Genomic DNA, 110,500 nt, shown 5'->3' with positions numbered 1-110,500 from the left:
TCCATCACCTCCAGCGACGCGCCGACCAGCGGCGCCAGATCCGTCTTGTTGATGACGAGAAGGTCGGAGCGGGTGATCCCGGGGCCGCCCTTGCGCGGGATCTTGTCTCCGGCGGAAACGTCGATGACGTAGATCGTCAGGTCCGCGAGCTCGGGCGAGAAGGTGGCGGCGAGATTGTCGCCGCCGGATTCGATCAGGATCAGGTCGAGCGCGGGAAAGGCGGCTTCCAGATCGGCGATGGCGGCGAGATTGATCGAGGCATCCTCGCGGATCGCCGTGTGCGGGCAGCCGCCGGTCTCGACGCCGCGGATGCGTTCGGCCTCCAGCGCGCCCGAGCGCGTGAGGAATTCCGCATCCTCCTTGGTGTAGATGTCGTTGGTGATGGCGGCGATCTCGAAATCGTCGCGCAACCGCTTGCACAGCGCATCCATCAGCGCCGTCTTGCCGGAGCCGACGGGGCCGCCGATGCCAACGCGCAAGGGACCGTTCGGTGAGGTCATTGGGGTATCTCCGCTATCCGATCCGTCAGGGTAAGATGTATCCGGTCGGGGGCGAGCATGATCGATCCGAGCTGGAACAGTCCGATCCATGCCCCCACGGACCCGCTCGGCGCGTCCGCTGTCGCGTTTGTGGCCCAGCGCAAGGCGACGGCGGAGCCGGGCTTGAGCAGTGAACGCCACACCTCGTGGCGCGGCAGCATCCACCAGGCGCCAGCGCCCGAGGTCAAGGCTTCGTCGGTGAGCGTCGGCGTCCCTCGCCAGGACCATTTTCCGTCCCGAAAGTCGCGCAGCACCGCGCAGGCCTCGACGCCAAGGATCTGAGCCGAGCGCGCGTCGGCCGGGGTTGCGATCCATTGGCCGCGTGGCTGGCGCAGGCCCAATGCCGGCAAGTGGCTCATGAGCGGAACAGCCGCGTGTACTGGGTTTCATGGCGCATGGAGGCAATGTCGGAGATGAAGGCGCAGCCGCCGATCTCGTCGAGCGGCGCGGCAATCGCCTCCGCGCTCAGTGCCTGCGTGGTCGCACGCAGCCGGTTCATCACCCGCTGCCCGTCGCTCTGGCCGAGCGGGACGGCGCGGATCGCGGCGGAAACGAGGTTCGCCACGAAGGCATGCAGATAGGCGCCGACCGTGGCCGCGACCGGCAGGCGCCAGGCGCTGGCGGCCAGCGCCAGGGCGAGCGGATAGGCCCAGCCGCCGCGCGGGATCGCCGCGCCTCCCGTCGTCAGCCGGTCGAACAGGGCAGCGGCCGAGCCGCACTCCGGCATCCAGGCGGCACGGATCGCGGTGATGAAGGCATCGCCCTGCGCGCCCGTCTCCAGACGGCGCTCCTGCGAGGGCTGAAGCGCCAGCGCCAGGTCGAGAAGGCCGCGAAAGGTCTCCTCGTCGGCAGCGCTGGCCGCCTCCATGCCCCGGGCGAGGAGGATCGCGTCCGAGCGGCCAGCTCCGTGGCACAGCACGTCGTCGAGCCAGGCGTTCAGGCTTGCCGCGTCCGTGACGGCGCCGTCCTCGACCGCCCATTCGAGCCCGTGGCTGTAGGTGTAGGCGCCGACCGGGAACGATGGCGACAGCCATGCGAGCAGCAGGTAGAGCGCTTCCTCGGGCGGGGCGAAACGGACGGTCATCGCGTCAGCTTTCGCCGCCGTCATGGCCTGCGGAACCATGGGTGTGGGCATGGCCATGCCCGTGACCCTTGTGGTCGTGCGTGTGATCGTGACTGTGGTCGTGTCCCCGCACCGTGCCGTGGCCATAGGCGCCGCCTTCGGGGTCGAAGGGGGCGACGAGCGGCGTCATTCCGCCGCCGAGACGTTCGACCATGTCCTCGATGACGTGGTCGCGGCGGATGCGGATGGCGCCGGGGACGAGTTGGGTCGGCAGGTGACGGTTTCCCAGGTGCCAGGCTATGCGCAGCAGCGCGTCGGCACTGGTCGCCTCGATCTCGACGAGGTCCTCGGCGGCCGCCAGAATGGCGACGATGCGCCCGTCCTGGAGGCGCAAGCCATCGCCGTGGCGCAGCTGCACGGCCTTTGGCAGGTCGAGCAGCACCCGCGTTCCTCCGGCACAGTCGAGCACCGCGCGGCGGCGGTGTCGGTCCTCGCGGTCGAGCACGACGCTGTCGTCGGGCGCGCTCTCCCAGCTTCCCGCCGGCAGGATTTCCGCCACCGCGATCATGCCGGGGCCGCTTCCTGCGCCCGCTTCGCCGCTGCTGCGAAGGCCGGACGCGCGCGGGTGCGGGCGATGTAGTCGGCAACCGGGCCGCTGTCGGGCAACGGGAAGCGGGCAGCCTCGGCCCAGCCGGCGCAATGTCCGACAAGCAGGTCGGGCAGGGTGAAGGTGTGGCCCATAAGATAGGGCTGACCGTCGAGCATCTGGGCGAGCCGGTCGAGGGCGATGGCGAACTCCGCCATGCAGACGCGCTTGACCTCGGGCGCGCGACGGTCGGGCGGGTTGGCGAACGTGTTCTTGGCGGCGGTCCACAGCGCGCCGTCGATCTCGTCGATCACGAACTGGGTGAAGCCGTCCTGGCGGGCGCGCTCGAGCGTTCCGGCGGGATGGGTCAGCTTGCCGTGCTTGTCGGCGAGATACTGACAGATGGCGACGGAATCGCGCAGCACGACGGAGCCGTCCTGCAGCAGCGGCACCTTGCCGAGCGGGCTCATCTCGCGGATCTCGGCGCTTTGCGGCATGGAGGGCACCAACTCGTAGGCGGCCCCCAGTTCCTCGAGCATCCAGATCACGCGCATCGTCCGCGTGCGCGGAAATCCGAATACGGTGTACATGTCGTCATCTCCCATCCAGGCGGCGGGACAGCGCCCTCCGCCGGTCTTCGCCGGGGCGGCCAGGCAATCCTAGAACAGGAAATAGCGCTGGGCCATCGGCAGCACTTCGGCCGGCTCGCAGGTGATCAGTTCGCCGTCGGCACGCACTTCGTAGGTCTCCGGATCGACCTCGATCGCGGGGGTGGCGTTGTTGAGCACCATGGAGGCCTTGGAGATGCCGTCGCGGGTGTTCTCGACCGGAAGCACCAGCCGGTCGAGGCCAAGCCGCTGCTTGATGCCGGCGTCATAGGCGGCCTGCGACACGAAGGTGACGCTGGAGGCGGTCATCGACCGGCCGAACGCGCCGAACATCGGCCGGTAGTGCACCGGTTGCGGCGTCGGGATCGAGGCATTGGGGTCGCCCATCGGCGCGGTGGCGATGGTGCCGAGCTTGAGGACGAGATCCGGCTTCACGCCAAAGAAGGCGGGATCCCAGATCACCAGATCGGCGAGCTTGCCGACCTCGACCGAGCCGATGTGGCGTGAAAGCCCGTGGGCGATCGCGGGGTTGATCGTCACCTTGGCGATGTAGCGGCGAACCCGCAGATTGTCGTTCTCGCCGGTCTCCTCCTTCAGGCGGCCGCGCTGCACCTTCATCTTGTGGGCGGTCTGGAAGGTGCGGATGCCGACCTCGCCGACCCGGCCCATGGCCTGGCTGTCGGAGGCGATGATCGAGAACGCGCCAATATCGTGGAGGATGTCCTCGGCGGCGATGGTCTCGCGGCGGATGCGGCTCTCGGCGAAGGCCACGTCCTCGGGGATCGACGGGTCGAGGTGGTGGCAAACCATCAGCATGTCGAGATGCTCGTCGATGGTGTTCACCGTATAGGGCCGCGTCGGATTGGTGGACGACGGGATGACGTTCGCCTCGCCGCACAGCTTGATGATGTCGGGGGCGTGGCCACCGCCGGCGCCCTCGGTGTGGAAGGCGTGGATGGTGCGGCCCTTGAAGGCGGCGGTGGTGTTCTCGACGAAACCGCTTTCGTTGAGCGTGTCGGTGTGGATCATCACCTGCACGTCGTGGGCGTCGGCGACCGCCAGGCAGCAGTCGATGGCCGCCGGCGTGGTGCCCCAGTCCTCATGCAGCTTGAGGCTGCAGGCGCCGGCCAGGATCTGCTCCTCGAGCGCCGCCGGCAGGGCGGCGTTGCCCTTTCCGGCGAAGGCGAGGTTCATCGGAAAGGCTTCCGCCGCCTGCAGCATGCGTTCGATGTGCCAGGGGCCGGGGGTGCAGGTGGTGGCGTTGGTGCCTGTTGCCGGCCCGGTGCCGCCGCCGAGCATGGTGGTCACGCCGGAGGTCAGCGCCTCGTCGATCTGCTGCGGGCAGATGAAGTGGATGTGCACGTCGAGCATGCCGGCGGTGACGATCTTGCCCTCGGCGGCGATTGCTTCCGTGCCCGGTCCGATGATGATGTCGACACCGGGCTGGATGTCCGGATTGCCCGCCTTGCCGATGGCGGCGATGCGTCCGTCCCTGAGCCCGATGTCGGCCTTGTAGATGCCGGTGTGGTCGACGATCAGCGCGTTGGTGATGACCGTGTCGACGGCGCCTTGCGCGCGGGTGCGCTGGGACTGGCCCATGCCGTCGCGGATCACCTTGCCGCCGCCGAATTTCACCTCCTCGCCGTAGAGCGTGAAGTCGCGCTCCACCTCGATGAAGAGCTCGGTGTCGGCAAGGCGTACCCGGTCCCCCGTGGTGGGGCCGAACATATCCGCATAGGCGGCGCGCGACAGTTTGTAAGCCATGTCCCCTCCGGCGAAAGCGAGAGCGGCCGGGCCCGGATCAGTTACCGAGGCCGGCGGCCAGTTGTTCCAGTTCTTCCGTGCGCTGCGTGGTCAGGTCGGCATTGCACTGGTAGATCAGCATGGGCTCCATCGTGCCGCCGTGGGCGAGATAGCCGTAGGCGGCGCAGGCCTTGTCGCGATAGGCGATCCAGGCGTGCTGGGCCTCCTTCAGCGCCTTTTCCGCGCCCTTCATGTCGGCGCTCTGGTTGGCGTCGAGGCCGCGCATGGTCTTCATCGCCTCGCCGTAGGCTGCGTTGAGATCCTTGTCGGCCGCCTGCCATTCCTGCTCGGCGCAATAGGTCATTTCCATCTGCACTTGCGGATCGTTGCAATCCACATCGGGCTGCGCGGCGGAGGCGGGCAGCGAAACGAAGAGGGACAAGCCGGCGAGAGCCAGCGTGGCGAAGGAAATGCGGGTCATTTTCGAACTGCCTTGTGTGGTGGTGTCAGAGAGACCCCATCACCTTGCCATTGAAACCGTAGACCGCGCGATCCCCGACATAGGGGACGAGCGTGATTTTTCGGGTTTGTCCCGGCTCGAAGCGGATTGCCGTTCCTGCGGGAATGTCGAGGCGCATGCCGCGCGCGGCCGTCCGGTCGAAGGCCAGCGCCGGATTGGTCTCGGCGAAGTGATAGTGCGAGCCGACCTGCACCGGGCGGTCACCGGTGTTGGCGACCTCGATCTCCAGCATGCGGCGGCCGGCATTCAGCTCGATATCGCCCTCGGCGGGCAGGATTTCACCCGGGATCATGGTTGCCCTCCGTCTGTCAGCGGATCGGTTCGTGAACGGTGACGAGCTTGGTGCCGTCGGGAAAGGTCGCCTCGACCTGGACGTCGTGGATCATCTCGGCGACGCCCTCCATCACCTGGTCGCGGGAGATCACCGTGGCGCCGGCGGTCATCATCTCGGCGACCGTGCGACCGTCGCGCGCGCCTTCCACGACGAAGTCCGTGATCAGCGCGATGGCCTCCGGGTAGTTGAGCTTGACCCCGCGCGCCAGGCGCTTGCGCGCCACCTCTGCGGCCATGGCGACGATCAGCTTGTCCTTTTCGCGTGGCGTCAGTTTCATGTGGTCCGTCCTGTTTCGGGCATGCGCTCAGCAGTACCAGGTGCGGGGCAGCGCCGTGCCGCGCCATGTCTCGAGAAAGGCGACAAGCCCCTCGCGCATGTCCTGCCCGGTCTCGGCGACGAAGCGCAGGACAAGACAGTCGGTGAGCGCGCTGACGCCGCAGCGAAAGGCCGTGCCCGAGCCGCGCAGGCCGTCGAGCAGTGCGCGCGCCTTGCCAAGGTCGTCCGGCGCTCCCGGCCGGCAGTCGATGACGGTGGCGAATGCGCGCCCGCCTGCGGCCGTTGCCGGGCCGGAAAGAATGTCGGTCGCGTCGCCGGAAATGCGGGCCTCGTCGGCGAACACGAGCCGGCCGTCGCGCCGGATGCGCCAGCGGTCGCGAAAGGACAGCGCATGGACGCTCTCGCCCATTGCCTCGCGTCCGACGACGACGCTTTCCACCGCCAGCAGGGCGGCGTTCGGGGCAAGGTCGGCGGAGAAGGAACGGGTCAGTTCGGCGCGGTCGAAGAGGATTGTTTCCTGCGGCAGCCACTCCAGGCATGCGCCATCCCCGGCGCGCAGGCGGCTGTCCAGGGTCGCGGCGCCATGGGGGCTTTTGTAGACCCGCTCGGCCGCCTGGGTGGTGACGATCGCGCGGGCGCCGTCGCCGACCTCGGCGTCGAAGTCGAGCTGGTCACCGCCGGTGAGGCCGCCTGCGGTGTTGAGAAAGACGGCGACGGGGACGCCGTCATGCGTCTTGGGAAGCCGGATCTTGGCCGAGCCGCTCTGCTCGAGGTCGGCGAGCCGCGTCGCCTCGGCGCGCTGGACGAAGCGGACGCGGGCTGCGCCGCGCACCCGTTGCAGGGCCGGAGGGCTGGTCGAGTGCATCAGGGCGGGGTCGGCGGGCATGGGGCTCGGCTTTCTTGCTTCGTATGGCTCGGTGTTAGCAAGAGCGGGGCCAGTTTGCGGGAAGTCTTGCGGGGCGTGCCGGAGGGAGCAGGGAAAGGGGCGATGCGCCGGGGGAAGGGCTGGCGTCATGCCCAGGAAATGGGCAAATGCACAAGACGAGGGCGAAGAAGACGGGGCACGGCCGTGCGGTCTTCTTTGCAAAGTCGTCGCTCCTGCGTCTAAATGCCGGACGACGCTCGCCTTGTGCATCCGGTCGCGGATGACGACATGGGGCGAGGCCTCTTCCAATGACCCCGTGCCAGCGTTCCAGGAGTTCCCCCGATGATCCGCGACGACATCAAGTCCGCCCTCGTTGCCGCCATGAAGGCGAAGGACGCCAAGACGGTTTCCACGCTGCGTCTCGTCCAGTCGGCGCTCAAGAACCGCGAGATCGAGTTGCGTGGCGGCGAGGCGCGGACCGACGACGACGCGCTCGTCATCGAGGTCCTGAAGAAGATGGTGAAACAGCTTCAGGATTCGATCGTGCTCTACGAACAGAACGGGCGCGCCGATCTTGCCGAGGGCGAGAAGGCCGAGGTCGCGCTCATCGAGGGCTTCCTGCCGGCGCAGATGAGCGAGGCGGAGATCGATGCGACGGTCGGCACCGTCATCGCCGAGCTCGAGGCCGGCAGCATGAAGGACATGGGCAAGGTGATGGCCGCGCTGCAGGCGCGCCACGCCGCCACCATGGACATGAAGATGGCGAGCGCGAAGGTTAAGGCACGGCTTTCCGCCTGAGCGGCAACGATCTTCCGCAACGGAATTTTCTTGCGCGGATTTTGCAATTCGTCCCCGGTTTCGGCTAGATAGGGGCGAGAATTCAAAGGGAGCGTCGTGTCGTGGATCGATCCGTGCGACCGACGTCCCGCATGAGGCGGGGTTGCGCTGCGGCCCGCCTCGACCCGTCGTCCGGAGGATTGGGCGTGCAGATCAACGCTATGGCCCGTTCTATTCTGCCCGGCAGGCATCGCCTGCGTGGGTTTTTCATGCTGCTTGCGCTGGCCGGTTTTGCGGTCGCGGCGCTCCCGGGCCCCGGCGCGCGTGCCGAGGTGGCGTCGTGGATCGTCGTCGACATGGAGTCTGGCGGCGTCATTTCGCAGAAAGCAGCGCGTCGGCAGTGGTATCCGGCCTCGATCACCAAGCTGATGACCGCCTATGTCACCTTCAAGGCGATGCGCGAGGGACGGGCGAGCGCCCGGTCCGTGGTCACCGTCAGCGCCAATGCGCACGCCATGCCGCCGAGCAAGATGGGCTTCAAGCCGGGCACCCGGCTGACGCTCGACAGCGCGCTGAAGATGGTCATCGTCAAGTCGGCCAATGACGTTGCGGTCTCGATCGCCGAATCCGTCGGCGGCAGCGAGCCGGCCTTCATCGAGCTGATGAACGCGGAGGCGCGCCGGCTCGGCATGTCGGCGACCCATTTCGTCAATCCGCACGGGTTGCCCGACCCGGGCCAGATTTCCTCCGCGCGCGATCTGGCGCTTCTGGCGCGCACCCTGTGGCGCGAGTTTCCCGAGCATCGCCATTACTTCCAGGTTGCGGGCATCCGGGTCGGCAACAAGGTGCTGAAGTCGGCGAACCGGGAGTTTCTCGCCCGGGTGCCTGGCGCCAACGGCATGAAGACGGGGTATGTCTGCAACTCCGGGCTCAACGTCGTCGTCTCCGCGACGCGCGGCGGGCGCACGGTGCTTGCGGTCGTGCTCGGCGCCGCCTCGGGCGTGGAGCGGGCGGCGAAGGCGCGCGAGCTCATCGACGACGGGTTCGACAAGCGCGGCGGCCGCTCGGTGGAGCAGCTGACCGGCGTGTCCGGCGGGCCGCCGCCCGACGGCTACTGCAAGCGCAATCCCCGGCCGACGGCCGAGGAACTCCTGGCCGCCTATGGCAATAGGAAATCCGGCGGTTCGGTGCTCGCCTTCGTGGGCGGCGGCATCTCGCGCCCGCCTGCTCTGCAGGGCATTTCGCAGCCTGCCGCCGATGCCGAGGACGACGAGGTTCCCCAGACCGCCGGCGGCAAGACCGACTGGGCCAAGGTAATGGACGAGGTGATCGGCCCGCGCCAGCGCGTCGACGAGCCGCTGCGCGTGTCGCTCGGTGTGCCTGCCGATGCGAATTCGCCAAAGATCGCGGCCGGCGTCGCTGCGGCGGCTGTCGCCGTCGGCGTTCCGATCCCCGGCGCGCCGATGCCCCAGTCAAAGCCGGCGCTGATCGAGGCCTCCGCCGCGGTTTCCGGCGCGGGGGGCATTCGCCGGAGCGTCGAGCATGGCACCGCCGCCGGCCAGGCAGCGCCCGGCGCGATCTTCCGCGGCAAGCCGCTCGTTCTCGTGCCGCGGCCCCTGGCCGCGCCGCGCCCCTGATCCCAGTCCTGCGTCACAGAGATCGCCTTCGGGCGAGAAAGGACCTGTCGTGACCGATATCGCCCCGGCGCCCGCGCCCGCGCCTGCGCGCCAGCCGAAGCCGCCGATCCCGCTGACCGTCATCACCGGCTTCCTGGGAGCCGGCAAGACAACGCTGCTCAACCGGCTGCTGGGAGATCCGGCGCTTGCCGACGCCGCTGTGATCATCAACGAGTTCGGCGAGGTCGGTCTCGACCATCTCTTCGTCGAGGGTGGCGCGGAGGGCATCGTCGAACTGTCCTCCGGGTGCCTGTGCTGCACCATCCGCGGCGATCTGGTGACGACGCTGGAGGACCTGCTGCGGCGGCTCGACAATGGCCGCACCGAACGCCTGTCGCGGGTGGTGATCGAGACCACCGGGCTCGCCGATCCCGCGCCGGTCCTGCACACGGTCATGCAGCACCCCTATCTGGTCATGCGCTACCGGCTCGACGGGGTGGTGACGCTGGTGGATGCGGTCAATGGCGAGGCGACCCTGGACGCGCAGCAAGAGGCGGTGAAGCAGGTGGCGGTGGCCGACCGCATCGTGCTGACCAAGACGGACCTTGCCGAGGGGGCGGCGGCCAACGACCCGTCCTCGCCGCTGCGCCGCCGGATCGCGGCACTCAACCCGGGCGCCCCGATCCTTTTTGCGGCGAAAGGCGAAGCAACGGTGGCGGAGCTGATCGGTACCGGCCTCTACGATCCGGCGACAAAGACGTCCGATGTGGCGCGCTGGCTCAATGCCGAGGCCTATGAGGACAAGCACCGACATCATCATCACGACCACGACCACGACCATGATCATTCCCACGGGGATGGCGGCGGTCATCACCATCACGACGTCAACCGGCACGGCGATGGCATTCGCGCCTTCTCGCTGACCTCCGAGCGGGCGATGCCGGCGGCCGGGCTGGAGATGTTCCTCGACCTGCTGCGTTCGGCGCACGGGCCGAAGCTGTTGCGGATGAAGGGCATCGTGCGGATTGCCGAGGACCCGGAGCGGCCGGTGGTGCTGCACGGGGTGCAGCATGTCTTTCATCCGCCGGTGAGGCTGCCGGCCTGGCCGGACGGTGACCACCGCACCCGGCTCGTGTTCATCACCCGCGACCTGCCGGAGGGCTTCGTGCGCAGGCTTTTCGACGCTTTCGTCGGCAATGTCGCGACGGACACGCCGGACGCGGCGGCGCTGTCCGGCAATCCGCTGGCGATCACGGGCTTCAGCGGTCGCTTCGGCTGAGCATCGCGGCGCGGCGGGTCACTCCGCTTTGCGGTCGCGCACGCGGATGAGCCCCTCCTGGGCAACCGAGGCGACGAGCTGGCCGTCGCGGGAATAGAGGCCGCCACGGGTGAAGCCGCGTCCGCCGGAGCTGGAGGGGCTGTCCTCGGCGTAGAGCAGCCAGTCGTCGGCGCGGAACGGGCGGTGGAACCACATGGCGTGGTCGATGCTCGCCACCTGCAGCTCCGGATCGAACACGCTGGTGCCATGGGCGAACAGCGAGGTGTCGAGCAGGGTCATGTCGGAGGCATAGGCGAGCACGCAGGAATGGATGCGCGGATCGTCGGGCAGGGCGGCGCTGGCGCGGACCCAGACGTTTTGCGCCGGCGTCAGCTTCTTGCGGCTGAAATAGTGGTCGAGGTCGACCGGCCTCAGCTCGATGGGCCGGTCGCGCTGCCAGTAGCGGCGCACCGGCTCGGGGGCGTGCGCCAGGAATTTCTCCTTCAGCTCCGCTTCGCTCGGCAGGTCCTCCGGCATCGGCACGTCCGGCATGGTCGACTGGTGCTCGAGGCCGGCCTCCATCAGCTGGAAGGAGGCGGACATGGAGTAGATCGGCTTGCCATGCTGGATGGCGACGACACGCCGCGTTGTGAAGCTGCCGCCGTCGCGGATACGGTCGACTTCGTAGATGATCGGCACCGCCGGATCGCCGGGGCGCAGGAAATAGGCATGGAGCGAATGCACGAAGCGGTCTTCCGGCACGGTGCGCGAGGCGGCGACCAGCGCCTGGCCGATGACCTGGCCGCCGAACACGCGTTGCCAGCCGACCTGCGGGCTCATGCCGCGGAAGAGATTGTGTTCCAGCGGCTCCAGATCGAGTATCGAGAGCAGGTCATCGACGGCAGAACGCATCCGGAGGGTCCTCTTCGGCGGAAACGGGTTTCCGGAACGTGTGTTTCGCCGGAGCGGAAAGTCAAGGCCGTCCGAACGGACGGTGTGGCGTCGAAAGCCCTTCAGCCGGGCGCAAGGAGGCTCGCATGAGCGCGAAACAGACCCCGAAAGGGGACCGGTCCCTGGACGTCCTCGTCGCCGGTGGCGGCTATGTCGGCCTGTCGCTTGCCCTGGCACTCAAGCAGGCGGATCCGGCGATGTCGGTTGCCGTCGTCGACCTGCGGCCGGTGGAAAGCCTTGAGAAGGACCCGCGCGCCTCGGCGATCGCCGCGGCCGCCTGCCGGATGCTCGACCAGCTCGGCGTCTGGCAGGAGATCCTGCCGCATGCCCAGCCGATGACCGAGATGATCGTCACCGATTCGCGCCTGCGCGACGCCGTGCGCCCGGTGTTTCTCACCTTCGACGGCGCGGTGGAGGCGGGAGAGCCCTTCGCCCACATGGTTCCGAACGGCAAAATGGTCGCGGCGCTGGCGCGGCGCGGCGCGGAGATCGGCGTCGAGCACATCGCGCCCGACAGCGTCGCCGGCTTCTCGGTTGCCGGCGCCGGCGTCGAGATCCGCCTCGGATCGGGCGCGACGCGCCAGGCGCGCCTGCTGGTCGCCGCAGACGGCGTCAAGTCGCGTCTGCGCGACCTTGCCGGCATCGGCACGGTGCGCTGGGAGTACGACCAGTCGGGCATCGTCACCACCGTGCGCCATGAGCGGCCGCACAACGGACGGGCGGAGGAGCACTTCCTCCCCTCCGGTCCCTTCGCGATCCTGCCGCTGGTCGGCAACCGTTCCTCGCTGGTCTGGTCGGAGCGCCGGGTCGAGGCGGACAAGCTGGTCAAGGGTGATGATTTCACCTTCGAGCTCGAGCTTGAACGCCGCTTTGGCCACCATCTCGGCAAGATCGAGCTGGAGGGGCCGCGCCACGCCTTCCCGCTCGGCCTGACGCTTGCCCGCGATTTCGTGCGCCCGCGCTTTGCGCTCGCTGGCGATGCCGCCCACGGCATTCACCCGATTGCCGGGCAGGGGCTCAACATGGGGTTCAAGGATGTCGCGGCGCTTGCCGAGGTGATCGTGGAGGCGCGGCGGCTGGGCGAGGACATCGGCGCGCTCGACGTGCTGGAGCGCTACCAGCGCTGGAGGCGCTTCGACGCCTGGCGCATGGGGGCCGTCACCGATGTGTTGAACCGCCTGTTTTCGAACGATCTGGATGTGGTGCGGGCGGTGCGCGACATCGGCCTCGGCCTGGTCGACCGGATGCCCTCGCTCAAGCGCATGTTCATCCGCCAGGCCGCCGGCCTAGAGGGCCCGGCGCCCCGGTTGCTCGTCGGCGACCCGATCTGAGGGTTCGTGCGAGAAGGTGATTCAACGCGGGCCTGATTTGCTTTAGGAACGAGGGAGTGTCGAACACCGGGGAAGGGAAAGATCGCATCGATGGCCGTTACACAGCCTGACCAGCCGGCAGACGGCGATCGGCGGCAGCGGGTCATCCTGATCACCGGCTGCTCTTCCGGCATCGGGGCGGCGGCGGCCCACACCCTGCGCGGTCGCGACTGGCGTGTCTTCGCCACCGCCCGCAGGCAGGAGGATGTGGAGCGGCTTCTCGACCAGGGCTTCGAAAGTCTGCGTCTCGACTATGCGGACGAGGCCAGCATCGCGGCGGCGGCGGCGGAGGTTCTGTCGCGCACCGGCGGGCGGCTCGACGCGCTCTTCAACAATGGCGCCCATGCCGTGCCGGGGGCGCTCGAGGACATGCCGACGACCGCCCTGCGCGATCTGTTCGAGGCGAATTTCTTCGGCTGGCACACGCTGACGCGCGCCGTCATCCCGGCAATGCGGGCGCAAGGGACGGGGCGGATCGTGCAGTGCTCCTCGATCCTCGGTTTCATCGGCATGCCGTATCGCGGCGCCTACAACGCCTCGAAATTCGCGCTCGAAGGCTATAGCGACACGCTTCGCAACGAGCTCGCGGGCACCGGCATCGCGGTTTCGCTGATCGAGCCCGGCCCGATCGCCACACGTTTCACCGAGAATGCGCTGGCCAATTTCGAACGGGTGATCGGCGACGCGGGAATGGCTGCCTCGCCGTTTCGCGCCAGCTATGAGAAGCGGCTGGAGCGGATGCGCTCCGGCGAGCCCTCGCCCTTCAAACTGCCGGCCGGCGCGGTGGTGCGCCAACTGGTTCACGCGGTGGAGGCATCACGGCCGAAGCTGCGCTACCGGGTGACCGTGCCGACCATCGTGATGGCGGCGGCGAAGCGGGTGCTGAGCGCGCGCATGCTCGACAGGATGCTGCTGCGCGCGGCGCGCGGCGAAGAATGACGACACCCGCGCGCGCCTCCGCCGAAGAGGCCCGGGCGCGGCGGAACGGACAGACGGGAAGGATCGGAAATGGCTGAAATCCTGAGAGGGGCTATCCCCTTCGCGCTCGCGGCGGTGGCGCTCGTGCTCCTGATGGGGCTTTGGAACATGATGCGCGGCGGCCCTTCGTCGCGCTCGCAGAACCTGATGCGCTGGCGCGTCGTTCTGCAGTTCCTGGCCATCGTCATCGTCATGAGCGTGCTCTATCTGTCCGGCTCGAAGCCCTGATCCAGCCGGAGGACGTGATATGGTTGTTCTGAACAAGATCTACACAAAGACCGGAGACGCCGGCACCACGGCGCTCGCCTCGGGCGACCGCAGGCCGAAACACGATCTCAGGATCGAGGCCTACGGTACGGTCGACGAGACCAATTCCGTCGTCGGTCTCGCCAGGCTCGCCACGGCTGAGGCAGCCCCGGATCTCGACATGGCGCTGGCGCGCATCCAGAACGATCTTTTCGATCTCGGCGCCGATCTCGCGACGCCCGAAAGCGAGAACCCTGCCTATCCGCCGCTGCGCGTCACCGAGGCGCAGGTGAGCGCCATCGAGGCGGAGATCGACCGGATGAACGCCGATCTCTCGCCGCTGCGGTCCTTCGTGCTGCCAGGCGGCTCGCCGGCTGCCGCCTATCTTCACCTCGCGCGGACCGTGTCGCGCCGGGCGGAGCGGCTGATGACGGAGCTTGCCGAGCGCGAGCCGGTCAACCGCCAGGCGCTGATCTACATGAACCGGCTGTCGGATTTCTTCTTCGTCGCCGCCCGTCATGCCAACGACAAGGGCGCGGCCGACGTGCTCTGGGTCCCGGGCAAGAACCGCTAGGGGGCTCCCGGCGCGGACGCGGAGCCAAGCGCATGTTCATCCCGCTCTACGATCACAATCCGTTGCGGCACGTGCGGCGACAATTTGTCACATGGGGGCTCATCGCGCTCAATGTGGCGGTCTTCGTGCTGATCCAGGGCGGCGGTCTGTGGCAGCCGGCGATGCAGGCGGCGGCCCTGTCGCTCGGGCTGGTGCCGGCGGTGCTGTTCGAAACGCGCGAGCTGGCGCCGCAGCTCGCGGTGCTTCCCGAGGGCGCTTCGCTGGTCACCTATGCGTTCCTGCACGGCAGCTGGCTTCATCTCGGCGGCAACATGCTGTTCCTGTGGGTGTTCGGCGACAATGTCGAGGACGCGATGGGGCATCTGCGCTTTCTCGTCTTCTACCTTCTGTGCGCGGCGGCGGCCGGCTTCGCCCATGCGGCGCTCGACCCCGCGTCCATCGTGCCGCTGATCGGAGCGTCCGGCGCGGTCGCCGGCGTGATCGGCGCCTATCTGGTGCTGCACCCCAGGGTGCGCGTCTGGGTGCTGGCCTTCGGCCGGTTGCCGCTGCGCCTTCCGGCGGCGCTGGTGCTTGCCGCCTGGATCGTGTTCCAGCTCGTCATGGCTCTGGGCCTCGGCGACCGTCAGGTGGCATGGTGGGCGCATGTTGCGGGCGCGCTCGCCGGCGCGGCTCTGGTCGTGCCGTTCCGCCGCCGTGGCATCGCGCTTTTTGATCGGGGGCTTTGACGCTTTGCCGGCAACGGGCGCGCGAAGCGCGGATTCCGCCGCGTTTCGCGGCAGTTTCAACGCGACATTGACAGGGTTCGGCAGCGCCAGTACGGTCCCGGCGCGCTATACCAGATCGGCGGAATTTCGCCGAATTCGGGTGCCCCAAGGGAACCTCGACACCATGACGAGGACACGATGACGACCGGCGGCCGATATCCCGGCCGCGCCAGCGGGAGGTTGCACAACCGATGAAGATCCTGGTGCCTGTGAAGCGGGTGATCGACTACAACGTCAAGGTTCGGGTCAAGGCCGACGGCTCGGGCGTCGACCTCGCCAATGTGAAGATGTCGATGAACCCGTTCGACGAGATCGCCGTCGAGGAGGCCATCCGGCTGCGCGAGGCCGGAAAGGCCGACGAGATCATCGTCGTCTCCGTCGGTCCGCAGCAGGCGCAGGAGACCCTGCGCACCGGACTGGCGATGGGCGCCGACCGCGGCATTCTGGTCAAGACCGATGCCACGACCGAGCCGCTGGCCGTTGCCAAGATCCTGAAGCAGATCGTCGAGGCGGAAGAGCCCGGCCTCGTCATTCTCGGCAAGCAGGCGATCGACGACGACTGCAATCAGACCGGCCAGATGCTCGCCGCCCTGCTTGGCTGGGCCCAGGGCACCTTCGCCTCGAAGGTCGATCTTGGCGAGGGCACGGTCGACGTGACCCGCGAGGTCGATGGCGGCCTGCAGACGGTGAGCCTGAAGATGCCGGCCGTGGTGACCACGGACCTGCGCCTCAACGAGCCGCGCTATGCTTCGCTTCCCAACATCATGAAGGCGAAGAAGAAGCCGATCGACGAGAAGACGCCCGAGGATTTCGGCGTCGACATCGCGCCGCGTCTCGAGGTGCTCAAGACCGTTGAGCCGCCGGCACGCGCGGCCGGGGTCAAGGTCGCCGACGTCGCCGAGCTTGTCTCCAAGCTCAAGAACGAAGCCGGCGTGCTCTAAAAAACAGGAAGGAGAAACACAAGATGACCATTCTTCTTGTTGCCGAGCATGACAACAAATCGCTCAACGACGCGACCCACAAGGCGATGACAGCGGCCCAGGCCATGGGCGGCGACGTTCATGTGCTCGTTGCTGGCAAGGACTGCCGCGCGGTCGCCGAGCAGGCGGCGAAGCTCGCCGGTGCGACCAAGGTTCTCCTCGCCGATGGCGACGGCCTTGCCGCGCAGCTCGCAGAGCCGCTTGCCGACCTGATCCTGTCGCTCGCCGATGGCTACGACGGCATCGTCGCTCCGGCGACGGCCAGCGGCAAGAACGTGCTGCCCCGGGTTGCCGCGCTGCTCGACGTGATGCAGCTTTCGGACGTGATCGGCGTCGTCGACGCGGACACCTTCGAGCGGCCGATCTATGCCGGCAATGCCATCCAGACCGTGAAGTCGACCGACGCAAAGAAGGTCGTCACGGTTCGGACCGCGAGCTTCGCGGCCGCCGAGGAGACCGGTTCGGCGTCCATCGAGGATGCGACGGCGACGGCTTCGGAGCTCTCGAGCTTCGTCGGCCAGGAGCTTTCCAAGTCCGACCGCCCGGAGCTGAGCTCGGCCAAGGTGATCATCTCCGGCGGCCGCGCGCTCGGCTCCAAGGAGAAGTTCGAGGAAGTGATCCTTCCCGTCGCCGATGCGCTTGGCGCCGCCGTTGGCGCCAGCCGTGCCGCCGTCGACGCGGGCTATGCTCCGAACGACTGGCAGGTTGGCCAGACCGGCAAGGTGGTTGCTCCCGATCTCTACATCGCCTGCGGCATTTCCGGTGCCATCCAGCACCTCGCCGGCATGAAGGACTCCAAGGTGATCGTCGCCATCAACAAGGACGAGGAGGCCCCGATCTTCCAGGTGGCCGACTACGGCCTCGTCGGCGACCTCTTCGACATCCTGCCGGAGTTCAAGGCGGCCGTCGAAGCCGCCAAGGGCTGAGGACGCGGGCGGGCGCGCCGCCTGTGCGGCCGCGCCGTTTGCGCCCGATGAACATTGCCCGGTCCCGCCGTCTGACGCGGGGCCGGGCGTTTCCGGCCCGCCCCTTGTGGCGGGCGCTGCCGTTCCCCCGTCCGCTTTCGCCTCTTCCCGGGCAGACGCGGCAGGGCAGCGGCCAAAGCGACAAGGCCCTTGCCCGCACCCTGGGTTCTTGCGGGCGACATGCTAAGTTGCCATGAATACACCTCCGCGATGCGGGCGCTCCGCCCCCGCGACAAGAAATCGGAACGCATGATGGTGATCGAGATCAAGAAAGTCGGTGTGGTCGGTGCGGGCCAGATGGGCAGCGGCATCGCGCATGTTTGCGCTGTCGCCGGCTTTCAGGTCGCTCTCCATGACATTTCCCGCGATCGCATCCAGTCGGGGCTCGCCTCGATCAACGGCAACCTGGCCCGCCAGGTGTCGAAGGGGCAGATCGCCGAAGAGGTGCGCAGCGCGGCGCTCGACCGCCTTGTCGCCGCCAACACCATGGAAGAGCTGAGCGACGCCGATCTGGTGATCGAGTCCGCCGTCGAGAACGAGCAGGTCAAGCGCAAGATCTTCAGCCAGCTTTGTCCGCTGCTGAAGCCGGAGGCGATCCTCGCCACCAACACCTCGTCGATCTCGATCACGCGGCTCGCCGCCTCCACCGACCGGCCGGAGCGTTTCATCGGCATTCACTTCATGAACCCGGTGCCGATCATGGAGCTCGTCGAGCTGGTGCGCGGCATTGCCACCGAGGACGAGACCTTCGAGCTTGCCAAGGCGTTCACCCGCAAGCTCGGCAAGACGACCGCCGTGGCCGAGGATTTTCCGGCTTTCATGGTCAACCGCATCCTGTTGCCGATGATCAACGAGGCGATCTACACGCTGTATGAAGGCGTCGGCTCGGTGGAAGCCATCGACACGGCCATGCGGCTTGGCGCGAACCATCCGATGGGCCCGCTGCAACTCGCCGATTTCATCGGCCTCGACACCTGCCTGTCGATCATGCAGGTGCTCTACGAGGGGCTGGCCGATTCCAAGTACCGCCCGTGCCCGCTGTTGGTGAAATACGTCGAGGCGGGCTGGCTCGGTCGCAAGACGCAGCGCGGCTTCTACGACTACCGTGGCGAAACGCCGGTTCCGACCCGCTGATGAGGCGGGACCGGGCCGGACAGGGCCTCTGTGGTCGGCATTCTTAACCGCCCGTTAATGCGGGGCGGGCGAGAATGGGCGCAAGATCACACGTTTGTCGGGAGACTGCCTCATGTCCAACGTCGCTGCCGCAATGGTCGGCGCCTCCACGTCCCAGACACAGATGGCCCTGACCACGACCTTCATGAAGCAGAACGCCAATGCCGAGGCGGGAATTGCCGCCATGCTCGAGGCGAATGCGGATGCCGCGGCCGCAACGGCGGCCAAGGCGCCGGCGGGCGCGGGCATCGGCGGCAAGGTCGACGTTTCCGTCTGAGGGTCCAGGCCCGGCTTGGGGCCGCCCCGACATCAGAACATGCGAACGGCGCGAGGAGCCTCCCCGCGCCGCTTTTCATTTCGCCGGCTGTCTGTGCGTCCGCCGGCTCAGCTTCCCCCGGACGCCCCGGTCTTGCGGCCTTCGTCGAGCGCGGCGCGGATCAGCGCCTTGGCGTCACCCGAGGCCCATTCGGCCGGACCCATCACGGCGCCTATCTCGCAGCCCTTGCCGTCGATCAGAAGCGTCGTCGGCAGGCCCGGCGCGCGGCCGCGCGCGCGTACGTCCTGGAAGATCTTCATGGACGGGTCGGCGCGGAAGACGAGGTGCTCGACGCCGATCTCCTTCAGGAAGGCCTTCGGCTTCTCGTTGCCGTTCTGGTCGACGCTGACCGCGACCACTTCGAAATCGTCGCTGCCCATCTCCGCCTCGAGCTGGTCGAGCGCCGGCATTTCCTTGCGGCAGGGGGCGCACCAGGTGGCCCAGAGGTTGAGCAGGACGGTCTTGCCGGAGAAGTCGGCGAGGCTCATCTTTCGGCCGGCGTCGTCGGAGAAGGTCAGGTCGGCGACCGACATCGGCTTTTCGGCGGGCAGGAAAGCGGCAAGCTCGCCCTTCGCCATCGGGGCGACGGCGCGGGCGATGTCGAGCGCGCCCCGACAGCTTGCCGCCTGCTTCGTGTTGCCATCTGCCCCGCCGATCACGTATACCCCGCCCAATCCGGCCGCCAGCGCGGCGGCGGCCAGTGCGGCAAGGGCGAGACGTCTGCGAGGCCGTGGCTGCGTTTCGTTGGTCATCTAGTCACGTATCCGTCCGTTTGAGGCGCCAGAGGGGCACGTTCATGAGCAATCGTATGTGGGGAGGCCGGTTCGCCGAAGGACCCGACGCCATCATGGAGGAGATCAACGCCTCCATCGACTACGACCGCAAGCTCTACAGCCAGGATATAGAGGGTTCGAAGGCCCATGTCCGCATGCTGGCGGCGCGTGAGATTGTCGCTGCCGAAGACGCGGCGAAGATAGCAGAGGGTCTCGACACGATCCGAGGCGAAATCGAGGGGGGCACCTTCACGTTTTCGCGCGCGCTCGAGGACATCCACATGAATGTGGAGTCGCGGCTGGCGGAGCTGATCGGCCCGGCCGCCGGCCGGCTGCACACGGCCCGCTCGCGCAACGACCAGGTGGCGACCGACTTCCGCATGTGGGTGCGCGACACGCTCGACACGCTCGATGCCCAGTTCACCGACCTGATCCGCGCTCTGGCCGAGCGGGCCGAGGAGCACGCCGGCGACGTCATGCCGGGCTTCACCCATCTCCAGTCGGCGCAGCCTGTGACCTTCGGCCATCACCTGATGGCCTATGTGGAAATGTTCGCCCGTGATCGCTCGCGCGTGCGCGATGCCCGGGTGCGCATGAACGAATGCCCGCTCGGCGCCGCCGCGCTGGCGGGAACCTCGTTCCCGATCGACCGGGAGATGACGGCGGCGGCACTCGGTTTCGACCGGCCGACCGCCAACTCGCTCGATGCCGTCTCCGACCGCGACTTTGTCATCGAGGCGCTTTCCGCCGCCTCGATCGCCTCCATGCACCTGTCGCGGTTGGCGGAAGAGATCGTCATCTGGTGCTCGGCGCAGTTCGGCTTCGTCACCCTGTCCGACCGCTTCTCGACCGGCTCCTCGATCATGCCGCAGAAGAAGAACCCGGACGCGGCCGAGCTGGTGCGCGCCAAGACGGGCCGCATCTACGGCTCGCTGACCGCGCTTCTGGTGATGATGAAGGGTCTGCCGCTGGCCTATTCCAAGGACATGCAGGAAGACAAGGAGCAGGCGTTCGACGGCCTGCCGAGCCTGTCGCTGGCGCTTGCCGCCATGACCGGCATGGTTCGCGACCTGACGCCCAACACCAAGGCGATGAAGGCGGCGGCCGGCTCAGGCTATTCGACGGCGACGGATCTGGCCGACTGGCTGGTGCGTGTCGTCGGCATGCCGTTCCGCGAGGCCCATCACGTCACCGGCCGCGCCGTCGCGCTTGCCGTGGAAAAGGGCGTGGCGCTTCACAAGCTGCCGCTCGAGGCGCTGCAGGAGATCGAGCCGCGCATCACGGACGACATCTTCTCGGTGCTGTCGGTCGACAAGTCGGTGCGTTCGCGCACCAGCTACGGCGGCACGTCGCCGGTCAACGTGCGCAAGCAGGCTCGGCGCTGGCTGAAGGCGCTGGAGCGCGACGCCGCGCGCGGCTGAGCCTGGCTTGAAAGGGTTGCGGCCGGCCCCGCCGCATGCGAGGAAACGAGGCCGGCGACCTTCGCTTCGTGCCGACGAAGCGAAGGTCGCCGGCCTTGCTCCCGAGCAGCGGTCGTCCGTGGATGATCGCCCCTGCACGGGGAAGCCCTGAACAACCGCGCCCGTGACGAATGGCGCGTGAAGGAGTTGCGCGGATCATGGCGAAGGGTGGCTATTCCCCTCTGTTGCGAACCGGTGTCCTGGTCGCGGCGCTGCTGGCGATGACAGTTGCCGGGTGCGGGCGTCGCGGCGGTCTCGAGAGGCCGGGAACGGTCGACCCGGCGGTTGCCGGCGACGTCGCGAACCCGGCTCCCGCGGTCGAGCGCCCGGCCAAACCGCAGCGCGATTTCATTCTCGACGCCATTATCTGATCCCGGACGGCCGTCACGGCCGTGACGCGGGGCACGGACAGGACAGGTCCCTTGCATCATTTCGCCTATGTGAACGACCGCCTCCTCGCCGAGGACGTGCCGGTCGAGCGGATCGCCGCGGAAGTCGGCACGCCGTTCTACTGCTATTCGACGGCCACGCTGGAGCGCCATTACCGGGTGTTCAGCGAGGCGTTCGCGGGCATTCCCTCGCTTGTCTGCTACGCCATGAAGGCCAACTCGAACCAGGCCGTGCTGACCACGCTGGCGCGCCTGGGGGCGGGCATGGACGTGGTGTCGGAGGGGGAGCTGCGGCGGGCGCGCGCCGCCGGCGTGCCTGGCAGCCGGATCATGTTCTCCGGTGTCGGCAAGACGGAGGCCGAGCAGGCCTTCGCCCTCGACGAGGACATCCTGTGCTTCAACGTGGAGAGCGAGCCGGAGCTGGTGCAGCTTTCCCGGGTCGCCAGCGAGAAGGGCAAGACGGCACGGGTTTCGGTGCGCATCAACCCGGATGTGGACGCCCGCACCCATGCAAAGATCGCGACCGGCAAGGCGGAGAACAAGTTCGGCATCCCCTGGGGCCGGGCGCGCGAGGTCTATGCCGAGGCGGCACAGCTTCCCGGCATCGAGGTCTCGGGCATCGACATGCACATCGGGTCCCAGATCACCGAGCTCGAGCCCTTCGACGCGGCCTTCTCGCGCCTTGGCACGCTGATTGGCGAGCTGCGCGCCGACGGTCACGCGATCGATCACGTCGACCTTGGCGGCGGTCTCGGCATTCCCTACCGCGACAACAATGAGCCGCCCCCGCATCCGGAGGCTTATGCCGCGGTCGTCCGCCGGCATGTCGCGCATCTCGACTGCAAGGTGATCTTCGAGCCGGGCCGGATGATCGCCGGAAACGCCGGCATCCTGGTCACCCGGGTCGTCTACGTGAAGGACGGGGCGGAGAAGAAGTTCGTCATCGTCGACGGGGCGATGAACGACCTGATCCGCCCGACACTCTACGAGGCCTATCACGAGATCCGCCCGGTGGTTCGCGGCGGTGTCGGCGAAACCCGCATTCGCGCCGACATCGTCGGCCCGGTCTGCGAGACCGGCGACTACCTCGGCCAGGACCGGGAGATGGCGGCGGTCGCGGCCGGCGACCTTCTTGCGGTGTTTTCCGCCGGCGCCTATGGCGCGGTGCAGGCGTCGACCTACAACACCCGCCTGCTGGTGCCGGAAGTGCTTGTCAACGGCGACCGTTTCGCGGTGGTGCGCCCGCGTCCGACCTATGAGGACGTGATCGGTGCCGACCGGCTTCCCGACTGGCTCGACAAGGCCTGAAGCCACGCGGATGTGAGCTCCGGCAGGCGGCCAAGCCTTGCCAAACGTCCGCAAACGGACCACCCTAGTCTGGGGTGAGGCCGGCCGGCCTTTCGCGCGTTTGGCGCGGAAGGGCGCATGCGGGCGGGGGCTGAAGTCTGGTCGAACGGGTTCGGTCGCGGAGGCATGCCAGGTGAACGAGGCGAGAAACGCCCCAGCTGACGACACGACGACGCATCGCATCGCGTGGGCCGTTGCCCGCGCGCGCGCGGCGCTATGGTGGGAGCGGGTCTGGCCGCCGCTGCACAATGTCGCCATCGTCGTGGCGCTCTACGTCGGCCTTGGCTGGGTCGGCCTCTGGTCGTTTCTTCCCGTCTGGCTCTCGCTTCCCGCAACGCTTGCCTTTATCGCGGCCGCCGTCTGGCTGGCCCGTCCGATGGCGCGCGTTCGCTGGCCGGCGCGGGCGGAGGGGCTTTCCCGGGTCGAACGCGCTTCCGGGCTCTCGCATCATCCGCTGACGGCGCTCGACGATCGGCTTTTTTCCACCGAGGCAACGCCGGAAACACAGGCGCTCTGGCAGCTCCATCGGCGCCGGGCGCGCGCGGCGCTTGCCGGGCTGCGCGCCGGACTTCCAGAGCCGCAGGCCTTTCGCGGCGATCCCTGGGGGCTTCGCGCGGTCGCGGCGATGCTGCTGCTTGTCGGCTTCTTCGTCGCCGAGGGCGAGCGCTGGCAGCGGCTGTCACCGCTGGGCATGGCCGGCGCGGCCGTGCCGGCTGCCCCCTTGCGCATCGATGCCTGGATCACGCCGCCAGCCTATACCGGCCGCGCTCCGGTGTTCTTGACCGGCGCGACCGCCTCGCTGCGCGACCGGACCGGGGCGATCAGCGTGCCGGAGGGCAGCGAACTCACCGTGCGTGCGCTTGGCGCACCCGATGTCGAGGTGGCGCTGGTGACGGCGGCGGCGGTCGCTGGCGGCGCGCGCAGCGCGCTTGCCGCGGAACCGGGCGATGCCGTGGGAGCCCTGCGCTTTGCCGAGCGGCTCGAGGCATCGGCGGATCTCGAGATCCGCGATGGCGGCAAGGTCGTGGAGACCTGGCAGATCGCTGTCGAACCGGACGAAGCGCCGACGATCCGTCTTCTCAACGACCCGGAGGAGCAGCTCAGCGGCGCGGTCAAGTTCACCTATCTTGCCGAGGACGACAACGGCATCGTGGCGGCGGATGCGGAGATCAGCCCGGTGCGGCCGCGCGTGCCTGACAGCACGACACGCCCCCGGCCGCTGGTCGAGGCACCGGCCTTTCCCCTGTCTCTGCCGGCCGGCGAGCGGCATTCGGGTACGGGCGAGACCATCCGCGACCTGACGAGCCACCCGTTCGCCGGGTCCGAAGTCGAGATCCTGCTCAATGCGCGCGACCACGCCGGCCAGACCGGCCAGTCGCCTCCACATCGCTTCACCCTGCCGCAGCGCCGCTTCGCCAAGCCGCTGGCGCGGGCGGTCGTCGAACAGCGACGGAATCTCGCCCTCGATGCCAATGCGCAGGTGCGGGTGGTGGACGCCTTCGATGCGCTGATGCTGGCGCCCGAAGTGTTCGACGACGGTGCCAAGACTTATCTCGGCATGAAGTTCGTGCGCGGCCTGCTGGTCAGGGCGCGGACCGACGACTCCCTGCGCGAGCTGGTCGACCTGATGTGGGAGCTTGCGCTGACCATCGAGGACGGCGATCTGTCCGTTGCCGAAAAGGCGCTGCGCGACGCGCAGGAGGCTCTTCGCAAGGCGTTGGAAGAAGGCGCTCCGGAGGAAGAGATCGCCCGCCTGACGCAGGAGCTGCGCGAGGCGCTCAAGGATTATCTCCAGGCGCTCGCCGAGCAGATGCGCCAGCAGTCGCCGCAGGCCATGCAGCCGATGGATCCGAACGCGCGCACTATGCGTCCGCAGGACCTGCAGAACATGCTCGACAAGATCGAGGAGCTGGCGCGCACCGGCTCGCGCGACGCGGCGCGCGAGCTTCTGGCGCAGATGCAGCAGATGCTCGAGAACCTGCAGGCCGGCCGGCCGCAGCGGATGCCGGAAGGCATGAGCCAGGAGATGATGGAGGCGCTCAATCAGCTGGGCGAGATGATCCAGCGCCAGCAGCAGCTCATGGACGAGACCAGCCGCGCCGACCGCCAGAACGGCGAGCGCGAGGGCGAACAGCGGCTGGGGCAGGGGCAGGACGGCGAGGATCAGGCCCAGCAGGGCGGCGACGGGCAGATGTCGCCCGAGGAGCTGGCAGAGGCGCTCAAGCAGCTCCAGCAGGGACAGGGCGAGCTTGGCGAGCAGCTGCAGAAACTGCTCGACCAGATGGCCCAGAACGGCATGACGCAGAATGAGCCGCTCGGCCGGGCGGGCGAGGAAATGGGCAATGCCCGAGACAGTCTCGGCAAGGGGCAGACCGGCGATGCCGTCGGCCAGCAGGGCAATGCCCTCGACGCGCTCCGGCAGGGCGCGCAGGGTCTTGCCGAGCAGATGCTCGGCCAGGGACAGGGCATGGCCGGGCGTCCGGGCGGTCCGAGGGACGAGGATCCGCTCGGCCGGCCGCGTCGCACCGACGGTCCCGACTTCGGCGACCGGGTGAAGGTTCCCGACGAGATCGACGTGCAGCGCGCGCGCCGCATTCTGGAGGAGCTGCGGCGCCGCTTCTCCGATCCCGGGCGGCCGCCGCTGGAGCTCGACTATCTGGAGCGCTTGCTTCGGCGCTACTGATCCGGCACCGGCGGGGAGCGTTCACGCTTGATTTTCGCTGAAGCCCAGGGGGCCTCGCGAAGACAGCGCAAACGACAAGGCCGCCGCAGCTTGTGCTGTGGCGGCCTTGTCGTGTCGGCATGCTGGCAAGACGTGCGAGAGACGGAAAGACAGGGGCCCGGGCGGCGCGGAGAGGGGCGCCTGCCCGCAATTCCTGTCTTGTCCCCCCGGTCCCGGCCCTGGGGCCTTGCGGCCGTCAGGCGTAGCGGCGGATGGCGCCGGTGCTGAGGCTTTCCTCGCGCAGGATGCCCTGCAGTGCATCGGAAACCGCCCGGCGGATCTCGGCGAGCGAGAAGGGCTTGGTCACCACGTCGTGGATGAGCGCATCCAGTCCGTTGGCGCGTTCGCGCTGGTCGGCGAAGCCGGTCATCAGCAGGATCGGGATCTGCGGATAGTCGCGGGCGGCGATCAGCGCGAAGGCAATGCCGTCCATGACCGGCATCTTGATGTCGGAGAGGATCAGGTCGAACCGACCTTTCTCGCGTGTCAGCTCGTCGGCCGCCGCAGCCCCGTCCTCATGGGCGACGACGGAGTGACCGTCCAGCTCCAGCGCGCGCTTCACGAAGCTGCGAACGGCTTCGTCGTCCTCGGCAATCAGAATGTGAGCCATGTCCCTCTCCGGTTCTCAAGCGTCCGCGTCAGGTTCGTCGCCCTGGACGACGTAGCCGATAAAGGGAAGTTGGCGCCACTTGTGGCCCATATCCATCCCGTATCCGACAACGAATCGATCCGGACACTCGAATCCGAGATAATCCGCAGAAATGGCGGATTTGCGGCGCATGGGTTTGTCGAGCAGCGCCGCGACCCGAACGGATCTTGCGCCCCGTTCGGTGAGTCGGTCCCGTGCAAATGCTAACGTTCTTCCACTTTCCAGGATGTCATCCACGAGAATCACATCCCGACCGGCGACATCGCTCTCCACGTCGCGCAGGACGCGAATTTCCCTTGACTCGGTTCCCGCCCCGTAACTCGACAGGTGGATGAACTCCATTTCCGGCTCGAGCCCGACCCGGTGCATGGCCCGCACGAGGTCGGCGGCGAACATGAAGCTGCCCTTCAGCACGGCGACGACGAGAAGCCGGTCCGGCCGGGTGGCGGCGATCTGGTCGGCGATGGCTTCGACGCGGGTGGCGATGGCCTTCTCGTCGAAGAGCGTGCGGATATCCGGTCCTGCGTTCATTGCTACCTGAGTTTTGCGTTCTGGGCTCGCCCGCGGTCCACGAAGCGGACCAGGATGCCGGCCGCGAGGTCCGGCGGGGAGGCGAGGCGGGTTCTGATACGGGTGGTTTCGCCCTTGTCGAGGCGGCGTGCGCGGGGCTCGACCACCCAGGCGTAGATCTCCTGCGCGTCTTCGCTGCGCAGTGCGAAGCGGACGGCGGGAACATAGACGTCCTTGTCCGTGACGTTGGCCACGGTGCCCTCGATGACGAGGACGATCGCGCCATTGTCGAGCTCGCGGAACGTCCTGAGATCGCGGAACTCGAGGCCGCGCAGATTGACCTCGAAGCCGGCGAGCGCGTAGAGGCCGGCGAGGTCGGGGAACCGCGCGACGATCGGCGTGCGCAGCACGACGGCCAGTGCGAACAGCGACAGCGCGGCGATGAGGATGCCGGCGCCAACCACCCGCCGTGGGTGGACGTGGCGGGCGCGGGCAACGGCGCCCTTCGCCAGGCGGCGCAGCGCCGGCTCGTCCTCACGTGGCCTGTGCTGGATCTTGGGGCGGCGGGCAAGGGTCTCGATGTCGACCGGCTTGTTCCCGTCGTCGTCGTCGCCATCGGAGACATTCGCGCCATCACCCGGACCGCCATCCGCATCGAAGTCGACGCTCATGAGGGCGTCGCCGCTGTCGAACGTGGCATCATCGCCGCCAGGCGTGCCGTTTTCCTGCGTGTCGCTGTCGATGTCGAAAGTGTCGGTGTCGGCTGGCGCGGCCTCTGCCATGGCCGCACCCCAGTCGTCGTCCGACACGCCGTCGTCGTCATCGTCGCTTGAGAGTGGATCGTCGGCGGAGGGACCTTTTGCCGCGGCGCTCGCCATCGCCTCGGCCATCTCCGGAACGCGCGCGTCGCTTGCCGTTGCCGGCAGATCCGTCTCGATGGACGCGGTGTCGTCCTCCTCGTGCGCGGTCCAGCGCGCACCGCAGCGCGCGCATTTCACGTTGCGCCCTTCGGGTCCGATGAGCATGTCGCTCACCCTGTAGGAGGTTGCGCAGTCGGGGCAGGTGATCTTCATTGTGGAAACGGCCTCGTATCATCCACAAAGCGGGAGGCCGGGACTTCGCCTTCCAATGCCCCGACGATCCGCTACATTCTGCCTATGGACCGTAAACACACCGCAAACGGCGACAGGCACGCCGCCGCGCGGGCCACGCCACGCGGCGTTCGCCGACATGTCACCATGACGCCCGCATATCGTTAATGAAGCGTTAATCGCGCCGCGATAGCGTCGCCCGATCCGCCATCGAGAGGTTGCCGTGATCCGTTTCGAGAATGTTGGCCTGCGCTACGGCATGGGGCCGGAAGTCCTGCGGGACCTGAGTTTCGACATCACGCCGCAGTCGTTCCAGTTCCTGACCGGTCCTTCCGGCGCCGGCAAGACCAGTCTGATGCGGCTTCTGTTCCTGTCGCTGCGCCCGACGCGCGGTCTCATCACGGCCTTCGACAAGGAGACCTCGGCGCTGCAGAAGAGCCAGCTTCCGGCTCTGCGGCGGCGCATCGGCATCGTCTTCCAGGACTTCCGCCTGCTCGACCATCTCACCACCTACGAGAATGTCGCGCTGCCGCTGCGCGTGCTCGGACAGGAGGAGGGGCAATATCGCGGAGATGTGGTCGAGCTGTTGAAGTGGGTGGGCCTGGGCGAGCGCATGCACGTGCTGCCACCGGTGCTTTCGGGCGGCGAGAAGCAGCGCGCGGCGATCGCCCGCGCGCTCATCACCCGGCCCGAGGTGCTGCTTGCGGACGAGCCGACCGGCAACGTCGATCCGCCGCTGGCCCGCCGCCTGCTCCGGTTGTTCATCGAGCTTAACCGGTTGGGCACCTCCGTTGTCATCGCCACTCACGACCTTGCCTTGATGGAACAGGTGTCGGCCCGCCGGCTGGAACTGCGCGAAGGACGGCTGCAGATCAATGACTGACGAGATCCCCCCGCCGACGCGCAAGGACGAGCACCCGGAGCGGTCCGGCCAGGGCCGCCGCGGCACGCTGCCGCGCGCCGGGGTGCGCCGGCGCAAGCCCCGCGCCAAGTCCGAGGCGCTGCGCGCGCCGGCGCAGATCGTGCCGCCGCAGGCGGTCGCCGGACGGGCGCTGACCCTTGTGGTCGCGATCATGAGTTTCCTCGCCTGCCTGACGATTGGCGCGGTGACCGTCGTCAACGATGCCGCCAACGCCTGGTCGAACGACCTGCTTCGCGAGGTGACGATCCAGATCCGCCCGGCCGAGGGCGTCGACATGCTGCGCGAGATCGAGAAGGCCATCGCCGCGGCCAAGGCGCAGCCGGGCGTCGGCGGCGTTCACGCCCTGTCCGATGGCGAGACGCGCGACCTTCTGCAGCCCTGGCTCGGCTCCGGGCTCGATCTGGAGAGCCTGCCGGTGCCGCGCCTGATCCAGGTGCAGATCGACGATGGACGGGCCTTCGACCTGGCCGCCCTGCGCCAGGCGGTCGCCGCCGACGTGCGCGGCGCCAGCGTCGACGATCACGCCCTGTGGACCGACCGCCTCGCGGCCATGGCGAATGCGGTCGTCGCCGGCGGCGTGGCGATCCTGGTGCTGGTGCTGGCCTCGATGGTTCTTTCCGTCGTCTTCGCGACGCGCGCGGCCATGGCGGGAAACCGCGACGTGGTCGAGGTGCTGCATTTCGTTGGCGCTGAGGACAATTTCATCGCACGCGAGTTCCAGCGGCACTTTCTGCTGCTCGGCCTGCGCGGCGGCGTCGCCGGCGGGTTTGCCGCCTGCCTGGTGTTCCTGGTGCTCGGTCTCGTGTCCGAGGACGGGGCCACCTCGGCCGGCGTCTCCCAGGCCGTGGGCCTGTTCGGCGACCTCTCGGTCGGGGTCGCGGGCTATCTCGGGGTGCTGGCCATCATCTTCCTCGTCACGGTTCTGACGGCGGCAACCTCGCGGATTGCGGTGCGCACCCATCTCGCCCGGCTGGACTGAGCGCGCCCGCCGGTCTTCGTGAAACTTCGAGGGAAACAAAAAAGCCCCCCGCCTCGGCAGAGGCGGGGGGCTTTGCGATTTCTGCTTTCCGGAAGGTTCCGGAGAAGCGCCTTGCGGCTTATTCCGAAGCGGCTTCGGCAGCGGCGGCCTTGGCAGCGGCGGCCTCGGCCTCCTTGGCGGCCTTGGCGGAGGCGAGCTCGGCCTTCATGTCGTCGTTCAGGCGACGGGCGCGCGTGTTGGTGGCCTCGACGATACGGGCCGACTTGCCGCGGCGACCGCGCAGGTAATAGAGCTTGGCGCGACGCACCTTGCCGCGACGCACGACCTCGACGCCCTCGAGCATCGGCGAGAAGATCGGGAACACGCGCTCCACGCCTTCGCCGTAGGAGATCTTGCGGACGGTGAAGCTCTCGTTGATGCCGCCGCCCGAACGCGCGATGCAGACGCCTTCATAGGCCTGCGTACGGGTACGGGTGCCTTCCGTCACGCGCACGTTGACGCGGATCGTGTCGCCCGGGGAAAACGGAGGGAGCTTGCGTGCGCCTTCGATCTTCGCCATTTCCTCGGCGTTGATTTGCTCGATGATGTTCATGGCACTGCCTTCTGCTTTTGAGCGGTCAGAGCGCCCGCCTGCGATCAAGCCGCGGGGGCGAATTCACCGTGTTTTGGCCAATCCGGATCGTGTCCGGGAGCGAAATCAGTTCCGGTCTGTCGCTTGTCGCGCGCGCCGGGCTGCGGGTCGGCCGGGCCATCAGCCTTGCGGCGAGGTCTCGACACTCCCTTCCGGTCCAGGGAGGGGATCTCGACGATCACTCCTTGCACAGGAAAAACGGCACGCGGCACCAAACGGCACCCGAGTGGTGCGCTCTCTATCGCAAACGGGCGCGCTTGTCATGCCCTTTTTGCCGGAAAGGCGCGGATTTCAGCGCTTCGGCGCGTGCGCGCGGGCCTGATGCGCCGCCCACAGGTCGGGCCGGCGCTCGCGGGTGAGCTCCTCGGCCTGCTGGCGGCGCCAGGCGTCGATGCGGGCATGGTCGCCCGAGGTCAGGATCTCGGGAATGCCGCGCCCCTCGAAGTCGCGCGGGCGGGTGTAATGGGGGTGCTCGAGCAGGCCGGTCTCGAAGCTCTCGTGCGTGCCGCTCTCGGCATTGCCCATGACGCCGGGCAGAAGCCGGACGATGGCGTCGAGCAGCACCATGGCGGCGATCTCGCCGCCGGAGAGGATGTAGTCGCCGATGGAGACTTCCTCCAGCCGGCGCGCCTCGATGACGCGCTGGTCGACGCCCTCGAACCGGCCGCAGACGATGACGGCGCCCGGTCCTGACGCGAGCGCGCGCACGCGGGCCTGGTCGAGCGGCTTGCCGCGCGGGCTCATCAGCAGGCGCGGACGGGGATCGTCGGCGGCACTTTCCGCGTCGATGGCGGCGGCGAGGATGTCGGCGCGCAGCACCATGCCGGCACCGCCGCCGGCCGGGGTGTCGTCGACCGAGCGGTGCCGGTCGTGCGCGTGATCGCGGATCTGGCGGGCGGCGAGCGACCAGTCGCCACGCTCCAGCGCGCGGCCGCTGAGCGATGCGCCGAGCGGGCCGGGAAACATCTCCGGATAGAGCGTCAGCACGGTGGCGTCGAAACCCATGGTCACCCTTTCATGGCCTTCCCGATACGCGGGCCGCAGGCCGTCGCGATACCTTTGATTAACGGTACGGCCGGTATTCTCCGGCTCTGCCAAGGGAGCCTTCCATGCCGTCCATTTTCGCGCTCACGCGCTTCGTCCGTCGCGCCGTCGAGCGCCATTACATGGACCTGTCGCTGTCGCGGGTCCTGCCGCTGGCCGTGCTCCTTGGATACGGGCTGCTCGCCGGTCTCGTCTTCAACACCGGCATCACCCATCCCTGGGACAAGGTTCAGCACCTGATCTTCTTCGGCATGCTGACGCTTGCGATCCATGCCTTCTTCTGCTGCCGGCTGCGGATCTCCGCCGGCGCCGCGATGGCGATGGGCATTGTCGGCGAGGGGCTTCAGGGCCTGATGCCGAACCATGAGGCCTCGCTGCTGGATATCGCGGCCAACACGGTCGGCGTGACGATCGTCGTCGTGGCGATCCTGCTGATCCGGTCCGAGACGCGGGCCGCGCTGAGCGACGCCCAGACCGCGGATCCGCATGCCGCCGAGCCCGCTCAGTCGCGCGCCGCCTCGCCGTCTTCCTCGTCGTCAGCGTGATCGTCCGGCGCGACCACGGTCACGCGGCCTGAGGCCAGGTCGATCCGGGGCACCACGGCGCGGGTGAAGGGCACATAATAGGAGACTTCCGCCTCCGGGCGGATTTCCAGCAGGGTTCCCGCGCCGAAGTCGGGCAGGGCGACAATCCGGCCGAGCGTTTCACCCTCCGGCGTCACCGCCGTGAGGCCGAGCAGGTCGGCATGATAGAATTCGTCCTCGTCGTCGAGCTCGGGAAGCGCGGAGCGGGGAACGTAGAGGTCGAGACCGTTGAGAGCCTCGGCGGCGTTGCGGTCGTCGATGCCGGCGAAACGGGTGACGACCACGGTTTTCTGCACGCGGGCGGCGACCACCTCGAGCGTGCGCTTGCGGTCCGCCGTCTCCAGCGGTCCATAGTCGGCGAAGGAGAGCGGGTCGTCGCCGAAGGGCTTGACCCGGACCTCGCCGCGCACGCCATGCGCGGCGCCGATGCGGGCGATCAGGATGCGGTCGGTGGACACCGGCGTCTCACTTCTTCTTCGAGATAGGGAACGGAACGGGCTCGCTGGCCAGGAGGCCGCGCGGGCCGCGTGGCCCTGTGCCCTGAAAACGGCAAACCCGGCCGGTGAGACCGGCCGGGGCTGCGCTTGTGCGGATGCTGTGCGTCCGCCTTATTCGGCGGCGGCTTCCTCAGCGGCCTCGGCCGGTGCTGCGGCGGCCTCGGCGGCGGCCGCTGCGGCCTCTTCCTCGGCCTGGCGGCGCGCCTCGACGCGCTCCTTGGCCTTCTGGCCCGGCTCGGCCTTCTGCGGGTTGTTGCGCGCGTCGCGCTTCAGCAGGCCGGCGGCGTCGAGGAAGCGAAGCACGCGGTCGGTCGGCTTGGCACCGTGGCTCATCCAATGCTGGATGCGCTCGACGTCGAGCTGGACGCGGTTGGCGTCGTCCTTCGGCAGCATCGGGTTGTAGGCGCCGACCTTCTCGATGAAGCGGCCGTCGCGCGGCGAGCGGACGTCGGCGATGACGATGCGGTAGAACGGACGCTTCTTGGCGCCACCGCGGGCGAGACGAATCTTGAGGGCCATCTGGGTTTCTCCTGTTTGATCAAAGACGCCGATCAGCGGCGCATGGCTTCGTGGTGGCGGATCACTTCCTTGACGATGAAGGTCAGGAACTTCTCCGCGAAGTCGGGATCGAGATTGGCGTCCCTTGCCAGGGAGCGCAGACGTTCGATCTGCCTTTCCTCGCGCGCCGGATCGGCGGGCGGAAGCTGGTAATGGGCCTTGAGGACGCCCACCTTCTGGGTGCACTTGAAGCGCTCGGCCAGCATGTGCACGAGGGCCGCATCGATGTTGTCGATGGAGCCGCGCAGGCGCTGGAGCTCTTCAAGCGCATCGGATTTTGTGTCGAGCAGGGTCTCGGCGCTGTCGGTCATTTCTTCTTTCCCCCTCCAAAGCCGGGAAGGCCGCCAAGGCCCGGCATCTTGCCGAGGCCGCCGGGAAGGCCGGGCATGCCGCCGGGAAGCTGGCCGGACTGGGCAAGCTTCTCCAGCTCTTTTGGGTCGATCTGGGGCATGCCGCCGCCGGCACCGCCGCCGGGCATGCCCATGCCGCCCATCATCTTGCCGAGCAGACCCTTGCCCTTGCCCATCTGCTTCATCATGTCGGCCATCTGCCGATGCATCTTGAGCAGCTTGTTGACATCGGCGACGTCGACGCCGGAGCCGGCGGCGATGCGCTTCTTGCGGCTCGCCTTGAGCAGCTCAGGCTTGCTCCGCTCGCGCGGGGTCATCGACTGGATGATCGCGACCTGGCGCTTGATCACCTTGTCGTCGAGATTGGCCGCGCCCATCTGCTTCTTCATCTTGCCGACGCCGGGCATCATGCCCATGATCCCCGACATGCCGCCGAGCTTTTCCATCTGGCGAAGCTGGTCGGCGAGGTCCTGCAGGTCGAAGATGCCCTTTTGCATCTTCGCCGCCATGCGGGCGCTCTCGGCCTGGTCGATCTCGCGGGCGGCCTTCTCGACCAGGGAAACGATGTCGCCCATGCCCAGAATGCGGTCGGCGATGCGAGAGGGATGGAATTCCTCCATCGCGTCCGACTTTTCGCCGGTGCCGACGAGCTTGACCGGCTTGCCGGTGACCGCGCGCATCGACAGGGCCGCGCCGCCGCGGCCGTCGCCGTCCATTCGCGTGAGCACGATGCCGGTGATGCCGACGCGCTCGTCGAAGGAGGTGGCGAGGTTGACCGCGTCCTGACCGGTGAGGCTGTCGGCGACGAGCAGGATCTCGTGCGGCGTCGTCGCCGCCTTGATCTCCGCCATCTCGAGCATCAGCGGCTCATCGATGTGCGTGCGGCCGGCGGTGTCGAGCATGACGATGTCGTAGCCGCCGAGGCGGGCCGCCGTCATCGCGCGGTTGGCGATCTGTACCGGGTTCTGGCCGGCGACGATCGGCAGCGTGTCGATGCCGTTCTGCTCGCCGAGCACCTTGAGCTGCTCCTGCGCCGCCGGACGGCGGGTGTCGAGCGAGGCCATCAGAACCTTGCGCTTGTCGTTCTTCGTCAGGCGCAGGGCGATCTTGGCGGTGGAGGTGGTCTTGCCCGACCCCTGCAGGCCGACCATCATGACGGCGAAGGGAGCGGGCGCGTTGAGGTCGAGCGGCTCGGCCTGCGAGCCCAGCATCTCCACGAGCTGGTCGTGGACGATCTTGACGACCTGCTGGCCGGGGGTGACCGACTTGAGCACTTCCTGGCCGACGGCGCGCGAACGCACCTTGTCGGTGAAGGACTTGACGATCGGCAGCGCGACGTCGGCCTCGATCAGGGCGCGGCGAACCTCGCGCAGCGCCTCGGAGACATCGGCTTCCGACAGCGCGCCGCGCCGGGTCAGCTTGTCGAGAATGCCGCTCAGGCGATCGGACAGACTTTCGAACATGTCGCGGTCCTTGGATCCCGTCGTGTCGGCCCGGCCCCGATGACCTGGCGTCGTTGGTGTCTGACATTGGCCGGACCGGGGCCCGCCGCCGTCGCTCGGAAAAAGACGCCCATTCCGATCGCGCAAAGCGAAGTGACACCCGAGGGCGCATCGCGCTGTCGGGTGTTGACCTCCGGGAACTCTTTAGACCTTCGCGGGTCCCGGTAGGCGGATCGAAATCTGGACAATCTTTCGAAATTTTCGGTGCGAGATAGGCGCATACGCCGCGTGAAGTCAAGAAAAAGCGGCGCCTGATCGCAATCCCGGTTACCCGGCCGCCGCCGCCGTCGCCATCGCGCGGCGATGGTTGCCGTCGGGCACCGCGTGCATTCCGCTTGAATTCGGACGCGAAAAGCGGATGATGCGGCCACCGTGACCGGCACCTGTTGCGCACGGGCATAAAGCGCGCGCCGCGTATCTTGTGCCCGGGGGGAGGTCGGGAAACGTCGTTCGCACACGAGCGCCCGCGCCTTGCACAGATGGTGCGGTTCGCTTCGAGACGCAGGGATCCGGGAACCCCGTTATGGACCTGAGAGCCGTCGCGCTGCCCATCGGGCGCCTGATGATCCTGATTGCCTTCTTCATGCTAATTCCCGCCGGTGCCGATCTCATGTCGGGCAATCCGGACTGGGTCGTGTTCACCGTGTCGGCGCTCGTCGTCGGCTGCACCGGTGGCGTGGCGACGGCCGCGTTCCTGCGCGGCCAGAGCCGGTTCACCGTCCGCGAGACGCTGATTTTCGTCAACGCGGCGTGGATCACCTTCGGCATCGCCGGAGCCTTGCCGCTGTGGCTGAGCGGGCTGCAGATCTCCTTCATCGATGCGCTTTTCGAGGCGACCTCGGGCCTGACGACGACCGGCGCGACGGTACTGAGCGGTCTCGATTCCATGCCGCCCGGCATCCTGCTGTGGCGCTCGCTGCTGCAATGGATCGGCGGCATCGGCATCGTCGTGCTCGGCATCTGGCTGCTGCCGGGGCTTCGGGTCGGCGGGTCGCAGCTCTTTTCCATCGAATCCTCGGAGACGAACTCCAAGCCCTACGGCCGTTTCGAGCCCTTCCTGATCCGCCTGCTGCTGCTCTACGGAACGCTCACCCTGTCGAGCACGCTGCTCTACTACCTCGCCGGAATGACGGCGTTCCAGGCGATCAACCACGCCATGTCGACGGTCTCGACGGGCGGCTTCTCTACGTCGGACAGCTCCATGGGGCAGTTCAACAGCCTGACGATCTACTGGATCTCCAGCGTCTTCATGCTGCTGTCGAGCCTGCCGTTCCTGTTTCTGATCAAGCTCGCGGAGCGGCGGGAGGTGCGCGACTCGCGCCAGGTGATCTTCTTCCTCGGGCTGGTCGCCGCCTTCAGCATCGGCGCCTTCATCGCCCTGCACCTGCACGACAGGGGCGATCCCTTCCACCACCTGACGCTCTCCGTCTTTCATGTGGTGTCGATCATCACGACAACGGGCTACGCCGCCGGCGATTACCTGCAATGGGGCAATCTGGCGATCGCGCTGTTCTTCCTGCTGACGTTCCTCGGCGGATGCAGCGGCTCGACCTCGGGCGGCTTCAAGGCGTTCCGCGTGCTGCTGCTGATCAATTTCATCCGCGCGCTGCTGAAAGGCATGCTGAGCCCGCACCGGGTGGTCGAGGCGCGCTACGACGGCAAGCCCGTCAGCCCGTCGATCATCGAGGGCGTGCTGGTGTTCGGGCTGCTCTACGCGGGAACATTCGCCATTTTCGCGCTGTTCTACGCGGTGGCCGGGCTCGATGTGCAGACGGCCCTCAGCGCCTCGATCACGGCGCTTGCCAATGTCGGCCCGGGCGTCGGCGACATCATCGGGCCGGCCGGCACGTTCCAGTCGCTTCCCGATGTGGTCAAGCTGCTGCTGACCTTCCAGATGATCCTGGGGCGGCTGGAAATCCTCTCCGGCATCATCCTGCTGACGCCGGATTTCTGGTCGGAACGCTAGGACGCCGGCTTACGGCCTCGGACGGGTGCCGAAGATCGCCGAGCCGACGCGCACATGCGTCGCGCCGAACTGCACGGCGCTTTCGAAGTCCGCCGACATGCCCATCGACAGGCCCTGAAGACCGTTGCGCGCGGCGATCTTCGCCAGCAGCGCGAAATGCGGCGCGGCGACCTCATCCGCCGGCGGGATGCACATGAGGCCGGCGATGTCGAGGCCGAGCCCGTCGCGGCACAGGGCGATGAAGGCGTCCGCCTCGCCCGGCGCGACGCCTGCCTTCTGTGGCTCCTCGCCGGTGTTCACCTGGATGAAGAAGCGCGGATTGCGGCCCTGCGCCTCGCATTCGGCCTTCAGCGCGCGGGCGATCTTCTCCCGGTCGATCGTGTGGATCACGTCGAAGAGGGCGACCGCCTCCTTCGCCTTGTTGGATTGGAGCGGGCCGATCAGGTGAAGCTCCACGCCGTCGAACTCCTCGCGCAACTGCGGCCACTTGCGCTGCGCTTCCTGGACGCGGTTCTCGCCGAAGACGCGCTGACCGGCGGCCAGAACCGGGCGAATCGCCTCCGGTTCGAAGGTCTTGGACACGGCGATCAGCGTCGCCGATCCCGCGCTGCGCCCGGCCTCGCGCTCTGCTGTGGCGAGCGCCTCCCGGATCTCCGCCAGATGCGCGACGGCGTCGTCGTCTGCGGCCGGGCGGTTCGGATCGTCAGCGGAATGGATCGCGTTCATTGGAAGACCTCGACAGGGTTCGCGCGGGGGCTAAGGGAACGTGCCGTTCCACCTTCCCCGATACCCCCATCCCGGTCGCAGGGGCAAGGGGGCGGGCGGATCCGGAGGTTGCGGGCGACGCGCGCGGCACGGCCCTTGCAGGCGGCGGGTGCCTTGCAGGTTGACCCGGGGCCGGATTTCTGGTGACAGTCGCGCCACGTCTATCCCGCAATGGTCACGAGAAAAGCAACCACAATCATGGCGACGGAGCGATACAACGCCCGCGAGGCGGAAAGCCGCTGGCAGAAGGTCTGGGACGAAGCCGGGGTGTTCTCCACCTCGAACGACGATCCGCGGCCGAAATACTATGTGCTTGAGATGTTCCCCTATCCGTCGGGGCGCATCCACATGGGGCATGTGCGCAACTACGCCATGGGCGATGTCGTGGCCCGCTACAAGCGGGCCCGCGGCTTCAACGTGCTGCATCCGATGGGCTGGGACGCCTTCGGCATGCCGGCCGAGAATGCCGCCATGCAGAACAAGGTGCACCCGCGCGACTGGACCTACGAGAACATCGCGACCATGCGCGGCCAGCTCAAGATCATGGGCCTGTCGCTTGACTGGAATCGTGAATTCGCGACCTGCGACGTGGAGTATTACACCCAGCAGCAGCACCTGTTCCTCGATCTGCTCGAGGCCGGGCTCGCCTATCGCAAGAATTCCAAGGTCAACTGGGATCCGGTCGACATGACCGTGCTCGCCAACGAGCAGGTGATCGACGGACGCGGCTGGCGCTCCGGCGCGCTCGTCGAGCAGCGCGCGCTGACCCAGTGGTTCTTCAAGATCTCCGAATGGTCGGAAGAGCTGCTGACAGCGCTCGACGACCTCGATCGCTGGCCGGAGAAGGTCCGGTTGATGCAGAAGAACTGGATCGGCCGCTCCGAGGGGCTGCGCGTGCGCTTTGCCTTCACGCAGCCCGCACCGACCGGCGATACGACGCTGGAGATCTTCACCACCCGGCCGGACACGCTGTTCGGCGCGTCCTTCATGGGCCTGTCGCCGGATCACCCGATCTCGGCGAAGCTGGCCGAGGACAATCCGAAGATCGCCACCTTCATCGAGGAGTGCCGGCGCATCGGCACCTCGGCCGAGGCCATCGAGACGGCCGAGAAGGCCGGTGTCGATACCGGGCTGCGTGTGACCCATCCGCTCGATCCCTCCATCGAGCTGCCGGTCTATGTCGCCAACTTCATTCTGATGGATTATGGCACGGGCGCCATCTTCGGCTGCCCGGCGCATGACCAGCGCGATCTCGACTTTGCCCGCAAGTATGGGCTGCCGGTGCGTCCGGTGGTGCTGCCGACGGGGGCGGATCCGGCGACCTTCGAGGTCGGCGAAGAGGCCTTCACCGGAGAGGGCACCATCTACAAGTCGTCCTTCATGGACGGGCTCTCCATCGCCGAGGCGAAGGAGGCCGTCGCCGCGCGCCTCGAGGCGCGGGAGATCGACGGCGCGCCGCAGGCCGCACGCCAGGTGAACTACCGGCTGCGCGACTGGGGCATCTCGCGCCAGCGCTACTGGGGCTGCCCGATCCCGGTCATCCACTGCGACGACTGTGGCGTCGTGCCGGTGCCGGTCGCCGACCTGCCCGTCCGCCTGCCCGACGACATCGACTTCGAGAAGCCGGGCAATCCGCTCGACCGTCATCCGACCTGGCGCAACGTGGCCTGCCCGAACTGCGGCAAGCCGGGGCGGCGCGAGACGGACACGATGGACACCTTCGTGGACTCGTCCTGGTACTTCGTCCGCTTCACCGACCCGAAGGCGGCGACGCCGACCGACAAGGCGGTTGCCGACGCCTGGTTGCCCGTCGACCAGTATATCGGCGGCATCGAACACGCGATCCTGCATCTTCTCTATTCGCGTTTCTTCGCGCGGGCGATGAGCGTGACCGGGCATCTCGGCGTCAAGGAGCCGTTCAAGGGGCTCTTCACGCAGGGCATGGTCACCCACGAGACCTACCGCACGACAGGCGGCGCATGGGCGTCGCCGGCTGAGGTGCGCATCGAGAGCGAAGGCGAGGAGCGGCACGCCGTTCTTGCCGCCGACGGCTCGCCGGTGACCATCGGCTCCATCGAGAAGATGTCGAAGTCCAAGCGCAACACGGTCGATCCGACGGACATCATCGAGACCTATGGCGCCGATACGGCGCGCTGGTTCATGCTCTCCGACAGCCCGCCGGAGCGCGATGTGCAGTGGACCGAGGATGGTGTGCAGGGCGCCTGGCGCTTCATGCAGCGTGTCTGGCGCCTGCTTGCCGAGATCGCCGAGGCGGTGCCGACGGCGGAACGTCCGGCGACCATCGGCGCGGAGGCAAGCGCCTTGCGCCGCGCGACGCACAAGTCCTGTGCGGCGATCTCCTCGGATATCGAGGCGCTTTCCTTCAACCGGGCGGTGGCGCGTCTCTACGAGCTCGTCAACACGCTGTCGAAGGCGTTCCAGGGCGGGGCGCAGGACGATGACATGGCCTTCGCCGTACGCGAATGCGCGCTCTTCCTGGCCAAGATGATGGCGCCGATGACGCCGCATCTGGCGGAGGAATGCTGGGTTGCGCTGGGCGGCGAGGGGCTGCTGGCAACGGCCGGATGGCCGGAGGTCGACGAGACGCTGCTGGTCGAGGCGAGCATCACCTTGCCAGTGCAGATCAACGGCAAGAAGCGCGCCGACATCACCGTCGCACGCGAGGCTTCCAAAGAGGAGGTCGAAGCGGCTACGCTGCAGCTTGAGGCGGTGCAGCGTGCGCTCGAGGGCAAGCCGGTGCGCAAGATCATCGTCGTTCCGCAGAGGATCGTGAATGTCGTCGTCTGATCTCGCTTCCCGTCGCCTGGCGCGACATGTCGCTCTGTCGGCGCTTGTCGTCGCCGCGCTTGCGCTTGGCGGCTGCCAGGTGCGTCCGCTCTACGGCACCTTGTCGATGCCGGCGGGATCGCCGGCGCTGGTGCAAGAGCTCGCCGCCATCGACATCGACCCTGTCGAGACGGCCTCCGACGAGGATCTCGACCGGGTCGGTCAGGTGCTGCGCAACGAGCTGATCTTCGGCTTCACGCGCGGTCGCGAGGCGGCACCGACCCGCTACCGGCTGAAGATCCTGATCGACCGTCCTCTCAACGAGATCGGTGTCGAGCGCCTTGCCGATGTTCCCTCGGCCTATACGGTCACGGTGAACGCGAGCTACGTGCTGAGCGATGCCGCGACGGGCAAGACGCTGAAGACCGGCAAGGCCTTCGGCTCGGCGTCCTTCGACTTCTCCAGCCAGCGTTTCGCCAACCTGCGGGCCCAGCGCGACGCGGAGAACCGGGCGGCCAAGATGGTCGCCGGCGATCTGCAGACACGGCTCGCGGGCTTTTTCGCCACGCGCGGCTGACCGCTCATGGTGGCCCTGAAGGCGGCTGAGGTCGAACGCTTCGTCGCCAGTCCACCGGCGGACGTGCCGCTCGTTCTCGTGTTCGGCCCGGATGTCGGGCTGGTCTCGGAACGTGCCCGCATGCTTGTCGACGCCGCTTCCGGGGGCGTCGACGATCCGTTCTCGCTGGTCAAGCTGGACGGCGGCGACGTTGTCTCCGATCCTGCACGGCTGATCGACGAGGTCATGACGGTGCCGCTGTTCGGCGGCCGCCGTGTCGTGTGGGTGCGCGACGGCGCCGGGCGCAACCTGTCGCCTGCCGTGGACCCTCTGCTTGGCGCCATCGATCCGCAAACCGCCTTTGTCGTCATCGAAGCTGGCGACCTGAAGAAGGGCGTCGGCCTGCGCAAGAAGGTCGAGAGCGACCGCAAGGCGGTGGCCATCGCCTGCTATGCCGATGCCGAGCGCGATCTGGAGCGGGTGATCGACCTGGAGCTGCGCGAGGCCGGACTTTCGATCTCCCGCGAGGCGCGCCAGGCGCTGATGGGGCTTCTGGGCGCCGACCGGCTGGCAAGCCGCGGCGAGGTGCGCAAGCTCTGCCTTTATGCCCACGGACGGGAGCGCATCGAGGCCGCCGACGTCGAGGCGATCATCGGCGACGCCTCCGCCTTCGCGGTCGACGAACTGATCGACGCCGCCGCCCTTGGCGATCTGGTCACGCTCGACCACGGGCTCGAGCGGCTGGAGGCGACCGGGCAGCGCGTCGACGTGATCGCCGGCTCGGCGCTGCGCCATTTCCAGTTTCTGGCCCGCGGGCGGGCCGCGGTCGACCGGGGGCAGTCGCCCTCCCAAGTGGTCGATGGCGCCCGGCCGCCGGTCTTCTACAAGCGCAAGGACATGGTCTCCCGGCAGCTTGGACTGTGGTCGGGAGAGGATCTGGCGCGCGCCGGCGAGCGGCTGGGGCGCGTGGTGGCCGATGCCCGTCAGTCGCCGGCGCTTGCCGCCGCGCTTGTCGGCGACGTGCTGCTCACGCTTGCGCGGGTCGCGCGGTCGCGTGCCCGCGGCGCGCGGCGCTGAAAATCGCCTGCGCGCCTTATTCCGGCGCGTCTTCTCCCTGATAGAGCTTGCGCGTCACGCGCATGATCGGGCCGCCGTGGCGGTGCACCGGCCGTTCCGTTCTGGGATTGACGCTGGAGACGGCACGCTCGGGATACTGGCCATGGACCCGGTGCCGGTCGTAGAGGACGATGGCGCCGGCGACCGCGATGTTCAGGCAGAACTTGGTCGGGATCTTGATGATGTGCGAGCAGGCGGCCTGCATGCGGGGCGACAGCGATCCGCGCTCGGGGCCCAGTACATAGGCGGCCTGGAGCGGGTGCATGAAACTCGGCAGGTCAACCGCGTCCCTGGTCAGCTCGACGCCGACGAGCTGGCAGCCGTGCGGCAGGTCCATGGCGTCGATGCTCGGCCAGTGGAACAGCGGCAGGTGGCCTGAGCTCTTGGAGGTGTCGGAGGGCGGCGCCTTGCGGATGCGGTCATGGGCATCGATGGTGAAGAAGAAATTTGCGCCGAAGGCGTGTGCCGAGCGCATCAGGTTGCCGAGGTTCATCGGCTTGGAGATGCCTTCGGCACCGACGGCGAAGTAACCGCGCATTTCACCTGCCCTGTCTTGAGAATGGATGCTCGGGGCATACCCCCGCAAAGCCGCCAAGGCAAGCGATGGGGCTTTCACGAACTTTTAACCATGATGGCGATGTGCTAGGCACTTTTACGGGGTCTGTTTGCGCCACTCTGGCGTATTGCCCATTGGGGGGATACAGGATTGAAAGCCGTTCTTTGCGAACGTCTGGGACCGCCGGAAGATCTCGTGATTGCCGAGATCGCCCGTCCGGAGCCTGGACCCGGTGAGGTGCTTGTCGCGGTTGGCGCGGCGGCCCTCAACTTCTTCGATACCTTGATATTGCAGGGGAAATACCAGTTTCGGCCGGAGCTGCCATTCTCGCCGGGCGCCGAGTTCGCCGGACGGGTCTTGGCCATCGGCGAGGGGGTGGAGCTCTTCGAGCCGGGCGATCGGGTAATGGGCTACGTCAAGTGGGGCGCGGTGCGCGAGGCGGTGATTGCCTCGGAGGAGGATCTGGTCGCGCTGCCCGAGGGGGTTGCCGATGAGGTCGCGGCCGGATTGACCGTCACCTATGGCACGGCGCTGCATGCCTTTCGCGACCGCGCGCGGCTCGAGCCGGGCGAGACGGTCGCGGTGCTCGGGGCGTCGGGTGGCACCGGCCTTGCCGCCGTGGAGATCGCCAAGGCAATGGGCGCGCGCGTCATCGCCTGCGCCTCCAGCGCGGAAAAGCTGGCGCTGGCGAAGGCGCACGGCGCGGACGAACTGGTCAACTACGAGGAAGAGGACCTGAAGCAGCGGCTGAAGGCGCTCACCCATGGCTGCGGCGTCGATGTGGTCTACGATCCCGTCGGCGGGACCCATGCCGAGGCGGCGCTGCGGGCGACCGGCTGGCGGGGGCGCTATCTCGTGATCGGCTTCGCCGCCGGCGAAATCCCGAAACTGCCGCTCAATCTTTTGCTCCTCAAGGGCTGCGATGTGCTTGGCGTTTTCTGGAGCGAGGCGATTGTGCGTGAGCCCGAGGACCATCGCGACGGCATGGCCCAACTGCTCGAATGGGTGGCGCAGGGCAGCGTCGTTCCGCATGTCGACGGCATCTATCCGCTTGAGGAGACGCCGGCCGCGCTGCGCCGCATTGCCGACAGGCAGGCGAAGGGCAAGGTGATCATCCGCCCCTGAGGGCGAGGCGCGAAGAACGAGGGACGCCGGGCAGCTTCAACCCGGCGTCGGTCTCACGCCTCTAGGCGCACCAGAACGGGGGCGTGGTCGGAGGGCTTCTCCCAGCCGCGTGCGTCGCGCAGAACCTCCATGCGGGTGGCCGCGCCGGCGAGTTCCGGGCTTGCCCAGACGTGATCGAGGCGTCGCCCCTTGTCGGCGGCGGACCAGTCGCGGGCGCGGTAGCTCCACCACGTGTAGAGCTTCTCATCGATCGGGACGAAGCGCCGCATCACGTCGTCAAGCCCTGCCGCGTGGCGCACCGCCTCGAGCTTCTCGCATTCGAGCGGCGTGTGGCTGACCACCTTCAGCAGCTTCTTGTGCGACCACACGTCCTCCTCATAGGGGGCGACGTTCAGGTCGCCGACGACGATGCGCGGGCCGGTTTCGGCGGCGAAACGCTCCGCCATCTCGTCGAGGAAGGCGAGCTTGTGGGTGAATTTGTCGTTGATCGCGGGATCGGGCTCGTCGCCGCCTGCGGGAACATAGAAATTGTGCAGCGCGAAGCGGTTGCCGGCGAACTCGATGCCGGTGACGAGATGCCGGCTGTCGCCCTTGGCGCAATAGTCGACGCGGGCCTCGTCCGTGAACGGACGGCGGGAGAGCGTCGCCACCCCGTGATATCCCTTCTGCCCGTTCAGCGCGATGTGCTCGTAGCCAAGCTTGCGCAGCGGCGAGAGCGGGAAATTCCCGTCAGGGCATTTGGTTTCCTGCAGGCAGATCACGTCCGGAGCATGCTCCAGGATGAGCTTCTCGACGATCGGCAGCCGCAGGCGCACCGAGTTGATGTTCCAGGTGGCGATCGTCAGGCGGTCGGTCATGGCGGGCTCGCGAACTGCACGGGGGAGACGGGTGAACAGGCTGTCAGGCTGGAATGCCAGCAAAGCGGCGGCGGGGCAAGGGCCGAGCGGGTCGGCGACGGCATCACCTTGCAAGGGGCTGTTCGCAGCCCGGCCGCGCGGGACCTCCGCTGCGGGGCGATCACGTTTGCGTGACCGCTTCCGCGGACTTTTCCGTCTCCGCATTTCCGCTGCGGTTCATTGGTAAGCGCTTCCTTAACGGTTTGCCCATACGGTGCGGCGCAGTTGAGGGGGCCGGACCGAAGAGAGAGCGATGTCCACGCGCGTGTTGAGCCTGATTTGCAGTCTGTTCCTAACGGCATGCACGGCATTCGACTTTCCCGATCCAACGCCGGAGGATTTCGCAATCCACGGCATCGATGTATCGCGCTATCAGGGCGACATCGACTGGAACCGGGTAAGGCAGGCCGGCACCGAGTTCGCCTGGATCAAGGCGACCGAGGGCGGCGACTACGTCGATCCGGAGTTCATGACCAACTGGCTGAAGGCGAAGGCCGCCGGCGTTCCGCGCGGTGCCTATCACTTCTATTATTTCTGCCGTCCGGTCGAAGAGCAGATTTCCTGGTTCATCCAGAATGTGCCGGTCGATCCCGACGCCTTGCCGCCGGTGCTCGACATGGAGTGGAACGCGCACTCCAAGACCTGCCGCGAGCGCCCGCCGCGCGAGTCGGTCATTCGCGACATGCGCCATTTCCTGGAGGCGGTCGAGGCGCACTATGGCAAGCGTCCGGTGATCTACTCGTCCGTAGACTTTCACCGCGACCGGCTTGTCGGTGCCAAGCACGGCTATGACTTCTGGCTGCGCTCGGTCGCGAGCCATCCGGACCGGAAATACGAGAAACGCACGAACTGGGTGTTCTGGCAGTATACCGCGACCGGTCGGGTGGACGGCGTTGCCGGCAATGTCGACCGCAATGTCTTCTACGGGTCCCGCTCGCAGTGGCGCGACTGGCTGAAGGGCAAGCGCGAGCGCTGAGCCGCGCCCTGGTTGGGGATCCTTTCCTCAGGCATCCCCAGGCAGGGGCCGTGCGGGCCAGAAGAGCCTTGTGCAGGTCGCCGGCTTCGGCGTACTTCTCAAGGCATGAGTCTAGCCCGGGATATGGATCTCCTGCGTCAGGTACCACTGCTCTCCGAGTTCCCGGACGAGCAGTTGCGGCTGCTCGCCTTCTCGGCCGAGAATGTGTCCTTTCGCGATGGAGAAGTGCTGTTCATCGCCGGCGAGCGCGCCGACGCCGGACTGGTCATTGCCAGCGGCGCGGTGAGGCTGGAGACCGATGAGGAGGGCGTGAAGGCCGCCACCTATGGTCCCGGCAGCCTGATCGGTGAAACGGCTCTGCTCGTCGAAACGCGCCGCCCGGCCCGTGCCGTGGCAAGCGGGGCGACCGAGGTGATCCGCATCCGTCGGGCGCTGTTCAAGCGCATGCTGCAGGAGTTTCCCGACATCGCTCGCCGGCTTTTCGATGCTCGCGCGGCCGAATTCCGCAAGACCGTCGGTGCGTTGGGGCGTGTCGGCACGGTTCTCGAGCAGATCGAGCGCGAAAGCCTGGAGATCCGCGCGGCGCGCGATCTGCGGAACGCTGCGGACACCGACACCGTCGGCTGAGGCCGGTCATTTCCCCCGTCTCTCTTGCCATCCTCGCGGACACCGGGCCGCCAGCCCGCTGAACGCAATCGGGGCGAAAGCCTTGCGGCCTCCGCCCCGACAGGCGTTGCCGACAGGTGCGTCAGACCAGTTTCAGCTCGACCGGAATGTTGCCGCGGGTGGCGTGGGAATACGGGCAGACGACATCGGCCTTGTCGACCAGATCCCTCGCGGCATCTGGCTCCATTCCCGGCAGGGAGATGTTGAGCGTCACGGCGATGCCGAAGCCGGTGCCGTCCTCGCGCGGTCCGATGCCGACGTCTGCAGCAATCGAAAGATCCGCGGGAAGCTTGATCTTCTCCTTGCCGGCGACGGCCTTCATCGCGCCGATGAAGCAGGCGGAATAACCGGCGGCAAAGAGCTGCTCGGGATTGGTGCCCTGTCCGCCGTCGCCGCCCAGTTCCTTCGGCGTCGAGAGCGTCAGGTCGAGCCGACCGTCGTCGGACTTCGCCGTGCCGGTGCGGCCGCCGGTGGCGGAGGCGTGAGCTGTGTAGAGAATGGCCATGTCGGTCTCCTTTTCCGTCCGTTCAGTCAAATTCGCGGGTGCCCCGAAGCCTGATGCAGTCGGCGTAGGATCGCCCGTTTGTCACCAATAGATAGTGCGCAATTGAATTTTGTACAATATAATTATTTGCAAGAAACTTGACACACAGTCCCGCAGTGGGGATGCAGCAGCATGTGAGAGCGGGCGTTCAACGCCCATATGGCGCGGCTGCGCTCGAGGGAAAGACCGGGTCGACGCGCAAGAAAGGTCCGAGATGGAACAGGATCGGGACGAAACACCTGGGTTCGGAGACGCTGACGAGCCGCTTCGGCTTTCGCGACAGCTTTGCTTCGCGCTCAATTCCGCGACACTGGCACTCGGCCGCGTCTACCAGGGAGTGCTGGCTCCGCTGGGGCTCACCTACACCCAGTATCTGGTGATGCTTGTGTTGTGGGAGCGCGGCGAGACATCGGTGAAAGGCCTTGGCGAGGCCCTCTTTCTCGATTCCGGCACGCTGACGCCGCTGCTCAAGCGGCTGGAGGCGGCGGGCCTCGTCCTGCGTCGCCGCGATACGGCGGATGAACGACGGGTTCTGGTGAGCGTGAGCGAGGAGGGGGCCAGGCTGAAGCTCCAGGCGCGCGGCGTGCCGGAGCGCATCGCTTCGGCCTGCATGGCATCGGGTGTCGATCTCGCCCGCTTCAAGGAAGACCTTGAAGCCTTGAGGGCGGCTTTGAACACGACACAGGCAAACGGACCGCGGGCTGTGCCGTGATGTTGCGAAACTGCAACATATTCTCACAAATGCCATTGGGACGGTCCCGGATCCAGAGCCTGCGCGGGCCAGAGGCGCCGGCGCGACAGGCCAAGGGAATCAAGGACTAAACATGAGTATTTTGCACATGTTTATCCCTATAGTTTTGAATGCCTCTAAATCATTGCCATTGCGGCGAATTTTGACATCGTCTAGGGCGCGTATGTGGCGGCGCATGGGGCGTGCCGGAGCCGGCAGTGAATTTTGTGAAACGGTTGCAGCTTGCAAATCTGATCGGCGCCTTCGTGAAGGCGCGTCCGCGCCTTGAGGCCGTCGCCCAGGCGCGCATCGGCAGCCGGGCGATTGCCGAGGACCTGATGCAGGATGTCTGGCTTCGCCTCGAGGCGGCTTCTCTCGATGCCCCGATCGAAAACCCGGTGGGCTTCGTCACGCGGGTTGCGCGCAACACGGTCACGGATCACCTGCGCAAGGAACGCCGCCGGGGGGAGATCGATACGGAGCTTTCCCAGGTGTTGTGGGAAGGGGCGGAAGAGATCTCGCCCGAACGGACGCTGATCGCCCGCCAGCGCCTTCATGCCGTGTGCCTGGCGCTCGACAATCTGCCCGAGAAGACGCGGCGCATCTTTCTGATGAACCGGATCGAGCATATCTCGCACCGCAAGATCGCGGAGAAGCTGGGCATCAGCGACGAGGCGGTCTACTACCACATCCGCCGGGCGCTGGAGCGGCTCGCCAAGGTGCGCGATACGTTCGACGAATAATCCTGGCCGACGTGATTAGGCACCGCGCGCCGTGACCCGTCTATAAGGTAGCAGGGCGCGCGAGCGAGCGCCCACTTGTTTGGGAAGTGGCACCGACGAGATGTTCGAGCCCGTGACACCATCGGACAGCGACCGCCGCACGGCGCTGGAAGCGCGCGACTGGATTGTGCGGCTGACGTCCGGCAAGGTCGACGCACAGGACATGGCCCGCTTCAAGGCGTGGCGCGACGCGGCTCCCGCGCATCGGGTGGCGTTCGAGCGCGAGCGCGATTTCTGGCAGGAACTTCAGGTTCTGGAGAGGCGGGCCGGGGGGCGCCGAGGCGCCATTCCAGCAGCGCCCTTGCGCGACGCGCGGCTTGGCAGGCGGGCATTTCTCGCCGGAAGCGGCGCTCTCGCGGCTGCCACCGTCGGTCTCCTCGCCGCACCGAGGCTCGAGGTGTGGTGGAACGCCGATCTCGCGACCGCCGTCGGCGAGCAGGCGGAGTTTTCCCTGCCCGACGGGTCGACCGTTCTTCTCAACACCGACAGCGCGCTTGCGCTTGATTTCCAGGGGGGGGCGCGCCGCGTCGCGCTGTTGCGCGGAGAAGCGGAGTTTCGGATCGCCGGCGCTTCCGAAGGTCCCTTCCAGGTCGCCTCGCTTGGCGGGGAAAGCGAGACGCTCGCCGCTCTCTTCACGGTGAAGGAACTCGCGGGCGACACGATTGTTTCCGTGAGCGAAGGGTGGGTGCACGTCAGCGGGTCACGCCGTTCCTCCGATCTGGCGGGCGCTGCGTCCGTCGCGGTCGGGGCCGACCAGCAGACGTGCTACGCGCACGGGGAGTGGCCGCGGCCGGCGGTCCCCGTCGACATGGATGCGGTTCTTGCGTGGCGCTCGGGGCGCCTGATCTTCGAGGGACAGTCCTTCGGTACGGCGGTCGCGGAGATCGCGCGCTATCTGCCGGAGCGGGTTGTCGTTGCGCCCACGGTGGCGCAGGACATTCCCGTCAGCGCGGTGGTCTCCACCGGCGAACCGCTCGTCGCCCTGCGTACGCTTGCCGGAACGATGGGCCTGTCGACCAGCCGTGTTCCGGGCGTGCTCATCCTGCTCTCCTGATCGGTTCCGCGAAAAAAGCACCCTTCCTCTTTAGGCAGTCGCGCCTCTTGCGCGTCAATGTGATGAAGGGTCCAGGCGAGCACCACCCAAACCCTTCGCGCGATCGCCCGCACGGGTAATTTCCGAAATCGAGGTTTGGGGTCAGATGCCGACCAACGAAACTGGACGACAGTCCACCCGGCGTGCTTGCCGTCGGGTAGCCATGACATTGTTGATGGGAACCGCTCTCTGGCCGGGAGCGCTTCCCGGGTTTTCCGGAATGCCGGTCGCGCTGGGGCAATCGGCGCGCTCCATCGACTTCGACCAGCCGGGGATGCCGCTTGGCCAGGCGCTGCGCAGGATCGCCGATCGGGCCGGCCTGCAGGTTGCCTATCGCACCGCGGTCGCCTCGGGGGCGAGCGCCCCGGCGCTTCGCGGCACGATGACGGCCGAGGAGGCTCTCGCCACGACGCTTGCCGGTTCGGGCCTGAGCTACGGGTTCACGGGTCCGACGTCGGTGACGATCACCGACATGGGGGCGCTTCCCGCCGTGGCCGGCGGTGGACAGGAGGCCTCGCGCCTCGACCGGATTGTCATCGGCGGCAGTGGCGCGAGCGTCGATGCCCCCTATTTCGACCCGGCGCCCACCGACTATATCTCCGAGGAGCAGATCGAGCGCTTCGGGACGTCGAGCCCGGCCGACATCTTTCGCGGAACGCCGGGCGTTCTGTCGGGCGAGTCCCGCAACAGCGGCAGTTCCGTGGATGTGAACATTCGCGGCATGCAGGGCATGGGGCGTGTCGCGGTGACCGTCGACGGCGCGATGAATTCCGTCAACGTCTACCAGGGCTACCAGGGCGTCTCCAACCGCACCTTCGTCGATCCCGATTTTCTCGGTGGCGTCGATATCACCAAGGGATCGGACGCCGCCTCCAACGGCATCGCCGGTTCGGTCAAGATGACCACGATCGAGGCCTCGGATATCGTCGAGGACGGCAAGACTTTTGGCGTGCGCCTCAAAGGCACGATGGGCACCAACACGAGTACCCCTGTTGCCGGCACGGCCGCAGGCTATTCCATCCTTAACTTATTCGGCAGAAATCCGGTCGTCTCCACATCGACGACCGGCATGGACAGGCCGCCGGCACTGATGCCCACTCAGGGCTCCGGCAGTATCGTCGGCGCGATGCAGACGGAGAATGTCGACCTGCTGCTGGGCTATGCCTATCGCAAGCGCGGCAACTATCATGCCGGCCAGAACGGGGATTCCGCCGAACTCGAACACCTGGGGCGCACGCCCTATTGCCCGAACGGCAACTGCTGGCCCGACTCCTTCGACTACCGCGACTATGTCCAGAACGCCGGGCTTGCCAACTATCGCGCCGGCGAGGAGGTGCTGAACACGCAGCTCGAAACCAAGTCGGTCATCGCCAAGGGCACGTTCCGTTTCGGCGATGAGCACACGGTAAAGCTCGGTTACACCCGCTTCGAAAGCGAGGCCGGCGACACGCTGGCATCGCGTTTTGCCACGGACGCCAGCCAGGCAAAGCAGCAGGCCCAGACGGTCGGCAGTCAGCTCGACACGGTGACGTCGTCCTATCACTATGATCCGCTCGACAACGACTACGTGGATCTGAAAGCCAATTTCTGGGTGACCTGGCTGCAGTTGCGGAACCCCCGCCGGGCAGGGACGCAATGGTCGCCGGTGCAGCCCGAGGACCTCGGCCTGGCGTCCGACTTTCGTGTCGGCACCGACAATCTGATGTGGGGCGCGGATCTCGCCAATACCTCGCGCGTGGATACGGGCCTTGGCGCGCTTTCGTTGACCTATGGTCTTTCCCTCCTGCATGAGGAGACCGAGCCCAGCCCCTATACGATCGTCCTGGAAGACTGGCTCAAGGTCCGAAATGGCACGCGTGAGGAGGCCGCCGCCTTCGTCAAGGCGAAGTGGGACCTGACGGACTGGCTGACGGTCGATGGCAGCCTGCGCTACCAGCATCTGTGGACCAAGGACCGGACCGAGGGGGACCCGACGCTCACCGCCGACGATTTCCACGGTCAGTCCCTGTCGGTCGGCGGCTGGAGCCCGCAGGTGGGGGTTACGGTCAGGCCGCTGGACGGCGTGGAGTTGTATGCGCGCTTTTCCAGCGCGCTGCGGTCGCCGTCGATCATGGAGGCGCTCACCGGATACAGCACACGCTTCAATCCCAACCTCCAGCCGGAGCGCTCCAACAATTGGGAGATCGGCGCCAATGTCGTTCAGGAGGGGCTTTTCGCCGATGACGACCGGGGCATGTTCAAGTTCGGCTATTTCAACTGGAACGTGACCAACTATCTGGCGCGCCAATGGCGCGAGGATCTGGTGGCATCTAGTGGCTTCGTCTACTCCGCCCTGATCGTCTACAATCTGGATCGGGCCAAGTTCGAAGGCCTGGAGTTTTCGGGGCGCTACGAATGGGCCGGCTTCTCGGCCGAGCTTTCGGCGAACTACTACCTCAACGTCGCCTTCTGCCCGACGTCGGGCACCTGCCAGAACAATTCGCTCTACGCGGACTACGCCACCAACCAGGTGCCGCCGGAGTACATGGTCGGTCTGACGTTGTCGCAAAAGCTGCTGGAGGACAAGCTCACGGTCGGCGGACGCGTCACCCATGTCGGGCCGCGGGCGATTTCCCACGGCGAGGAAACGGCGCGCGGTCTCACGTCCTTCATCAGCGCGATCCAGTGGGATCCCTATACGCTGGTCGATGTGTTCGCGGAGTACCAGTTCAGCGACACGCTCACCGGCTCCCTGCGCGTCGACAATCTGACGGACCAGTATTACGTCGATCCGCTGAGCCTGGTGCAGCAGCCTTCGCCGGGGCGGACGGTCTACGCGTCGGTGACGGCGAAGTTCTGAGGGACGTGGGCAAAGCTTCCGGAAAATGCAAAACGCCCGGCCATTGGCCGGGCGTTTTCGATTTGTCGCGAGAGCCGGTCAGGCCCAGGGGCGGGTCTCCGCCATCTGCTTCTCGAAGCCGTCGATCATCGGCGCCTTCTCCATCGTCAGGCCGATGTCGTCGAGGCCGTTCAGCAGGCAGTGCTTGCGGAAGGGATCGATGTCGAAGCTGACGGCGCCGCCATCGGGGCCACGGATTTCCTGGGCCTCGAGATCGACGGTGATGGTCGCGTTGGCGCCGCGGCGCGCATCATCCATCAGCTTCTCGAGGTTCTCCTCGGAGACCACGATCGGCAGGATGCCGTTCTTGAAGCAGTTGTTGTAGAAGATGTCGGCGAAGCTGGTGGAGATCACGCAGCGAATGCCGAAGTCGAGCAGCGCCCATGGTGCATGCTCGCGGCTCGATCCGCAGCCGAAGTTGTCGCCGGCGACAAGGATCCTGGCGTTGCGGTAGGCCGGCTTGTTGAGGATGAAATCCGGGTTCTCGGATCCATCGTCATTGGTGCGCATCTCGTGGAACAGCGCGCTGCCGAGACCGGTCCGCTTGATCGTCTTCAGGAACTGCTTCGGGATGATCATGTCCGTGTCGATGTTGATGATCGGCATCGGAGCGGCCACGCCCTCAAGCTTGTCGAATTTTTCCATCTCTTGTGGTCTCCTGCAAAATAAGGGGCGGTTCAGGCCGCGAGGCTCTCGTCGGCCGCGACGCCGAGCATCAGGTTGAGGTTCTGCACGGCGGCGCCGGACGCGCCCTTGCCGAGGTTGTCGTAGACGGCCATCAGGACGACCTGCGCGCGATCCTCGCTGGCGAAGACATGCAGGCGCATGCGGTTGGTGCCGTTGAAGGTCTCCGGGTCGAGTTCGGCGACGCGGTCTGCCTGGCCGAGCGGGGCGACGTCGACGAAGGAGCCCTCCAGCGCACGGTAATGCGCATCGAGGGCTGCGTGGAGTTCCTGCGCGCTCGGCACCCGGGCAAGGGTCTCGAGGCGCAGCGGAACCGCCGTCACCATGCCCTGCGCGTAGTTTCCGACGCTCGGCACGAAGATCGGCGTCGAGGCCAGGCCGGCATAGCGCGTCATCTCCGGCAGATGCTTGTGCCGGAACGTCAGCGCATAGGGCAGGAAGGCCGGATTGCGCGCGCCATCGGCCTCATAGGCCTCGATCATCTGCCGGCCGCCGCCCGAATAGCCGGAAACGGCGTTCACCGTGACGGGGAAGTCCGCCGGCAGCAGGCCGGCCTCGATCAGCGGACGGATGCAGGCGATCACCCCTTGCGGATAGCAACCTGGATTGGTGACCCGCTTCGAAGCGGCGATGGCGGCGGTCTGGCTTGCGGCCATCTCGGCGAAGCCATAGTCCCATCCCTCGGCGACGCGGTGCGCCGAGGAAGCGTCGATCACCCGGGTGGTGTCATTTTCGATCAGCTTGACGCTTTCGCGCGCCGCATCGTCCGGCAGGCAGAGGATGGCCACATCCGCGGAGTTCAGCAGCTCGGCGCGCGCGCCGATGTCCTTGCGCCGCTCCGGGGCGACGGACAGAAGCTCGATGTCACGACGGCGGCCGAGGCGCTCGCGGATCTGCAGACCCGTCGTGCCGGCTTCGCCGTCGATGAACACTTTCGCGACCATGGCTCCAAACTCCAGTTGAGGGATCGCCGGCGGATTGCCCGCCGGCAAGACCGGCTTTCTACACCAGACCCGTCCCGCTTGTCATGTCCGTCGCACGTCGATCCGTGGAGACGTTGGGCCTTGGAGACGTCGGGCCTTGGATCAGCGCGCCATCGCGTGATAGTCGGCGTTGGGGCGCATGTCGGTTGCCGCGGCGACGCGGTTCGACATGTTGAAGAAGGCGGCGATGCTGGAGATGTCCCAGATGTCGCGGTCGGAGAAGCCGGCGTCGCGCAGGCCCTGCCTGTCCGCCTCGAGGATCTCCTGCGGCTTCTCGGTCAGCTTGACGGAGAAGTCGAGCATGGCGCGATGGCGCGGCGAGAGGTCGGCGACGCGGTAGTTCATGACCATCAGCTCGCCGAGCTCGGGGTCGCCGGACAGGTGACGCACCGCCGCGCCATGGGCGGTCAGGCAGTAGAAGCAGCGGTTCACGGCCGAGACGACGACGGCGATCATCTCGCGCTCCAGCTTGGACAGGCCGCTGTCGCCGAGCATCAGGTCGTTGTACATCGCCGTGAAGGCGGAGAGCTTGTCCTCGTTGAACGCATAGGCCGCGAGCACGTTGGGGACCATGCCGAGCTTCTCGCGGCACTTGGCGAAATAGGCCTCGGTCTGCGGGCTCAGAGGGGTCTCCTGCTCGAGGTCGAGCGCGATCGGCCGGGCGGCGGCGGTGATTGTGTCATTCATGGTGAAACTCCTCCCCTTTTCATGCGACTTCCGTGCCTCGCGCGCGGCTCGGGACGGGTTTCGTGCCGATCGCCACTGGAAGTCATTTCTTCTTCAATAGTATCGTCCTAGCATGGTCGCGCAGCCAGGGGTGTCCCACGACTCGCGCCCGGCTGCGCGGACGGACCAAGGAGAACCTGGCCGGCACCGGCCGGGCTGGATGGTGAGGGAACAATGCCCGACGCACGAGAGCAAGCGAAAATCAGCCTGATCAACGCGGTGGTGGAGGGTATGGAGCCCGAGCCCGGTGCATTCGCGCGCGAGTTGTTCGCGCGCGGCGCGGCCGAGGACGTTGTCAGCTACACGGCCGCCGATCTCGCGGAGATCGCGCGAAAGGCCTGGGCGCAACTGACAAAGCATGCTTCCGACACGCATCGGATCACGGTCTACAATCCCGCCCCAACCGGGGAGGGGAGCCATGCCGGCGACGTGACCGTCGTCGAGATCCTCAACGACAACATGCCGTTTCTGGTGGATTCGGTCATGGACGAGCTGCAGGCCAGCGGGTTCGAGGTTCGTCTCGTGCTTCACCCGATCCTGACAGTGACCCGTGACGGCAACGGCGCCCTCGTTTCGTGCCATGGCGGCGGCAAGTCCAGGATCGAGGGCGGCCGTCGCGAGAGCCTCATTCACATCCATGTTGCGCGCATCGACGCGGACATCGAGCGCAACCAGCTGGCCGAGCGGCTTGAGCTGGTGATGCACGACGTGCGCGCGGCGGTGCGCGACTGGGCGCCGATGCGCGAGCGCCTGCACGCCGCCATCGCGACCTACAAGGACAGCCCGCCGCCGGTTTCCGTCGATGAGCTGGCGGAGGCGATCCAGTTTCTCGAGTGGGTGGAGGGCGACAACTTCATCCTCCTCGGCATGCGGGAATACTATTTCGAGGGCGGTGTCGCCGCCGGCGAGCTGTCGCACAAGAAAGGCTCCGGCCTCGGCCTTCTGGCCGACCCCGAGGTTCGGGTGCTGCGGCGCGGATCGGAATTCGTGGTGATCACCCCCGAGATCCGCGACTTCCTGATGAAGCCCGAGCCGCTCATCGTTTCCAAGGCCAACGTCAAGAGCCGGGTCCATCGTCGCGTCCACATGGATTATATCGGCGTGAAGCTCTTCGACGACGCGGGAGAACTCGTCGGCGAGCTGCGCGTCGTCGGCCTCTTCACCGCGACGGCCTACACGCTGTCGACCAAGAGCATTCCGTTCCTTCGCCGCAAGGTGGATTCCGTGCTCGCACGCGCCGGCTACGACCCTGACAGCCATTCGGGGCGGGCCCTGATGAACGTCATGGAGAGCTATCCGCGCGACGAGCTTTTCCAGATCGAGCCGGATCTTCTCTACGACTTCGCCACGGCCATCCTCCAGCTCGACGAGCGGCCGCGTATCCGGGTGCTTGCACGGCGCGACAAGTTCGACCGTTTCGTGTCGATCCTCTGCTACGTGCCGCGCGACCGCTACACGACCGAGGTGCGCCTGAAGATCGGCGCTTTCCTTGCCGGGGTCTATGACGGCCGGCTCTCGGCCTGGTACGTGTCCTATCCCGAGGGGCCGCTGGCGCGGGTGCATTTCATCATCGGTCGCGACCAGGGCGAGACCCCGGATCCGAGCCAGGAGACACTGGAGCAGGCGGTTGCCGGCATTGTGCGTACCTGGGCCGATGGCTTCCGCGAGGCCCTGCGCGGCGCCTATGGCGGCAACAAGGCGATGGACATCGCCAACCGGTATGCGGATGCCTTCCAGGCGGGCTACCGGGAGGTCTACGACGCGGATGCGGCGCTTGCCGACATTCGCATCGTCGAGACGCTGAGCGAGACGGCCGACACCGCTCTGAGGTTCTCGCGCCGCGAGCAGGATCCGCCAAAGCGCATCTTCCTCAAGGTCTTTCATCATGTCCTGCCGATTCCGCTGTCGGCGCGGGTGCCGATTCTGGAGAACATGGGCTTCAAGGTCATCAACGAGCGGACCTACCGGATCACGCCGGCGGACAGGCCTCTCGCCTATCTGCACGACCTGACGCTGGAGCCGGCCTCGGGCGATCCCATCGACCTGACGCAGGATCTGCGCGAGAGGCTGGAAGCGCTGTCTTTGGCCATCTGGCGGGGCGACACGGAATCGGACGGCTACAACGCTCTTGCCCTCAACGGCGGGCTCGCCTGGCGCGACATCGCCATGCTGCGGGCGCTGTCGCGCTATCTGCGGCAGGCCGGCATCCGCTTTTCCGAGGACTACATGTGGCGCACGCTCAACCGCTACCATGAGGTGGCGACGCGGCTGGTGGAGCTGTTCCACCTGCGCTTCGACCCGGATCTCGACGGCAAGGACCGTTCGCTCGGCGCCGCGCGGGTGGAGAGCGAGCTGACCGCCAGTCTCGACAAGGTCGAGAGCCTCGATGACGACCGCATCCTGCGCAGTTTTGGCGGGATCATCGAAGCGATGCTGCGCACCAACTTCTTCCAGCACGACGCGCATGGAAAGCCGAAGCAGACCTTCGCCTTCAAGCTGGATCCGCAGCGCATCGAGGACCTGCCGCGGCCGCGTCCGTACCGCGAGATCTTCGTCTACAGCCCGAGGGTCGAGGGTGTGCACCTGCGCTTCGGCAAGGTGGCGCGCGGCGGCCTGCGCTGGTCCGACCGGGCGCAGGACTTCCGCACCGAGGTGCTGGGCCTGGTCAAGGCCCAGCAGGTCAAGAACGCGGTGATCGTGCCTGTCGGCGCCAAGGGCGGCTTCGTGCCCAAGCATCTGCCGGCGGGCGGCACCCGCGACGAGATCTTCGCCGAGGGCACCAAGGCCTACAAGATCTTCGTCTCGTCGCTGCTCGACATCACCGACAACCTCAGCGGCGACAAGGTCTGGCCGCCGGAGCGGGTGGTGCGTCACGACGACGACGACCCCTATCTGGTGGTGGCCGCCGACAAGGGAACCGCAACCTTCTCCGATACGGCGAACGCCATCTCCGAAAGCCGCAATTTCTGGCTCGGCGACGCTTTTGCCTCGGGCGGCTCGGCCGGATACGACCACAAGAAGATGGGTATCACCGCGCGGGGCGCCTGGGAGGCGGTCAAGCGCCATTTCCGCGAGATGAACCGCGACATCCAGAGCGAGCCCTTCACGGTCGCCGGCGTCGGCGACATGTCGGGCGACGTCTTCGGCAACGGCATGCTGCTGTCGAAGGAGATCCTGCTGGTCGCCGCCTTCGACCACCGCGATATCTTTCTCGATCCGGATCCGGTCGCGGAGACCGGCTGGGCCGAGCGCAAGAGGGTCTTCGAACTCGGCCGCTCCTCGTGGAAGGATTATGACGCCTCGCTCATCTCCGAGGGCGGCGGTATCTTCTCGCGCCAGGCCAAGTCGATCGACCTGTCGCCGCGGTTGCAGGAGCTGCTCGGCATCGCGAAGGCCAAGGCGACGCCCCAGGAAGTGATGAACGCCATCCTCAAGATGCAGGTGGACCTGCTCTGGTTCGGTGGCATCGGCACCTATGTGCGGGCGGCTTCGGAAAGCGACGCCGACGTCGGTGACCGCGCCAACGAAGCGATCCGCGTCACGGCCGGCGAGGTCGGGGCGAAGGTCATTGGCGAGGGCGCCAACCTCGGCATGACCCAGAAGGCCCGCATTGCCTTCAACCGTCGCGGCGGACGCTGCAACTCCGATGCGATCGACAATTCGGCGGGCGTCAACTCGTCGGATATGGAGGTCAACATCAAGATCGCGCTCGGCGCGGCTGTGCGCGCGAACGCGTTGTCCGTTGCCGATCGCAACACGCTTCTGGCACGGATGACCGACGAGGTCGCGGGCCTGGTCCTGCGCAACAACTACCTGCAGACGCTGGCGATCTCGCTGGCGGAATCGCGCGGGATGGAAGAGTTCGGCTACCAGCGGCGGATGATGCGTCAGCTCGAACAGGCGGGCCTGCTTGATCGCGTGGTCGAGCAGCTTCCCGACGAGGCGGCGCTGGATGAGCTGGCGGCGTCCGATTGCGCGCTGACACGGCCGGAAATCGGCGTGCTGCTCGCCTACGCCAAGATCACGCTGTTCGACCGGCTGCTGGACAGCCCGGTGCCGGATGACGCCTATCTGGCGCGCGAGCTGTTCCGCTACTTCCCGCCGGAGATGCAAGAGGCCTATGCGGACGAGATCCGCGGCCATCGGCTGCGGCGCGAAATCATCGCCACGATGCTTGCCAACTCGATCATCAACCGGGGCGGGCCGACCTTCCCGACCCGGATCGCCGACCAGACCGGCGCCGATCCGGCGCAGGTGGCCCAGGCATTCGCGGCGGTGCGCGATGCCTATCAGCTCACCACCCTCAACGGCGAGATCGATGCCCTCGACGCGCGCATCGACGGGGCGTTGCAGATCGAGCTCTACCGCGCGGTGCAGGATCTGGTCCTGGAGCAGACGGTCTGGTTCCTGCGCAACGTCTCGTTCGAGGCGGGGCTGGAGAGCGTCGTGTCGCGCTTCCGGACCGGCATCGACGCGCTCGCGCCGACGGTCAGTTCTGTCGTCGAGGCTTCGGCGAAGGCTGAGATCGAGGCCGAGACCGTGCGCCTCGCCGAGGCGGGGGTGCCCGGTCCGCTTGCCGCGCGCATCGCGCGGCTGCCGATAGAGACGGAGATCCCGGACATCATCCTGATCGCGGAGCAGAGCGGCCGCGACCTCAGGGAGGTGGCCGAGGTGTTCTTCAAGGTCGCCGGCCACTTCCGCCTTGGCGTGATGGAGGCCAAGGCCCGCGACCTGAGCATCTCCGACTACTATGACGGGCTGGCGCTCGACCGGGCCAAGGCAACGCTTGACCGGGCTCACCGCGAGGTGACGGTCGAGGCGCTGGCTGCCGACGGGTTCGAGAACTGGCTCGGGGCGAATGAGGCGCGGGTCATGCGCACCGCGCGCGCGGCCAACGAGATCATCGAGGGTGAACTGTCGGTGTCCAAGTTCTCCGTCGCGGCGGGCCTTCTCGCCGAACTTGCCCGATGACAGGTACCCGGCCGGGGGAGGGTGAGCTTCCTTCCCCGGCCGGTACGCAGGGGCCGATCGCGGCCGGTGTCGGCGTCGAGCAGCTTGCCGGGGGCGGCGCCGCTCTCGGCCTCGCTCCGGTCGGGCGAAAGGCCATCTGGAGCTGGCTCTTCTTCGACTGGGCGGCGCAGCCCTTCTTCACGCTTGTCACCACCTTCGTCTTCGCGCCTTATTTCGCCTCCGCGGTTGCCGCCACGCCTGCCGAAGGCCAGGCCTTGTGGGGATACGCAACGGCGGCGGCGGGACTTTGCATCGCGGTGCTGGCGCCGGTGCTTGGCGCCATCGCCGACCGCACGGGCGCCCGAAAACCCTGGATCGCCGCCTTTTCCGTTCCGCTCGTTCTCGGATCGCTGGTCCTTGGGCTGGCCTCTCCGGATACGCCTCATGCGGTGGCGTTCGCGCTCGCAGGCTTCGCCGTGGCGACGCTGGGGGCGGAATTCGCGACGGTCTTCACAAATGCGATGATGCCCGACCTCGTGCCGCGCCAGAAGCTGGGGCGGCTTTCGGGCAGCGGCTGGGCGCTGGGCTATGTCGGCGGGCTGATCTCGCTGGTGCTGGTGCTCGGCTTCATGGCCGCCAGTCCGGACACGGGGCGCACACTGCTCGGGTTCGATCCGCTCTTCGGTCTCGACCCGGCGACACGCGCCGGAGACCGGGCTTCGGGTCCGTTCGCGGCGCTGTGGTACGTCGCCTTCGTGCTGCCGCTGTTTCTCTTCGTGCCGGATATGCCGCACCGCCCGGTCCGTCTTCTCGACGCGGCACGGGCAGGGCTCGGAGATCTTGGAGCGACGCTGCGCGAGGTCCGCTCGAACAGGACCGTTGCCGTCTTCCTCGCCGCCAACATGATCTACAAGGACGGCCTCGTGGCGCTCTTTGCCTTCGGCGGGATCTATGCCGCAGGCGTGCTCGGCTGGTCGAGCATCGAGATCGGCACCTTCGGCATTCTGCTGACGGTCACCGGGACGCTCGGCGCTTTCATCGGGGGCCGGCTTGACGACCGGATAGGGCCGCAGCGGGTGATCGCGGGAGCGCTCGTCGTTCTCATCGCCTGCGGGCTGGGGCTCGTGTCGGTGGACGCGGACACGGTGTTCTTCGTGGTCGAGGTCGCCCCGCCTCAGCCAGGAGATGCGCTTTTCGGCAGCGTTTCCGAGCAGGTGTTCCTGGCCTTTGGCGCGATCCTGGGCGCGGCGGCCGGTCCGCTGCAGGCGGCCTCGCGCACGCTTCTGGTCGATGTCGCGCCGCCGGCCTCGCTGACGCGCTATTTCGGCCTCTTCGCGCTTTCCGGCAAGGTGACAAGCTTCATGGCGCCGGCGCTCGTCGGCATCGTCACGGCACTGACCGCCAGCCAGGCGGCGGGCATGACGGTGATCGTCGTCTTTTTCTGCGCCGGGCTGGTTCTCGTCAGCCGCATCGGCGGTTCAGGCGGGGCAAATGAAAACGGGCGGGAACAGTAGCTCCCGCCCGATTGCGTTTCCGTGGCTGTCTGCTTGCGACCGTTGCCGGCCAAATCGCCGTATCAGATCGCCGTGTCAGGCCGTCTTGTTCGCGGCGCGTTCGGCGCGCTTGCGGTCATGCGGGTCGAGCAGGGCCTTGCGCAGACGGATGTTTTGCGGCGTCACCTCGACGAGCTCGTCGTCGTTGATGTAGGAGAGCGCGGCTTCCAGCGACAGGCGGATCGGCGTCGTCAGGCGCACGGTCTCGTCCTTGCCGGAGGCGCGCACGTTGGTGAGCTGCTTGCCCTTCAGCACGTTGACCTCAAGGTCGTTGCCGCGGGTGTGCTCGCCGATGAGCATGCCACGGTAGACCTTGACGCCGGCATCGATGAGCATCGGGCCGCGGTCTTCGAGGTTGAAGAGCGCGTAGGCCACCGCCTCGCCGTCGCCGTTGGAGATCAGAACGCCGGTGTGACGGCCCGGGATATCGCCCTTGTGCGGCGCATAGGCGTGGAACAGGCGGTTGAAGATGGCCGTGCCGCGCGTGTCGGACAGAAGCTCCGACTGGTAGCCGATGAGGCCGCGGGTCGGGGCGTGGAAGACAAGACGCGTGCGTCCGGCGCCGGAGGGACGCATCTCAAGGAGATCGGCCTTCCGCTCGGAGAGCTTCTGCACGACGACGCCGGAATGCTCCTCGTCGACGTCGATGATGACTTCCTCGATGGGCTCGAGACGCTCGCCGTTCTCGCCCGTCTGGAAGACCACACGGGGCCGGCCGACACACAGCTCGAAGCCTTCGCGGCGCATGTTCTCGATCAGGATGGCAAGCTGGAGCTCGCCGCGACCCGCCACGACGAAGGCGTCCGCGTCCGCGGCGTCCTCGATCTTGAGCGCGACGTTGCCTTCCGCCTCGTCCATCAGCCGCTTGCGGATGACGCGCGACTGGACCTTGTCGCCCTCGGTTCCGGCGAGCGGACCGTCGTTGACGCGGAAGGTCATGGACAGCGTCGGCGGATCAATCGGCTGGGCGGGGAGCGGATCGGAAAACTCCGGAGCGCAGATCGTGTCGGAGACGGTTGCCTCGGACAGGCCGGCGATGGAGACGATGTCGCCCGCCTCGCCCTTTTCGATGGCCTGGCGCTCAAGGCCGCGGAAGGCGAGAACCTTGGAGATGCGGCCGGTCTCGACGACCTTGCCATCGCGCGAGATGGCTTTCACTGCCATGTTCGGCACGGCTTCGCCCGAAACCACGCGGCCGGTCAGGATGCGGCCGAGGAAGGGGTTGGACTGCACGGTGGTGGCCAGCAGGCGGAAGGCGCCAGGCTCTGCCGAGGGGGCCTTCACATGGGCGCGCACGAGGTCGAAAAGCGGATCCATGGAATCCTTCGGGCCCGCGGGGTCCGTGGCCATCCAGCCCTGCTTGGCGGAGCCGTAGAGAACCGGGAAGTCGAGCTGCTCTTCGTTGGCGTCGAGTGCGGCGAAGAGGTCGAACACCTCGTCGAGCACTTCTTCCGCGCGCTGATCGGGCTTGTCGATCTTGTTGATGGCGACGATCGGGCGAAGGCCGAGCTTCAGCGCCTTGCCAAGCACGAACTTGGTCTGCGGCATCGGGCCTTCGGCGGCATCGACCAGAAGCACCACGCCGTCGACCATGTGAAGGATACGCTCCACTTCACCGCCGAAATCGGCGTGGCCCGGGGTGTCGACGATGTTGATCCGCGTGTCGCCATGGGTCAGCGAGGTGACCTTGGCGAGAATGGTGATACCGCGCTCGCGCTCCAGGTCGTTGGAGTCCATCATGCGCTCTTCGGTCCGCTGATTGTCGCGGAAGGCGCCGGACTGCTTCAGAAGCACGTCGATAAGGGTTGTCTTGCCATGATCGACGTGCGCGATGATGGCGATGTTGCGCAAATCCATAAGTGAGGTGCTCCGGAAACAGTTTCCGCGGGCGCAAGGCACCCGCGGCTTTTTCGGGCCCCTCTATAAACCTCAGGCCGGTTTCGTGCAACGCAGCATTCCGCAACGGGCGTTGCCGCGCCTCTTGACACGCCAGAGGTTCGGGATAATTGATAAGGATGCCATATAATATGGAGATCTTATGGATCCTGCGCTCTTGTCACGGCCGGTCGGATTTCTCGTTGGCGACATCGCTCGTCTTCTCCGCCGCCGGTTCGAGCGTGCGCTGGCGGAGGCGGACACCGGGTTGACCGCGTCCGAGGCGCGCACACTGGCCTTCATCGAGCACTATCCGGAGTTTAGGCAGGCCGCGCTGGCCGAGCGGCTCGGCGTCGAGCCGATGACGCTGAGCGGTGTTCTCGACCGTCTCGAGGGGGCTGGCCTTGTCGAGCGACGAACCGATCCGGCGGATCGCAGGGCGAAATGCGTCGTCCTGACCTCGGCCGCCGCGCCCGTGCTGGACCATATCCACTCCGTAGCTATCGGCATTCGCGCCGAAACACTTCGCGGCATGAGCGATGCGGAGGCGGCCGCGGCCTATGACCTCCTGACGCGCATGCTCGGCAATCTTTCCCTCTGCAGCGAAAACGACAGACGATGACACCCCCCATACAGTCTTCCGCCGCCCTTGGTGGCATCGCCGCCGCGCCCGCACCGGGAAGCCCGGGCGGAGGGCCGCTCATGGGCGAGCGGCGCACGGCCATTCTCGGCGCCGCACTTGTCGCCATCGGCCCGATCACGATGGCGCTCTATACGCCGGCCATGCCTGTTCTTGCCGAGGCCTTCTCGACCAGCCAGTCCATGGTCAAGCTGACGCTGACAGCCTATTTTACCGGCTTCGCGCTGACGCAGCTCATGTGCGGGCCGCTGACCGACGCCTTCGGGCGCAAGCCGGTGACGCAGGTCTTTCTGGTGCTCTATCTGCTGTCGACGCTGGTCGCGACCTTTGCCCCGACCATCGACTGGATGATCGCTGCGCGCACGCTGCAGGGCATCGGCGCCTCCGTTGGCGTCGCAGCCTCGCGCGCCATTGTGCGCGACCAGTTCACCGGGCAGTCCTCGGCGCGCATCATGAACACCATCGCGATGATGCTGGCGGTCGGCCCGGCGCTCGCCCCGACAATCGGCGGCATCACGCTGGAACTGTTCGGCTGGCACCAGATCTTCTGGGCGATGCTGCTCTACGGCGTGGTTCTGTATGTCGTCGTCACCGCCTATCTGCCGGAGACGAATGCCTACAAGGACCGCAGCCATGCCCATCCCCGGCGTTTCGCCGCGAACTATGCGCTGCTCTTGTCCGACACGCGCTATCTGCAACCGAGCCTGGTGGTCGGCTTCGGCATCGGAACCATCTACACGCTTGCCTCGATCCTGCCTTTTGTCCTCATCGACCGTGTCGGACTGACGCCGATCCAGTTCGGCTTCGGCATGATGCTCCAATCCGGCTCCTTCATCTCCGGCACGGTGCTGACGAGCTACCTGCTCGGCCGGGTGGATGCGTCGCGGCTGCTGCCGTTCTCGCTGCCGGGCATGGTCATTGCCGCGGTGGCGATGGTCTGCGGCGTGGTCCTGTCCGAGCCGAGTTTCCTCAACACGATGTTGCCGGTCGGCCTCTTCGCGTTCTGCCTTGCCGTCTCGCTGCCGGCCCCGACTGCGGCGGCGCTCCAGGGGTTCCCCAGGATCGCCGGCTCGGCTTCGGCGATGATGGGGTTCCTGCAGTTCGGTGCGGGACTTCTGGGCAGTCTGGTCGCCGCGGCGATCGGTGATCCGGTGCTCAGCATGGCGATCATTCCGCCGTCGATGATCGCCATCGCCGTCCTTTCCCACATCGGTCTCGGCATTCACAATGCCCGGCAGGGCGCCTAGCCAAGGCCTGCCCCGGCGCGCCGTGGCGGGGACGCGGGGCGCTCGATGTCCGGCTGCCGGAACTTCGCCGGTTCGTGTCGTGCGTGCCGGCTTGACGATCAAAGGCAAAGCGCGCAAGACGCTGGATGAACGGCGAGGCAAGCAGAGACGTTGGCCCCGCCGATGCACCGGGAGAGGCGTGCACCTGACGCGCTCGCCGGATCACCCAGCGTAAGCGAGCGATGCACTTGCGATGACAGAAACTCCTTTCCCGACCCGGTTTGCTTTTGCGGGCGGCGCATTCGACCTGTCGCGCCCGCATGTCATGGGGATCGTCAACGTGACGCCGGACTCCTTCTCGGACGGCGGCCGCTTTCTCGATCCGGACGATGCGATGGCGAGCGCCCACAAGATGGCGGCCCATCATGCGGATGTGATCGATCTGGGTGGCGAAAGTACGCGGCCGGGCGCCGAACCGGTGCCGGAGGACGAGGAGTGGCGGCGGCTTGCGCCGGTGATTTCCGAGATGTGCCGGTTGTCGCCGCCGGTGTCCATCGACACCTACAAGTCGGGGATCGCACGGCGGGCCTGCGCGGTGGGCGCGGCCATCGTCAATGACGTCTGGGGCCTGCAGAAGGACCCGGCCATGGCCGATGTGGTCGCTGAAGCCGGTGCAGGCGTCATCATGATGCACAACCGGGAGGGCGCGGACGAGACTGTCGACATCTTCGCCGACATCGACCGTTTCTTCGAACGCTCTCTTGAACTGGCCGAGCGTGCCGGCATTCCAGCCGAGCGCCAGATGCTCGATCCGGGCATCGGCTTCGGCAAGACGCTTCGCCAGAACTACGCCATCGTCAACCGGCTGGAGCATTTCGCCCGGCACGGACGGCCGGTGCTGGTCGGTGCCTCGCGCAAGCGCCTGATCGGAGCCGTCCTGGCCGTGGAGGCCGATGACCGGCTCTTCGGCTCACTCGCGCTTCACACGATTGCGATGATGAAGGGAGCGGGCATGGTTCGGGTCCACAATGTCCAGCCCCATGCGGACGCCGCCCGCATCGTTCACGCCACTTTGAGCGAGGGCGCGCTGTGAGCGCGGGGCGGGCGGTGCGCGCCGCACTCGGGCTGGGTTCGAACATGGGCGACAGCCGCGCCAACCTCGACCGTGCCCTGGCGGAACTCTCCGCCACGCCGGGCATCGAGGTTCTGGCGCGTTCGGCCGACTACCGGACGCCGCCCTGGGGGCCGGTGCCGCAGGATGATTTCCGCAACACCTGTGCCGTGATCGAAACGATGCTGTCGCCGCGTGCCCTGCTCGACCGCTGCCTCGAGGTGGAGCAGCAGATCGGGCGCGTCCGCGATGTGCGTTGGGGCCCGCGTCTCATCGACATCGATGTTCTGCTCTACGGAACCGCGCGCGTCGAGGAGGACGGGCTGTCGATCCCGCACCCGCGTATGGGCGAGCGGGCTTTCGTGCTGGTACCGCTGGCCGACATCTGGCCGGACGCGCCGCTCGGGGACGGTCGCACAGTCGCCGAGGCTCTCGCCGAATGCCCGGGGCGCGAGGAAATCGTCAAGTTGCCCTGACAGGGCGAGCTTCCTCGTGCAGCAGAAATTCAAAGGCCCCGGCATCCGTCGGGGCCTTTTTCGTTCGCAGCGGGCGCTATGGGGTCAGCGCCGCTCGCTCTCGTCCGGCTTGTCGCGGCCGAAGTTGGGGGTCGCGGTCTCCTGTCCGGCGGCGATGATCGAGCGCCGGATGCCGCGGGTGCGGGTGAAGAGGTCGAAGAGCGCGTCGCCGTCGCCCCAGCGGATCGAGCGTTGCAGGGCGGCCAGATCCTCCGAGAAGCGCGACAGCATCTCCAGGATCGCATCCTTGTTGTGCAGGCATACGTCGCGCCACATGGTCGGGTCGGATGCGGCGAGGCGCGTGAAGTCGCGGAAGCCGGAGGCCGAATACTTGATGACCTCGGACTTCGTCACGGCTGCCAGATCGTCGGCGGTGCCGACGATGTTGTAGGCGATGATGTGCGGCAGGTGCGAGACGATGGCGAGCACGAGGTCGTGATGCTCGGCATCCATCGTGTCGACCATGGATCCGCAGTCCGTCCAGAACGCGGCAAGGCGCTCCAGCGCGTCGGGGGAGGTGCCCTCGACGGGGGTGAGGATGCACCAGCGGTTGCGGAACAGGTCCGCGAAACCTGCGTCGGGGCCGGATTCCTCCGTGCCCGCGATCGGGTGTCCGGGAATGAAATGCACGTTGTCGGGCAGGTGAGGCGCCATCTGGCGCACGACCGAGGCCTTGGTCGAACCGACATCGGAAACGATGGCGCCTGGGGACAGCGCCGGGGCGATCCACCGGGTCACGGCCTCGCAGGCGCCGACGGGCACGCAGAGGATGACGAGATCGGCGCCCTCGACGGCTTCCGCCGCATCAAGGCAGTAGCGGTCACCGAGGCCAAGCTCCTCGGCACGCCGCAACGTGTGCGCGGAGCGTGTGGAGATGACGATTTCCTCGGCCAGTCCCTCGCGGCGAACCACGTGAGCGATGGAAGAGCCGATCAGACCGATGCCGATCAGGGCAAGGCGGCGAAACTTCGGATTGGACATGAATGCAGGCTTTGACTTGGGACCCGGCCGCAGGCGCGGCACGGGTCCTGGAAGGTCAGGCCGCGAGGAATTCCTTCAACACGGCGACGACGTCTCGATTGGCCTCTTCCGAGCCGATCGACATGCGCAGCGCGTTGGGCAGGCCATAGGCGCCGACCGCGCGCAGCACGCAACCACGGTCGCTCAGATATCGGTCTGCATCCGAAGCCGTCTTGCCCGTGTCCTCGGGGAAGTGCAGCAAAAGGAAATTGCCGACGCTCGGCGTCACCTTGAGGCCAAGCGCCTCCAGTTCCTTCGTCACCCAGGGCAGCCAGGTCTCGTTGTGCGAGATGGCCGCGTCGATGAAGGCGCGGTCGCGCACGGCGGCAGCGCCCGCCGCCTGCGAGGCGGAGGAGACGTTGAAGGGCCCGCGGATGCGGTTCAGCGTGTCGATCAAATGGGCGGGACCGTACGCCCAGCCGATACGCAGCGCCGCAAGGCCGTAGATCTTCGAGAAGGTGCGGGTCATCAGCACGTTCTCGGAGGTCGCGGCCAGTTCCATGCCGGCTTCGTAGTCGTTGCGCCGGACGTATTCCGCGTAGGCGGCGTCGAGCACGAGCAGCACCTGCGGCGGCAGGCCGGCCTGAAGACGGCGGACCTCGTCGAACGGCAGATAGGTGCCGGTCGGATTGTTCGGATTGGCGAGGAAGACGACCTTCGTCTTGTCGGTGACGCAGGCAAGGATCGCGTCGACGTCGGTGGTCAGGTCCTTCTCCGGCGCCACGACGGGCGTGCCGCCGGCGGCCAGGATCGCGATCCGGTAGACGATGAAGCCGTATTCGCTGAAGACAGCCTCGTCGCCGGGGCCGATGTAGGCGCGCGCGACGAGTTCGAGGATCTCGTCGGAGCCGTTGCCGCAGATGATGCGGTCGGCATTGAGCCCGTGCACGTCGGCAATCGCCTCGCGCAGACGGACGGAGCCGCCATCGGGGTAGAGCTCCAGATGCCCGGCCTCACCGCGATACGCCTCGATCGCGGCCGGGCTCGCGCCGAGCGGTGTTTCGTTGGAGGAGAGCTTGTGAAGCTTGCCGCCACCGGTCGACTTGGTGCGGCCGGGCACATAGGGCGCGATCTCCATGATGCCCGGGCGGGGCGTCGGACGGAGGGCGGGGGTCGGTTTTGCGCTGGAGTTCGTCGGCTGCATGTTTCTGGACCGGTTCACGCGATTTGGAAGGAGACCCGCTGGTCGCCTCCGGTGCAGCAACGCTGCCCCCGGCGCCCCGGATCCGCGCCATTCATAGGCAGTCGGAAGGGCTAAGGCAAAAGAAAACATTGACCTCACCGAACCGGCCTCCTACCTCTCAACCCTCCCGAATGGTGGGGTTTATGCGGCGTCCGCCGGTCGGCATGCCGTTCCGCCGGCGGGTTCGCAAGGGGCAGGCAGGAGCGCCGGGGCGCGATGACGGACCAGACAAGCGAGGACGCCGGACGGGCGGATGAAGTGGCCGAAGCGGCGGCAACGGGCGGAGAATTGCGCATGTCGCCTGCGAGCGAGGCGGACACCCCCTCCAGCCAGTTCGCGCGGTTCGGCGGCGAGCGTGCACTCAAGCTTGATTCCGGGCCTGTGCTCGATCCCTGGCAGATCGCCTATGAAACCTACGGCACGCTCAATGCGGAGCGCTCCAACGCGGTGCTCGTCTGCCATGCGCTGACCGGCGACCAGTATGTCGCCTCGGCCAACCCGCTGACCGGCAAGCCTGGCTGGTGGTCGCTTCTGGTCGGCCCCGGCCGCCCGGTCGACACGGACCATTATTTCGTCATCTGCGCCAATGTGCTCGGCGGCTGTCTCGGAACCACGGGACCGGCGTCGACAAACCCGGCGACGGGCATGCGCTGGGGGCTCGACCTGCCGTTGGTGACCATTCGCGACATGGTCAACGCGCAGGCCGTTCTTCTCGATCACCTGGGCATCGAGACACTGTTTGCGGTCGTCGGCGGCTCGATGGGGGGCATGCAGGTCCTGCAATGGGCCGCAAGCTATCCCGAACGCGTTTTCGCCGCCGTGCCGATCGCCTCCGCCGCGCGTCATTCGTCGCAGAACATCGCTTTCCACGAAGTCGGGCGCCAGTCGGTGATGGCCGATCCCAACTGGTGCGGCGGACGCTACTTCGAGCGCGGCGTGCGCCCGTCCAAGGGGCTTGCGGTGGCGCGCATGGCCGCGCATGTCACCTATCTCTCGGACCCGGCGCTGCACCGCAAGTTCGGCCGCAACCTGCAGGACCGGGACGCGGTGACCTTCGGCTTCGACGCGGACTTTCAGATCGAGAGCTACCTGCGCCACCAGGGGATGACTTTCGTCGACCGGTTCGATCCCAATTCCTATCTCTATGTGACGCGGGCGATGGACTATTTCGATCTGGCCGCCGACTACGGCGGCTCGCTGGCGCGCGCCTTTCTGCACTCGCCGACCCGGTTCTGCGTGATGTCTTTCACCTCGGACTGGCTGTTTCCCACCGCCGAGAGCAAGGCGGTCGTGCGCGCGCTCAATGCGGCTGCGGCGAATGTCTCCTTCGTGGAGGTGGAGAGCGACCGGGGGCATGATTCCTTCCTGCTCGACGAGCCGGAGATGTTCCGCACGGTGACGGGCTTCCTCACCGGGGCCGCCCATGCGCGCGGCATTCCCGCGCCGGGCGAGACCGTGAAGGGAGATCAGGCATGAGCGGGACGCGGCATGAACAGGCGCGCGGCGACCACAGGCTCGTCGCCGATCTGGTGACATCCGGATCCCGCGTGCTCGACATCGGCTGCGGTGACGGGGCGCTGCTTGACCTTTTGGTGCGCGAGAAGCATGTCGACGGGCGCGGTATCGAGCTGTCCCAGGCCGGCGTGAACGCCTGCGTCGCGCGCGGGCTCTCGGTCGTGCAGGGCGACGCGGACCGCGATCTTGCCGATTATCCCGACGATGCCTTCGACTTCGTCATCCTCAGCCAGACGCTGCAGGCGACCTATGCGCCGCGCCAGGTGCTGGGCGAACTCCTGCGCATCGGCGCCAACGTCATCGTCTCCTTCCCCAACTTCGGGCATTGGCGCAACAGGTTGCAGCTCATGTTTCAGGGGCGGATGCCGGTGACGGACTATCTCCCCTATTCCTGGTACGACACGCCGAATATCCACTTCTGCACCATCCGCGACTTCGTCACGATGTGCGGCGAGGTGGATGCGCATATGGTCAAGGCGATGGCGCTCAACGCCCGCGGTGAGCCGGTCGGCTTCACGGCACCCTGGTGGGTGTGGAACCTGATTGGCGAGCAGGCGCTGTTTCTGCTGAAGCGTTGAAACGCATGTGGGTGTGACCGCTCAATCCTGTGGTGGCGCCGTCGGGAATGAACAGCGGTCGGAAACTGCGCGACACGCGCTGCTGGCGCACAGGCGCGCCGCGATAGACCTGTTTTTCCGCCTCGATCACCAGCAATCCGGCAAAGGCCGGCCAGAGACGTCGCCCGATCCGCTCCCAGGTACGCGCGCCGCGCAGAAGCAGGCGCGAACGCGTCGGCGGCAGGAACAGCGCCTCCCCGCGGCCGCGTGGCTCGAACTGGCAGTCACGCAGCAGCGCCTCGATCTGGCCGCGCGAGAACGGGCGCCCGTAGCCGAAGGGGGAGATTTCCGAGCGCGCCCACAGGCCGCGCCGGTTCGGCACGACGACCAGCACCCGGCCGCCTGGAACGAGCACGCGCCAGGCCTCGCGCAGGAGCGCCTCCGGGTCGCCGCTGTGGTCGAGCGCGTGGACGATCAGCGCGTTGTCGAAGACGTGATCGGGAAATGGCAGGTCGTCGTCTTCCACGAGCGTTGCGGAGTTTCGCCCGCCGCGCGGCCAGGCGACGACGCCCTGTTGCGCCGGCATGGCGGCGATGCAGCACAAAGCTTCGTCCAGATAGGGGCGCATGTAGGGGCCGGCATAGCCGATACCGACCAGCCGCTTGCCGGCGAGGGATGGCCAGAAGGCGCGCACGCGCGCGCCAACAAGCACACGCAGCATCAATCCAAGCGGCAGGTCGTAGAAGGTGCGTTGATGCGCGGCGTCGAGATACATGGGCAACCTGAGAGCACTTTCGGCAGGGACACCCGGACCATCGCGTGTCGGACGGCGGGGTTCAGGGATTGTCCCGACCCGGTAGCCGCCGGCCGATTGAACCCTTCCGCGACGCGCGATGCAACCGCTCAATATGACGCCGGCGGAGCGGCCTGGGGTCTTGTCTCGTTCGGGTCCCCGGTGCAGTCTTGGCCGCGCGCGGAGCGGCGCGGACAATCGACAATCGGCGGCAACGGGGTAGCGAGAATGAACGGTGGCGGCATGGATGCGGATATCCGGCAGTTTGCGTGTCTCGACGACAATTTCGGCGTGATCCTGCATCTCCCTGCGTCGGAGCGGACCATTGCCATCGATGTGCCGGATGCGGCGCCCTATCTCGCGGTGCTGGCGGAGACGGGCTGGCGTCTCACCGACATCCTGATCACCCATCACCATTGGGACCATGTCCAGGGGCTTGAGGCCCTCAAGGCGGAGACCGGCGCCAGGGCGACGGGGCCGGAGATGTCGCGCGATCGGATCGTCGGGCTCGACGCGGGTGTGAGCGACGGGGAGCGGCTCGAGATCGGGGGGCTTTTGCTTGAGGCCATCGGGACGCCGGGCCACACGCTCGACCAGATCTCCTGGTTCGCGCCGCAGATCGGGTTCGCCCACACTGGCGACACGCTGTTCTCACTGGGTTGCGGTCGTGTGTTCGAGGGCGACATGGCAATGATGTGGTCCTCGCTCGACAAGCTTGCCGACCGTCTTCCCGGCGACACGCGGATCTACTGCGGGCACGAATACACGCTCTCCAACGCCCGCTTCGCGCTGACGATCGATCCGCAGAACACGGCGCTTGTCGCCCGTGCCGAGGAGGTGGAGGCGCTGCGCTCGGCCGGACGGCCGGCGCTGCCGACGACCATGTCGCAGGAACTTGCCACCAATCCCTTCCTGCGCGCCCGCGATCCGGCGATCCGCGCGGGTCTGGGGATGGAGACCGCTAGCGACGCCGAGGTCTTCGCCGAGATCCGCCGCCGCAAGGACAGTTTCTGAGATGCCGCAGGATGCGATGACCGCTTCGAACATGTCTGCCGACGAGGTCGTTCGGCTTCTTGAACTCAGCCCGCACCCCGAGGGCGGGCACTACCGGGAGACCTTTCGTGACGACGCGGTGGATGCCTCCGGCCGAGCCCGCGCAACGACGATCCACTATCTGCTCGCCGAGGGCGAACACTCCGCCTGGCATCGGGTTGATGCGGCCGAGATCTGGCTTTGGCATGCCGGCGCGCCGCTGGCGCTAGAGGTCGCCGGGGAGGGGACGGCCCGCAAGACCGTTACCCTCGGCGGCGACCTTGTCGGCGGCGAGACACCACAGGGCATCGTGCCGGCGGGCGCCTGGCAGGCGGCGCGCAGTCTGGGGGCGTGGACGCTGGTCTCCTGCGTCGTCGCGCCGGGCTTCGAGTTCGCCGGCTTCGAGATGGCGCCTGCCGGTTTCGAGCCGCCGTCGCAAGGCTGACGGCGGGCGAAGCTCCCGATTTCCCGGCTTGCGCTTCGTGGTGCACGGGCTACAGTGCGCCCGGTTTTCGGCTGCCCTTTCGGGGGTTCCAGGGCAGCGGGAGGATCGGTCTCGATCTTCCTGGCATCTTCCCCGATCCCGCATCGCCGGGACTTCGACACCGGATCTACTGGACTCAGGACCTCATGGCTCACAAAGATATCAAAAAGGTGGTGCTTGCCTATTCTGGCGGCCTCGACACCTCGATCATCCTGAAATGGCTGCAGACGGAATATGGCTGCGAGGTGGTGACCTTCACCGCCGATCTCGGCCAGGGCGAGGAGCTTGAGCCGGCCCGCAAGAAGGCCGAGATGCTTGGCATCAAGGAGATCCACATCGACGATCTGCGCGAGGAGTTCATTCGCGACTTCGTCTTCCCGATGTTCCGTGCCAACACCCTCTATGAGGGCGTCTACCTGCTCGGCACCTCGATCGCCCGTCCGCTGATCTCCAAGCGGCTGATCGAGATCGCGCATGAGACCGGCGCCGACGCCATCGCCCATGGCGCCACCGGCAAGGGCAACGACCAGGTCCGCTTCGAGCTTTCCGCCTATGCGCTGGATCCCGACATCAAGGTCATCGCGCCGTGGCGTGACTGGACGCTCAAGTCCAGAACCGACCTGATCGACTTCGCCGAGAAGCACCAGATTCCGGTGCCGAAGGACAAGCGCGGCGAGGCACCGTTCTCGGTCGACGCCAACATGCTGCATTCCTCCTCGGAGGGTAAGGTTCTCGAGGATCCGTGGGAAGAGCCGCCGGAGTATGTGCACCAGCGCACAGTTTCCCCGATGGACGCGCCGGATGTTGCCACCGAGATCACCATCGGCTTCGAGAAGGGCGACGCCGTCTCCCTCAACGGCGAGGCGATGTCGCCTGCGACGCTGTTTGCCAAGCTCAACGACTATGGCCGCGACAACGGCATCGGCCGGCTCGATCTCGTCGAGAACCGCTTCGTCGGCATGAAGTCGCGTGGCGTCTACGAGACGCCGGGCGGCACGATCCTGCTCACCGCCCACCGGGCGATGGAGTCGATCACGCTCGATCGCGGTGCCGCTCACCTCAAGGACGAGCTGATGCCGCGCTATGCGGAGCTCATCTACAACGGCTTCTGGTTCTCGCCCGAGCGCGAGATGCTGCAGGCGGCGATCGACAAGAGCCAGGAGAAGGTGGCCGGCGAGGTTCGCCTGAAGCTCTACAAGGGCAATGTCATCGTGGTTGGCCGTCAGTCGCCCCATTCGCTCTACTCTGAGGACCTGGTCACCTTCGAGGATGACCACGGCGCCTACGACCAGAAGGACGCGGCCGGCTTCATCCGCCTCAACGCGCTGCGCCTGCGCACGCTCGCCAAGCGCGACCGCGTGAAGTAATGAGCGACCCGGCGCGGGACGGGGCGTGGCTTGCCGGTCTTGGCAGGCGCCTCGCCCGCGCCGGGTTTCTTGTCGCGGGCGGGTTTGCTCCCGAACCTGACGACAACGTGCCCGCCTTGCCGGACGGGGCACCCGCTGCCGCGGTTCTCGTCGTCGGCAGCCTGTCGAACACCGTTCTCCCGATCCTGAAGGAGCGCCCCGAGTGGCGCGATGGCGCGTCCGATCCGCTCGACCGCTACACCCGTGCCGCGCTCACGGCTGTCGCGGAAGACGAGCAGCTTGGCGTCGTCTTTCCCTTCGATGGGCCGCCCTGGCATCCTTTCCAGCGCTGGGCGCTTCGCACGGGTGGCTTCTCGCGCTCGCCCCTGGGCGTTCTCGCCGACGAGCTCCATGGCCCCTGGCTGGGGCTGCGTGCGGCGCTCCTGTCCCGTGAGGCGCTGCCGGCGACCGGGCGCTCCGGCGACGGCCCGTGCCCGACGTGCTCCGATCCCCCCTGCATTTCCGCCTGTCCCGCCGGTGCGCTCGACAGCACTGGCTACGACGTACCCCGCTGCCTGGCGTGGCTTTCGGCGAATCCGTCCGCCGACTGCCACCGGGGCTGTCTGGCGCGGCGTGCCTGCCCCTTCGGACGCGCGCATGCGCAAGGGCCCGAGGAGGCCAGCTTTCACATGCGCAGCTTTCTGAGCGCGGCCTTCTAGCTTGTCGCAAATCTTCAAGACTGGCTTGCGGCGACGGAGTATGCGAAGGGCGGACAAGTCGATCAGGAGGTCCTTCGATGAAATTTCGCTACACCATCCTCTACGTGGAGGATGTGGCCCGCGCGTTGGCGTTCTACCAGCGTGCCTTCGGTCTCGAGACCGCTTTCCTGCATGACAGCGGCACCTACGGTGAACTCGCGACAGGCGGGACGAAGTTGGCGTTTTCCGCGCGCTCCCTGATGACGCAGCTTGGCAAGACGCCTGCACGAGCGGTCCCGGGCGCGCCCGTCTTCGAGATCGCCCTGGAGACCGATGATGTCGCAGGTGCGCTGGCCAGGGCCTGCGCCGCCGGTGCGGAGCTTGTTCAGGATGCGCGTGAAGAGGACTGGGGCCAGACGACGGCCTATGTGTCCGATCCCGACGGCTATCTGGTCGAGATCTGCTCACCCGTTGCCGGGACCGCGAGTCCGGACTGAGCCAGCAGCGAGAGCCGGTGCGGGTCGGTCCTGAGCCGCGCCGGTGTCGCTCCGAACCAGTGGCGGAAGGCGCGCGTCATGTGCGCCTGGTCCGCATAGCCCGCGTCGGCGGCGATGTCGGCAAGCGGCGCATCTTCGCGCAGTCCCGATGCCGCATGCCGTGCACGGGCCAGGCGAAGCCAGAAGCCGGGGGCGGGCAGCTCGTTGGCCTGAAACAGCCGTTGCAAGGTCCGGGGCGTGAGCGACAGGCGTCGAGCGAGCCCTGCAGCCGTTGCGGCGGGAGCCGCCTCGATCGCGGCGAACGCCTCGATGATTCCGATTTCTCGCCCGCAGTGTTCGTCGATCAGCGAAAGGGGAGAGGCCGGATTGTCCCTGGCTTGCGTGATCCGCGTCAGAAGGCGCGGGGTGTCGATCCGCGTTCCCGGCGCAAGACGGTAACCCGTCAGCCGGGTGCCGGGCGGAAAGTCGGTGGTCAGAACCGGGGCCGTGTGCAGGTCGCTGACGAAAGCCGTGGGTCTTGAGCCGGGCTTGGTGACCAGGATCAGGTCGCGGCACCCGTCCGGCAGGACAAGGTCGCAACCGCGCGCGGTGACGGTATGATCCCAGACATCGAGGAGAGTCGTCATTGCCGGCCGGACATGCGCTGGTTCTAGCGGTCGCGGTCGGCAACGAAACGGGCGAGCGCCACCAGTTCGGCTGACCGCGCGCCGAAAGGCGCCAGCAAGGCCTCGGCCTCCGCGACAAGGTCCGCGAGTTCGGCCCGTGTCTCGGCAACGCCCTTGAGCGCGACGAGGGTCGCCTTGCCGGCGTCCGCATCCTTGCCGGCGGCCTTGCCAAGGCGGGCGGCATCGCCTTCCACGTCCAGAAGGTCGTCGGCGAGCTGGAATGCAAGCCCGATGATCTCGCCGAAACGGGTCAACCGCTCGAGATCGGGGCCGCTTGCATCGGCAAGGCGCGCGCCGGTACGTGCGGCGTAACGGATCAGCGCGCCGGTCTTCATGGCCTGGAGGAGCCGGATTTCCTGTTCGCTGCGGTCACGGTGCTCCGAGGCGAGGTCCAGCATCTGACCACCCGCCATGCCGCCGTGACCGGCGGCCCGGGCAAGCTCGCGCGAGGCCTCGAGACGCACGACCGCCGAGGTGTGAACGGCCGGCGCGGCGATCAGGTCGAAGGCGAGGGTGAGCAGCGCGTCGCCGGCAAGGATGGCGGTCGCCTCATCGTAGGCCCTGTGCACCGTCGGACGGCCTCGACGCATGTCGTCGTCATCCATGGCCGGCAGGTCGTCGTGGACCAGCGAGTAGCAGTGGATGCATTCCAGCGCCGCGCCGGCAAGAATCACCCCCTCGTCGTCGCGACCGAAAAGCCTTGCCGTGGCCAGAAGGAGGCCGGGGCGCAGGCGCTTGCCGCCGCCAAGGGCCGCATGGCGCATGGCCGCGACAAGGCGTTCGGGGCGGGGGTGCTCACCGGCAAGGGCGGAGGTCGCAAGGGCGTTATCGAGTGCCGCCTCTACACGTCGTGCGCAATCGGCAAGCAGGCGGACGGGATCGCCGCCGGACGCATCCTGGTGGGTCAAGCTCTGCCTCCGCTTGGTTGTCTTTCGCCAGGCACGGTCCCGCCTGGGCGGGGCCCCTCCGTGCTGTTCCGAAAACGCTGCGGGCGGTGCTGCCGGAGACCGCACCGCCCGTTGTCTTGTCTCTCCACCTCAGTGTCGCGAAACGCGCCAAAGGTCAACCGCGCGAAACGCGCCAAGGGACAGCCGCGCGAGCTGCGCTCAGGCGGCGAGATCCGCCTCCAGCGCCACGGCGGCCGACTGGATGATGGCGGCGTAGCGGATTGCGGTCTGGATCTGCTCGCTCGACATGCCGGCCTTGCGCAGGATGTCCTCATGGGCGTCGATGCACATGCCGCAGCCGTTGATGGCGGAGACCGCAAGCGACCACAGCTCGAAATCGACCTTGTCGACGCCGGGCTTGCCGATGATGTTCATGCGCAGCTTCGCCGGCATGGTCTTGTACTGGTCATTGGAGGCCAGGTGGACGAAGCGATAGTAGACGTTGTTCTGCGCCATGATCGCCGCTGCCGCCTTTGCGGCGGCAAGTGCCTCGGCGCTCAGATGCGCGCCGGCTTCCTCGATCAGCTCGGCGCGAACCGTCGGATTGCGGCTGGCGATGCCGCAGGCGACCATCAGACCGTATTTCTGCTGGTCGGTGAAGGTCTCGTCGCTGGCGAGCGAAGACAGGTTCAGCCGCGTGTCCTTGGCAAAATCCGGCAGCGCGGCCTTCAGGGCATCAATAGACATGAACGGTCTCCTGGAACGGGTCTCCGGCGAAGGGTGCCGGTGCGCGTGCCGTGGCACGCGATACTGCGGATCGAAGGGGCGGCGGGACACGTCCCGCCGCCCTGTTTCTGCTTCGCGCCGATCAGGCCGCGAGCGTTGCGCCGCCGACCTCACGGTTGCACGGGCACAGCTCGTCGGTCTGCAGGGCGTCGAGAACGCGCAGCGTGTCCTTCGGGTTGCGGCCGACGTTGAGGTTGGTCGCATAGACGTGCTGGATGGTGTTCTCGTCGTCGACGATGAACGTGTAGCGATAGGCGACGCCGTCGGGCGAGCGCACGCCGAGGCCGTCAACCAGCGAGCCGTTGGTGTCAGCGAAGGACCAGATCGGCAGCTTGTCCAGATCCGGATGATCGCGACGCCAGGCGAGCTTGCAGAACTCGTTGTCGGTGGAGCCGCCGAGGACGACGCAGTCGCGGTCCTCGAAGTCGCCGGCAAGGCGGGCGAACTCAGCGATCTCGGTCGGGCAGACGAAGGTGAAGTCCTTCGGGTAGAAGAAGATAACCTTCCATTTGCCCTCGAAGCTGGTCTCCGTCAGCGTCTCGAACGCGCTCTCGCCGTTCTCCTCGTGGTGGTTGAAGCCCGGCTTCACGCCGACGATCTCGAACTCGGGCAGCTTGTCGCCAATACCGATCATGGTGTGTCTCCTGAGTTGAGGCCCGGCGCGCGCTCTTGCGCGCGGTGCCTGAAAAGCGGTTTGCCCTGCCTGTTGTGCAGTGCAATGACACCGGGTATGCAAATGAAACGACGTTCGGTCAAACCGATAAATCCGATGTAGTGCATCGGTATTGTCGATACATCAGGGCGCCCCTGCGTCATCTTGTCGGAGGCCTGTCAAAACGCCGCGGCGTGATGCTCCGGCACCGGTTGAATGGAACCCGCGAATGCTCCCGACGCTTCGGCAAATGCAGTATTTCGTCGCGCTCGCGGAGCATCGCTCCTTCGTGCGCGCGGCGCGCGCCTGCCATGTCACCCAGTCGACGCTGTCCGGCGCAATCCGCCAGTTCGAAGAGTGTCTCGGGGCGGAAATGATCGACCGGTCGGGACGGGTACTGTCGCTGACGGAGGCCGGCGAAAGCGTTCTCGACCGGGCGATCCTGATCCTGCGCGAGGCCGAGGACCTCGCCGGGTTGGCACGCGCGGCGCGCAAGCCCCTTTCCGGGCGTCTCAGGCTTGGTGTCATTCCCTCCATTGCGCCCTTCCTTCTTCCCCAGGCCCTGCCGGCGCTGCGCAGGGCGCACCCCGACCTGCGTCTCGTGCTGCGCGAGGATCTGACCCGGGTGCTCGTGCAGGACCTCAAGGATGGCCGCCTCGACGTCCTGCTGATCGCGCTGCCCTATGACACGGGAGATCTGGAAAGCGAGGTGATCGGCTCCGACCGGCTGCTGCTGGCGCTTCCCGAGGGCCATCCGCTGGCCACGCAGGCACCGGTGGATCTGGCCCGGTTGCGGCGCGAGCCGCTGCTGTTGCTGGAGGATGGGCACTGCCTGCGCGAGCACGTGCTGCTGGCCTTCAACGGAGGGGCTCCGATGGAGGCCGATGACATTCGCGCTTCGTCGATGACGACGCTCGTGCAGATGGTGGACAATGGTCTCGGCCTGACGCTCGTTCCCGAAATTGCCGTGAGGGCGGGGGTGGCGCGCGGAACGCGGCTTTCGATCGTGCCGATCGAGGGCGCGCAGGCGGTGCGCCAACTCGGGCTTGTCTGGCGCAGGCGGTCCGCCCATACGGCCGATGCGCGCACCCTTGCGGCGGCGCTGCGCGACCACCTTGCCGGGCGCTCGACGCCGGCGGCGAAGGCTGGCAAGAATGGTGATGACGACGGGGACGCGGAGACGATGGCGTGAGCGGACGGGGCAGGGCGGGAGGCGAGGCGAGTGGCGATACGCGTCCGTCCAGGCGGCGGGTGTCCATCCGCAGGATCCTTCTCAGGGTCGTTCTCGCGCTGGTGCTTGTGCCGCCGCTGCTGACCATCGTCTACGCGGTCGCGCCGCCGGTCAGCACCTTGATGCTGACGCGCTACGCACAGGGGCTCTGGGTCGACCGGACCTATGTCCGGCTCGAGGACATTGCTCCGGCCCTGGTGCGCTCGGTTGTCGCCTCCGAGGACGGCCGTTTCTGCGACCATGGCGGCGTCGACTGGCAGGCGCTGGACAAGCAGATCGATGCGCTCGGCGAGGGGGATGACGTGCGCGGTGCCTCGACGATCACCATGCAGGTCGCCAAGAACCTCTTCCTGTGGAACGGGCGCAGCTACGTGCGAAAGGGCATGGAGCTGCCGCTGGCGCTGATGCTCGACGCGATGCTCTCAAAGCGGCGGATCCTGGAGATTTATCTCAATGTCGCCGAATGGGGCGAGGGCGTCTTCGGCGCGGAAGCGGCGTCGCAGGCATGGTTCGGCAAGCCCGCGTCCGAGCTTTCGCGCAGCGAGGCCGCACGCCTTGCGACCGCCCTTCCGAACCCGTTGGCGCGCAATCCGGCCAATCCGAAACCGGGGCACGCGCGGCTGGCGCGGATCAACCGGGGGCGGGCTTTGGGAATGGATCCGCACCTCGATTGCCTGCCCGGCTTTGCCTCGGGCCAATAAACGAAGCGGCGGAGCGCAAAAAAATCGCTTTCGGGCTGGCAAATGCTTGCGGGTTTCGGTATAAGCCCGCCATTCCTGCACACCGCGTGGACCCACGCCCCGGGCAGACCCGGTCCGGGTTCGCGGGATATTGCACGACGGAGAGAAGAACAATGGCCGTTCCGAAGAGAAAAACCTCGCGCATGAAGCGCGGTCAGCGTCGCTCCGCCGACGCCCTGCGGCAGCCGTCCTATGTCGAAGACAGGGATTCCGGCGAGCTGCGCCGTCCGCATCATGTCGACCTTAAGACCGGGATGTACCGCGGTCGTCAGATCCTGGCGCCGAAGGACGGCGTCTGAGCGGGCTTGCCGCGCGGATGAAGACCCGCAGGGACGGATCCGACGCGGCGCGCAATGCGCGCTTGCAGGTCCGACGCCTGCAGGACAAGAATATTCGGTAAAGGGACCGGTTGCGCCGGTCCCTTTACCTTTTTGCGTGTTTGCGCTGCCGTAGCATCTGCGCGGCGGCACTGAAAAACCCCGGATGCGGCGACGCATCCGGGGTTTTCGTTTGTATGGAGACCGGCTCGGGTGGTCAGCCGTTGGCGTAATACTGACCGCCGTTGATGGTCATGACCGCGCCGGTCATGAAGGCTGCCTGCTTGGACGCGAGATAGACCACCGCCGCGGCGATTTCCTCGGCCTGGCCAAGGCGTCCCACCGGGATGCCCGCGATGATCCCCTCAAGGACCTTCTCCGGCACGGCGGCGACCATGTCGGTATCGATATAGCCCGGGCAGATCGCGTTGACCGTGATCCCCTTGCGCGCCGTTTCTGAGGCAAGAGCCTTGGTGAAGCCGATGACGCCGGCCTTGGCGGCGGAATAGTTGGTCTGGCCGAGCTGGCCCTTCTGTCCGTTGATCGAGGAGATGTTGATGATGCGGCCGTGGCTGCGCTCGCGCATGCCGTCGATGACCGGACGGGTCATCGTGAACATGCAATCGAGGTTGGTGCGGATCACCGCCGACCACTGCTCGTAGTCCATCTTGTGGAACCAGCCGTCGCGGGTGATGCCGGCGTTGTTGACCAGCACCTCGACCGCGCCAAGGTCGGATACGACCTGCGCCACGCCTTCCTTGCAGGCTTCGGCATCCGAAACGTCCCACCTGTAGACATGAATTCCGGTCTCGGCCTTGAAGGCTTCCGCCTTCTCGGTGTTGCCAGCGTAGGTCGCCGCCACCGTGTAGCCGGCATCCTTCAGCGCCTTTGAAATAGCGGCGCCGATGCCCCGCGTGCCCCCCGTCACGATTGCCACATTGCTCATGGACGTCGTCTCCTCTGCCGGCTCAGACAAGCTGAAAAAGCCCTCATGATCTTTTCCAGATGTCGCGGTGATGCCCCAGCGGTTGCTGGCTTTCAATGATCTATATCAATTTATGGTTGTGCTTCGCCCGTTCTTTCGCGGGGCGTTTCGAGTGTTGCGGTGGAGGTGTGGTGTCTCCTGGCGCGGCGGCTTGCGCCGCAATGCGGACGGCCCAAGGGCCGTCCGCTGCGAGAGCCTGTCGGCTCAGCGCTCGACGCAGAGGGCGACACCCATGCCGCCGCCGATGCACAGCGTGGCGAGGCCCTTCTTCGCGTCACGCCGGCCCATCTCGTGAAGAAGCGTGACGAGAACGCGGGCGCCGGACGCACCGATCGGATGGCCGATGGCGATCGCGCCGCCATTGACGTTCACGATGTCCGGGTTCCAGCCCATGTCCTTGTTGACCGCGCAAGCCTGTGCCGCGAAGGCCTCGTTGGCCTCGACGAGATCGAGGTCCTCGACCTTCCAGCCGGCCTTCTGCAGCGCCTTGCGCGAAGCCGGGATCGGGCCGGAGCCCATGATCGCGGGATCGACGCCGGCGGTGGCCCAGGATGCAACGCGGGCAAGCGGTGTCAGGCCGCGGCGCTCGGCCTCGGCCGCGCTCATCACCACCAGCGCCGCGGCGCCGTCGTTGATGCCCGAGGCGTTGCCGGCGGTGACGCTGCCGTCCTTGGCAAAGGCGGGGCGCAGCTTGGCCATGCCTTCCAGGCTGGCGCCGTGGCGGATGTACTCGTCATCCTCGACGACGCGTTCGGCCTTGCGCTCCTTGACGGTCACCGGGGTGATCTCGTCCTTGAAACGACCGGCCTTCTGGGCAGCCTCGGCCTTGTTCTGGGACGCGACGGCGAAGGCGTCCTGCTCGTCGCGGGAGATCTGCCACTTCTCGGCGACATTCTCGGCCGTCTGACCCATGTGGTAGCCGTTGAAGGCGTCCCACAGGCCGTCCTTGATCATCGTGTCGATCATCTTGAAGTCGCCCATCTTGTAGCCCGAGCGCATATGCGCGCAGTGGGTCGAGAGCGACATGCTTTCCTGGCCGCCGGCGACGACGATCGAGGCGTCTCCGGCCGCGATCTGCTGCATGGCGATGGCCACGGTGCGCAGGCCCGAGCCGCAGACCTGGTTGAGCGTCCAGGCGCTTGCGGCCGGATCGATGCCGGCAAGGATCGCCGCCTGGCGTGCCGGGTTCTGGCCCTGGCCGGCGGTGAGAACCTGGCCGAAGACGAGCTCGTCAATCTCCGTGCCGGTAACGCCGGCGCGTTCCATGGCCGCCTTGATGACGATGGCGCCCAGTTCATGGGCGGGGGTATTGGCGAAGGATCCATTGAAGGATCCGACGGGTGTGCGCGTGGCGCTGACAATGACGACGTCGGTGTTTGCGCTCATGATGATGCCTCCGAAATCCGGACCTCCCGGAAACGCGCCCCTCATGCTTATGTTTTTTCGCGCGCTTTGGCCCAACTAGAGACGCTCGCCCGACCTTAGTCAACCGCAACGCATGGGACGGAGGCGCGAAAAGACGGCTTCGCCTGCTCATCATTTGGTCTGAGGAGGCCGGATTGGGCACGCCTGTCAGCGGGCAGACAAAACGGTGGTACCGGAGGCGACAATTGGCTTATCGTACAAGGCAGAAGGGGCGGCGCGCCGGGTCGACGACGGGCCGCCGGGGAGGATAGCGCGCGCGTATCGCGCAGCGCAAAGCCGGAAGCCGGAAGACGATATGGGCAAGACGACCGAGCCGACGATCATCAAGAAATACGCCAACCGCCGCCTCTACAACACGGGCACGAGCACCTATGTGACGCTCGAGGATCTCGCGTTGATGGTGAAGGGGGAGGAGGACTTCGTGGTCTTCGATGCGAAGTCGGGCGAGGAAATTACCCGTTCCGTACTCACCCAGATCATATTCGAACAGGAAAACAAGGGGCAGAATCTTCTGCCGATCACGTTCCTGCGCCAGCTCATCCGCTTCTATGGCGACAGCATGCAGAACGTGGTGCCGAGCTATCTCGACTTTTCCATGAACTCGCTGACGAAAGAGCAGGACAAGCTGCGCGAGCAGATGTCGGGTGCCTTCGGAACGGGCGCGTTCGACGTGATCGAGGATCACGTGAAGCGCAATGCCGAGATCTTCGACCGGGCAATGCGCATGTTCCTGCCGTTTGGCGCAGCGAAGGGTGCCGATGGCGATGAGGGCGCGATCCGGGAGCCGGGCGCAGCCCCGCAAGCGGCGAGCGCCGAGGATCTTGATCAGCTCAAGAAGCAGCTTGTGGAGATGCAGAAGAAGCTCGACTCGATTGCCACCGACAAGAAATAGGGTGTCGCTGGCGGGCGTGCGCACGACCAAGAAGGCCGGCTCCTTCGCCGGCCTTTCCCTTGTCTCGTATTGTCTGCCTAGCCGACGTCGGGCGTGAAGCCCGCCGCCTCGATCCCGGCGACGGCGCAGGCCTCATCATTGTCCGAGCTGTCGCCGGTGATGCCGACAGCGCCGAGAATTTCGCCGCCCTCGCCGTCGCGAATCAGCACGCCTCCGGCGACGGGAACGATGTTGCCGCCTGCGACGCCATTCAGCGCCTGGATGAAATGGGGGCGGGTCTGGGCGTTGGCGTCAAGCCAGCGCGATCCGGCCCCGACCGCGAGCGCGCCAAAGGCCTTGCCAGTGGCGACCTGCGGGCGAAGGATCGAAGCGCCATCCTGGCGGAGCAGGGCGATGGTGTGGCCGCCGGCGTCGAGAACGACGACCGTCAGCGGCTTCAGGCTCAGTTCCGCGCCCTTGGCGAAGGCTGCCTGGACGATCTTCTCCGAAAGGGAAAGGGTGAGTTTGCCCATTGGCGAAAGTCTCCTGTGCGTCGTCGGGTTACCGTGGACCTATCGCTATCAGTCCGGTGGTTGTCGACCAACGGGCAAAAACGACAAATACTCGTGCCGGCATGGAAAAAATGGAGGGCCGCGCCGGCGTCATTCCCGCGTCTCGACACGCTCCCGGCCATGCAGAAACCGCCCCGGACCGGGCGCGGGCTCTGCGCCGCGAGCCCGGCGAGATCTCCGACAACCGACAGGATCTTCACGCAATGCGCGATTTCCATTTTCCCGGACGCTCGAGCGTCCACGCCCCCACGGTCATGGCCGCGACGTCCCATCCGCTGGCAAGCGCGGCAGCTCTCGAGACCCTGCAGGGCGGGGGCAACGCGGTTGACGCGGCCGTTGCGGCGGCGGCCGTTCTTGCGGTTGTCGAGCCGCAGATGACCGGCATCGGCGGCGATTGCTTCGCCATTGTGGCGCGTCCGGACGGAAAGCTTTTCGGCCTCAATGGGTCCGGCCCGGCACCAAAGGCCGCGACGCCCGCCAAGCTTGCCGAGATCGGCATGACGGCGATCGACGACTGCGGTCCCCATGCGGTGACGGTGCCCGGCGCCGTGCGGGCCTGGGAGACGCTGCTGGCCCGCCATGGCACGCGCGGCCTCGGAGAGGTGCTCACGCGCGCCATAGGCTATGCCCGCCACGGCTATGCGGTCGCACCGCGCGTCGCCTTCGACTGGGCGCGCAACGTGGCGAAACTCGCCGCCGACGCGGGCGCACGGGCGGAGTATCTGGTGGACGGCGCGGCGCCGGCGGTCGGCACCGTCATGCGCCACCCGGGGCTTGCCCGCACGCTGGAGCGCATTGCCTCGGAGGGTGCGAAAGGGTTCTACGAAGGCGAGGTGGCGCGCGATATCGTTGCAACGCTTTCGGCGCGCGGCGGGCTCATGACGCTGGATGATCTCGCCGGCATGGAGACGCTCGACATGGTGCCGGTGCGCCATCCCTATCGCGGGGTCGAGGTCGTGGAACTGCCGCCCAATGGCCAGGGCTTCATCGCGCTCGTGCTGCTTGGCATTCTCGAGCGCTTCGATCTTTCCGGTCTCGATCCGACAGGCGTCGAGCGGTTCCATCTCGAGCTCGAGGCCGGCCGTCTCGCCTATTCGGTACGCGACATGTATCTCGCCGATCCGGCGCATATGCCGCATGGGCCCGAGGCTTTCCTGAGCGATGCCTATCTGGATCGTCTCGCGTCCCGCGTGTCGCGGGGGGCGCGCATGGGCGACATTCCGCCGGCACTGCTCGGGCCGTCCTCCGACACGATCTATCTGTCGGTGGTGGACAAGGACGGTCTCGCCGTTTCGCTCATCAACTCTGTTTACAAGGGCTTCGGCTCGGGCATCTGCGCCCGGGAGAGTGGGGTGCTGCTGCAGAACCGAGGGGCGTGCTTCCGCCTCGAGCCCGGCCATCCGAACTGCATCGACGGCGGCAAGCGGCCGCTGCATACGATCATCCCTGCCATGGTGCTCAAGGACGGCCTGCCGCATCTTTCCTACGGAGTGATGGGGGGCGGCTACCAGCCTTGCGGCCATGCCCACGTGCTGTCCAACATGGTCGACTTCGGCATGGACCCGCAGCAGGCGATCGATCTGCCGCGCATGTTCTTCAACGAGAAGACGCATGTGCTGCAGGCCGAGCGAGGCGTGCCGGAACAGACACTTGCCGGCCTTGGGGCGCTTGGCCACGAGATCATGCTTGTCGATGAACCGATCGGCGGGGCGCAGGCAATCCTGATCGACCGCGAGAATGGCATGCTGGTCGGCGGATCGGATCCGCGCAAGGACGGCTGCGCAATCGGCTATTGAGGTCGGCTGCCCGGTCGCCCTTCATGAAAACGCCCGCCGTTCGGCGGGCGTTTTCTGTCCTGCGGGGGCGTTGCCCGTGGCCAGCCTCAGCGGCTCACGGACAACACGCGCCCTGTTTCCTGGGTGCGGGGACGACGCTCGGCCGAGCGATAAGCGTCAATGGCTTCAGCCGGCTCTGCGCGCCGGCGCGCGCGCTGCTGGGGCATGTTCTCGCGAAGCGCGATGAGCTGGGCAATCAGCATGGCGCTGGGACGGTAGATCCGCGCGAAGCGGTTGGCCGTCGCCTCGACGACAGGCTCGACGGCGGTGACGACGAGCGCATTGCGGCTGCCGCCGGCACCGGCCGTTCCCGCCGATGCGCCGTTCCTGTGAGGGCGAGCGCCCGTGCGCTGCGTCCTTTCGGTGCGCCCCGGTCCCTTCCCCGTACGATTTGCCGCTACGATCCGCATCGTCGCCTCCTCGGCGTGCCAATTCGAGACACTGGCGGTATTGCCGAGGAATTTAGCGCAAATGCCGTGCCAGTCGATAACTTTTTGTTAACGACTAACGTAACGGAAGGTTGATTCGGGGTGGGAAATCTCTGGAAAACCCGACGTTATGCGTCGGCGCGGAGGCGTCAGTGCATGTGGTCGCCGGGCGAGACGCCGAAGTCGCGGCGGGCGCCGGTGATCGTGATCGAGAAGCCGGCGATTACATCGACCAGCGAGATGAACATCAGGATGAAGAAGACCGAGGTCGCCGCCTCGCGCACGGTCAGGAACTCGACCAGATAGGCGATGAAGACGAGGGTCGAGAGGATGTGGTCTGTCAGCGCGACGACGCCGGTGCGCGTGGCCTTGAGCAGCTCGACGAACAGCAGGGCCAGGCCGGCGATGATCATCAGGTCGCCGATGACGAGCGTGAAGCGGGCGCCGGAGACCAGCTCGACGGTGACGATCGGGGCGGCCCAGGGGTCGCCGCCGGTGTCGCCGAGCAGCGAGTAGGCGAGGAGGTTGTAGACCAGAAGCGGTGCGACGGTCAGCGGAATGGATATGAACATCGGCATGCCGGGGATCCTCGTCCGTTTGCTGCGCCCGGAGATCGTCCCGAAAAGGGATTCGCCGGCGCCGCCGCACAATGATGTGTCTCCGGCCTTGCGGCAAGGCCGGAAGAGACTGGGAGACCGGACGAGAAAAAAGGGCCCGAAGCGGTGCTCCGGGCCCTGTAGTCACGGTCGCCGGTGCGGCAGCCGTTCGGGAGATGTGTCCAGCCGGGTCAGGCGCGCTGGCTGCCCTGGCCGAATTCGGGATAGGCCTCGACGCCAACTTCGGCCTTGTCGAGACCCATGGCCTCTTCCTCGGCCGTGACGCGGATGCCGACGGTCACCTTCAGCAGGTACCAGACGACGCCGCTGGCCACGAAGGTGAACACGCCATAGGCGACAATGCCGATGAACTGGGTGACGTAGGATGTCTCGGGGTTTGTGAGCGGGACGATGATCGTGCCCCAGATGCCGCACAGCAGGTGGACCGGGATTGCGCCGACCACGTCGTCGAGCTTCAGCTTGTCGAGCAGCGGCACGGCGAAGACCACGATGACACCGCCGACGGCGCCGATCAGCACGGCAAGGATCGGCGAGGGCATCAGCGGCTCGGCGGTGATCGAGACGAGACCGGCAAGCGCGCCGTTCAGAGCCATCGTGACGTCGACCTTCTTGTAGAGGATCTGCGTCAGGATGATCGCGGCAACCACGCCGCCGGCAGCGGCCAGATTGGTGTTGGCGAAAATGCGCGAGATGTCGGAGACGTCGGAGTTGGTGCCCATGGCGAGCTGCGATGCGCCGTTAAAGCCGAACCAGCCGAGCCACAGGATAAAGGTGCCGAGGGTTGCGAGCGGCATGGAGGAGCCCGGCATCGGGATCACCTTGCCATCGACGTACTTGCCACGGCGCGCGCCGAGGATGAGAGCGCCGGAAAGAGCCGCCCAGCCGCCGACGGAGTGCACCAGCGTGGAGCCGGCGAAGTCGGAGAAGCCCATCTCGGAGAGCCAGCCGGCGCCCCACTGCCAGGAGCCGGCGATCGGGTAGATGAAGCCGGTGAGGATGACCGTGAAGAACAGGAACGGCCAGAGCTTGATGCGCTCGGCGAGCGTGCCGGAGACGATCGAGGCCGCGGTCGCGACGAAGACCATCTGGAAGAACCAGTCGGAGGCGACAGCGTAGCTGCCCTCGTTGGCGGTGCCGGCCGCCGGCCAGCCGTAGACGGCGAACGTGCCCATGTAGCCGCCGTTGACGTTGGTGTACATCAGGCTGTAGCCGACGAGCAGATACATGATGCCCGCGACGGAATAGAGCGCAATGTTCTTGAGGCACTGCATCGACACGTTCTTGGTGCGAACGAGGCCGGCTTCGAGCATGGCGAAGCCTGCCGCCATCCACATCACCAGGAAGCCGCCGATCAGGAACAGCAGGGTGTTGAAGATGAAGGCGGTGTCGCTGGCGAGAGCATACTGAGGGGCCTCGGCTGCCGGAGCAGCATCCTGGGCCAGTGCCGAGCCGGTCGCCGCGAGGAGCGCAAGCGATGCCAGGCCGACTTTTTCAAAGCTGAGTTTCATCGGGATTTCCCTTGCTCGAATGGATCAAAGCGCCGCGGCGTCGGTTTCGCCGGTGCGGATGCGCTGCACCTGGTCGAGCGCGTAGACGAAGATCTTGCCGTCGCCGATCTGGCCGGTCTTCGCGGCTGCGGCGATCGCCTCGACGACCTTGTCGGCGAGGTCCGAGGCAACGGCGACCTCGATCTTCAGCTTGGGCAGGAAGCTCACGGCGTATTCCGTGCCGCGATAGATCTCGGTGTGCCCCTTCTGGCGCCCGTAGCCCTTGACTTCCGAGACCGTAAGTCCCTGAACGCCGATGCTCGTGAGGGCGTCGCGCACCTCGTCGAGCTTGAACGGCTTTATGATGGCCATCACGATTTTCATGCTCGGTTCCGTTCCTTTCCCTGCTGCGTGTCCGCCTCAGGCCAAATGCCCCCTCGACGGAATGACCCGAACCGGAGCGCGATCCCGAAGCTGGGACGCGCGGGTCCGATTGACGCCGTCCCATCCTTTTCAAGGAGCGTGCCAAGTCGTATTGCAGTGCGAAAAGAGCCGGAAAACGGGCGTCTTTTGGGAAGAAAATACAAGGAAAAACAAAGGCGAAGCGCCGAGTGCCGAGGCCGGCGCTCCCGGCTTGGGCAAGCCGGGAGCGATTTATATTTATGCCTAAATAATAGTCACTTCGTGGCTTTGCGTATGATCAAATCATGTGCACAAAAAGCGGGCATGGATAAGAGCGCATCAGGAGCCGAAACCGCCGTCGGCGAGATAGGCGGCTTCGGCCGGGCTCGTTTCGCGACCAAGCACGGGGTTTCGATGCGGAAAGCGGCCGAAGCGCCGGATCACGTCCAGATGCAGGAGTGCGTAGAAATAGGTCTCCTGATTTGCGAGGCGGCGGAAGAGATCGACGCTGCGCTCCTGCGCCGCGATGTCCTCGGCGTGCTCGAAGGGGAGGTAGAAGAAGGTGCGGGCCTGCGTCGGAAATGCCTTGTCGAAACCCTGTTCGAGCGCCCGTTCCGCCGTCTTCAGCGCGCGCTGGTCGCTGGCGAAGGCCCTTGCGTCGTTGCGGTAGAGGTTGCGGGGGAATTGGTCCAGCAGGATGATCAGGGCAAGAGCGCCATGCGGCGTCGTGGCCCAGTCGTCGAGGTCGCCCCTGCCGGCCGCGGCGCTCGCCGTCTCGAACCGCTCACGGATCTCGGCATCGAAGGCATCGCTGCGGGCGAACCATTTCTGCGGTCCGGCGGTCCACCAGAAATCGAGAACGTCGAAAGGGGTGGGCTTGTCCATGGTCATTTGCGGCTTATGCTCCTGCAACCTTGCGGATCCGACGGACCCGGCGAAGGAAACCGGCACGCGGGGTGTCGGCCGGTGGTGAATGATGCCGTCTGATGACGGATATGAAAACGGGTGACGACGATGGTGGACGGCGAGGGCGCACAGGAGCTTGATCTGAAGGGACTGAAATGCCCTCTTCCGGTGCTCAGGACGCGCAAGGCCCTGTCGCGGCTCGCTGCCGGCGCGCGGCTCAGGGTCGTCGCCACCGATCCGATGTCGGTCATCGACATTCCGCACTATTGCCAGGAGGCCGGGCACAGGCTTGTCGAACGCGCGCAGGAAGGTACGGCGCATGTCTTTCTGATCGAGTGCGGCAACTGAGCCGTCTTCCTCTAGCCCCCGACCAGCCCGTCGATCGCGCGAGCCAGCACAATGTCGCGCTCGGTCAGACCACCGGCATCATGGGTGGTCAGGGTGATTTCCACGCGGTTGTAGACATTGGACCAGTCGGGATGATGGCTCATCTTCTCGGCGATGAGCGCGACCTGGGCCATGAAGCCGAAGGCGGCGGTGAAATCGGCGAAGGCGAACCGGCGGGTGATCGTCTTTCCCTCGCCGCCCAGGCTCCAGCCCGTCAGTTCCGCGAGCGCCGCGTTGCGCGCTGCCTCGTCAAGGTTCCTGGCCATCTGTCCTCCTTGCGCCCGGGATGTGACCGCGGGCACTTCTTGCGGTTTCCGGTCCTGTCCCGGCTCTCTTTTGAAGATAGGTCGCCGGCCGCGCCCTGAAACCCCGCCTGTGGCACTTGTCGCCAACCGCTCCGGGTGCAGCGCGGTGCTTCGGCAAAATCGAACACGGGAGTTTCCATGACATCCGTTCTGTTTGTCTGTCTCGGCAATATCTGTCGCTCGCCACTGGCCGAGGGCATCCTGCGCGCCGAACTTGTCGGCCGGGGGGCGGGCGACCGGATCATGGTCGCTTCCGCCGGCACCGGCTCCTGGCATGTGGGCAATCCGCCCGACCCGCGCTCGGTGGAGGTTGCCATGCGGCACGGGATCGATATCTCGGGGCAGCGTGCGCGGCAGGTGAGGGCGGAGGATTTCTCCCGCTTCGATCTCGTGCTGGCGATGGACGGTGAAAATCTTGCCAACCTGTTCCGGCTTGCAGGTGCTTCGGCGGCGACGCTGCGGGCCGAGGGGCGGTTGCGCCGGTTTCTCGATCGCGACGTTCCCGACCCTTATTACGGGGGAGCGGACGGGTTCGAACGTGTCTACGAGATGTTGAAACGCGGAGCCTCTGCCCTGGCGGACGAGATCCTCGGATCGTGAGCCGGCACCAAGGGGAGCGTAAGGCGGCGCGGGGCGCCGTCAGCGACAGGGTGATCGTCGCGCAAGCCGTTTAAATTCCTGCCGGACGGACTATCTAGGAAGGTGGGGCATGGAGGGGTGGCCGCCGGGCGTCGCGATGGTTCGCGAAGGCCCGAAGCGACCTGTACAGGAGGACGACCATGAGCGGTTGCCGCATCGAACACGACGCCTGGGTGCTTGTCGGAGATGGCGAAAAAGCCCTGTTCTTCCGCAATGAAGGCGATGCAGATTATCCGAACCTGCAGATTCTGGAGGTGCTCGAACAGGACAATCCTTCGACCTCCGAGCAGGGAACGGATGCCCCGGGCCGCCGAAGCGATGGCCCCGGTCCCCATCGCAGTGCCATGGAGCCGACCGACTGGCACCTGATGGAGAAGCACCGCTTCGCCAAGGATATCGCCGACCGGCTCTACGTGCTGGCGCACAAGGGGAAATTCTCGAAGCTTGTTGTCGTGGCGCCTCCCACAACACTTGGAGACCTGCGCAAGGCGTTCCACAAGGAAGTGTCGAGCCGGGTCGTTGCCGAGGTCGACAAGACGCTGACCGGTCATCCGCCCGACAGTATCGAGAAGGTGCTTTGCTCCTGATCCCGATTGCTCTCTAGCCGGCGGGATCGCGGCGCCAGCCATCGGCCAGGCGCACGCGGTCCATGCCGGTGAAGCGGGCCATGCGAGCGAGTTCCGCCTCGAGGCGGGCGAGCCGGCCTTCCCCCAGGCGCACACCCTTTTCCGGCCAGAAGGCGGTGACCTCAAGAACACCTTCGGCGCGCCGGCAGACCATGTCGACGCGTCCAACGAGCCGGTCTTTCTCCAGCAGCGGAAACACATAGTAGCCGTAAGTGCGCTTTGGCGCCGGGACAAAGACCTCGATGCGGTAGGCAAAGCCGAAAAGCCGTTCGGCGCGCTTGCGGTCCCGCAGCACCGGGTCGAAGGGGCTGAGAACGCGCATGCGCGCCGGTGGCTCCGGAGCCGCGTCAATCACCTCGCGGATGTCCGCTCGCGCGAAGGCCGCGCGCGGTTTTCCCCCCGCTTCGGTCGCGATTTCCACGGGCAGGATCGAACGCCCTCTTTCCTGCGTGCACCAGGCCTTTGCCTCATCGGGTGTGACCAGGTCGTAGAAGGCGGCGATTTCGCCATGGGTCGCAACACCGAGTTTCTCGAGCGCGGAGCGGCAGGCCCAGTCGATGAAATCGGCCTGCGAGACCTGTTCGCCGAAGTGCCCTGACGGGATCACGCGTTCGGAAAGATCGTAGATCTTGGCGAAATTCTCGCGGGCTGTAACGGCGATCTCGCCGCAGCGCCAGAGATATTCCAGCGCGGTCTTGCCCGGCTGCCAGTTCCACCAGCCGGGCTCCTTTCGGTCGCGCTCGCTGTCGAAGTCGCGCGCCCGCGACGGTCCGTTGTCGCGTACATGGGCATGGACCCGCTCAATTTCGTCGTGGAAGTCGTGCCCGTGCCAGTTGGTCCAGCGCGCCTTCAGCCGTTTCTGTTCGCGCGCGAAGCGGTGGCGCCAATAGGGGTAGGCAGCGGCGGGAATGATCGAGGCGTCGTGCGTCCAGTTCTCGAACAACGCGCGGTCGCGCTCGAGAAGGCCGGTGAGTTGGTCCTCCCGGTAGGTCTGGTTGCGCGAGAACAGGATCTGGTGGTGAGCGCGGGTGACCGTATTGATGCTGTCGACCTGCACGAAGCCGAGCCGGTCGATCATTTCATGCACGCCATTCCTGTCGATCCGCCGCCCCGGCTGATCGGACAGGCCCTGAAGGTGAAGGAAGACGCGGCGCAGGTCGGCGGATGCAATGGTCAGCGTCACGTCGCGTCTTCCCTTGTCTTCCGTTCAGTCCGCCGCGGCCTCGAAGACGACGAGCAGGTCCTTGGCATCGACCTGCTGGCCCGGTGTCACAAGCACCTCGGCGATGGTTCCGGAACGGTCCGAATGGAGTGCGGTCTCCATCTTCATCGCCTCGATGGAGACGAGTACGTCGCCGCTGGTCACCTGCTGGCCCGCCTTCACCGTAACGGTCGAAATCACGCCGGGCATCGGCGCGCCGACGTGGGCAACGTTGCCCGGCTCCACCTTGCGACGGACGGCCGCGCCTGTCGACCCGTGCGCCCTGTCCGGAACCTTGATGATGCGCGGCTGGCCGTTCAGCTCGAAAAACACCTTCTTCTCGCCGTTCTCGTCCGTCTCGCCGATCGCCTGGCAGCGGACGACCAGCGTCTTGCCCGGCTCGAGTTCGATCAGGACTTCGTCGCCGACCGAAAGGCCGTAGAAATAGACCGGGGTCGGCAACACGCTCACCGGGCCATAGAGGTCGCGCGCGGCAGCGAAGTCGGTGAAGACCTTCGGGTACATCAGGTAGGAGGCGAGTTCGGCGTCATCGAGCGTGGTGCCGGTCTTCTCCTCCGCCTCGGCGCGACGCGCGGCGAGATCGTCGTCGGTGAGCAGCGAGCCCGGCCGCACGGTGATCGGCGTCTCGCCCTTGAGCACGCGGGACTGGATCTCCTGCGGCCAGCCACCGGGCGACTGTCCAAGGTCGCCGCGCATCATCTGCACGACGCTGTCGGGGAAGGCGACGTCCTTTTCCGGCGAGAGCACGTCGGCGACGGAAAGGCCCTGGCTCACCATCATCAGCGCCATGTCGCCCACGACCTTGGAGGAGGGGGTCACCTTGACGATGTCGCCGAACAGCATGTTGACGTCGTGATACGCCTGCGCCACCTCATGCCAGCGCATTTCGAGGCCGAGCGAGCGGGCCTGCTCCTTGAGATTGGTGAACTGGCCGCCCGGCATCTCGTGCAGGTAGACCTCCGAGGCGGGCGACTTTAGGTCGCTCTCGAAGGCGCGGTACTGGGTGCGCACCGCTTCCCAGTAGAAGGAGATTTCGCGGATAACGCGGGGATCAAGCCCGGTGTCGTGCCGGCCGCCGGCAAGGCTCGCGGCCAATGAGCCGAGTGCCGGCTGGGAGGTCAGGCCGGACAGCGCGTCCATCGCCGCGTCGAAGGCATCGACGCCGGCCTCGACCGCCGCCAGCACGCTTGCCGCGGAAATGCCCGAGGTGTCGTGGGTGTGGAAGTGGATCGGCAGCCCCACTTCCTGCTTCAGTGCGGTGAAGAGGGTCCTCGCCGCGTCCGGCTTCATCAGGCCGGCCATGTCCTTGACGCCGAGGATGTGGCAACCCGCCTTTTCCAGGTCCTTGGCCAGGCGGATGTAATAGGCGAGGTCGTATTTCGGCCGGGCGCTGTCATTGAGATCGCCGGTGTAGCAGATCACGCCCTCGCACAGCTTGTCCGCCTCGATCACCGCATCGAGGGAGACGCGCATGTTCTCCACCCAGTTGAGGCAGTCGAAGACGCGGAACAGGTCGATGCCGTTTTCCGCCGCGCGGGCGACGAAGTCCCGCACCACATTATCGGGATAATTGGCGTAACCGACACCGTTAGCCCCGCGCAGAAGCATCTGCAGCAGGATGTTTGGCGCGCGCTCGCGCACCAGCCGCAGTCGCTCCCAGGGGTCCTCTGTGAGGAAGCGCATGGCGACGTCGAAGGTCGCTCCGCCCCAGCATTCCAGAGAGAACAGCTGCGGAAGGCCGCGCGCATAGGCTTCCGCCACCTGGGCGATGTCGAAGGTGCGCATGCGGGTGGCGAGCAACGACTGGTGGGCGTCGCGCATCGTCGTGTCGGTGACGAGCGGGCGCGTCTGCTCCTTCATCCAGGAGGCGAAGCCGGTCGGGCCGAGCTTGTCGAGAAGCTGGCGGGTGCCGTCGGCGACAGGGGTGTCGTAGACGGGCGATACGGGCGCCGGCGCGTCCGCCGGCGGACGCGGGCGGGTCTTGGTCTCCGGGTGCCCGTTCACCGATACGTCGGCGATATAGGTCAGGAGCTTGGTGGCGCGGTCACGCCTCGTCACCTGCTCGAAGAGCGCCGGCGTCTCGTCGATGAAGCGGGTCGTGTAGCTGTTGGCGCGGAAGTCCGGATGGCCGATGACGTTCTCGAGGAAGACGAGGTTCGTGGCGACGCCGCGGATGCGGAACTCGCGAAGCGCGCGATCCATGCGCTGGGCGGCTTCCTCGGCCGAGGGGGCCCAGGCTGTGACCTTCTCCAGAAGCGGATCATAGTAGCGCGTGATCACGGCGCCGGAATAGGCGGTGCCGCCGTCGAGCCGGATGCCGAATCCGGTCGCGCCGCGATAGGCGGTGATGCGGCCGTAATCGGGAATGAAGTTCTGTTCCGGGTCCTCGGTGGTGATGCGGCACTGAAGCGCGTGGCCGTTGAGGCGCATCTCCTGCTGGGGTGGCACGCCCGAGGCCGGGTCGCCGATCATCGCGCCGGAGCTGATGCGGATCTGCGCCTTGACGATGTCGACGCCAGTCACTTCCTCGGTGACTGTGTGCTCGACCTGGACGCGCGGATTGACCTCGATGAAGTAAAATGAGCCGGTGTCGACGTCCATCAGGAACTCGACCGTGCCGGCGCCGCAATAGCCGACAGCCTTGCCGATCTTCAGACCGTATTCGCAGATCTCCGCGCGCTGCTCGGGCGAGAGATAGGGGGCCGGCGCACGCTCCACGACCTTCTGGTGGCGGCGCTGGATGGAGCAGTCGCGCTCGAAGAGGTGGACGAGATTGCCGTGGCTGTCGCCGAGGATCTGTACCTCGACGTGGCGCGCGCGCTCGACGAGCTTTTCAAGATAGATCTCGTCCTTGCCGAAGGCGGCGCGGGCTTCGCGCTTGGCTGCGTCCACGTCACGCAGAAGGGTTTCCTCGTCGCGGATGACACGCATGCCGCGGCCGCCGCCGCCCCAGGAGGCCTTGAGCATCAGCGGATAGCCGATCTCCCCGGCAAGCCGGCTCACCTCGCCCATATCGTCGGGAAGCGGGTCGGTCGCTGGCATCACGGGCACGCCCGCCTCAATGGCGAGATTGCGCGCGGCGACCTTGTTGCCGAGCCGGCGCATCGTGTCCGGCGAGGGGCCGATGAAGATGAGGCCGGCCTCGGCGCAGGCTTCGGCAAACTCCGGGCTTTCGGAGAGGAAGCCGTAGCCGGGATGAATGGCGTCGACATTCGCGGCCCTGGCGACGCGGATGATTTCGGGAATGGACAGATACGCCTCGATGGGCCCCAACGGCTCCGGCAGATGCGGTCCCTTGCCGATCTGGTAGGCCTCATCGGCCTTGAAGCGATGCAGCGCCAGCTTGTCCTGCTCGGCGAAGACCGCGACCGTTCTCATCCCCAGCTCGCTGGCGGCGCGGAAGATACGGATGGCGATTTCCGAGCGATTGGCGACAAGGATCTTGCGAATGGCCACGTTTACCCCTCCTGCATGGCTGCTGCTATGTGCGTTTTACAGGTCCGCCGAAGCCATGGAAAGATGCTGCACTGCAATCGTCGTCATTGCATCGCCCTATCGGACCCGGGTCGCCTCGATGCGTGTCGAAACGAGACAGAAGTCCTAACTCCAGCGGAGGGCGGGCGGTCATCTTTGAAAAATGCCAGGCAGATCTTGTGTCGCTGGCGGGCCGAAGCACGAGATCGGGTTGGGGTAAATCAGGAACATCGTCCGGTCAGCGATTCGGACAGGCTTCGTTCGTGGTTTCGTCGAATGCTTAACCGTATCAATTGAATTTTAGGTGTTCGGTTTACGAAATCTCAATTCTTTCCCAACATTCGCCGCCGGGCGACCTGTAGGTCATCATGCCAGCCAAGATCCTGTTGTGATTCAGCATTTCGCGTGGGTGCGTGCGATTTCCCCAACATCTTGTGTAAAACAAATAGAGAACATTCGACTGGCATCGATTCGATCTGGCTTTGTTCGGGACTCGTTCCATTCACCCTGATTCCGTCTGTCGCTCGCACAGATTTTCCGGTGAAGGGGGAGCGGGTATCGGGTCTGGAGGCGCGTCGCCCGGGCTTGGTCGAGGCCGGTGAAAAGAGGGGGGACAGCCGCAGCGGCTCTGTGCTACCAGACAATCAGGCCGAGACTTGGTCCGCATCGTTTGCGGACCTCGTGTTTCGGGCAGTTACAGGGTCCCGGGCTTGCCGGGTTCGAGTTCTCCGGGGGCCGCCCCCCGTCGCTGGCTGGCGTGCCGGTGGAGGAGCGGTCCGGACAGCCGTCGCCAGAAGGCCGCCTCGCGTCGTCGCACGATATGGTTCAATCCGGATATTTGCAGTCGTCTCGCACGCAGCTCCCGACCAGCGTGCGTGCGCGTACGGTGACCGCCGTGCTCGGGCCCACCAACACGGGCAAGACGCATCTGGCCATCGAGCGCATGATTGCGCGCGGATCGGGTGTCATTGGTCTGCCGCTGCGGCTGCTGGCGCGTGAGGTCTATGGCCGCATCGTCCAGCGGGTCGGCGAGAAGAAGGTTGCCCTCGTCACTGGCGAGGAGAAGATCGTGCCGCCGGACGCGGTTTTCTGGGTGGCGACCGTGGAGGCGATGCCGCTCGACCTGAAGGTCGACTTCGTTGCCATCGATGAAGTGCAGCTCGCCGCCGATTTCGAGCGCGGCCATGTGTTTACCGACCGGCTTCTCAACATGCGTGGCTCCGAGGAGACGCTGCTGCTCGGCTCCGCGACCGCGCGGCCGTTGCTTGAGCGCCTTTTGCCCGGGCTCAATGTGGTCACCCGGCCGCGCATGTCGGTTCTTTCCTATTCAGGCCAGAAGAAGATCACCCGCCTGCCGCCGCGCTCGGCCGTGGTCGCCTTTTCGTCTGCCGAGGTCTATGCGATCGCGGAGCTGATCCGCCGTCAGCACGGTGGGGCAGCGGTTGTGCTCGGTTCGCTGAGCCCGCGCACGCGCAACGCGCAGGTCGAACTTTTCCAGAATGGGGACGTCGAGCATCTGATCGCCACCGACGCGATCGGCATGGGGCTCAATCTCGACGTCGATCACATCGCCTTCGCCGGCATCCGCAAGTTCGACGGCTACCAGTACCGGATGCTCACGCCTTCGGAGATCGGCCAGATTGGCGGCCGCGCCGGCCGGCACACCCGCGACGGCACCTTCGGCGTGACCGGGCGCGTGGATCCGTTCGATGACGATCTGGTCGAAGCGCTTGAGAGCCATCGCTTCGAGGCGCACAAGGTTTTCCAGTGGCGCAATCGCGCCCTCGACTTTTCCTCCATCGAGGCGCTGCGCCATGCGCTCGACGAGGCACCGCGCGAGCCGGGGCTGACGCGCGCGCCGCCCTCGGCCGACGAAACGGCCTTCGATCACGCGGTGCGCGACGAGGCAATTCGCCGGGTCGCGGCCAGCGCTGGCAGGGTGGAACTGCTTTGGGAAGTCTGCCAGGTGCCGGATTATCGCAAGATCGCGCCGGCGAACCACGCGGATCTTATTGCAGGAATATATGGACATCTGACGCGCGATGGGGTCATTCCCGACGACTGGTTCGCGCGTCAGGTCGCCTTCGCCGACAAGGTGAATGGGGACATCGACACGCTCGCCAACCGTATTGCCCACATCCGCACATGGACGTTTGTCGCCAACCGTGCGGATTGGCTTGCAGATCCTGCCCATTGGCAAGGGGTCACGCGCGGCGTAGAAGACCGGTTATCGGACGCCCTGCACGACAGGCTGACACAGCGATTTGTCGACAGGCGTACCAGTGTATTGATGCGACGGCTGAGAGAGAACGCCATGCTTGAAGCGGAAATCACGACGGCAGGAGATGTGCTTGTCGAGGGACAGCATGTCGGCAAGCTGCAAGGCTTCCGCTTCGCGCCGGACCCGGCAGCGGATGGTCCTGACGGAAAGGCCTTGAAGGCGGTTGCCCAGAAAGCGCTTGCCAGCGAGTTGTCGGCGCGTGCCGACCGGCTGTCACGGGCCGGCAACGAGGCCTTCGCTCTGGCCTCCGACGGAGCCCTGCGCTGGCAGGGCGAGATCGTTGGCCGGCTCATCGCCGGCGAGAGCGAGCTTGCTCCGGGCCTGCTGCTGCTTGTCGACGAGGGGGTGGAGACCGCGGACCGCGAGAAGGTCGAGGCGCGGCTGAACCTGTGGCTCAAGGCGCATATCGACACGCTCGTCAAGCCGCTGCGCGACCTTGAAACCGGCGAAGGGCTCGAGGGTCTGGCGCGGGGCATCGCGTTCCGGCTCGTCGAGGCGCTCGGCATTCTCGAGCGTGGCGATATTTCCGAGGACGTTCGCCAGCTTGACCAGACGATGCGCGCGGGACTGCGCAAGCTCGGCGTGCGTTTCGGCGCCTATCACATCTTCGTTCCCGCGCTTCTCAAGCCTGCTCCGAGCCGTCTTATCGCTCAGCTCTGGGCGCTGAAGCACGGCGATCCGGACATGCCGGGGCTGGCCGAGCTGCCGCAGCTTTCGGCCTCCGGCCGAACCTCGATCGCGGTCGATCCGGAAATCGCCCCCGCTCTCTACAAGGTCGTCGGCTTCCGCGTCTGCGGGCCGCGGGCGGTGCGTATCGACATTCTCGAGCGCCTTGCCGACCTGATCCGCCCGCTTCTTGCCTGGAAGCCGCTCGATCCGACGGTTTCTCCTCCCGAGGGGGCGATCCCCGAAGGCGGCGGTTTCACCGTGACCGTGGCGATGACGTCGTTGCTCGGCTGTGCCGGCGAGGATTTCTCCGCCGTTCTGAAGTCGCTCGGCTATCGCTCGGAGACGCGTGAAATCCAGCGGCCGGTGACGCTTGCCGTCGACGCAGCGGCACCCGCTGTGCCCGCGCCTGACGCTTCTGGCGAGGCGGCGGCGGTCGAGCACGCGACGGAGGCGGGCGCAGCGCTGGTTGCCGGCGATGTGCCGGCTGAGGACACTCCGGCCGAGCAGGCGCCTGCCGAGGTGGATGCGCCGAGCGAAACGACATTGGCCGAGGCTGCCGGTGAAGGTGAGGCACAGGCTGATGCCGGTGCGTTGACTTCGGTTGATGCCGACGGAATTTCCGCGTCGATCGACGCGGCCGGTACGCCGGTTCTGCCGCTTGGCCAGCCCGAGTTGGAAACGGTCACCATCGACATCTGGCGGCCGGGGCGTCGTGACCGGCGCCCGCGTGAGGGCGGCGGCGCGCGTCGTGGCCAGAACGGCGGCCAGAACAATCGTGCAGCCGGCGATGGCGAGGGCGGTAACCGGTCGGGTGGCAAGCCGCGCGGCAAGGGCAATCGCGCTCCGGGCGGCGGTTTCGACAAGGGCCGCGCCGCGCGCGGCGGCGAGGGCGGTGGGCGCGGCGGGCCGCGTCCGGACGGCGGCGGCAAGCGGGGAGGCAGCGGCAAGCCGGCGGCTCCTCGCAATGATCGTCCCGCCCGGATCGACCCGGACTCGCCCTTCGCCAAGCTGGCGGCACTGAAGGCCGACCTGGAAAAGAAGCCGAAGGACTGACATTTCTTCGGGCGATCCCGCGACATGCGGGGTCGCCCGCAGGCATCGCGAGGGTGTTTTGGGCGCGGGTGACGACAAGGCGCCGGCAGCAGGCGCCGGCACACAGCGGCTCGACAAGTGGCTCTGGTTCGCCCGGGTGGTGAAGTCGCGCAGCCTCGCGCAGAAGCTCGTTGCCAGCGGCCATGTGCGAGTCAACCGCGAGAAGACGACGACGCCAGCAAAGACGGTCCGGCCGGGAGACACGCTGACGATCACTGTCGCGGACCGGGTCCGGACGCTCAAGATCGTCCTGCCGGGAACACGGCGCGGACCGGCGCCGGAAGCAGCTACCCTTTATGAGCTTGTCGAGCAACAGGAGCCCTCCAGGCCTGCGGTAACGCGGGTAACGGACGAGGGTGAGACCGTGCTTGTCGTCGACGGGCCGCCGGCCGGGCGGCGCGATCCGGGGGCGGGGCGACCGACGAAGCGCGACCGGCGCCAGACGGACCGGCTTCGCGACGACTGGCCCGATCAAGGTTGACGGCGGCCAAGGGGGCTCGTCGGGCGCCGGGGCGCTGCGCGTGTGCCCTCCTTGCGACAGATTGACCGGCCCGCACCAGCCGTCGCATCGGCCATGTCCCTTTCCGCAAAAGGAAAGCGGAGAAATCTGTTCTCCGATGGCTATGGTTCGCAACATATTCCGAACTTGATGCGTTCCGGCAAACCCGGTAGGCAGACACAAAGGCAGACGGGCGGAGCATTTCGCCGGCCGTGTGGCAGGCGGTCTGGCGGGTCATGTGGCCGGTCGTCGTCGGCTCGGATAGGAAGAAGGCGGTGGTGACGGGTCCGGAGAATGCGCTCCCGGATCGGCGGTCTCGCTGAAAGGACAACGATGACCTATATCGTCACGGACAATTGCATCAAGTGCAAGTACACCGACTGCGTCGAGGTGTGCCCGGTGGATTGTTTCTACGAGGGCGAGAACATGCTCGTCATCCATCCGGACGAGTGCATCGACTGCGGTGTGTGCGAGCCGGAATGCCCGGCCGATGCGATCAAGCCGGACACCGAGCCTGGCCTTGAAAAGTGGCTCGAGGTGAACACCGAGTATGCCACCAAGTGGCCGAACCTGACGGTCAAGAAGGATCCGCTGCCCGAAGCGGAGGAGTTCGACGGGAAGACCGAAAAGTTCGAGCAGTATTTCTCTGCGGAACCCGGCTCGGGCGACTGATCTCGTGTCTTCGCGGGGCCGGCAGGCTCTGCTTCCAGATGTCCCGGACTGGTGCCGGGAACTGCCACGTCCGGGGCGCGCGCGCCCCGACGAACGCGTGTGCCTGTGAGCGATGCTTTGAAATCGGAAGATTTCGTGATATAGTATTTTCCTCAGTTACCGATCGTCCGGTCTCTCTCCCTCCCGGTGGAGGTTTTTTTATGGTTGCGGTCCAGTCTCGATTTGAGCGGTCCGCGGCTTCTCTCCTTTACGACTGGGGTTACATGTTCGGTCGACTGATCAGCGAATAACGGACGCCGGCGGCCCTGGATCGTACAGGGATCGTGGACGTGCGTTTCTCCGTGGAAGGGTGGGACGGCGCAGGGCCGGACTCGCCGACGGCCGCAATTGGCCGCAACTGCGCAGGAGTAGCATAGGCGTATGGCAACAACGATGAAGAAGACCGCGCAGCGACAGGGTTACAAGACGGGCGAGTTTATCGTCTATCCGTCTCACGGCGTCGGCCAGATCACGGCGATCGAGGAGCAAAATGTCGCGGGCTATGCGCTCGAGCTTCTGGTGATCAACTTCGAGCAGGACAAGATGACGCTTCGCGTTCCGGTAGCGAAGATCGCTTCCGTGGGCATGCGCAAGCTCGCCGAGCCCGTCGAAGTGAAAAAGTCTCTCGAGACGGTGCGTGGACGTCCGCGCGTGAAGCGCACGATGTGGAGCCGCCGCGCCCAGGAATATGAAGCGAAGATCAATTCCGGCGATCTGATTGCCATCGCGGAAGTCGTGCGCGATCTGTTTCGTTCCGACAGCCAGCCCGAGCAGTCCTACTCCGAGCGTCAGCTCTACGAGGCCGCTCTCGACCGGATGTCGCGCGAGATCGCTGCGGTCCAGAAGTGCTCCGACACCGAGGCGATCCGCCAGATCGAACAGAACCTCGCCAAGTCCGCCAGCCGCAAGGCAGCGGCCGCGGCCGCCGAGGAAGGCGACGGCGAGGATGGCGACGCGGAACAGACCGAGGCTGCCTGACAGGAGCCCCCGCACGCGCGTTTTCGGACGTTGTTGCGGAGGCTTCCGCCCGGTACTCCGGTTGGATTGTTTGAAGGCCCGGCGCATGCGCCGGGCTTTTTTTTGGGGCCCGCGCTGGCGAGGCCTCGTCGCCCGGTGTGACGTCCTCATAAGAAAATCTGATCTCAGGGTAACGGAAGTGCGATTTGCGCTGATCGATGAGGTGCTGCATTCTCAGACCAACTGATGTGGTGCCTGTCGATGCCACGGCCTGCTGCGTGCGCCCTCACCATGGATTGGTGTCCGCTCCTGCGGAAAACGGGGAACTGTCTTGTGCCTCGCACACAGTTGGATGGCGACAGGCAACCGCTCAAGATCACGCGGTCTCCGGTTGTTTCAAAGATTGTGAAATGAACCGAACGCCGGGGCCAGGCGTATACAAGACAGAGAACGCAAGACGCGGAGGAACTGACCGTGAGCTATCTTTCCGGCAACCGTCGTCAACTGGTTCGCGCAGCCATGAATGCGCCCTATCTCACCCGCGAAGAGGAACATGATCTCGCGGTCGCCTGGCGAAGCGATGGCGACGAGAGTGCCCTCGAGCGGCTGAGCCTTGCCCACATGCGCCTCGTCATCGCGGTTGCCGCCAAGTACCGCAACTTTGGCCTGTCCATGAGCGACCTTATCCAGGAGGGTCATATCGGGCTTCTCGAGGCTGCGGCGCGCTTCGATCCGGAGCGCGAAGTTCGCTTCTCTACCTATTCCACCTGGTGGATCCGCGCCTCGATTCAAGACTACATCCTCAGGAACTGGTCCATCGTGCGTGGCGGCACCTCGTCGACGCAGAAGGCTTTGTTCTTCAATCTTCGGCGGTTGCGGGCCAAGCTGTCGAGTGGTGTCACGCAGATCTCCGAGTCCGAACTTGTCGGCCAGATTGCCGAGACGATGGGCGTGAAGACTACCGACGTCGAGACCATGAGCGCCCGGCTGTCGGGGCCCGACACCTCGCTCAATGCGCCGGTGATGGAGGGCGACGGCTCGAGTTCCGACCGACAGGATTTTCTCGTCTCGCCCGATCCGCTTCCCGAAGAGGCTGTCGGCGTGGCGATCGATACCGAACGCAGGTCGCGCTGGCTGGAGAATGCCCTCGCCGTGCTTAGCGAGCGCGAACTCAGGATCGTGCGTGAGCGCAGACTGAGCGAGGATGGCGCGACGCTGGAGGCGCTGGGGCAGAAGCTTGGCATCTCCAAGGAGCGTGTACGCCAGATCGAGAGCCGGGCACTGGAGAAGCTGCGCCAGGCGCTCCTCAAGGTGCAGCCCGACAAGATCGCCTACTGCGGGTAAAGAGGCACCTGCCCGCGGGCGCGCCATTGCGGCCTGCCCGCGGTTGCCTGTCTTCGTTGAGTGCAGTAGGAGGAACCTCCATCGGGTCGTCCGCCGACCTGCGCTCAAGGGGAACAGTCGATGACAGCACCACGCGCCCTCATCACCGGCGTGACCGGACAGGATGGGGCCTATCTAGCCCGCCTGCTTCTCGACAAGGGCTATGAGGTGCATGGCCTCAAGCGGCGCTCATCCTCGTTCAACACCGGGCGCATCGACCCCATCGTGCAGGACCGGCACGACGCCGACGCACGCTTCTTCATGCACTATGGCGATCTCACCGACAGCTCGAACCTGATCCGCCTCGTCGGCGAGATTCGTCCTTGTGAGATCTACAACCTCGCGGCTCAGAGCCACGTCATGGTGAGCTTCGAAACGCCGGAGTACACGGCCAACGCCGACGCCATCGGCGTGCTGCGCCTGCTCGAAGCGCTTCGCATCCTCGGCATGGAGAAAGACTGCCGCTTCTACCAGGCCTCGACCTCGGAGCTGTTCGGCAAGGTTCAGGAAACCCCGCAGCGCGAGACGACGCCTTTCTATCCCCGCTCGCCCTACGGCGCGGCCAAGCTCTATGGCTACTGGATCACGGTGAACTACCGCGAAGCCTACGGGATGCATGCCAGCAACGGCATCTTGTTCAACCACGAAAGCCCGCTGCGCGGTGAGACGTTCGTCACCCGCAAGATCACCCGCGCGGTCGCGGCGATCGAGCTCGGCCTGCAGGAAACGCTCTACCTCGGCAATCTCGATTCCAAGCGCGACTGGGGCCATGCCCGCGACTATGCCGAGGGCATGTGGCGGATGCTGCAACAGGACATGCCCGACGACTACGTGCTCGCCACCGGCGAGATGCATTCGGTGCGCGAGTTCGTCGAACGCGCCTTCGCGCGAACCGGGCGCGACATCGTCTGGTCGGGCGAGGGGGTGGACGAGACCGGCCGCGACAAGGCGAGCGGCAAGACGCTGATTGCCATCGATCCGCGCTATTTCCGTCCGACCGAGGTCGAGCTCCTGCTTGGTGATCCGACAAAGGCGCGCGAGCGGCTGGGCTGGCGCCACACGACCGGTTTCTCGGCGTTGGTCGACGAGATGGTCGATGCCGACATGGAGCTTCTGAGGACCGAGCGCCACGCGCGGCGCGCTTACGGACGGGACGAGTAGGACATGAGTGAAGCGAACCAGGACGGCCGGCGGCGCAGGATCTTCGTGGCCGGACATCGCGGCATGGTCGGCTCGGCGATCCATCGCCGGCTGGCGGGTGAGCCGGTCGAGGTCGTTACGCGCAGCCGTGCCGAACTCGACCTGTGCGATCAGAGCGCGGTGCGCGCCTTCTTCGCCCGGGAGCGGCTCGACGCGGTGATCCTCGCCGCGGCAAAGGTCGGTGGAATCATGGCGAACTCCACGCAACCGGTGGAGTTCCTGCGCGACAACCTGCTGATCGAGACCAATGTGATCGATGCGGCGGCCGGGGCCGGGGTCGAGCGCCTTGTCTTCCTGGGCTCGTCCTGCATTTATCCGAAGCATGCCGAGCAGCCGATCCGCGAGGATGCGCTGATGACCGGGCCGCTTGAGCCGACAAACCAGTGGTATGCGGTCGCCAAGATCGCCGGCATCTATCTTTGCCAGGCCTACCGCCAGCAGCAGGGACTTGCCTATATCTCGGCCATGCCGACCAATCTCTACGGCCCGAACGACAATTTCGACCTCAAGACGAGCCATGTCCTGCCGGCGCTGATCCGCAAGTTCCTCGAGGCCGCCGAGGCGGGCACGCCTCATGTCGAGATCTGGGGCAGCGGCACGCCCTTGCGCGAGTTCATGCATGTCGACGATCTCGCCGACGCGGTGGTCTTCCTTCTCGACGCCTATGATGGCGCGGAGCCGCTCAATGTCGGCTCCGGCCAGGAGATCTCGATCGGTGATCTGGCACGGTTGATCGCCCGCGAGACCGGCTATCAGGGCGAGCTGGCCTTCGATGCGGGCAAGCCTGACGGGACGCCGCGCAAGCTGATGGAGTCTTCGCGCCTCGCCAAGCTTGGCTGGGCGCCGCGGATCTCGCTGGAAGAGGGGATTCGCTCCACCATCGCCTGGTACAAGGCCAACCGCACGGGTTGAAAGCCCGGACAGCCGGTTCCGAAGGAGTTGCGGTCAGGCTCCCTCGGGCGGAGCGGCGGGGCCGAGGTGTGGGCGCGGTGATCCGGCGCGGGTGCCTTGCATATAGTCACAGCCCAGGGCCTTGAGCGCGTCGATCTGCGCGTCGGTGGTCACCCCGTCCGCCGTGACTGTCATCCCCAGATGGTGCGCAAGCTCGATGAGGATGCGCACGATGACCGCGTCGCCGTTGTCATTGTCGACGTTGGCGACGAAGGAGCGATGGATCTTCAGCCGCGACACCGGGAAGTGCTTCAGGTGGGTGAGGGAGGCATAACCCGTGCCGAAATCGTCCAGCGTCAGCGTCACCCCGAGGCGGTGGAGTCCGTCGAGCGTCTCCGACACCCGGCTGACCGACCGGTCGAGCAGCGATGTTTCGGTGATCTCGAACGCCAGCCGCTCGGGCGGGACCGAGTATCGCTCCAGCCCCAGGCGCACGATCTCGATGAACCGTTGATCCCGCAGCGCTTCGGTCGTCAGGTTGAAGGCGACATGCCCCGGATCCTCGCCCGCGGCAAGGGCCGCGGAAATATTGGTCAGCGCCCGGTTGAGAAGCAGTTCGGCGTGGTGGAGCCCCAGGCCGCTTTCCTCGACGATGGCGAGGACCGTTTCCGGCGCAATTTCCTCGCCGAGGTGAAACAGTCGGGCGCGGGCCTCGTGGCCGATGATCCGGCCGGTCGCGAGCTCGAGCTTCGGTTCGAAGATGATGTCGACCTGATCGTTGGCGTTATTGCTTTGGAGCTGCTCGGCCAGGTCGCGCCGCGTCTCGAGCCTCCGGCGCAGGTCTACGTCGTAGAATGTCCAGCCGTTGCGACCGGAATCCTTGGTTCGGTAGAGCGCGATATCCGCATTCTTCATAAGTTCACGGGCGCTCGCCCCATCCTTGGGAAGCAGTGTCACGCCAAGAGACACGGCGGGAAGGAGCGTCGTGCCGTTGATGGTGACACGGGCCGTCAGGGCATGGTGCAACTTGTCGATCACTGCTTTGGCGACGGCCTCGTCGGACACGCCATGGATGAGGACCGCGAACTCGTCGCCTCCGAGCCGCGCCACGACATCGGTTCGTCGGGTGTTGCGACGCAGCCGGTTGGCGATGACGCAGAGCAGCTGGTCGCCGCCGTCGTGACCGAGCGTGTCGTTGATCGACTTGAAGTGATCGAGATCGAGCAGCGCGAAAACACCGCCCTCGTCCTGTCCGCGCGTGCCTGACAGCACGCAAGAAAGGTCGCGCATCATCACCGCGCGGTCCGCGAGGCCGGTCAGAGAATCGGTCTCGGCCATGTTGCGGATAGCAAACTCGGCCGTCTTCAGCGCCGTGATGTCGGCGCTCACGCCGACGGAAACGCCGCTCTCGGACAGGCGCTCGCGCACCTGGATCCAGCGACCGTTGGCAAGCTGGTGCATGGAAGGCGCCAGGTCTGCCTGGCGATGCTCCTCCATGCGTTTTCTCAGCCAGGCTTCCCGCTCGTCGGCGCTTGCACCCACGCCCTCGAACTGTCCCACTTCGACGCCGTGCCGCAGGATTTCCTCGAAGGTGGCTCCATGGAGAATTTCCGGCTCGCTGAGAGCGTAGAAGTCGCGGTAGGCCTCGTTACACAGGATCAGCCGGTCGTTCGTGTCGAAGGCGGCGATGGCGTCTGGGATGGTTTCGATCACATCGTTCAGCAGCGAGCGGGCCGTTTCCAATTCCCGCTTCTGTTCCTCGTCGCCGGTCACGTCGATGAAGCTGACGATGACCTCGGAAACGTCGGTGTTCTGATAGACGATCTGGTTTGCGTTGAGACGAAGCCAGCGGGTCGATCCGTCGGGCAGTCGCACGCCGATGATCTCCCCTTTCATCGGCTTTCCGGAACTTAGGGCCATGGCAGCGGGCATGTCGCTCTTCGAGCGTGGGCTGCCGTCAGCGAAGAGGGTCATCCAGGTGTCGTCGAGCGGCTCACGCCCCAGAAGTTGCTCCTCGGTCTGGCCGAGAAGGCGACATGCTTCAGCATTGCACTCGATGATCTGACCGTTCTCGCTGACCCGCAGCATGCCGGCGGCGACGCCGTCGAGCGTGGCGGTGAGCCGCTGCTGCGCCGTGACAAGGTCGGTGATGACCGTCTGAACGCCGATCGATCCGGCGATCGATCCGTCGGCAGCGAACAAGGGGCGAACCTGGATGTCCGCCCAGTAGCGATCACCGTTGCGCTTGCGGTTCAGAACCTGGCTTCGTATCTCGCGGCCTTCCGCGAGAGCCGCGTCGATCTCGGAGGTGGCTTCTGCCTTCGTATTCGTCCGGGGGGCTTCCAGGAACTCGGAAGGGCGTTGCCCGACCACGTCGTCCAGGGAGTAGCCGGTGAACTTGCTGAAGGCGGGATTGACCCATTCGATGCGGCCTTGCACATCGCACAGGACGATCAGGTTGCCGGTGGCATTGATCACCAGGTCGGAGCGGCGCAGCATCCGGTTGAGGCGTTCGCGGTCGGTGACATCGCGGCTGACCCTGCGGTAGCCGGTGAAGGTGCCCGCGTCGTCGAACATCGGCTCTGCGTTCATCTCGATCCATCGCCGGCTGCCGTCGGGAAGTTGGAGCGGATGGATGAAATCGTTGATCGGCTGTCGAGACATCGCCTTTGCGACAAGGCTTGCCCAGAGCGGATAGTGGGCCGGGTCGACGCCCTGGAGTTCCCAGCCGGTCTTGCCGAGCCAGCGGGAGAAGTCGAGACCGAAGCGGGTGTCGTCGCCATAGACCGCGCTGAACCGCAGATCCGGTCCGGTTTCCCAGACCCAGTCCGAGGAGATCTTCAGAAAATCGCTGATCCTCTTGTGGGTTTCTTGGAGCGTTTTCTCGGCTGTCGCGCGTTGGGTCTGGTCTACGGAAATGCCAACGCCGCCGACAATCGCGCCATTGTGCCAGACTGGCGATATGGAGGTCTCGGAAATGATGCGCCCGTGCGCCGTGTCGAGCTCGCGGCTGTAGCGGATGTGCTCGCCCGCAATGGTGCGCAGATGAAGATCGAGCCAGACACGGCCCTCGTCGGGGCCGACGCGTGCCTCAGTTGGCAAGAGTCCGATCAAGGGGCCGTGGGTTTCCCTGTCGACGCTGCTTTGCGCAAGGTAGCGCCCGTCCGTGTCGAACATCCAGGCGGGTTGGGGGAGGCAATCTATCGCGGCGAGCAGGCGGGCGTGGTCAGATGGGCCGTCGTACCCCGTCCTGATACTTTGCGATGCTGGGCTCATGCGTCAAAATCTCTCGGTGAGCCGATGAAGCGCGCAGGTGCACAGTTGGCTCAATTCGCCTGTTGTACGTATTTTTGTGTTCTTTGAAATTTTTTCTCATTCTTACCCTACGATACATTTCGCTTTTATTAAGCAGCTTTTTTGTGCTGAAAATTAAATCAGGGCGCGTTTGCGTGTGCGGGCTGATGCTTTCGTATCTCGTGTGCGTTGTGGGATGTGCGACCAAGGAAATTGATTTTTTGCACCGATTTGCTATCAAGCGCCTGTGTCGCCCCCTGTGGCGACGCGGTAGAATGCGGTTGCAGGCCGGGTTTTCGGTCGTTGGCTTCAGGGTCCCGTAGCTCAGCAGGATAGAGCATCAGATTCCTAATCTGAGGGTCACAGGTTCGAATCCTGTCGGGATCACCACTTTCCTTCCTCCGCATGCTTGTCACGCCCTGAATTGCGCTTGCACGCCGGCTCTGCCATGGAATGAGCGGAACTGCGGAGCGGGGTGTCATGCAGCTGCAGGCGATTGCCTATTTCAACGAGCTTGTGAAGTGCCGGTCGATCCGTCGGGCGGCGCAGAACCTGGGCGTGTCGCCGACTGCCGTGAGCCGGCAGCTCGAGAATCTCGAGTATCACTTCGGCGCGCCGCTGGTGGAGCGTGGGGCCCGCGGTATCGTGCTGACGGCGGCTGGCGAGCAACTGGCCGTGCATGCGCGCACGGCGATGCGCGAGTTCGACCAGGCTCGACAGTTCATCGACG

The 110,500-nt window shown here is 66.5% G+C and carries 107 protein-coding genes and 1 tRNA gene (2 of these 108 only partly in view); 60 read left to right on the top strand and 48 right to left on the bottom strand.

Translation table 11 applies throughout. From position 1 onward, the window contains the following. From ureG to ACSLUQ_RS16020, 10 genes are all read right to left on the bottom strand, one after another. On the bottom strand, nucleotides 1–500 hold the 5' portion of the coding sequence (gene ureG, locus ACSLUQ_RS16065) for an urease accessory protein UreG (RefSeq protein ID WP_417771502.1). Its footprint begins 127 nt before the window's first position; the window shows 500 of its 627 coding nt (coding positions 1–500); the start codon lies at nucleotides 498–500; its stop codon lies off the left edge, out of view. Continuing rightward, nucleotides 497–898, bottom strand: coding sequence for a hypothetical protein (locus ACSLUQ_RS16060; RefSeq protein ID WP_461809094.1), 402 nt, complete (start codon nucleotides 896–898; stop codon nucleotides 497–499). The genes ureG and ACSLUQ_RS16060 overlap by 4 nt, the downstream gene beginning before the upstream one ends. Then, a complete protein-coding gene (locus tag ACSLUQ_RS16055) occupies nucleotides 895–1,680 on the bottom strand; it encodes an urease accessory protein UreF (RefSeq protein WP_461809093.1) in 786 nt (261 codons plus the stop codon). Before ACSLUQ_RS16055 ends, ACSLUQ_RS16060 begins: the two co-directional genes overlap by 4 nt. Continuing rightward, nucleotides 1,628–2,170, bottom strand: coding sequence for an urease accessory protein UreE (locus ACSLUQ_RS16050; RefSeq protein WP_461809092.1), 543 nt, complete (start codon nucleotides 2,168–2,170; stop codon nucleotides 1,628–1,630). Before ACSLUQ_RS16050 ends, ACSLUQ_RS16055 begins: the two co-directional genes overlap by 53 nt. Further along, nucleotides 2,167–2,778, bottom strand: a complete 612-nt coding sequence (locus ACSLUQ_RS16045) for a glutathione S-transferase family protein (RefSeq protein WP_461809091.1) — start codon at nucleotides 2,776–2,778, stop codon at nucleotides 2,167–2,169. Before ACSLUQ_RS16045 ends, ACSLUQ_RS16050 begins: the two co-directional genes overlap by 4 nt. A 69-nt stretch (nucleotides 2,779–2,847) precedes the next feature. Further along, nucleotides 2,848–4,560: an urease subunit alpha gene (gene ureC / locus ACSLUQ_RS16040; protein ID WP_461809090.1), complete on the bottom strand. Its 1,713-nt coding sequence runs from the start codon at nucleotides 4,558–4,560 to the stop codon at nucleotides 2,848–2,850. Nucleotides 4,561–4,597: 37 nt separating this feature from the next. Next, on the bottom strand, nucleotides 4,598–5,020 hold the full coding sequence (locus ACSLUQ_RS16035) for a lysozyme inhibitor LprI family protein (RefSeq protein ID WP_417771508.1): 423 nt from the start codon (nucleotides 5,018–5,020) through the stop codon (nucleotides 4,598–4,600). A gap of 25 nt (nucleotides 5,021–5,045) precedes the next feature. Continuing rightward, complete coding sequence (locus ACSLUQ_RS16030; protein WP_417771509.1) at nucleotides 5,046–5,351, bottom strand: urease subunit beta; 306 nt, start codon at nucleotides 5,349–5,351, stop codon at nucleotides 5,046–5,048. 16 nt (nucleotides 5,352–5,367) lie between these two features. Continuing rightward, a complete protein-coding gene (locus ACSLUQ_RS16025; protein WP_417771510.1) occupies nucleotides 5,368–5,670 on the bottom strand; it encodes an urease subunit gamma in 303 nt (100 codons plus the stop codon). 27 nt (nucleotides 5,671–5,697) lie between these two features. After that, complete coding sequence (locus ACSLUQ_RS16020; protein WP_417771511.1) at nucleotides 5,698–6,555, bottom strand: urease accessory protein UreD; 858 nt, start codon at nucleotides 6,553–6,555, stop codon at nucleotides 5,698–5,700. Between the two features lie 321 nt (nucleotides 6,556–6,876). Here ACSLUQ_RS16020 and ACSLUQ_RS16015 point away from each other — a divergent pair, with 321 nt between their 5' ends. From ACSLUQ_RS16015 to ACSLUQ_RS16005, 3 genes are all read left to right on the top strand, one after another. Next, nucleotides 6,877–7,332: a GatB/YqeY domain-containing protein gene (locus ACSLUQ_RS16015; protein ID WP_417771512.1), complete on the top strand. Its 456-nt coding sequence runs from the start codon at nucleotides 6,877–6,879 to the stop codon at nucleotides 7,330–7,332. Nucleotides 7,333–7,517: 185 nt separating this feature from the next. Beyond that, nucleotides 7,518–8,948, top strand: a complete 1,431-nt coding sequence (locus ACSLUQ_RS16010) for a D-alanyl-D-alanine carboxypeptidase family protein (protein WP_461809089.1) — start codon at nucleotides 7,518–7,520, stop codon at nucleotides 8,946–8,948. 58 nt (nucleotides 8,949–9,006) lie between these two features. Beyond that, complete coding sequence (locus ACSLUQ_RS16005; protein ID WP_461809261.1) at nucleotides 9,007–10,206, top strand: CobW family GTP-binding protein; 1,200 nt, start codon at nucleotides 9,007–9,009, stop codon at nucleotides 10,204–10,206. A gap of 18 nt (nucleotides 10,207–10,224) precedes the next feature. On the opposite strand, the gene tesB is transcribed toward ACSLUQ_RS16005, so the two are convergent. Next, nucleotides 10,225–11,097 (bottom strand): acyl-CoA thioesterase II, encoded by an 873-nt coding sequence (tesB, locus tag ACSLUQ_RS16000; protein ID WP_417771514.1) that lies wholly within the window; start codon nucleotides 11,095–11,097, stop codon nucleotides 10,225–10,227. Between the two features lie 125 nt (nucleotides 11,098–11,222). On the opposite strand from tesB, the gene ACSLUQ_RS15995 reads away from it, so the two are divergent. From ACSLUQ_RS15995 to ACSLUQ_RS15955, 9 genes are all read left to right on the top strand, one after another. Further along, the gene (locus ACSLUQ_RS15995; RefSeq protein ID WP_417771515.1) at nucleotides 11,223–12,467 is read left to right on the top strand and encodes a ubiquinone biosynthesis hydroxylase; all 1,245 of its coding nucleotides are present in this window, start codon (nucleotides 11,223–11,225) and stop codon (nucleotides 12,465–12,467) included. A 90-nt stretch (nucleotides 12,468–12,557) separates the two neighbouring features. Then, nucleotides 12,558–13,445: an SDR family NAD(P)-dependent oxidoreductase gene (locus ACSLUQ_RS15990; RefSeq protein WP_417771516.1), complete on the top strand. Its 888-nt coding sequence runs from the start codon at nucleotides 12,558–12,560 to the stop codon at nucleotides 13,443–13,445. 69 nt (nucleotides 13,446–13,514) lie between these two features. Beyond that, nucleotides 13,515–13,712 (top strand): twin transmembrane helix small protein, encoded by a 198-nt coding sequence (locus ACSLUQ_RS15985; protein WP_417771517.1) that lies wholly within the window; start codon nucleotides 13,515–13,517, stop codon nucleotides 13,710–13,712. A gap of 19 nt (nucleotides 13,713–13,731) precedes the next feature. Continuing rightward, on the top strand, nucleotides 13,732–14,304 hold the full coding sequence (locus ACSLUQ_RS15980) for a cob(I)yrinic acid a,c-diamide adenosyltransferase (RefSeq protein WP_417771518.1): 573 nt from the start codon (nucleotides 13,732–13,734) through the stop codon (nucleotides 14,302–14,304). A 32-nt stretch (nucleotides 14,305–14,336) separates the two neighbouring features. Continuing rightward, nucleotides 14,337–15,029 carry a rhomboid family intramembrane serine protease gene (locus ACSLUQ_RS15975; protein WP_417771519.1) on the top strand — a complete coding sequence of 231 codons (693 nt, stop codon included), beginning with the start codon at nucleotides 14,337–14,339 and terminating at the stop codon, nucleotides 15,027–15,029. A gap of 230 nt (nucleotides 15,030–15,259) precedes the next feature. Next, nucleotides 15,260–16,009 carry an electron transfer flavoprotein subunit beta/FixA family protein gene (locus tag ACSLUQ_RS15970; protein WP_417771520.1) on the top strand — a complete coding sequence of 250 codons (750 nt, stop codon included), beginning with the start codon at nucleotides 15,260–15,262 and terminating at the stop codon, nucleotides 16,007–16,009. Between the two features lie 23 nt (nucleotides 16,010–16,032). Then, nucleotides 16,033–16,974: an electron transfer flavoprotein subunit alpha/FixB family protein gene (locus tag ACSLUQ_RS15965; RefSeq protein ID WP_461809088.1), complete on the top strand. Its 942-nt coding sequence runs from the start codon at nucleotides 16,033–16,035 to the stop codon at nucleotides 16,972–16,974. Between the two features lie 291 nt (nucleotides 16,975–17,265). Then, complete coding sequence (locus ACSLUQ_RS15960; protein ID WP_417771712.1) at nucleotides 17,266–18,147, top strand: 3-hydroxybutyryl-CoA dehydrogenase; 882 nt, start codon at nucleotides 17,266–17,268, stop codon at nucleotides 18,145–18,147. Nucleotides 18,148–18,259: 112 nt separating this feature from the next. Then, nucleotides 18,260–18,463: a hypothetical protein gene (locus ACSLUQ_RS15955; protein WP_417771522.1), complete on the top strand. Its 204-nt coding sequence runs from the start codon at nucleotides 18,260–18,262 to the stop codon at nucleotides 18,461–18,463. Nucleotides 18,464–18,570: 107 nt separating this feature from the next. On the opposite strand, the gene tlpA is transcribed toward ACSLUQ_RS15955, so the two are convergent. Continuing rightward, nucleotides 18,571–19,254 carry a thiol:disulfide interchange protein TlpA gene (tlpA, locus tag ACSLUQ_RS15950; protein WP_461809087.1) on the bottom strand — a complete coding sequence of 228 codons (684 nt, stop codon included), beginning with the start codon at nucleotides 19,252–19,254 and terminating at the stop codon, nucleotides 18,571–18,573. Nucleotides 19,255–19,298: 44 nt separating this feature from the next. On the opposite strand from tlpA, the gene argH reads away from it, so the two are divergent. The 4 genes from argH (at nucleotide 19,299) to ACSLUQ_RS15930 (ending at nucleotide 25,154) form a co-directional block, all read left to right on the top strand. Next, on the top strand, nucleotides 19,299–20,696 hold the full coding sequence (gene argH, locus ACSLUQ_RS15945) for an argininosuccinate lyase (protein ID WP_461809086.1): 1,398 nt from the start codon (nucleotides 19,299–19,301) through the stop codon (nucleotides 20,694–20,696). 197 nt (nucleotides 20,697–20,893) lie between these two features. Continuing rightward, the gene (gene lptM, locus ACSLUQ_RS15940; RefSeq protein WP_461809085.1) at nucleotides 20,894–21,106 is read left to right on the top strand and encodes an LPS translocon maturation chaperone LptM; all 213 of its coding nucleotides are present in this window, start codon (nucleotides 20,894–20,896) and stop codon (nucleotides 21,104–21,106) included. Nucleotides 21,107–21,157: 51 nt separating this feature from the next. Continuing rightward, entirely contained in the window at nucleotides 21,158–22,432 is a 1,275-nt protein-coding gene (gene lysA / locus ACSLUQ_RS15935; RefSeq protein WP_417771526.1) for a diaminopimelate decarboxylase, read from the top strand. Nucleotides 22,433–22,604: 172 nt separating this feature from the next. Continuing rightward, nucleotides 22,605–25,154 carry a TIGR02302 family protein gene (locus tag ACSLUQ_RS15930; protein WP_461809084.1) on the top strand — a complete coding sequence of 850 codons (2,550 nt, stop codon included), beginning with the start codon at nucleotides 22,605–22,607 and terminating at the stop codon, nucleotides 25,152–25,154. Nucleotides 25,155–25,389: 235 nt separating this feature from the next. On the opposite strand, the gene ACSLUQ_RS15925 is transcribed toward ACSLUQ_RS15930, so the two are convergent. From ACSLUQ_RS15925 to ACSLUQ_RS15915, 3 genes are read right to left on the bottom strand one after another with little or no spacing between them, the layout of a single operon-like run. Beyond that, nucleotides 25,390–25,803 (bottom strand): response regulator, encoded by a 414-nt coding sequence (locus ACSLUQ_RS15925; RefSeq protein ID WP_417771528.1) that lies wholly within the window; start codon nucleotides 25,801–25,803, stop codon nucleotides 25,390–25,392. Nucleotides 25,804–25,818: 15 nt separating this feature from the next. Continuing rightward, entirely contained in the window at nucleotides 25,819–26,373 is a 555-nt protein-coding gene (hpt, locus tag ACSLUQ_RS15920) for a hypoxanthine phosphoribosyltransferase (RefSeq protein ID WP_417771529.1), read from the bottom strand. A gap of 2 nt (nucleotides 26,374–26,375) precedes the next feature. Next, complete coding sequence (locus ACSLUQ_RS15915) at nucleotides 26,376–27,425, bottom strand: MJ0042-type zinc finger domain-containing protein (RefSeq protein ID WP_461809083.1); 1,050 nt, start codon at nucleotides 27,423–27,425, stop codon at nucleotides 26,376–26,378. 241 nt (nucleotides 27,426–27,666) lie between these two features. Here ACSLUQ_RS15915 and ftsE point away from each other — a divergent pair, with 241 nt between their 5' ends. Together ftsE and ACSLUQ_RS15905 are read left to right on the top strand one after the other, a co-directional pair. Further along, entirely contained in the window at nucleotides 27,667–28,326 is a 660-nt protein-coding gene (ftsE, locus tag ACSLUQ_RS15910) for a cell division ATP-binding protein FtsE (protein ID WP_417771531.1), read from the top strand. Next, nucleotides 28,319–29,344 carry a cell division protein FtsX gene (locus ACSLUQ_RS15905; protein ID WP_461809082.1) on the top strand — a complete coding sequence of 342 codons (1,026 nt, stop codon included), beginning with the start codon at nucleotides 28,319–28,321 and terminating at the stop codon, nucleotides 29,342–29,344. The genes ftsE and ACSLUQ_RS15905 overlap by 8 nt, the downstream gene beginning before the upstream one ends. Before the next feature lie 118 nt (nucleotides 29,345–29,462). Here the strand turns inward: ACSLUQ_RS15905 and rplS are convergent, their stop codons facing one another. Together rplS and trmD are read right to left on the bottom strand one after the other, a co-directional pair. Continuing rightward, on the bottom strand, nucleotides 29,463–29,936 hold the full coding sequence (gene rplS, locus ACSLUQ_RS15900; RefSeq protein ID WP_417771533.1) for a 50S ribosomal protein L19: 474 nt from the start codon (nucleotides 29,934–29,936) through the stop codon (nucleotides 29,463–29,465). A gap of 330 nt (nucleotides 29,937–30,266) precedes the next feature. After that, nucleotides 30,267–30,980, bottom strand: a complete 714-nt coding sequence (gene trmD / locus ACSLUQ_RS15895) for a tRNA (guanosine(37)-N1)-methyltransferase TrmD (RefSeq protein ID WP_417771534.1) — start codon at nucleotides 30,978–30,980, stop codon at nucleotides 30,267–30,269. Nucleotides 30,981–31,084: 104 nt separating this feature from the next. Between trmD and ACSLUQ_RS15890 the strand changes: the two genes are divergently transcribed. Beyond that, nucleotides 31,085–31,564 carry a VanZ family protein gene (locus ACSLUQ_RS15890; protein WP_461809081.1) on the top strand — a complete coding sequence of 160 codons (480 nt, stop codon included), beginning with the start codon at nucleotides 31,085–31,087 and terminating at the stop codon, nucleotides 31,562–31,564. Here the strand turns inward: ACSLUQ_RS15890 and rimM are convergent. The 4 genes from rimM to ffh all read right to left on the bottom strand — a co-directional run bounded on the left by rimM (nucleotide 31,522) and on the right by ffh (nucleotide 34,471). Further along, nucleotides 31,522–32,061: a ribosome maturation factor RimM gene (gene rimM, locus ACSLUQ_RS15885; RefSeq protein ID WP_417771536.1), complete on the bottom strand. Its 540-nt coding sequence runs from the start codon at nucleotides 32,059–32,061 to the stop codon at nucleotides 31,522–31,524. The genes ACSLUQ_RS15890 and rimM overlap by 43 nt on opposite strands. A gap of 150 nt (nucleotides 32,062–32,211) precedes the next feature. Next, nucleotides 32,212–32,619 carry a 30S ribosomal protein S16 gene (gene rpsP / locus ACSLUQ_RS15880; RefSeq protein WP_461809080.1) on the bottom strand — a complete coding sequence of 136 codons (408 nt, stop codon included), beginning with the start codon at nucleotides 32,617–32,619 and terminating at the stop codon, nucleotides 32,212–32,214. Between the two features lie 32 nt (nucleotides 32,620–32,651). Beyond that, on the bottom strand, nucleotides 32,652–32,969 hold the full coding sequence (locus ACSLUQ_RS15875) for a chorismate mutase (protein ID WP_417771538.1): 318 nt from the start codon (nucleotides 32,967–32,969) through the stop codon (nucleotides 32,652–32,654). Then, on the bottom strand, nucleotides 32,966–34,471 hold the full coding sequence (gene ffh, locus ACSLUQ_RS15870) for a signal recognition particle protein (RefSeq protein WP_417771539.1): 1,506 nt from the start codon (nucleotides 34,469–34,471) through the stop codon (nucleotides 32,966–32,968). Before ffh ends, ACSLUQ_RS15875 begins: the two co-directional genes overlap by 4 nt. 562 nt (nucleotides 34,472–35,033) lie before the next feature. Between ffh and ACSLUQ_RS15865 the strand changes: the two genes are divergently transcribed. Further along, a complete protein-coding gene (locus tag ACSLUQ_RS15865) occupies nucleotides 35,034–36,476 on the top strand; it encodes a TrkH family potassium uptake protein (protein ID WP_417771540.1) in 1,443 nt (480 codons plus the stop codon). A 9-nt stretch (nucleotides 36,477–36,485) separates the two neighbouring features. Here the strand turns inward: ACSLUQ_RS15865 and ACSLUQ_RS15860 are convergent, their stop codons facing one another. Beyond that, nucleotides 36,486–37,202 carry a YggS family pyridoxal phosphate-dependent enzyme gene (locus ACSLUQ_RS15860; protein ID WP_417771541.1) on the bottom strand — a complete coding sequence of 239 codons (717 nt, stop codon included), beginning with the start codon at nucleotides 37,200–37,202 and terminating at the stop codon, nucleotides 36,486–36,488. 237 nt (nucleotides 37,203–37,439) lie between these two features. On the opposite strand from ACSLUQ_RS15860, the gene leuS reads away from it, so the two are divergent. Genes leuS through holA form a run of 3 tightly spaced genes read left to right on the top strand, consistent with a single transcriptional unit; the run spans nucleotide 37,440 to nucleotide 41,661 of the window. Further along, nucleotides 37,440–40,049: a leucine--tRNA ligase gene (gene leuS / locus ACSLUQ_RS15855; protein WP_461809079.1), complete on the top strand. Its 2,610-nt coding sequence runs from the start codon at nucleotides 37,440–37,442 to the stop codon at nucleotides 40,047–40,049. Then, nucleotides 40,036–40,605: an LPS assembly lipoprotein LptE gene (gene lptE / locus ACSLUQ_RS15850; RefSeq protein WP_417771543.1), complete on the top strand. Its 570-nt coding sequence runs from the start codon at nucleotides 40,036–40,038 to the stop codon at nucleotides 40,603–40,605. The genes leuS and lptE overlap by 14 nt, the downstream gene beginning before the upstream one ends. 6 nt (nucleotides 40,606–40,611) lie before the next feature. Further along, nucleotides 40,612–41,661, top strand: coding sequence for a DNA polymerase III subunit delta (holA, locus tag ACSLUQ_RS15845; protein ID WP_461809078.1), 1,050 nt, complete (start codon nucleotides 40,612–40,614; stop codon nucleotides 41,659–41,661). Between the two features lie 16 nt (nucleotides 41,662–41,677). Here the strand turns inward: holA and ACSLUQ_RS15840 are convergent, their stop codons facing one another. Further along, nucleotides 41,678–42,238 (bottom strand): RNA methyltransferase, encoded by a 561-nt coding sequence (locus ACSLUQ_RS15840; protein ID WP_417771545.1) that lies wholly within the window; start codon nucleotides 42,236–42,238, stop codon nucleotides 41,678–41,680. Between the two features lie 168 nt (nucleotides 42,239–42,406). Between ACSLUQ_RS15840 and ACSLUQ_RS15835 the strand changes: the two genes are divergently transcribed. Beyond that, nucleotides 42,407–43,381, top strand: coding sequence for an NADPH:quinone oxidoreductase family protein (locus ACSLUQ_RS15835; protein ID WP_417771546.1), 975 nt, complete (start codon nucleotides 42,407–42,409; stop codon nucleotides 43,379–43,381). A gap of 53 nt (nucleotides 43,382–43,434) precedes the next feature. Here ACSLUQ_RS15835 and ACSLUQ_RS15830 read toward each other — a convergent pair whose 3' ends face one another. Next, the gene (locus tag ACSLUQ_RS15830) at nucleotides 43,435–44,238 is read right to left on the bottom strand and encodes an exodeoxyribonuclease III (RefSeq protein WP_461809077.1); all 804 of its coding nucleotides are present in this window, start codon (nucleotides 44,236–44,238) and stop codon (nucleotides 43,435–43,437) included. 292 nt (nucleotides 44,239–44,530) lie between these two features. On the opposite strand from ACSLUQ_RS15830, the gene ACSLUQ_RS15825 reads away from it, so the two are divergent. After that, nucleotides 44,531–45,253 (top strand): glycoside hydrolase family 25 protein, encoded by a 723-nt coding sequence (locus ACSLUQ_RS15825; RefSeq protein WP_417771548.1) that lies wholly within the window; start codon nucleotides 44,531–44,533, stop codon nucleotides 45,251–45,253. Nucleotides 45,254–45,376: 123 nt separating this feature from the next. Further along, nucleotides 45,377–45,880 (top strand): cyclic nucleotide-binding domain-containing protein, encoded by a 504-nt coding sequence (locus ACSLUQ_RS15820; RefSeq protein WP_417771549.1) that lies wholly within the window; start codon nucleotides 45,377–45,379, stop codon nucleotides 45,878–45,880. A 121-nt stretch (nucleotides 45,881–46,001) separates the two neighbouring features. On the opposite strand, the gene ACSLUQ_RS15815 is transcribed toward ACSLUQ_RS15820, so the two are convergent. Further along, nucleotides 46,002–46,424, bottom strand: coding sequence for an organic hydroperoxide resistance protein (locus ACSLUQ_RS15815; protein ID WP_417771550.1), 423 nt, complete (start codon nucleotides 46,422–46,424; stop codon nucleotides 46,002–46,004). Between the two features lie 253 nt (nucleotides 46,425–46,677). On the opposite strand from ACSLUQ_RS15815, the gene ACSLUQ_RS15810 reads away from it, so the two are divergent. From ACSLUQ_RS15810 to ACSLUQ_RS15795, 4 genes are all read left to right on the top strand, one after another. Continuing rightward, on the top strand, nucleotides 46,678–47,175 hold the full coding sequence (locus tag ACSLUQ_RS15810; protein WP_417771551.1) for a MarR family winged helix-turn-helix transcriptional regulator: 498 nt from the start codon (nucleotides 46,678–46,680) through the stop codon (nucleotides 47,173–47,175). Between the two features lie 236 nt (nucleotides 47,176–47,411). Beyond that, complete coding sequence (locus ACSLUQ_RS15805; RefSeq protein WP_417771552.1) at nucleotides 47,412–47,936, top strand: RNA polymerase sigma factor; 525 nt, start codon at nucleotides 47,412–47,414, stop codon at nucleotides 47,934–47,936. A 112-nt stretch (nucleotides 47,937–48,048) separates the two neighbouring features. Continuing rightward, entirely contained in the window at nucleotides 48,049–49,029 is a 981-nt protein-coding gene (locus ACSLUQ_RS15800) for a FecR family protein (RefSeq protein WP_461809076.1), read from the top strand. A 214-nt stretch (nucleotides 49,030–49,243) separates the two neighbouring features. Then, nucleotides 49,244–51,907 (top strand): TonB-dependent receptor, encoded by a 2,664-nt coding sequence (locus ACSLUQ_RS15795; RefSeq protein WP_461809075.1) that lies wholly within the window; start codon nucleotides 49,244–49,246, stop codon nucleotides 51,905–51,907. A 78-nt stretch (nucleotides 51,908–51,985) separates the two neighbouring features. Here the strand turns inward: ACSLUQ_RS15795 and leuD are convergent, their stop codons facing one another. From leuD to ACSLUQ_RS15780, 3 genes are all read right to left on the bottom strand, one after another. After that, entirely contained in the window at nucleotides 51,986–52,591 is a 606-nt protein-coding gene (gene leuD, locus ACSLUQ_RS15790; RefSeq protein ID WP_417771555.1) for a 3-isopropylmalate dehydratase small subunit, read from the bottom strand. Between the two features lie 32 nt (nucleotides 52,592–52,623). After that, a complete protein-coding gene (gene argC, locus ACSLUQ_RS15785; RefSeq protein WP_461809074.1) occupies nucleotides 52,624–53,574 on the bottom strand; it encodes an N-acetyl-gamma-glutamyl-phosphate reductase in 951 nt (316 codons plus the stop codon). Nucleotides 53,575–53,715: 141 nt separating this feature from the next. Continuing rightward, a complete protein-coding gene (locus ACSLUQ_RS15780) occupies nucleotides 53,716–54,300 on the bottom strand; it encodes a peroxidase-related enzyme (protein WP_461809073.1) in 585 nt (194 codons plus the stop codon). Between the two features lie 213 nt (nucleotides 54,301–54,513). Between ACSLUQ_RS15780 and ACSLUQ_RS15775 the strand changes: the two genes are divergently transcribed. Both ACSLUQ_RS15775 and ACSLUQ_RS15770 read left to right on the top strand, forming a co-directional pair. Continuing rightward, nucleotides 54,514–59,310, top strand: a complete 4,797-nt coding sequence (locus tag ACSLUQ_RS15775; RefSeq protein WP_461809072.1) for an NAD-glutamate dehydrogenase — start codon at nucleotides 54,514–54,516, stop codon at nucleotides 59,308–59,310. Further along, the gene (locus tag ACSLUQ_RS15770) at nucleotides 59,307–60,803 is read left to right on the top strand and encodes an MFS transporter (protein WP_461809071.1); all 1,497 of its coding nucleotides are present in this window, start codon (nucleotides 59,307–59,309) and stop codon (nucleotides 60,801–60,803) included. Before ACSLUQ_RS15775 ends, ACSLUQ_RS15770 begins: the two co-directional genes overlap by 4 nt. Nucleotides 60,804–60,878: 75 nt before the next feature. On the opposite strand, the gene typA is transcribed toward ACSLUQ_RS15770, so the two are convergent. After that, nucleotides 60,879–62,699, bottom strand: coding sequence for a translational GTPase TypA (gene typA / locus ACSLUQ_RS15765; RefSeq protein WP_417771560.1), 1,821 nt, complete (start codon nucleotides 62,697–62,699; stop codon nucleotides 60,879–60,881). Between the two features lie 181 nt (nucleotides 62,700–62,880). Between typA and ACSLUQ_RS15760 the strand changes: the two genes are divergently transcribed. The 4 genes from ACSLUQ_RS15760 (at nucleotide 62,881) to folK (ending at nucleotide 66,170) form a co-directional block, all read left to right on the top strand. Continuing rightward, nucleotides 62,881–63,339: a MarR family winged helix-turn-helix transcriptional regulator gene (locus tag ACSLUQ_RS15760; protein ID WP_417771561.1), complete on the top strand. Its 459-nt coding sequence runs from the start codon at nucleotides 62,881–62,883 to the stop codon at nucleotides 63,337–63,339. After that, entirely contained in the window at nucleotides 63,336–64,604 is a 1,269-nt protein-coding gene (locus tag ACSLUQ_RS15755; RefSeq protein WP_417771562.1) for a multidrug effflux MFS transporter, read from the top strand. Before ACSLUQ_RS15760 ends, ACSLUQ_RS15755 begins: the two co-directional genes overlap by 4 nt. 232 nt (nucleotides 64,605–64,836) lie before the next feature. Next, entirely contained in the window at nucleotides 64,837–65,676 is an 840-nt protein-coding gene (folP, locus tag ACSLUQ_RS15750) for a dihydropteroate synthase (RefSeq protein ID WP_461809070.1), read from the top strand. Beyond that, nucleotides 65,673–66,170: a 2-amino-4-hydroxy-6-hydroxymethyldihydropteridine diphosphokinase gene (gene folK / locus ACSLUQ_RS15745; protein ID WP_417771564.1), complete on the top strand. Its 498-nt coding sequence runs from the start codon at nucleotides 65,673–65,675 to the stop codon at nucleotides 66,168–66,170. The genes folP and folK overlap by 4 nt, the downstream gene beginning before the upstream one ends. Nucleotides 66,171–66,254: 84 nt before the next feature. On the opposite strand, the gene ACSLUQ_RS15740 is transcribed toward folK, so the two are convergent. Then, nucleotides 66,255–67,190, bottom strand: a complete 936-nt coding sequence (locus tag ACSLUQ_RS15740; protein ID WP_461809069.1) for a prephenate/arogenate dehydrogenase family protein — start codon at nucleotides 67,188–67,190, stop codon at nucleotides 66,255–66,257. Nucleotides 67,191–67,245: 55 nt separating this feature from the next. Further along, entirely contained in the window at nucleotides 67,246–68,373 is a 1,128-nt protein-coding gene (gene hisC, locus ACSLUQ_RS15735; protein ID WP_461809068.1) for a histidinol-phosphate transaminase, read from the bottom strand. A gap of 333 nt (nucleotides 68,374–68,706) precedes the next feature. Here hisC and metX point away from each other — a divergent pair, with 333 nt between their 5' ends. Then, on the top strand, nucleotides 68,707–69,888 hold the full coding sequence (metX, locus tag ACSLUQ_RS15730; RefSeq protein ID WP_417771713.1) for a homoserine O-acetyltransferase MetX: 1,182 nt from the start codon (nucleotides 68,707–68,709) through the stop codon (nucleotides 69,886–69,888). Continuing rightward, nucleotides 69,885–70,505: a methionine biosynthesis protein MetW gene (gene metW, locus ACSLUQ_RS15725; RefSeq protein ID WP_417771567.1), complete on the top strand. Its 621-nt coding sequence runs from the start codon at nucleotides 69,885–69,887 to the stop codon at nucleotides 70,503–70,505. The genes metX and metW overlap by 4 nt, the downstream gene beginning before the upstream one ends. Here metW and ACSLUQ_RS15720 read toward each other — a convergent pair. Then, nucleotides 70,441–71,259 (bottom strand): class I SAM-dependent methyltransferase, encoded by an 819-nt coding sequence (locus tag ACSLUQ_RS15720; protein ID WP_417771568.1) that lies wholly within the window; start codon nucleotides 71,257–71,259, stop codon nucleotides 70,441–70,443. The genes metW and ACSLUQ_RS15720 overlap by 65 nt on opposite strands. Nucleotides 71,260–71,505: 246 nt before the next feature. Between ACSLUQ_RS15720 and gloB the strand changes: the two genes are divergently transcribed. The 5 genes from gloB to ACSLUQ_RS15695 all read left to right on the top strand — a co-directional run bounded on the left by gloB (nucleotide 71,506) and on the right by ACSLUQ_RS15695 (nucleotide 75,334). Next, a complete protein-coding gene (gloB, locus tag ACSLUQ_RS15715) occupies nucleotides 71,506–72,291 on the top strand; it encodes a hydroxyacylglutathione hydrolase (RefSeq protein WP_461809067.1) in 786 nt (261 codons plus the stop codon). Nucleotides 72,292–72,307: 16 nt separating this feature from the next. After that, entirely contained in the window at nucleotides 72,308–72,754 is a 447-nt protein-coding gene (locus ACSLUQ_RS15710; RefSeq protein ID WP_461809066.1) for a cupin domain-containing protein, read from the top strand. A gap of 185 nt (nucleotides 72,755–72,939) precedes the next feature. Beyond that, complete coding sequence (locus tag ACSLUQ_RS15705) at nucleotides 72,940–74,160, top strand: argininosuccinate synthase (protein WP_417771571.1); 1,221 nt, start codon at nucleotides 72,940–72,942, stop codon at nucleotides 74,158–74,160. Beyond that, entirely contained in the window at nucleotides 74,160–74,858 is a 699-nt protein-coding gene (locus tag ACSLUQ_RS15700; protein ID WP_461809065.1) for a hypothetical protein, read from the top strand. The genes ACSLUQ_RS15705 and ACSLUQ_RS15700 overlap by 1 nt, the downstream gene beginning before the upstream one ends. 77 nt (nucleotides 74,859–74,935) lie before the next feature. After that, nucleotides 74,936–75,334, top strand: coding sequence for a VOC family protein (locus ACSLUQ_RS15695; protein WP_417771573.1), 399 nt, complete (start codon nucleotides 74,936–74,938; stop codon nucleotides 75,332–75,334). On the opposite strand, the gene ACSLUQ_RS15690 is transcribed toward ACSLUQ_RS15695, so the two are convergent. The 4 genes from ACSLUQ_RS15690 to ACSLUQ_RS15675 all read right to left on the bottom strand — a co-directional run bounded on the left by ACSLUQ_RS15690 (nucleotide 75,283) and on the right by ACSLUQ_RS15675 (nucleotide 78,306). Further along, entirely contained in the window at nucleotides 75,283–75,960 is a 678-nt protein-coding gene (locus ACSLUQ_RS15690; protein WP_417771574.1) for a helix-turn-helix domain-containing protein, read from the bottom strand. The genes ACSLUQ_RS15695 and ACSLUQ_RS15690 overlap by 52 nt on opposite strands. Nucleotides 75,961–75,983: 23 nt before the next feature. Then, nucleotides 75,984–76,907, bottom strand: coding sequence for a polyprenyl synthetase family protein (locus ACSLUQ_RS15685; RefSeq protein WP_461809064.1), 924 nt, complete (start codon nucleotides 76,905–76,907; stop codon nucleotides 75,984–75,986). Nucleotides 76,908–77,105: 198 nt separating this feature from the next. Beyond that, nucleotides 77,106–77,633: a carboxymuconolactone decarboxylase family protein gene (locus ACSLUQ_RS15680; protein WP_461809063.1), complete on the bottom strand. Its 528-nt coding sequence runs from the start codon at nucleotides 77,631–77,633 to the stop codon at nucleotides 77,106–77,108. A gap of 121 nt (nucleotides 77,634–77,754) precedes the next feature. Further along, on the bottom strand, nucleotides 77,755–78,306 hold the full coding sequence (locus ACSLUQ_RS15675) for a peroxiredoxin (protein WP_417771577.1): 552 nt from the start codon (nucleotides 78,304–78,306) through the stop codon (nucleotides 77,755–77,757). Nucleotides 78,307–78,553: 247 nt separating this feature from the next. Between ACSLUQ_RS15675 and ACSLUQ_RS15670 the strand changes: the two genes are divergently transcribed. The 3 genes from ACSLUQ_RS15670 to rpmF all read left to right on the top strand — a co-directional run bounded on the left by ACSLUQ_RS15670 (nucleotide 78,554) and on the right by rpmF (nucleotide 80,594). Further along, entirely contained in the window at nucleotides 78,554–79,516 is a 963-nt protein-coding gene (locus tag ACSLUQ_RS15670; protein WP_461809062.1) for a hydrogen peroxide-inducible genes activator, read from the top strand. Further along, a complete protein-coding gene (mtgA, locus tag ACSLUQ_RS15665) occupies nucleotides 79,513–80,256 on the top strand; it encodes a monofunctional biosynthetic peptidoglycan transglycosylase (RefSeq protein WP_461809061.1) in 744 nt (247 codons plus the stop codon). The genes ACSLUQ_RS15670 and mtgA overlap by 4 nt, the downstream gene beginning before the upstream one ends. Nucleotides 80,257–80,408: 152 nt before the next feature. Further along, nucleotides 80,409–80,594 carry a 50S ribosomal protein L32 gene (gene rpmF, locus ACSLUQ_RS15660; protein WP_417771580.1) on the top strand — a complete coding sequence of 62 codons (186 nt, stop codon included), beginning with the start codon at nucleotides 80,409–80,411 and terminating at the stop codon, nucleotides 80,592–80,594. Nucleotides 80,595–80,829: 235 nt separating this feature from the next. Here the strand turns inward: rpmF and phbB are convergent, their stop codons facing one another. Together phbB and ACSLUQ_RS15650 are read right to left on the bottom strand one after the other, a co-directional pair. After that, entirely contained in the window at nucleotides 80,830–81,558 is a 729-nt protein-coding gene (gene phbB / locus ACSLUQ_RS15655; RefSeq protein WP_417771581.1) for an acetoacetyl-CoA reductase, read from the bottom strand. 243 nt (nucleotides 81,559–81,801) lie between these two features. Beyond that, nucleotides 81,802–82,983, bottom strand: a complete 1,182-nt coding sequence (locus ACSLUQ_RS15650; RefSeq protein ID WP_461809060.1) for an acetyl-CoA C-acetyltransferase — start codon at nucleotides 82,981–82,983, stop codon at nucleotides 81,802–81,804. Between the two features lie 334 nt (nucleotides 82,984–83,317). Here ACSLUQ_RS15650 and phaR point away from each other — a divergent pair, with 334 nt between their 5' ends. Continuing rightward, nucleotides 83,318–83,914 (top strand): polyhydroxyalkanoate synthesis repressor PhaR, encoded by a 597-nt coding sequence (gene phaR, locus ACSLUQ_RS15645; RefSeq protein ID WP_461809059.1) that lies wholly within the window; start codon nucleotides 83,318–83,320, stop codon nucleotides 83,912–83,914. A gap of 77 nt (nucleotides 83,915–83,991) precedes the next feature. Here the strand turns inward: phaR and ACSLUQ_RS15640 are convergent, their stop codons facing one another. After that, nucleotides 83,992–84,426, bottom strand: a complete 435-nt coding sequence (locus ACSLUQ_RS15640) for a GlcG/HbpS family heme-binding protein (protein ID WP_417771584.1) — start codon at nucleotides 84,424–84,426, stop codon at nucleotides 83,992–83,994. Nucleotides 84,427–84,668: 242 nt separating this feature from the next. On the opposite strand from ACSLUQ_RS15640, the gene ggt reads away from it, so the two are divergent. Beyond that, entirely contained in the window at nucleotides 84,669–86,261 is a 1,593-nt protein-coding gene (ggt, locus tag ACSLUQ_RS15635) for a gamma-glutamyltransferase (RefSeq protein WP_461809058.1), read from the top strand. An 86-nt stretch (nucleotides 86,262–86,347) separates the two neighbouring features. Here ggt and ACSLUQ_RS15630 read toward each other — a convergent pair whose 3' ends face one another. The 5 genes from ACSLUQ_RS15630 to ACSLUQ_RS15610 form a co-directional block, all read right to left on the bottom strand. Then, entirely contained in the window at nucleotides 86,348–86,710 is a 363-nt protein-coding gene (locus ACSLUQ_RS15630; RefSeq protein ID WP_417771586.1) for a hypothetical protein, read from the bottom strand. A 167-nt stretch (nucleotides 86,711–86,877) separates the two neighbouring features. Beyond that, nucleotides 86,878–87,306: a hypothetical protein gene (locus ACSLUQ_RS15625; protein WP_417771587.1), complete on the bottom strand. Its 429-nt coding sequence runs from the start codon at nucleotides 87,304–87,306 to the stop codon at nucleotides 86,878–86,880. 209 nt (nucleotides 87,307–87,515) lie between these two features. Next, on the bottom strand, nucleotides 87,516–88,853 hold the full coding sequence (locus ACSLUQ_RS15620) for an ammonium transporter (RefSeq protein WP_461809057.1): 1,338 nt from the start codon (nucleotides 88,851–88,853) through the stop codon (nucleotides 87,516–87,518). Nucleotides 88,854–88,877: 24 nt separating this feature from the next. Beyond that, the gene (locus ACSLUQ_RS15615; RefSeq protein ID WP_461809056.1) at nucleotides 88,878–89,216 is read right to left on the bottom strand and encodes a P-II family nitrogen regulator; all 339 of its coding nucleotides are present in this window, start codon (nucleotides 89,214–89,216) and stop codon (nucleotides 88,878–88,880) included. A 357-nt stretch (nucleotides 89,217–89,573) separates the two neighbouring features. Continuing rightward, nucleotides 89,574–90,125, bottom strand: coding sequence for a DUF924 family protein (locus ACSLUQ_RS15610; RefSeq protein WP_461809055.1), 552 nt, complete (start codon nucleotides 90,123–90,125; stop codon nucleotides 89,574–89,576). Between the two features lie 123 nt (nucleotides 90,126–90,248). On the opposite strand from ACSLUQ_RS15610, the gene ACSLUQ_RS15605 reads away from it, so the two are divergent. Then, nucleotides 90,249–90,488 carry a sulfurtransferase TusA family protein gene (locus tag ACSLUQ_RS15605; RefSeq protein WP_417771714.1) on the top strand — a complete coding sequence of 80 codons (240 nt, stop codon included), beginning with the start codon at nucleotides 90,249–90,251 and terminating at the stop codon, nucleotides 90,486–90,488. Nucleotides 90,489–90,499: 11 nt separating this feature from the next. Here the strand turns inward: ACSLUQ_RS15605 and ACSLUQ_RS15600 are convergent, their stop codons facing one another. Further along, entirely contained in the window at nucleotides 90,500–90,793 is a 294-nt protein-coding gene (locus ACSLUQ_RS15600) for a 4a-hydroxytetrahydrobiopterin dehydratase (RefSeq protein WP_417771591.1), read from the bottom strand. A gap of 177 nt (nucleotides 90,794–90,970) precedes the next feature. On the opposite strand from ACSLUQ_RS15600, the gene ACSLUQ_RS15595 reads away from it, so the two are divergent. Further along, the gene (locus ACSLUQ_RS15595) at nucleotides 90,971–91,432 is read left to right on the top strand and encodes a low molecular weight protein-tyrosine-phosphatase (protein WP_461809054.1); all 462 of its coding nucleotides are present in this window, start codon (nucleotides 90,971–90,973) and stop codon (nucleotides 91,430–91,432) included. Between the two features lie 179 nt (nucleotides 91,433–91,611). Next, entirely contained in the window at nucleotides 91,612–92,058 is a 447-nt protein-coding gene (locus ACSLUQ_RS15590; protein ID WP_461809053.1) for a host attachment family protein, read from the top strand. Between the two features lie 13 nt (nucleotides 92,059–92,071). On the opposite strand, the gene ACSLUQ_RS15585 is transcribed toward ACSLUQ_RS15590, so the two are convergent. Together ACSLUQ_RS15585 and pyc are read right to left on the bottom strand one after the other, a co-directional pair. Beyond that, nucleotides 92,072–93,280, bottom strand: a complete 1,209-nt coding sequence (locus ACSLUQ_RS15585) for a winged helix-turn-helix domain-containing protein (RefSeq protein WP_461809052.1) — start codon at nucleotides 93,278–93,280, stop codon at nucleotides 92,072–92,074. Nucleotides 93,281–93,304: 24 nt separating this feature from the next. Next, a complete protein-coding gene (gene pyc / locus ACSLUQ_RS15580) occupies nucleotides 93,305–96,775 on the bottom strand; it encodes a pyruvate carboxylase (RefSeq protein WP_461809051.1) in 3,471 nt (1,156 codons plus the stop codon). 838 nt (nucleotides 96,776–97,613) lie between these two features. On the opposite strand from pyc, the gene ACSLUQ_RS15575 reads away from it, so the two are divergent. From ACSLUQ_RS15575 to ACSLUQ_RS15545, 7 genes are all read left to right on the top strand, one after another. Next, complete coding sequence (locus tag ACSLUQ_RS15575; protein ID WP_461809050.1) at nucleotides 97,614–100,796, top strand: helicase-related protein; 3,183 nt, start codon at nucleotides 97,614–97,616, stop codon at nucleotides 100,794–100,796. A gap of 58 nt (nucleotides 100,797–100,854) precedes the next feature. Continuing rightward, nucleotides 100,855–101,316 (top strand): RNA-binding S4 domain-containing protein, encoded by a 462-nt coding sequence (locus ACSLUQ_RS15570; RefSeq protein WP_461809049.1) that lies wholly within the window; start codon nucleotides 100,855–100,857, stop codon nucleotides 101,314–101,316. Between the two features lie 351 nt (nucleotides 101,317–101,667). Then, nucleotides 101,668–102,006, top strand: a complete 339-nt coding sequence (gene fdxA / locus ACSLUQ_RS15565) for a ferredoxin FdxA (protein WP_417771598.1) — start codon at nucleotides 101,668–101,670, stop codon at nucleotides 102,004–102,006. A gap of 420 nt (nucleotides 102,007–102,426) precedes the next feature. Further along, complete coding sequence (locus tag ACSLUQ_RS15560) at nucleotides 102,427–103,023, top strand: CarD family transcriptional regulator (protein ID WP_417771599.1); 597 nt, start codon at nucleotides 102,427–102,429, stop codon at nucleotides 103,021–103,023. 447 nt (nucleotides 103,024–103,470) lie between these two features. Further along, nucleotides 103,471–104,346 carry an RNA polymerase factor sigma-32 gene (locus ACSLUQ_RS15555; RefSeq protein ID WP_417771715.1) on the top strand — a complete coding sequence of 292 codons (876 nt, stop codon included), beginning with the start codon at nucleotides 103,471–103,473 and terminating at the stop codon, nucleotides 104,344–104,346. A 120-nt stretch (nucleotides 104,347–104,466) separates the two neighbouring features. Next, a complete protein-coding gene (gene gmd / locus ACSLUQ_RS15550; protein WP_417771600.1) occupies nucleotides 104,467–105,546 on the top strand; it encodes a GDP-mannose 4,6-dehydratase in 1,080 nt (359 codons plus the stop codon). 3 nt (nucleotides 105,547–105,549) lie between these two features. Further along, entirely contained in the window at nucleotides 105,550–106,497 is a 948-nt protein-coding gene (locus tag ACSLUQ_RS15545; protein ID WP_461809048.1) for a GDP-L-fucose synthase family protein, read from the top strand. 33 nt (nucleotides 106,498–106,530) lie between these two features. Here the strand turns inward: ACSLUQ_RS15545 and ACSLUQ_RS15540 are convergent, their stop codons facing one another. Further along, the gene (locus ACSLUQ_RS15540; RefSeq protein ID WP_461809047.1) at nucleotides 106,531–109,590 is read right to left on the bottom strand and encodes a sensor domain-containing protein; all 3,060 of its coding nucleotides are present in this window, start codon (nucleotides 109,588–109,590) and stop codon (nucleotides 106,531–106,533) included. Between the two features lie 493 nt (nucleotides 109,591–110,083). Here ACSLUQ_RS15540 and ACSLUQ_RS15535 point away from each other — a divergent pair. Together ACSLUQ_RS15535 and ACSLUQ_RS15530 are read left to right on the top strand one after the other, a co-directional pair. Continuing rightward, nucleotides 110,084–110,160 (top strand) — tRNA-Arg (locus tag ACSLUQ_RS15535). 90 nt (nucleotides 110,161–110,250) lie between these two features. Continuing rightward, nucleotides 110,251–110,500, top strand: the start of a protein-coding gene (locus ACSLUQ_RS15530) for a LysR family transcriptional regulator (RefSeq protein ID WP_461809046.1). It continues 668 nt past the right edge of the window; the window shows 250 of its 918 coding nt (coding positions 1–250); its start codon is at nucleotides 110,251–110,253; its stop codon lies off the right edge, out of view.

It is taken from the genome of Stappia sp. ICDLI1TA098 (assembly GCF_054880955.1).
The sequence above is the reverse complement of the archived record's forward strand: the minus strand, read 5'-3'. Positions and strand labels throughout refer to the sequence as shown.

Coding starts and splice junctions, on each gene's coding strand:
- fdxA (WP_417771598.1), top strand. CDS start 101,668: ATGACCTATATCGTCACGGACAATTGCATCAAGTGCAAGTACACCGAC.
- ACSLUQ_RS15955 (WP_417771522.1), top strand. CDS start 18,260: ATGTCCAACGTCGCTGCCGCAATGGTCGGCGCCTCCACGTCCCAGACA.
- ACSLUQ_RS16035 (WP_417771508.1), bottom strand. CDS start 5,020: ATGACCCGCATTTCCTTCGCCACGCTGGCTCTCGCCGGCTTGTCCCTC.
- ACSLUQ_RS15985 (WP_417771517.1), top strand. CDS start 13,515: ATGGCTGAAATCCTGAGAGGGGCTATCCCCTTCGCGCTCGCGGCGGTG.
- ACSLUQ_RS15675 (WP_417771577.1), bottom strand. CDS start 78,306: ATGATCGGTATTGGCGACAAGCTGCCCGAGTTCGAGATCGTCGGCGTG.
- ACSLUQ_RS15695 (WP_417771573.1), top strand. CDS start 74,936: ATGAAATTTCGCTACACCATCCTCTACGTGGAGGATGTGGCCCGCGCG.
- ACSLUQ_RS16055 (WP_461809093.1), bottom strand. CDS start 1,680: ATGGCCATGCCCACACCCATGGTTCCGCAGGCCATGACGGCGGCGAAA.
- hisC (WP_461809068.1), bottom strand. CDS start 68,373: ATGCAGCCGACGAACTCCAGCGCAAAACCGACCCCCGCCCTCCGTCCG.
- ACSLUQ_RS15830 (WP_461809077.1), bottom strand. CDS start 44,238: ATGACCGACCGCCTGACGATCGCCACCTGGAACATCAACTCGGTGCGC.
- ACSLUQ_RS15960 (WP_417771712.1), top strand. CDS start 17,266: ATGGTGATCGAGATCAAGAAAGTCGGTGTGGTCGGTGCGGGCCAGATG.
- tesB (WP_417771514.1), bottom strand. CDS start 11,097: ATGCGTTCTGCCGTCGATGACCTGCTCTCGATACTCGATCTGGAGCCG.
- ureC (WP_461809090.1), bottom strand. CDS start 4,560: ATGGCTTACAAACTGTCGCGCGCCGCCTATGCGGATATGTTCGGCCCC.
- ACSLUQ_RS15980 (WP_417771518.1), top strand. CDS start 13,732: ATGGTTGTTCTGAACAAGATCTACACAAAGACCGGAGACGCCGGCACC.
- ACSLUQ_RS15670 (WP_461809062.1), top strand. CDS start 78,554: ATGCTCCCGACGCTTCGGCAAATGCAGTATTTCGTCGCGCTCGCGGAG.
- ACSLUQ_RS15620 (WP_461809057.1), bottom strand. CDS start 88,853: ATGAAACTCAGCTTTGAAAAAGTCGGCCTGGCATCGCTTGCGCTCCTC.
- ACSLUQ_RS15995 (WP_417771515.1), top strand. CDS start 11,223: ATGAGCGCGAAACAGACCCCGAAAGGGGACCGGTCCCTGGACGTCCTC.
- ACSLUQ_RS15770 (WP_461809071.1), top strand. CDS start 59,307: ATGACAGGTACCCGGCCGGGGGAGGGTGAGCTTCCTTCCCCGGCCGGT.
- gmd (WP_417771600.1), top strand. CDS start 104,467: ATGACAGCACCACGCGCCCTCATCACCGGCGTGACCGGACAGGATGGG.
- ACSLUQ_RS15975 (WP_417771519.1), top strand. CDS start 14,337: ATGTTCATCCCGCTCTACGATCACAATCCGTTGCGGCACGTGCGGCGA.
- ACSLUQ_RS15840 (WP_417771545.1), bottom strand. CDS start 42,238: ATGCGCGGTTACTTCGCCGTCGGTGCCGAAGGCATCTCCAAGCCGATG.
- ACSLUQ_RS15740 (WP_461809069.1), bottom strand. CDS start 67,190: ATGTCCAATCCGAAGTTTCGCCGCCTTGCCCTGATCGGCATCGGTCTG.
- hpt (WP_417771529.1), bottom strand. CDS start 26,373: ATGAACGCAGGACCGGATATCCGCACGCTCTTCGACGAGAAGGCCATC.
- ACSLUQ_RS15690 (WP_417771574.1), bottom strand. CDS start 75,960: ATGACGACTCTCCTCGATGTCTGGGATCATACCGTCACCGCGCGCGGT.
- ACSLUQ_RS16045 (WP_461809091.1), bottom strand. CDS start 2,778: ATGTACACCGTATTCGGATTTCCGCGCACGCGGACGATGCGCGTGATC.
- ACSLUQ_RS15640 (WP_417771584.1), bottom strand. CDS start 84,426: ATGGGCAAACTCACCCTTTCCCTTTCGGAGAAGATCGTCCAGGCAGCC.
- ACSLUQ_RS15760 (WP_417771561.1), top strand. CDS start 62,881: ATGGATCCTGCGCTCTTGTCACGGCCGGTCGGATTTCTCGTTGGCGAC.
- ACSLUQ_RS16060 (WP_461809094.1), bottom strand. CDS start 898: ATGAGCCACTTGCCGGCATTGGGCCTGCGCCAGCCACGCGGCCAATGG.
- phaR (WP_461809059.1), top strand. CDS start 83,318: ATGGGCAAGACGACCGAGCCGACGATCATCAAGAAATACGCCAACCGC.
- lptE (WP_417771543.1), top strand. CDS start 40,036: ATGTCGTCGTCTGATCTCGCTTCCCGTCGCCTGGCGCGACATGTCGCT.
- argH (WP_461809086.1), top strand. CDS start 19,299: ATGAGCAATCGTATGTGGGGAGGCCGGTTCGCCGAAGGACCCGACGCC.
- ACSLUQ_RS16020 (WP_417771511.1), bottom strand. CDS start 6,555: ATGCCCGCCGACCCCGCCCTGATGCACTCGACCAGCCCTCCGGCCCTG.
- ACSLUQ_RS15905 (WP_461809082.1), top strand. CDS start 28,319: ATGACTGACGAGATCCCCCCGCCGACGCGCAAGGACGAGCACCCGGAG.
- ACSLUQ_RS16030 (WP_417771509.1), bottom strand. CDS start 5,351: ATGATCCCGGGTGAAATCCTGCCCGCCGAGGGCGATATCGAGCTGAAT.
- ACSLUQ_RS15545 (WP_461809048.1), top strand. CDS start 105,550: ATGAGTGAAGCGAACCAGGACGGCCGGCGGCGCAGGATCTTCGTGGCC.
- ACSLUQ_RS15625 (WP_417771587.1), bottom strand. CDS start 87,306: ATGCCGATGTTCATATCCATTCCGCTGACCGTCGCACCGCTTCTGGTC.
- ACSLUQ_RS15965 (WP_461809088.1), top strand. CDS start 16,033: ATGACCATTCTTCTTGTTGCCGAGCATGACAACAAATCGCTCAACGAC.
- ACSLUQ_RS15650 (WP_461809060.1), bottom strand. CDS start 82,983: ATGAGCGCAAACACCGACGTCGTCATTGTCAGCGCCACGCGCACACCC.
- ACSLUQ_RS15700 (WP_461809065.1), top strand. CDS start 74,160: ATGAGCGACCCGGCGCGGGACGGGGCGTGGCTTGCCGGTCTTGGCAGG.
- ACSLUQ_RS15590 (WP_461809053.1), top strand. CDS start 91,612: ATGAGCGGTTGCCGCATCGAACACGACGCCTGGGTGCTTGTCGGAGAT.
- ACSLUQ_RS15710 (WP_461809066.1), top strand. CDS start 72,308: ATGACCGCTTCGAACATGTCTGCCGACGAGGTCGTTCGGCTTCTTGAA.
- ACSLUQ_RS15890 (WP_461809081.1), top strand. CDS start 31,085: ATGCCGTCCATTTTCGCGCTCACGCGCTTCGTCCGTCGCGCCGTCGAG.
- gloB (WP_461809067.1), top strand. CDS start 71,506: ATGAACGGTGGCGGCATGGATGCGGATATCCGGCAGTTTGCGTGTCTC.
- ACSLUQ_RS15605 (WP_417771714.1), top strand. CDS start 90,249: ATGGTGGACGGCGAGGGCGCACAGGAGCTTGATCTGAAGGGACTGAAA.
- ACSLUQ_RS15775 (WP_461809072.1), top strand. CDS start 54,514: ATGCCCGACGCACGAGAGCAAGCGAAAATCAGCCTGATCAACGCGGTG.
- holA (WP_461809078.1), top strand. CDS start 40,612: ATGGTGGCCCTGAAGGCGGCTGAGGTCGAACGCTTCGTCGCCAGTCCA.
- metW (WP_417771567.1), top strand. CDS start 69,885: ATGAGCGGGACGCGGCATGAACAGGCGCGCGGCGACCACAGGCTCGTC.
- leuD (WP_417771555.1), bottom strand. CDS start 52,591: ATGGAAAAATTCGACAAGCTTGAGGGCGTGGCCGCTCCGATGCCGATC.
- ACSLUQ_RS15720 (WP_417771568.1), bottom strand. CDS start 71,259: ATGTATCTCGACGCCGCGCATCAACGCACCTTCTACGACCTGCCGCTT.
- ACSLUQ_RS15990 (WP_417771516.1), top strand. CDS start 12,558: ATGGCCGTTACACAGCCTGACCAGCCGGCAGACGGCGATCGGCGGCAG.
- ACSLUQ_RS15825 (WP_417771548.1), top strand. CDS start 44,531: ATGTCCACGCGCGTGTTGAGCCTGATTTGCAGTCTGTTCCTAACGGCA.
- ACSLUQ_RS15795 (WP_461809075.1), top strand. CDS start 49,244: ATGGGAACCGCTCTCTGGCCGGGAGCGCTTCCCGGGTTTTCCGGAATG.
- typA (WP_417771560.1), bottom strand. CDS start 62,699: ATGGATTTGCGCAACATCGCCATCATCGCGCACGTCGATCATGGCAAG.
- ACSLUQ_RS15820 (WP_417771549.1), top strand. CDS start 45,377: ATGGATCTCCTGCGTCAGGTACCACTGCTCTCCGAGTTCCCGGACGAG.
- ggt (WP_461809058.1), top strand. CDS start 84,669: ATGCGCGATTTCCATTTTCCCGGACGCTCGAGCGTCCACGCCCCCACG.
- ffh (WP_417771539.1), bottom strand. CDS start 34,471: ATGTTCGAAAGTCTGTCCGATCGCCTGAGCGGCATTCTCGACAAGCTG.
- ACSLUQ_RS15575 (WP_461809050.1), top strand. CDS start 97,614: ATGGTTCAATCCGGATATTTGCAGTCGTCTCGCACGCAGCTCCCGACC.
- ACSLUQ_RS15680 (WP_461809063.1), bottom strand. CDS start 77,633: ATGTCTATTGATGCCCTGAAGGCCGCGCTGCCGGATTTTGCCAAGGAC.
- ACSLUQ_RS15925 (WP_417771528.1), bottom strand. CDS start 25,803: ATGGCTCACATTCTGATTGCCGAGGACGACGAAGCCGTTCGCAGCTTC.
- ACSLUQ_RS15600 (WP_417771591.1), bottom strand. CDS start 90,793: ATGGCCAGGAACCTTGACGAGGCAGCGCGCAACGCGGCGCTCGCGGAA.
- ACSLUQ_RS15755 (WP_417771562.1), top strand. CDS start 63,336: ATGACACCCCCCATACAGTCTTCCGCCGCCCTTGGTGGCATCGCCGCC.
- folP (WP_461809070.1), top strand. CDS start 64,837: ATGACAGAAACTCCTTTCCCGACCCGGTTTGCTTTTGCGGGCGGCGCA.
- ACSLUQ_RS15595 (WP_461809054.1), top strand. CDS start 90,971: ATGACATCCGTTCTGTTTGTCTGTCTCGGCAATATCTGTCGCTCGCCA.
- lptM (WP_461809085.1), top strand. CDS start 20,894: ATGGCGAAGGGTGGCTATTCCCCTCTGTTGCGAACCGGTGTCCTGGTC.
- ACSLUQ_RS15860 (WP_417771541.1), bottom strand. CDS start 37,202: ATGAACGCGATCCATTCCGCTGACGATCCGAACCGCCCGGCCGCAGAC.
- trmD (WP_417771534.1), bottom strand. CDS start 30,980: ATGGGTTTCGACGCCACCGTGCTGACGCTCTATCCGGAGATGTTTCCC.
- ACSLUQ_RS16025 (WP_417771510.1), bottom strand. CDS start 5,670: ATGAAACTGACGCCACGCGAAAAGGACAAGCTGATCGTCGCCATGGCC.
- metX (WP_417771713.1), top strand. CDS start 68,707: ATGTCGCCTGCGAGCGAGGCGGACACCCCCTCCAGCCAGTTCGCGCGG.
- phbB (WP_417771581.1), bottom strand. CDS start 81,558: ATGAGCAATGTGGCAATCGTGACGGGGGGCACGCGGGGCATCGGCGCC.
- ACSLUQ_RS15865 (WP_417771540.1), top strand. CDS start 35,034: ATGGACCTGAGAGCCGTCGCGCTGCCCATCGGGCGCCTGATGATCCTG.
- rpsP (WP_461809080.1), bottom strand. CDS start 32,619: ATGGCCCTCAAGATTCGTCTCGCCCGCGGTGGCGCCAAGAAGCGTCCG.
- ACSLUQ_RS15875 (WP_417771538.1), bottom strand. CDS start 32,969: ATGACCGACAGCGCCGAGACCCTGCTCGACACAAAATCCGATGCGCTT.
- rplS (WP_417771533.1), bottom strand. CDS start 29,936: ATGAACATCATCGAGCAAATCAACGCCGAGGAAATGGCGAAGATCGAA.
- ACSLUQ_RS15915 (WP_461809083.1), bottom strand. CDS start 27,425: ATGAAGATCACCTGCCCCGACTGCGCAACCTCCTACAGGGTGAGCGAC.
- ACSLUQ_RS15815 (WP_417771550.1), bottom strand. CDS start 46,424: ATGGCCATTCTCTACACAGCTCACGCCTCCGCCACCGGCGGCCGCACC.
- ACSLUQ_RS15705 (WP_417771571.1), top strand. CDS start 72,940: ATGGCTCACAAAGATATCAAAAAGGTGGTGCTTGCCTATTCTGGCGGC.
- ACSLUQ_RS15560 (WP_417771599.1), top strand. CDS start 102,427: ATGGCAACAACGATGAAGAAGACCGCGCAGCGACAGGGTTACAAGACG.
- ACSLUQ_RS15780 (WP_461809073.1), bottom strand. CDS start 54,300: ATGAATGACACAATCACCGCCGCCGCCCGGCCGATCGCGCTCGACCTC.
- ACSLUQ_RS16050 (WP_461809092.1), bottom strand. CDS start 2,170: ATGATCGCGGTGGCGGAAATCCTGCCGGCGGGAAGCTGGGAGAGCGCG.
- ACSLUQ_RS15615 (WP_461809056.1), bottom strand. CDS start 89,216: ATGAAAATCGTGATGGCCATCATAAAGCCGTTCAAGCTCGACGAGGTG.
- ACSLUQ_RS15610 (WP_461809055.1), bottom strand. CDS start 90,125: ATGACCATGGACAAGCCCACCCCTTTCGACGTTCTCGATTTCTGGTGG.
- tlpA (WP_461809087.1), bottom strand. CDS start 19,254: ATGACCAACGAAACGCAGCCACGGCCTCGCAGACGTCTCGCCCTTGCC.
- leuS (WP_461809079.1), top strand. CDS start 37,440: ATGGCGACGGAGCGATACAACGCCCGCGAGGCGGAAAGCCGCTGGCAG.
- rpmF (WP_417771580.1), top strand. CDS start 80,409: ATGGCCGTTCCGAAGAGAAAAACCTCGCGCATGAAGCGCGGTCAGCGT.
- ACSLUQ_RS16015 (WP_417771512.1), top strand. CDS start 6,877: ATGATCCGCGACGACATCAAGTCCGCCCTCGTTGCCGCCATGAAGGCG.
- ACSLUQ_RS15970 (WP_417771520.1), top strand. CDS start 15,260: ATGAAGATCCTGGTGCCTGTGAAGCGGGTGATCGACTACAACGTCAAG.
- ACSLUQ_RS15810 (WP_417771551.1), top strand. CDS start 46,678: ATGGAACAGGATCGGGACGAAACACCTGGGTTCGGAGACGCTGACGAG.
- ACSLUQ_RS15630 (WP_417771586.1), bottom strand. CDS start 86,710: ATGCGGATCGTAGCGGCAAATCGTACGGGGAAGGGACCGGGGCGCACC.
- argC (WP_461809074.1), bottom strand. CDS start 53,574: ATGGTCGCGAAAGTGTTCATCGACGGCGAAGCCGGCACGACGGGTCTG.